The organism is Mucilaginibacter rubeus (assembly GCF_014643835.1).
GTDB classification, from domain to species: Bacteria; Bacteroidota; Bacteroidia; order Sphingobacteriales; family Sphingobacteriaceae; genus Mucilaginibacter; species Mucilaginibacter rubeus.
In genome coordinates this window covers 1-104662 of record NZ_BMKD01000011.1, presented here as the reverse complement: position 1 = coordinate 104662, position 104662 = coordinate 1, and the positions used below count along the sequence as shown (strand labels likewise).

Annotated in this window: 83 protein-coding genes; 38 read left to right on the top strand and 45 right to left on the bottom strand. The window is 43.7% G+C overall.

Annotated elements, in window-relative coordinates; genetic code table 11:
* Positions 1-248 precede the first annotated feature (248 nt).
* The 3 genes from IEX80_RS26335 (at position 249) to IEX80_RS26325 (ending at position 3484) form a co-directional block, all read left to right on the top strand.
* Positions 249-1346, top strand: coding sequence for a ligase-associated DNA damage response exonuclease (locus tag IEX80_RS26335; protein WP_188834662.1), 1098 nt, complete (start codon positions 249-251; stop codon positions 1344-1346).
* Positions 1343-2959, top strand: coding sequence for an ATP-dependent DNA ligase (locus tag IEX80_RS26330; protein WP_176628821.1), 1617 nt, complete (start codon positions 1343-1345; stop codon positions 2957-2959). The genes IEX80_RS26335 and IEX80_RS26330 overlap by 4 nt, the downstream gene beginning before the upstream one ends.
* Before the next feature lie 63 nt (positions 2960-3022).
* Positions 3023-3484 (top strand): MaoC family dehydratase, encoded by a 462-nt coding sequence (locus IEX80_RS26325; RefSeq protein ID WP_090534746.1) that lies wholly within the window; start codon positions 3023-3025, stop codon positions 3482-3484.
* Positions 3485-3555: 71 nt separating this feature from the next.
* On the opposite strand, the gene nadD is transcribed toward IEX80_RS26325, so the two are convergent.
* The 3 genes from nadD to IEX80_RS26310 all read right to left on the bottom strand — a co-directional run bounded on the left by nadD (position 3556) and on the right by IEX80_RS26310 (position 5774).
* Positions 3556-4128, bottom strand: coding sequence for a nicotinate (nicotinamide) nucleotide adenylyltransferase (gene nadD, locus IEX80_RS26320; RefSeq protein WP_188834661.1), 573 nt, complete (start codon positions 4126-4128; stop codon positions 3556-3558).
* An 88-nt stretch (positions 4129-4216) separates the two neighbouring features.
* Positions 4217-4798 carry a guanylate kinase gene (gene gmk, locus IEX80_RS26315; RefSeq protein ID WP_188834660.1) on the bottom strand — a complete coding sequence of 194 codons (582 nt, stop codon included), beginning with the start codon at positions 4796-4798 and terminating at the stop codon, positions 4217-4219.
* Positions 4799-4898: 100 nt separating this feature from the next.
* Complete coding sequence (locus tag IEX80_RS26310; protein WP_229701771.1) at positions 4899-5774, bottom strand: YicC/YloC family endoribonuclease; 876 nt, start codon at positions 5772-5774, stop codon at positions 4899-4901.
* Positions 5775-5998: 224 nt separating this feature from the next.
* Between IEX80_RS26310 and IEX80_RS26305 the strand changes: the two genes are divergently transcribed.
* Entirely contained in the window at positions 5999-6808 is an 810-nt protein-coding gene (locus IEX80_RS26305; RefSeq protein ID WP_090534752.1) for a hypothetical protein, read from the top strand.
* A gap of 18 nt (positions 6809-6826) precedes the next feature.
* Here IEX80_RS26305 and rnc read toward each other — a convergent pair whose 3' ends face one another.
* Genes rnc through IEX80_RS26290 form a run of 3 tightly spaced genes read right to left on the bottom strand, consistent with a single transcriptional unit; the run spans position 6827 to position 9072 of the window.
* A complete protein-coding gene (rnc, locus tag IEX80_RS26300; RefSeq protein ID WP_090534754.1) occupies positions 6827-7552 on the bottom strand; it encodes a ribonuclease III in 726 nt (241 codons plus the stop codon).
* Positions 7553-7562: 10 nt separating this feature from the next.
* Complete coding sequence (gene fabF / locus IEX80_RS26295; RefSeq protein WP_090534755.1) at positions 7563-8816, bottom strand: beta-ketoacyl-ACP synthase II; 1254 nt, start codon at positions 8814-8816, stop codon at positions 7563-7565.
* A 19-nt stretch (positions 8817-8835) separates the two neighbouring features.
* Positions 8836-9072: an acyl carrier protein gene (locus IEX80_RS26290; protein WP_031266521.1), complete on the bottom strand. Its 237-nt coding sequence runs from the start codon at positions 9070-9072 to the stop codon at positions 8836-8838.
* A 148-nt stretch (positions 9073-9220) separates the two neighbouring features.
* On the opposite strand from IEX80_RS26290, the gene IEX80_RS26285 reads away from it, so the two are divergent.
* The gene (locus tag IEX80_RS26285) at positions 9221-9646 is read left to right on the top strand and encodes an IPExxxVDY family protein (RefSeq protein ID WP_229701770.1); all 426 of its coding nucleotides are present in this window, start codon (positions 9221-9223) and stop codon (positions 9644-9646) included.
* A 65-nt stretch (positions 9647-9711) separates the two neighbouring features.
* On the top strand, positions 9712-11151 hold the full coding sequence (pyk, locus tag IEX80_RS26280; RefSeq protein WP_112651752.1) for a pyruvate kinase: 1440 nt from the start codon (positions 9712-9714) through the stop codon (positions 11149-11151).
* A 640-nt stretch (positions 11152-11791) separates the two neighbouring features.
* On the opposite strand, the gene IEX80_RS26275 is transcribed toward pyk, so the two are convergent.
* Positions 11792-14506 (bottom strand): hybrid sensor histidine kinase/response regulator transcription factor, encoded by a 2715-nt coding sequence (locus IEX80_RS26275; protein ID WP_188834659.1) that lies wholly within the window; start codon positions 14504-14506, stop codon positions 11792-11794.
* A gap of 361 nt (positions 14507-14867) precedes the next feature.
* Between IEX80_RS26275 and IEX80_RS26270 the strand changes: the two genes are divergently transcribed.
* The 4 genes from IEX80_RS26270 to IEX80_RS26255 all read left to right on the top strand — a co-directional run bounded on the left by IEX80_RS26270 (position 14868) and on the right by IEX80_RS26255 (position 18006).
* Complete coding sequence (locus IEX80_RS26270; RefSeq protein WP_091173039.1) at positions 14868-15674, top strand: shikimate dehydrogenase family protein; 807 nt, start codon at positions 14868-14870, stop codon at positions 15672-15674.
* Positions 15671-16249 (top strand): gliding motility lipoprotein GldD, encoded by a 579-nt coding sequence (gldD, locus tag IEX80_RS26265; protein WP_188834663.1) that lies wholly within the window; start codon positions 15671-15673, stop codon positions 16247-16249. The genes IEX80_RS26270 and gldD overlap by 4 nt, the downstream gene beginning before the upstream one ends.
* A gap of 63 nt (positions 16250-16312) precedes the next feature.
* On the top strand, positions 16313-17236 hold the full coding sequence (locus tag IEX80_RS26260; RefSeq protein WP_176628824.1) for an ROK family protein: 924 nt from the start codon (positions 16313-16315) through the stop codon (positions 17234-17236).
* Positions 17237-17445: 209 nt separating this feature from the next.
* On the top strand, positions 17446-18006 hold the full coding sequence (locus tag IEX80_RS26255) for a hypothetical protein (RefSeq protein ID WP_090534765.1): 561 nt from the start codon (positions 17446-17448) through the stop codon (positions 18004-18006).
* An 81-nt stretch (positions 18007-18087) separates the two neighbouring features.
* Here IEX80_RS26255 and IEX80_RS26250 read toward each other — a convergent pair whose 3' ends face one another.
* The 13 genes from IEX80_RS26250 to amaB form a co-directional block, all read right to left on the bottom strand.
* Positions 18088-18606, bottom strand: coding sequence for a dihydrofolate reductase family protein (locus IEX80_RS26250; protein ID WP_188834658.1), 519 nt, complete (start codon positions 18604-18606; stop codon positions 18088-18090).
* 4 nt (positions 18607-18610) lie between these two features.
* Positions 18611-19999 carry a LutB/LldF family L-lactate oxidation iron-sulfur protein gene (locus IEX80_RS26245; protein ID WP_112651740.1) on the bottom strand — a complete coding sequence of 463 codons (1389 nt, stop codon included), beginning with the start codon at positions 19997-19999 and terminating at the stop codon, positions 18611-18613.
* A 322-nt stretch (positions 20000-20321) separates the two neighbouring features.
* Positions 20322-21890, bottom strand: coding sequence for a M28 family peptidase (locus IEX80_RS26240; RefSeq protein WP_188834657.1), 1569 nt, complete (start codon positions 21888-21890; stop codon positions 20322-20324).
* A 128-nt stretch (positions 21891-22018) separates the two neighbouring features.
* On the bottom strand, positions 22019-22456 hold the full coding sequence (gene rpiB, locus IEX80_RS26235) for a ribose 5-phosphate isomerase B (protein ID WP_188834656.1): 438 nt from the start codon (positions 22454-22456) through the stop codon (positions 22019-22021).
* 171 nt (positions 22457-22627) lie between these two features.
* Positions 22628-23497 carry a twin-arginine translocase subunit TatC gene (gene tatC, locus IEX80_RS26230; RefSeq protein WP_188834655.1) on the bottom strand — a complete coding sequence of 290 codons (870 nt, stop codon included), beginning with the start codon at positions 23495-23497 and terminating at the stop codon, positions 22628-22630.
* A 74-nt stretch (positions 23498-23571) separates the two neighbouring features.
* Positions 23572-24906, bottom strand: a complete 1335-nt coding sequence (gene accC, locus IEX80_RS26225; RefSeq protein WP_188834654.1) for an acetyl-CoA carboxylase biotin carboxylase subunit — start codon at positions 24904-24906, stop codon at positions 23572-23574.
* Between the two features lie 148 nt (positions 24907-25054).
* Entirely contained in the window at positions 25055-25528 is a 474-nt protein-coding gene (gene accB, locus IEX80_RS26220; protein WP_176628829.1) for an acetyl-CoA carboxylase biotin carboxyl carrier protein, read from the bottom strand.
* 256 nt (positions 25529-25784) lie between these two features.
* A complete protein-coding gene (locus IEX80_RS26215) occupies positions 25785-26774 on the bottom strand; it encodes a beta-ketoacyl-ACP synthase III (protein WP_112651730.1) in 990 nt (329 codons plus the stop codon).
* A 10-nt stretch (positions 26775-26784) separates the two neighbouring features.
* Complete coding sequence (plsX, locus tag IEX80_RS26210; protein WP_090534780.1) at positions 26785-27723, bottom strand: phosphate acyltransferase PlsX; 939 nt, start codon at positions 27721-27723, stop codon at positions 26785-26787.
* 16 nt (positions 27724-27739) lie between these two features.
* Positions 27740-27931, bottom strand: a complete 192-nt coding sequence (gene rpmF, locus IEX80_RS26205) for a 50S ribosomal protein L32 (RefSeq protein WP_090534782.1) — start codon at positions 27929-27931, stop codon at positions 27740-27742.
* A gap of 16 nt (positions 27932-27947) precedes the next feature.
* The gene (locus IEX80_RS26200) at positions 27948-28472 is read right to left on the bottom strand and encodes a YceD family protein (protein WP_188834653.1); all 525 of its coding nucleotides are present in this window, start codon (positions 28470-28472) and stop codon (positions 27948-27950) included.
* A 162-nt stretch (positions 28473-28634) separates the two neighbouring features.
* A complete protein-coding gene (locus IEX80_RS26195; RefSeq protein ID WP_176628833.1) occupies positions 28635-30284 on the bottom strand; it encodes a S8 family serine peptidase in 1650 nt (549 codons plus the stop codon).
* 273 nt (positions 30285-30557) lie between these two features.
* A complete protein-coding gene (gene amaB / locus IEX80_RS26190) occupies positions 30558-32099 on the bottom strand; it encodes an L-piperidine-6-carboxylate dehydrogenase (RefSeq protein ID WP_176628869.1) in 1542 nt (513 codons plus the stop codon).
* Between the two features lie 238 nt (positions 32100-32337).
* Here amaB and IEX80_RS26185 point away from each other — a divergent pair, with 238 nt between their 5' ends.
* From IEX80_RS26185 to IEX80_RS26160, 6 genes are all read left to right on the top strand, one after another.
* A complete protein-coding gene (locus IEX80_RS26185; RefSeq protein WP_110586176.1) occupies positions 32338-33741 on the top strand; it encodes a tetratricopeptide repeat protein in 1404 nt (467 codons plus the stop codon).
* Between the two features lie 268 nt (positions 33742-34009).
* Entirely contained in the window at positions 34010-34771 is a 762-nt protein-coding gene (locus IEX80_RS26180) for a phosphosulfolactate synthase (protein WP_176628834.1), read from the top strand.
* Between the two features lie 380 nt (positions 34772-35151).
* Entirely contained in the window at positions 35152-38481 is a 3330-nt protein-coding gene (locus IEX80_RS26175; protein ID WP_188834652.1) for a vitamin B12-dependent ribonucleotide reductase, read from the top strand.
* Positions 38482-38664: 183 nt separating this feature from the next.
* Positions 38665-39678, top strand: coding sequence for an LLM class flavin-dependent oxidoreductase (locus IEX80_RS26170; protein ID WP_188834651.1), 1014 nt, complete (start codon positions 38665-38667; stop codon positions 39676-39678).
* A gap of 156 nt (positions 39679-39834) precedes the next feature.
* The gene (locus tag IEX80_RS26165; RefSeq protein ID WP_090534794.1) at positions 39835-40569 is read left to right on the top strand and encodes an acyl-CoA desaturase; all 735 of its coding nucleotides are present in this window, start codon (positions 39835-39837) and stop codon (positions 40567-40569) included.
* Positions 40570-40819: 250 nt separating this feature from the next.
* Positions 40820-42076, top strand: coding sequence for a pyridoxal phosphate-dependent aminotransferase (locus IEX80_RS26160; RefSeq protein ID WP_176628837.1), 1257 nt, complete (start codon positions 40820-40822; stop codon positions 42074-42076).
* 141 nt (positions 42077-42217) lie between these two features.
* On the opposite strand, the gene IEX80_RS26155 is transcribed toward IEX80_RS26160, so the two are convergent.
* Both IEX80_RS26155 and IEX80_RS26150 read right to left on the bottom strand, forming a co-directional pair.
* Positions 42218-45112, bottom strand: coding sequence for a DEAD/DEAH box helicase (locus IEX80_RS26155; RefSeq protein ID WP_188834650.1), 2895 nt, complete (start codon positions 45110-45112; stop codon positions 42218-42220).
* A gap of 561 nt (positions 45113-45673) precedes the next feature.
* A complete protein-coding gene (locus tag IEX80_RS26150) occupies positions 45674-48127 on the bottom strand; it encodes a PIG-L family deacetylase (protein WP_188834649.1) in 2454 nt (817 codons plus the stop codon).
* A gap of 263 nt (positions 48128-48390) precedes the next feature.
* On the opposite strand from IEX80_RS26150, the gene IEX80_RS26145 reads away from it, so the two are divergent.
* The 4 genes from IEX80_RS26145 to IEX80_RS26130 are packed head-to-tail and all read left to right on the top strand — an operon-like array spanning position 48391 to position 53013.
* Positions 48391-49038 (top strand): TetR/AcrR family transcriptional regulator, encoded by a 648-nt coding sequence (locus IEX80_RS26145; protein ID WP_188834648.1) that lies wholly within the window; start codon positions 48391-48393, stop codon positions 49036-49038.
* Positions 49022-50386 carry a TolC family protein gene (locus IEX80_RS26140; RefSeq protein ID WP_188834647.1) on the top strand — a complete coding sequence of 455 codons (1365 nt, stop codon included), beginning with the start codon at positions 49022-49024 and terminating at the stop codon, positions 50384-50386. The genes IEX80_RS26145 and IEX80_RS26140 overlap by 17 nt, the downstream gene beginning before the upstream one ends.
* A gap of 22 nt (positions 50387-50408) precedes the next feature.
* Positions 50409-51464: an HlyD family secretion protein gene (locus tag IEX80_RS26135; RefSeq protein ID WP_090535019.1), complete on the top strand. Its 1056-nt coding sequence runs from the start codon at positions 50409-50411 to the stop codon at positions 51462-51464.
* Positions 51465-51468: 4 nt separating this feature from the next.
* On the top strand, positions 51469-53013 hold the full coding sequence (locus IEX80_RS26130; RefSeq protein ID WP_090535020.1) for a DHA2 family efflux MFS transporter permease subunit: 1545 nt from the start codon (positions 51469-51471) through the stop codon (positions 53011-53013).
* Positions 53014-53268: 255 nt separating this feature from the next.
* On the opposite strand, the gene IEX80_RS26125 is transcribed toward IEX80_RS26130, so the two are convergent.
* Positions 53269-53853 carry a carboxymuconolactone decarboxylase family protein gene (locus tag IEX80_RS26125; protein ID WP_090535022.1) on the bottom strand — a complete coding sequence of 195 codons (585 nt, stop codon included), beginning with the start codon at positions 53851-53853 and terminating at the stop codon, positions 53269-53271.
* 233 nt (positions 53854-54086) lie between these two features.
* Positions 54087-54632, bottom strand: coding sequence for a peroxiredoxin (locus IEX80_RS26120; protein WP_188834646.1), 546 nt, complete (start codon positions 54630-54632; stop codon positions 54087-54089).
* Positions 54633-54818: 186 nt separating this feature from the next.
* Here IEX80_RS26120 and IEX80_RS26115 point away from each other — a divergent pair, with 186 nt between their 5' ends.
* From IEX80_RS26115 to IEX80_RS26105, 3 genes are all read left to right on the top strand, one after another.
* Positions 54819-56723 carry a YARHG domain-containing protein gene (locus tag IEX80_RS26115; protein WP_090535025.1) on the top strand — a complete coding sequence of 635 codons (1905 nt, stop codon included), beginning with the start codon at positions 54819-54821 and terminating at the stop codon, positions 56721-56723.
* The gene (locus IEX80_RS26110) at positions 56720-57364 is read left to right on the top strand and encodes a DUF2306 domain-containing protein (RefSeq protein WP_188834645.1); all 645 of its coding nucleotides are present in this window, start codon (positions 56720-56722) and stop codon (positions 57362-57364) included. Before IEX80_RS26115 ends, IEX80_RS26110 begins: the two co-directional genes overlap by 4 nt.
* A gap of 96 nt (positions 57365-57460) precedes the next feature.
* A complete protein-coding gene (locus IEX80_RS26105; RefSeq protein ID WP_188834644.1) occupies positions 57461-57958 on the top strand; it encodes a hypothetical protein in 498 nt (165 codons plus the stop codon).
* Between the two features lie 84 nt (positions 57959-58042).
* On the opposite strand, the gene IEX80_RS26100 is transcribed toward IEX80_RS26105, so the two are convergent.
* On the bottom strand, positions 58043-58600 hold the full coding sequence (locus IEX80_RS26100) for a DUF922 domain-containing protein (protein WP_090534801.1): 558 nt from the start codon (positions 58598-58600) through the stop codon (positions 58043-58045).
* A gap of 26 nt (positions 58601-58626) precedes the next feature.
* Positions 58627-59574: an SPFH domain-containing protein gene (locus tag IEX80_RS26095; protein WP_090534803.1), complete on the bottom strand. Its 948-nt coding sequence runs from the start codon at positions 59572-59574 to the stop codon at positions 58627-58629.
* A 94-nt stretch (positions 59575-59668) separates the two neighbouring features.
* Here IEX80_RS26095 and IEX80_RS26090 point away from each other — a divergent pair, with 94 nt between their 5' ends.
* A complete protein-coding gene (locus tag IEX80_RS26090; protein ID WP_090534854.1) occupies positions 59669-59857 on the top strand; it encodes a hypothetical protein in 189 nt (62 codons plus the stop codon).
* Between the two features lie 289 nt (positions 59858-60146).
* Here the strand turns inward: IEX80_RS26090 and IEX80_RS26085 are convergent, their stop codons facing one another.
* Both IEX80_RS26085 and IEX80_RS26080 read right to left on the bottom strand, forming a co-directional pair.
* Positions 60147-61289: a CapA family protein gene (locus tag IEX80_RS26085; protein ID WP_188834643.1), complete on the bottom strand. Its 1143-nt coding sequence runs from the start codon at positions 61287-61289 to the stop codon at positions 60147-60149.
* 62 nt (positions 61290-61351) lie between these two features.
* Positions 61352-61957 carry a C40 family peptidase gene (locus tag IEX80_RS26080; RefSeq protein WP_090534806.1) on the bottom strand — a complete coding sequence of 202 codons (606 nt, stop codon included), beginning with the start codon at positions 61955-61957 and terminating at the stop codon, positions 61352-61354.
* Between the two features lie 467 nt (positions 61958-62424).
* Between IEX80_RS26080 and pdhA the strand changes: the two genes are divergently transcribed.
* The 7 genes from pdhA to IEX80_RS26045 all read left to right on the top strand — a co-directional run bounded on the left by pdhA (position 62425) and on the right by IEX80_RS26045 (position 75179).
* Complete coding sequence (gene pdhA, locus IEX80_RS26075) at positions 62425-63420, top strand: pyruvate dehydrogenase (acetyl-transferring) E1 component subunit alpha (RefSeq protein ID WP_090534807.1); 996 nt, start codon at positions 62425-62427, stop codon at positions 63418-63420.
* 139 nt (positions 63421-63559) lie between these two features.
* A complete protein-coding gene (locus IEX80_RS26070) occupies positions 63560-65212 on the top strand; it encodes a dihydrolipoyl dehydrogenase family protein (RefSeq protein ID WP_188834642.1) in 1653 nt (550 codons plus the stop codon).
* 280 nt (positions 65213-65492) lie between these two features.
* Positions 65493-65918: a cytochrome B gene (locus IEX80_RS26065; RefSeq protein WP_188834641.1), complete on the top strand. Its 426-nt coding sequence runs from the start codon at positions 65493-65495 to the stop codon at positions 65916-65918.
* A 248-nt stretch (positions 65919-66166) separates the two neighbouring features.
* Positions 66167-67576, top strand: a complete 1410-nt coding sequence (locus tag IEX80_RS26060; protein ID WP_129567955.1) for an anthranilate synthase component I family protein — start codon at positions 66167-66169, stop codon at positions 67574-67576.
* Between the two features lie 77 nt (positions 67577-67653).
* Positions 67654-68274: an anthranilate synthase component II gene (locus IEX80_RS26055; protein WP_090534814.1), complete on the top strand. Its 621-nt coding sequence runs from the start codon at positions 67654-67656 to the stop codon at positions 68272-68274.
* 395 nt (positions 68275-68669) lie between these two features.
* Positions 68670-69452, top strand: coding sequence for an indole-3-glycerol phosphate synthase TrpC (gene trpC / locus IEX80_RS26050; protein WP_090534816.1), 783 nt, complete (start codon positions 68670-68672; stop codon positions 69450-69452).
* A 348-nt stretch (positions 69453-69800) separates the two neighbouring features.
* Positions 69801-75179 carry an Ig-like domain-containing protein gene (locus IEX80_RS26045; protein WP_188834640.1) on the top strand — a complete coding sequence of 1793 codons (5379 nt, stop codon included), beginning with the start codon at positions 69801-69803 and terminating at the stop codon, positions 75177-75179.
* 140 nt (positions 75180-75319) lie between these two features.
* On the opposite strand, the gene IEX80_RS26040 is transcribed toward IEX80_RS26045, so the two are convergent.
* The gene (locus tag IEX80_RS26040) at positions 75320-76096 is read right to left on the bottom strand and encodes a GDSL-type esterase/lipase family protein (RefSeq protein WP_090534819.1); all 777 of its coding nucleotides are present in this window, start codon (positions 76094-76096) and stop codon (positions 75320-75322) included.
* Positions 76097-76127: 31 nt separating this feature from the next.
* Complete coding sequence (locus IEX80_RS26035; RefSeq protein WP_090534821.1) at positions 76128-78245, bottom strand: prolyl oligopeptidase family serine peptidase; 2118 nt, start codon at positions 78243-78245, stop codon at positions 76128-76130.
* A gap of 342 nt (positions 78246-78587) precedes the next feature.
* On the opposite strand from IEX80_RS26035, the gene IEX80_RS26030 reads away from it, so the two are divergent.
* Positions 78588-79343 carry an outer membrane beta-barrel protein gene (locus IEX80_RS26030; protein ID WP_090534823.1) on the top strand — a complete coding sequence of 252 codons (756 nt, stop codon included), beginning with the start codon at positions 78588-78590 and terminating at the stop codon, positions 79341-79343.
* A 123-nt stretch (positions 79344-79466) separates the two neighbouring features.
* On the opposite strand, the gene IEX80_RS26025 is transcribed toward IEX80_RS26030, so the two are convergent.
* A complete protein-coding gene (locus IEX80_RS26025; RefSeq protein ID WP_090534825.1) occupies positions 79467-79814 on the bottom strand; it encodes a hypothetical protein in 348 nt (115 codons plus the stop codon).
* 11 nt (positions 79815-79825) lie between these two features.
* Positions 79826-80068, bottom strand: coding sequence for a hypothetical protein (locus IEX80_RS26020; RefSeq protein ID WP_090534827.1), 243 nt, complete (start codon positions 80066-80068; stop codon positions 79826-79828).
* Between the two features lie 114 nt (positions 80069-80182).
* On the opposite strand from IEX80_RS26020, the gene IEX80_RS26015 reads away from it, so the two are divergent.
* Positions 80183-80929, top strand: coding sequence for a UDP-2,3-diacylglucosamine diphosphatase (locus IEX80_RS26015; RefSeq protein WP_188834639.1), 747 nt, complete (start codon positions 80183-80185; stop codon positions 80927-80929).
* 329 nt (positions 80930-81258) lie between these two features.
* Entirely contained in the window at positions 81259-82332 is a 1074-nt protein-coding gene (gene prfA / locus IEX80_RS26010) for a peptide chain release factor 1 (RefSeq protein WP_091167385.1), read from the top strand.
* 110 nt (positions 82333-82442) lie between these two features.
* Here the strand turns inward: prfA and IEX80_RS26005 are convergent, their stop codons facing one another.
* The 7 genes from IEX80_RS26005 to IEX80_RS25975 all read right to left on the bottom strand — a co-directional run bounded on the left by IEX80_RS26005 (position 82443) and on the right by IEX80_RS25975 (position 91079).
* On the bottom strand, positions 82443-84713 hold the full coding sequence (locus IEX80_RS26005; RefSeq protein WP_188834638.1) for a Tex family protein: 2271 nt from the start codon (positions 84711-84713) through the stop codon (positions 82443-82445).
* Positions 84714-84957: 244 nt separating this feature from the next.
* Entirely contained in the window at positions 84958-86304 is a 1347-nt protein-coding gene (locus tag IEX80_RS26000; protein WP_188834637.1) for a DUF58 domain-containing protein, read from the bottom strand.
* Positions 86305-86313: 9 nt separating this feature from the next.
* Positions 86314-87291: an AAA family ATPase gene (locus IEX80_RS25995; RefSeq protein WP_090534833.1), complete on the bottom strand. Its 978-nt coding sequence runs from the start codon at positions 87289-87291 to the stop codon at positions 86314-86316.
* A 2-nt stretch (positions 87292-87293) separates the two neighbouring features.
* Positions 87294-88475 (bottom strand): DUF4350 domain-containing protein, encoded by a 1182-nt coding sequence (locus tag IEX80_RS25990; RefSeq protein WP_090534835.1) that lies wholly within the window; start codon positions 88473-88475, stop codon positions 87294-87296.
* The gene (locus tag IEX80_RS25985; protein WP_090534836.1) at positions 88472-89236 is read right to left on the bottom strand and encodes a DUF4129 domain-containing protein; all 765 of its coding nucleotides are present in this window, start codon (positions 89234-89236) and stop codon (positions 88472-88474) included. The genes IEX80_RS25990 and IEX80_RS25985 overlap by 4 nt, the downstream gene beginning before the upstream one ends.
* A gap of 7 nt (positions 89237-89243) precedes the next feature.
* Positions 89244-90116 (bottom strand): hypothetical protein, encoded by an 873-nt coding sequence (locus IEX80_RS25980; protein WP_090534838.1) that lies wholly within the window; start codon positions 90114-90116, stop codon positions 89244-89246.
* On the bottom strand, positions 90117-91079 hold the full coding sequence (locus IEX80_RS25975; protein ID WP_090534840.1) for a stage II sporulation protein M: 963 nt from the start codon (positions 91077-91079) through the stop codon (positions 90117-90119).
* Between the two features lie 90 nt (positions 91080-91169).
* Here IEX80_RS25975 and IEX80_RS25970 point away from each other — a divergent pair, with 90 nt between their 5' ends.
* Positions 91170-91904 carry an RDD family protein gene (locus IEX80_RS25970; RefSeq protein ID WP_090534842.1) on the top strand — a complete coding sequence of 245 codons (735 nt, stop codon included), beginning with the start codon at positions 91170-91172 and terminating at the stop codon, positions 91902-91904.
* On the opposite strand, the gene IEX80_RS25965 is transcribed toward IEX80_RS25970, so the two are convergent.
* Complete coding sequence (locus tag IEX80_RS25965) at positions 91898-92257, bottom strand: DUF2752 domain-containing protein (protein WP_229701768.1); 360 nt, start codon at positions 92255-92257, stop codon at positions 91898-91900. The two genes, IEX80_RS25970 and IEX80_RS25965, sit on opposite strands and share 7 nt — an antisense overlap.
* On the bottom strand, positions 92257-92730 hold the full coding sequence (locus IEX80_RS25960) for a DUF5684 domain-containing protein (protein ID WP_217633233.1): 474 nt from the start codon (positions 92728-92730) through the stop codon (positions 92257-92259). Before IEX80_RS25960 ends, IEX80_RS25965 begins: the two co-directional genes overlap by 1 nt.
* Positions 92731-92868: 138 nt before the next feature.
* Between IEX80_RS25960 and IEX80_RS25955 the strand changes: the two genes are divergently transcribed.
* Positions 92869-94296, top strand: coding sequence for an L-serine ammonia-lyase (locus tag IEX80_RS25955; protein ID WP_188834636.1), 1428 nt, complete (start codon positions 92869-92871; stop codon positions 94294-94296).
* A 100-nt stretch (positions 94297-94396) separates the two neighbouring features.
* Here IEX80_RS25955 and IEX80_RS25950 read toward each other — a convergent pair whose 3' ends face one another.
* Positions 94397-95743 (bottom strand): M28 family peptidase, encoded by a 1347-nt coding sequence (locus IEX80_RS25950; RefSeq protein WP_188834635.1) that lies wholly within the window; start codon positions 95741-95743, stop codon positions 94397-94399.
* A gap of 324 nt (positions 95744-96067) precedes the next feature.
* On the bottom strand, positions 96068-99238 hold the full coding sequence (locus IEX80_RS25945; RefSeq protein ID WP_188834634.1) for an ATP-dependent DNA helicase: 3171 nt from the start codon (positions 99236-99238) through the stop codon (positions 96068-96070).
* Positions 99239-99320: 82 nt separating this feature from the next.
* On the opposite strand from IEX80_RS25945, the gene IEX80_RS25940 reads away from it, so the two are divergent.
* Entirely contained in the window at positions 99321-99887 is a 567-nt protein-coding gene (locus IEX80_RS25940; protein WP_188834633.1) for a hypothetical protein, read from the top strand.
* 71 nt (positions 99888-99958) lie between these two features.
* Here IEX80_RS25940 and IEX80_RS25935 read toward each other — a convergent pair whose 3' ends face one another.
* Positions 99959-101671, bottom strand: a complete 1713-nt coding sequence (locus tag IEX80_RS25935; protein WP_090534848.1) for a glycoside hydrolase family 3 protein — start codon at positions 101669-101671, stop codon at positions 99959-99961.
* Positions 101672-101868: 197 nt separating this feature from the next.
* On the opposite strand from IEX80_RS25935, the gene IEX80_RS25930 reads away from it, so the two are divergent.
* Positions 101869-102552 (top strand): porin family protein, encoded by a 684-nt coding sequence (locus tag IEX80_RS25930; RefSeq protein ID WP_176628862.1) that lies wholly within the window; start codon positions 101869-101871, stop codon positions 102550-102552.
* A 243-nt stretch (positions 102553-102795) separates the two neighbouring features.
* Here IEX80_RS25930 and IEX80_RS25925 read toward each other — a convergent pair whose 3' ends face one another.
* Positions 102796-104181, bottom strand: a complete 1386-nt coding sequence (locus IEX80_RS25925; protein ID WP_188834632.1) for a methyltransferase RsmF C-terminal domain-like protein — start codon at positions 104179-104181, stop codon at positions 102796-102798.
* Positions 104182-104662 lie beyond the last annotated feature (481 nt).

Sequence of the window (104662 nt, the reverse complement as noted above, 5' to 3'; positions counted from 1 at the left end):
AAAATTAAGAAAACATGGTCACGGTTTGCTTAGTCATTTATATATTATAACTTTATATAATCTATTACCACGCTTTTTAGGACTTTTTGCCTTTCTGTAGCAGATTTTCATCATAGGAGATTTCTCACTCGCCCCGGTGCTCAAGTCTGCCCTTGCTCTATCGAAATGACATTTTTTTTGTTTTTGGGATGCTCCCCCTTTAGGGGGCCGGGGGGCAAACCAATTTGCTTATCAGTAGTTTATATAACATGGCTAAAAAACCGCTGCTTGAATTTACAGATAGAGGGATTTACTGCGCGCAGGGCAAATTTTATATCGATCCATGGAAGCCGGTTGATGATGCTGTAATAACCCACGCCCATGCTGATCATGCTTATTGGGGGCATAAACATTACCTTGCCCATCATCTTTCGCGCGAGGTTTTGTTGTACCGTTTAGGCGAAATCAACCTGCAAACGGTTGAGTATGGTGAAATAGTACACAAGAATGGTGTTACTGTGTCTCTCTTCCCGGCAGGCCACGTGATCGGCTCAGCGCAGATCCGGGTTGAATACAAAAGCGAGGTTTGGGTAGTATCCGGCGATTACAAGGTAGAAGATGATGGGATTTCTACTCCGTTTGAGCCGGTTAAATGCCATCACTTTATTTCAGAGTGTACTTTTGGGATGCCGGTTTACCAATGGAAGCCGCAGGTACAAACTTTCAATGAGATCAATAGCTGGTGGCGTCATAATCTCGATAACGGACTGGCAACAGTAATTGTAGGTTACTCCTTAGGTAAAGCACAACGAATCTTGCAAAACCTCGATTTGTTTAATGGCATAGTTTACACTCATGGTGTTATCGAAAATACCAACGAAGCCTTGCGCCGTAATGGCGTATTGTTAAACCCAACTGAGCGGATAACCCCCGAAAGTTCAAAAGAAGAGGTGCGCAAAGGCATCATCATAGCGCCGCCCTCATCAGTAGGTACGCCCTGGATGCGGAAGTTTCAGCCTTATAGTTTTGGTTATTGCTCTGGCTGGATGGCCATCCGTGGCGCCAAACGCCGCCGCGCTGCCGACAGGGGTTTTGTGCTTTCTGACCATGCCGATTGGGATGGCCTTATTAGTGCTATTGATGCTACGGGGTGTGAATGCGTTTACCTTACCCATGGATACACAGCCACGTTTTCGAGATATTTAAATGAGATTGGTTTTAATGCCCGGGAGGTGCATACTTTGTATGGAGGCGAAGAAGACCCCTCCAACCTCCCCGAAGGGGAGGCTCCAAGCGCCGGAGAACCAGAAAAGGAAGTCCTCTCCTTTGGAGAGGATTTAGGTGAGGTTGGAGGGGCCGATTCATGAAAGCCTTCGCCCAACTCTTTCTTTCGCTTGACGAAACCAATAAAACCAACGAAAAGGTTAAAGTATTAAAAGACTATTTTAACACGGTGCCCGATACCGATAAAATGCACATGCTTGCTTTGTTTACCGGTCGCCGGCCAAAACGGCAGATCAACTCAACCTTGGTACGTAACTGGGCTATCGAGGCATCACACATCCCGGCCTGGCTTTTTGAGGAAAGCTATCATGTAGTAGGTGACCTCGCCGAAACTATGGCGCTACTTATGCCTCAAAGTGACGCAAGCAGCAGCAAAACGCTTACCGAATGGATAGCCGAGATTAATGCCCTTAACGATAAAACTGAAGAGCAAAAAAAAGAATGGCTGATGGATTCATGGGCCATGCTGGATAGCCAGGAACGCTTTGTGTTTAATAAACTGCTAACCGGCAGTTTCAGGGTTGGCGTATCACAAAATTTGGTAATCAAGGCGCTGGCGGATATTTCCGGACTCGAACCCGCAGTACTTACCCATCGCATTATGGGGAGCTGGCTGCCCGAAACTTATCAGTTTTCGCAATTGATGGCAGAGCAGGATGCCGAAGCTAATATCTCCCGGCCTTATCCTTTTTTCCTGGCTTATCCTATCCAGGAAACGTCCGAAAAACAAAAAACTCCCGCTGAAGTAGGGATCGCCCTCGGTGATGCATTCGATTGGCAGGCTGAGTGGAAGTGGGATGGGATCCGTGCGCAAATGATAAAGCGCGGCGGCGAGATTTTTATCTGGAGCCGTGGAGAAGATTTGGCTACTGAAAAGTTTCCTGAGCTGCATCTCTTTTTAAATGCCCTGCCCGATGGTACGGTGATTGACGGTGAGATCCTCAGTTTCCAAAATGGCTTGCCTATGCCGTTTAACGTGCTGCAAACGCGTATCGGCAGAAAAAATCTCAGCAAAAAAATTCTGGAAGAAAGCCCGGTAGCCGTTATTGCTTATGATTGCCTGGAACATAAAGGCGAAGATATCCGCTATAAATCCCAAACTGAAAGACGGGAAATTTTGGAACAGTTACAAACAGAGACACGGTATTCCGAAGTGTTCCGTATTTCATCGCTGATTCAGTTTGAAAGCTGGGAGCAGCTTGGAAGTATCAGGGAACAGTCGCGCGCTATGATAGCCGAGGGGATCATGCTGAAACGCAAAAGCGCGGCCTACCAGGTAGGCCGCCGCCGGGGCGATTGGTGGAAATGGAAGATCGATCCGTTATCGGTTGATGCTGTAATGATTTACGCACAAAAAGGTCATGGCCGCCGGGCCGACCTATACACCGATTACACTTTCGCCGTTTGGGATGGCGACAAGCTGGTACCTTTTGCCAAGGCTTATTCGGGGCTTACCGATGCGGAGATCAATAAGGTAGACTATTTTGTAAAACGCAATACCATCGAAAAATTCGGCCCCGTACGTACCGTAAAGCCCGAGCTGGTGTTTGAGATAGGTTTTGAGGGCATCAATAAATCAACCAGGCATAAATCGGGTATAGCATTGCGTTTCCCGCGGATCCTGAGGTGGCGGCATGATAAGCCCAAAGAAGAAGCTGATACACTGGAAAGCTTAAAGGCATTACTAGGCGAATAAACACTATAATTTAATACCTTTGCGGCTTCAATATTAAAAAAACCTAACTATCAATAACTCAATATGATTGTAATCAGCAGTTTTCAGGAGTTTGAACAGCAGGTTGGCAACGACCTTGGCGTATCATCATGGCACACCATTACGCAGGAGCAGATCAACAAATTTGCCGATGCAACCCTCGATCATCAATGGATCCATACCGACCCGGAAAGGGCAAAAACTGAAAGCCCATTTAAGTCAACCATTGCACATGGCTACCTTACACTTTCACTTATCCCTCACCTATGGAAAGAGATCGTAAAGATCGAAAACCTGAAAATGGAAATTAATTACGGTATCGAAAACCTTCGTTTTGCACAACCGGTGCTGGTTGATAATGAAGTACGGTTAAAGGTAAAGCTGACCAGCTTGCTTAACCTTCGTGGCACAACGAAATCCACCATGGCCATCGAACTTGAAATAAAAGACCAACGCAAACCGGCTTTCACCGGCGAAGTAGTGTTTTTATATCATTTTATTGGGTAAACCCACACTTAATAATCGCCCGTTATTGCTGTGAGGTACGAAGCGATGACGGGCGATTTAGATTTACAGAGTTACCTGTACAAGCTTTTGCTCTCAATAAATTTCAATACCGGATCTGGTACAAAAAACTGCACGTTCTTTTTTTCGGCTATTGATTTGCGGATAAACGTAGCCGAAAGTTCCATAAGCGGCGTCATGGTGATGGTAACCGAAGGATGATCGGCCAGTTCGGCGTTTTCATACCCGGGGCGCGGGTACACGTAAATGCGGTAATCGCGCAGGATAAGCTTATAGTTTTTCCACTTATGCAGGGAGCCAAGGTTATCCGAACCCATGATGAGGGCAAACTCATGCTCGGGATATTTTTCCTTTAAATGAGTAAGGGTATCAATGGTATACGATGGCTGGGGCAACTTCAGCTCAACATCGCTCACACTAATATTGGTTGCATTATCAGTAGCCAGGCGGGCCATCTCCAATCTGTCATAAGTGTTGATCAGATCGCCATACTTTTTTAACGGATTCTGGGGCGATACAACCAGCCACACCTTATCAAGCGAGGTATGGTTTGCCATATAATTGGCAATAATCAAATGCCCTATATGTATAGGATTAAATGAACCAAACAGTAAGCCTATCTTCATGTTGTGCCCCTAACCCCTAAAGGGGAAATTAAAAGTTTTGTAGATTAAATGCTCCCGGTGTACAAAATGAGTTTTTTGCACTCCCCCTTTAGGGGGCCGGGGGGCTAATAAAGTTACTCACCAATTCCTCAGCCTCTGCGCAAGCAGTTTCAAGATCGTAATTTTTGAGTATAATATCAAATTGCGGAGCGTATTTAAGCTCTTTTTCTGCTTTAGCAAAGCGTTCTTTCAGTTTTTCTTCGCTATCTGTGCCACGGCCGGTCAACCTTTCAATTAAAACCTCAAGCGATGGCGGTTGTACAAATATAGCCAAAGCCTGGGGACCGTATTTGCGTTTAAGGTGAAGGCCACCCTCAACGTCAATATCAAATATTACTGTTTTGCCTTTTGCCCAGATGCGCTCAATTTCAGTACGGAGCGTGCCATAAAAAGTACCGGTATAAACCTCCTCAAATTCAACAAATTGCTTTTTGGCTATGCGGTGCAAAAACTCTTCTTTGCTTATAAAGTAGTAATCTTTTTCATGCACCTCATCGCCGCGGCGCTCACGCGTGGTGGCCGAAATAGAAAATTCAAGATCAGGAATTTTTCCCAGCAAATGATGTACTATTGTGGTTTTACCAGCACCCGACGGAGCCGAAAATATGATGAGTTTACCTTCTTTGGACATTGATCAATGCGTCATTAAGTCATTAAGTCATTGTGTCATTTTTCAAAAACCGCCGGCAAAGCAATCAATGACTTAATGACAAGATGACTCAATGACTATACTATAATACGTTTAACAGTTGTTCTTTAATTTTTTCAAGCTCTTCTTTCATGCCTACTACCAGTTTCTGGATGTTGGCATCATTGGCTTTTGATCCTAATGTATTGATCTCGCGGCCAATCTCTTGCGAAATGAAGCCCAGCTTTTTGCCGTTTGCATCGGCGTTTTTTAATGTTTCGATAAAGTATTCGCAATGCGCTTTTAGCCTTACCTTTTCTTCGGTAATATCAAGCTTATCAATATAATAGATCAGTTCCTGTTCAAACCGGTTTTGATCTATAGCTTCGCGGCTTGCGGCTTCTGCTAAGAATGTATTAAGTCGCTCCCTAATCAAAGGAACACGTTTTGGATCTTCCAGTTCAACAAGCTCCAGGTTTTTTAATATGGTATTGATACGACCTTTGATTTCCTGTTCAATAACATTACCTTCCTGAGCCCTGAAGTCCTGGAAAGCGGCCATCGCCTGCTGAAAAGTTTTTTCAACGGCTTTCCACTCATCTTCGGATATGGTATCTTCTTCGTATTTAACAACTTCGGGTAAGCCCAATGCCAGCTGAAGCAGGTTGCCGGTTGGCTCGCCGAGCTCTTCGCTTACTGATTTTAGCTGGTTGTAATAATGTTTGAGCAGATCTTTATCAATGCCTGCCGCTTTTACTGATTGACTTACCTGCTCGGTATTGATAGATAAATTAACTTTACCGCGTTCGATAAGTTTGCTGCAGTCATTACGCAGCTGAAACTCTTTTTCGGCAAAAATCTTCGGCAAACGAAGTGATAATTCTAAAAATTTGCTGTTCAGGGATTTAACCTCTACGGTGTATTTTGTACTGCCCGAATCAAAACTGGCAATTCCATACCCTGTCATGGATTTTATCATGCGCAAAGATAGCAAATTTAGTTAGAGGTTAGAGATCGGAGATTAGAGGTTAGGTCACTGTTAAATTTCGGATTTGAAATAAATTCAATAGAGAGAATTTATCATTAAAAAAAAGTAAAACTAACCTCCATTCTCTAACCTCCAACCACCAAAGCGAAGCGCTTTAACACTTTTTCACATTTCAAATAAAATACACTTCCTATATTTACGTTCAATTATCACTGATGCGTAACTATTTATACCTGCTTGTAACAGGCGTTCTATGCCTTATAACCGTTCATGTTTCGGCCCAGGAGTTTACGGTAAAAGGGGTTATCTCAAAAAAGGTGACTAATGAGCGTGTAGGACAGGTTTTTGTTAAAGATCTGAATACCAAAACATTGATACTTAGTGATGATGTTGGCTGGTTTAGCATAAAGACCCGTGTTGGCGATACCCTGCTTTTTTCCCGCGATGACTATACCCCTCAAAAAGTAGTGGTACTGAACAATAGCGACATGCCCGTTTACATGCAGCCCATTATAAAACTTGACGAGGTAAAAGTTGTTGGCCAAACCAAACGGCAGGAAATAAACCAGGTATTGAACGATTATAAGAAACAGGGAACTTATTATAATGGCAAGCCGCCGGCGTTATCTTTTTTAAGTAACCCGGTAACCGGTCTTTATGAGCTTTTGGGCACAACCCCCAATCGCGCACGTCGCTTTGCTCAAAACGCCCAAAGCGAATTGGAGCAGGCCGAAATTCACAAACATTACAACATCCCATTTGTGAAACAATATACCGGTCTGGCTACCGATAGCCTTGCCCGTAAATTCATGAATTATTATACGCCTACCTACAAAGATATTAAAGCCTGGACTGATTATGACCTGATAAAGCACACCATACGGGCATATGAATATTATAAAAATAGCAGTGATAAAGAAAAGCTCGAAAAGCTAAACAGTCCAACATTCATCGTGCCCGATTCAACTGTTAAATTGGGTGAAGGGCCGGTAGAACTTAAAAAGGAAAAGAAACTGCCGCTTTAATCGTTAAAATACTTTGAATCAGATGCCCAATGCTTCGCATGCTTTTTCGGCGGCAAGCTTTTCGGCGTTCTTTTTACTGAACTCTTTGCCCGAGCCCATTACTTCACCATCTATATTGGCCTGTACAGTGAAAAGCTTGGTGCTTTCGCCATCCTGATTGGTTACCAGTTCAAAAATAATATCGCGGCCATGTCGCTGGCACCATTCAATAAGCTTGCTTTTGAAGTTAGTTTCCGTTTGCTCAAGCGTATGAATATCAATATGAGGTTTTATGATATGATTGATCAGGAAATTTTTGGTAAAGTCATAGCCTTTATCCAGATAAACTGCGCCAATCAGGGCTTCAAATGCATCGCCAAGCAATGACCCCTGCCTGCTCGAGTTAAGCATACGGTTGTCATACTCAATCAATTTATCAAAGCCAAGTTTTTTTCCGAGTGCGTTAAGGTTTACCCGGCTTACTATTTTTGAGCGTAATTCGGTCAAAAAACCCTCATCTTCATAAGGGTATAATTTAAAAAGTACTTCAGCAACAACACTGCCCAGTACGGCATCGCCCAAAAACTCCAGGCGTTCGTTACTGTTTTTTACCCCCTTCTTGATGTTTTGGGCTACCGATTTATGACGGAAAGCCATGCGGTATAAAGACAAATTGCCCGGCACAAAACCGAGCAAATTCTTTAAAATTTTAACATACTTTCTGTTGGGTGATATATAAAGCTTGTAGAACCGACTTATAGGCATCAAACCACAATTAATCTTCGTACTTTTTAAATATTACAGAAGCGTTGTGTCCGCCAAAACCAAATCCATTGCTTTGCACTATATTAATATCGCGTTTTTGAGCGGTATTGAAAGTGAAATTGATCTTAGGATCAAAAGCCGGATCATCAGTAAAGTGATTAATGGTTGGAGGGATGATACCATTTTTTAATGCCAGTATCGATGCAATAGCTTCAACCGCGCCGGCAGCACCAAGTAAATGGCCTGTCATTGATTTGGTTGAGCTAATGTTGATACGGTAAATATCATCGCCAAACACATCCTGTATTGCTTTAATTTCCTGCGGATCACCGATTGGGGTTGATGTGCCGTGAACGTTCACATAATCAATATCGGCAGGGCTAAGGTTAGCATCTTCGAGGGCTGCGCGCATTACAAATGCGGCACCTAAGCCATCGGGATGAGGTGCTGTCATGTGATAGGCATCGGCGCTCATGCCGCCACCCACCATTTCGGCGTATATTTTAGCGCCGCGGGCTTTTGCATGCTCTAACTCCTCTAAAATAATAGTACCTGCTCCTTCACCGGCCACAAAACCATCCCTATCCAGATCAAACGGACGTGATGCCGTTGCCGGATCATCGTTTCGGGTTGATAATGCGTGCATGGCGTTAAAACCACCTATGCCGGCTTCGTTGATAATGGCTTCAGAACCACCGCTGATGAACATGTTAGCTTTACCCAAACGGATGTAGTTAAATGAGTCTATCAGGGAATTATTTGATGAAGCACATGCCGAAACAGTAGTGAAGTTGGGGCCGCGCAAACCATATTTAATAGATATATGGCCGGGGGCTATATCAGCAATCATTTTAGGGATGAAGAACGGGTTAAAACGCGGAGAGCCATCACCTTTGGCAAAGGCCGTCACCTCGTCGAGGAAAGTTTTTAAACCTCCAATACCCGAGCCCCAGATAACGCCAATACGGCTGGTATCCAGTTTTGAAAAATCTAATCCTGCGTCTTTTACGGCTTCTTCGGTTGAAAATAAGGCGTATTGTACAAAAGGATCCAATTTGCGGGCGTCTTTACGGCCCAAAAAACCATCTGCGTCAAAGTCTTTTACTTCGCACGCGAACTTAGTTTTGAATTTTTCGGTATCAAAACTTTTGATCAAGGCAGCGCCACTTACTCCATTGATCAGTCCGTTCCAATAATCTGAAACAGTGTTACCAATAGGAGTAAGTGCTCCAAGCCCGGTTACTACAACTCTTTTAAACTCCATTTAATCCAGTTAAGGAGTTTTATTTAACGTTTTTTTCAAGGTAAGCAACTGCCTGGCCAACAGTACCAATAGTTTCAGCCTGATCGTCAGGAATAGCCACGTTAAATTCTTTTTCAAACTCCATGATTAATTCCACGGTGTCTAACGAGTCGGCACCAAGATCGTTGGTGAAACTCGCTTCTGGCGTAACTTCACTTTCGTCAACACCCAGTTTTTCTACGATAATAGCTTTTACTCTTGAAGCGATATCAGACATAGTCTTTATAGTTTAATGATTAATAAAAATTCAGTGCAAAGAAAAATAAATTCTGTCAATAAACAAATCTAAAACTTTTACAATATAAATCTCTAAACAAAATTTTATTGAAACGGTTTGTATTAGTAATTTTGACGGCGTAAAAGTAATGATTTTGAACAGGAAATTTTTAAAGTTTGAGATCGATTTTGATTTTGTGCTCATTGCAGTAACAAGCTCACTTAAAGATTACCGGGTTTGTTTTCTTATAAACAAGTACTTGAATTTTAATTTCGTAAAAACCGATGACCTGGAAGTAGATATTTACCCCGGGAGCGAACCTGTTTTGTTTTCATTATACCGTTACAGCTGGGAAACCACCGAAACAGACTTCTTCTTTATAGGCAATAAAGGTTCAGATGGCTACCTGGTGCCTGAAATAAAAAGTGCCGACTATTTTTTAATGATCCGTAACTATATAGATGATAATGAGCTTGATACGATCATTTCATCGCTTAATAAAATACCAGAGATAGTTGCAGCTGTAAAGATTGACCCAAAAAAAATAAAATCACGGGAAAATCTTTTATTTTAGCGCCGAATTTAAAAAGATGTTGGTTTTACAATCATTAAATACCCTCCAGTTTTAACCCGAATAATATGGAACTATACTATAATCGTACAAAAATTGTTGCCACCATGGGGCCGGCATCAGCTAAAAAGGATGTTTTATTAGCGATGATCAAGGCAGGTGTCAACGTTTGCCGTCTTAATTTTTCGCACGGTAAGCCTGAAGATCATAAGGTAGTGATCGATCTTATCCGTGAAATTAACGAGCAATACAAAACCAACGTAGGTATCCTGGCCGATTTACAGGGCCCAAAGATCCGCATCGGACTGGTAAAGGACGGCGGTATTCATTTAGTTAACGGAACGCACATTAAAATTACCACTCACGAGTGCATTGGTAACGATGAGCAGATCTATATTACTTATGATACCTTCCCACAGGACGTGCAGGCAAACGAAATTATTTTGCTTGATGACGGCAAACTGCAGTTAAGGGTTATTGAAACCAACAAAATTGATACAGTTATATGTGAGGTTGTTCACGGCGGTATCTTAACGTCACGCAAGGGGGTTAACCTGCCTAACACCAAAGTGTCTATCCCAAGCTTAACAGAAGAAGATTTGATCAACCTTGAATTTGCCCTTAAACAGGATGTTGAATGGATCGGTCTTTCTTTTGTTCGCACAGGTGAGGATATCATTGACCTGAAACGTATTATAGCACGCAACGGTTCGGCGGCTAAGGTAATTGCCAAAGTTGAAAAGCCGGAAGCTATTGAAAATATTGATGCCATTATTGCTGCTACAGATGGTGTAATGGTTGCCCGTGGTGATCTTGGTGTTGAAATGCCGCTTGAAGAAGTACCGTTACTGCAAAAAATGATTGCCCGTAAATGCCGCGCTGCTTCAAAACCGGTTATCGTAGCTACCCAGATGCTGGAATCAATGATCACCACACCTCGCCCTACCCGTGCCGAAGTGAATGACGTTGCCAACTCTGTACTTGATGGTGCCGATGCGGTTATGTTAAGCGGCGAAACATCAGTTGGTGAGTTCCCGGTTATTGTTATTGAAACTATGGCCAAAATTGTACGCAATGTTGAAGAATTAGGCTATCCGTTTAACGCCCCAAAGCAAGCGACAGTTAAAGACCCTTCTTCTCCGGATTTCCTGATCAATGCACTTTGCGAATCTGCCGTACATATTGCTGAGCAAAGCAATGCGGTAGGTATCGTTTCCATGACTACTTCAGGTTATACTGCATTTGAAATATCAAGCCACAGGCCTAAAGCCAGTACATATATCTTTACATCAAACAAGCAGCTATTGAATGCACTTAGTCTTGTTTGGGGTGTGAGGGCGTATTATTATGATCAGCTGGAAAGCACAGATCAAACCATTGCTGATGTTAATGACACTCTTAAAGCCGAAGGTCTGATTAAAACGGGCGACGTAGTTGTTAACACTGCTTCTACCCCTATAATTAAACAGGGTAAAACCAATACGCTTAAATTAAGCGTTGTGGAATAAGGTTATTTAAAATCTTACTTTTAATGAAGAAGGCTCGCCGGGATAACTGGCGGGCTTTTTTGTTGGCGGTATATGCAGGTATCAATGGAATAGCGAGTTCCGCCCTATGGGATATAAGATGAGGTCCCTTCATAAAAAACAATGCCGGCTACCCGAGGGTAAACCGGCAAAGCACAATTAAAATCAGGCATAATTCAGGTTTAAGTTGAAAGGCTGATTTCTCTTGCTATCCTAAAAAATAAAAGGTAGATGCTTAAATAAATTTATCCGCGTTTATAAAACCTGTTTGAGCACCTGCTGCAGCGATAGCGTTTTACTGCAAGCCGGGGAAGCAACAGTTTAACAATAGCACCTCTTTTTATCCGATCGCAAAATTTGTTTTTGCATCTCGGGCATATTGCATCAGGCGCTTTGCCGATAGTTGGTATTGTATCGGTTTGGCTGTTAAGGGTACGGAGGTTATCCTCATTAAAAGTCACGGTCATTATATTAGGGGGTGATTGTATCTCACAAAGCTGCCTAAAAGCGATATAATAAAACTGCCATTTAGCTTTATAAAACCGCCATTTGCTTAAAAAAAGCCTCCTGTCAGTTAAACATTTCTGAAAATTAAAAAGACAATGATAGCCGGCCGGATTGTTTAAAGTAGCTCGTTAACGTCGCGGCCATAATGTTCCTTAAACAATTTGCCAAAGTATGCAGGTGTATCAAACCCCGCGGCATATGATATTTCGGCAATGGTGCGGTACTTCCCGCTTTCGATAGCTTCACGTGCTATTTGTAATTTAATGGCGCGGATGTATTTATTAGGCGTAAGTCCGGTAATTGATTTTATGCGGCGAAACAATTGCCGCTCACTGATTGCCAGTTCATAGCTCAGTGCGGCAAGGGTAAGATCGGTTTTGCCGGTATGTTTTCGTACCTGGGCTTCCAATTCCTCAAGCCAGGATAAATCGGCAGGCGAAAGTTTCAAGCCCGGATTTTCTGCCGGTTGTTCAATCTGCTGACCATTGGTTCCTGTAATCAGCTCATCATCATCAGGAATGGTAGCCCCGGAGCGGGCGGCGGCGTTATTAATAAGATTAACAGTGCGTGCAAGCAATTCGCTGCTTAGAAATGGTTTGGTGAGATAATCATCAACACCAATGTGAAGCGCTTTAAGCTTATGCCGTGTATTGGCCAATGCGGTGAGCATGATCACTGGGATGTTGCAGTAAGCCGGGCTTTGCTTCAGGGTTTCAAGCAGGGTAAAGCCATCCATTTCGGGCATCATCACATCTGATATGATCAGGCTGGGCATTACCGGCATATCCTGCAGTTTTTGCAGTGCTGCGCGGCCATTGCCGGCAGTGATGAGTCGATATTGTGGCCGTAAAATATCTGCAATATAAGCAGCCATTTCATGATGGTCTTCAACCAGCATAATAAGTTCCCCGTTAGTGTCTTTCCCCACGGTTTTACTATTCGAAACAATTACGGCTTCTGTTCCGGACATTTCAGTTGCCGGCTTTTCAGTTGCCTTAAGCGGGATAACTATCTTAAAAAACACACCCTTTCCCCAATTATTATCAACCGCAATATGCCCGCCCATCAGTTCTGTAAGTTCACGCGCTATAGCAAGGCCTATGCCTGTGCCGCCTTCTAAGAGCGCGTTATTACCCCTGCCCTGGTAATAACGGTCAAAAATATTGGGCAGATCATCCGGATGAATCCCCACACCGGTATTGGCTACTCCAAACTCAATCATTTCCTGCCTTATATCAGCAGTAATGGTTATAGTACCTGCATAAGGCGTAAACTTAATGGCATTACTGATGAGGTTATTGGCTATTTTTTCAAACTTTTCCTGATCGAGCAAAACAAAAAGCGCCGGATCAATAGAGTTGAGCAATCTGTAATCGATTTGTTTATATTCAGCGGCCGATACAAAACCCTGGTATAGTATCTTCACAAATGATAATAATGCAACGGGCTTGGGTTGTAATGCTAATTTCCCTGCTTCCAACTTGCCAAGATCAAGCAATTCGTTGGTCATATTGAGTAGCTTTTTGCTATTGCGTAATATCGAATGCAGCATGTTACGCTGTTCATCTTCATAATTAGTAAAAGCCAGGAGCTGAACCGCCGGCCCCATGATGAGCGTTAATGGAGTGCGTAATTCATGACTTATGTTTGCAAAAAAGCGTGTTTTCATAGCATCCATTTTTTCCAGCTGACTATGTTCTTCGGCCAGTAAGGCCGTCTCTCTTTTCTTTTTAAGAATAAACCAACGATAACTGATAATGGAGGCCATTATTATAAACAGCGCAAGCACAATTAAAAAATTCCGTTGTACCTCCACCAGCTTAGTTTCACCGGCGGCGATTAATAATCGTTTATCGGCCTGGTATTTTTTATCCAGTTCGGAAGCATCCCTTGCTTTATCGAGCTGGTTGATGCTGTCATTAAGCCGCCGGTACAGATAACTATACTTAAAAGCGTTTTTATAATCACCAATACCTTCATATGCATCGGTTAAATGATTATAGATGTTTTTTTGTACGGTGATGTTACTTTGTGATTCGGGTTGGAGGCTAACGGCCATTTCACCGAATCGTGCGGCCTTTTTAAACTCCTTATGATCAACATACATGGTCATAAGTTCATTAAGGTTATGCTTTTCGAGCGTTTTGAAATCGCCTTTGCGGGATAATTCCAGTGATTTCATCAGGATCTCCTCTGCCTTTTTATCCTGGTTGGTCATGAGGTAAAGCCGGCCCAGATTGCCCTGGTAACGTGCTATGCTAAAATCTGAAAGAAAATGAGCATACTTTTTATCAAGTACCTGTTCCATTAGCAGGGTAGCTTTTACCAGGTTACCCGGCGACGATATACTCCGTTCGGAAAGGATGTTGGATAGGTTACTCAGCGCAAAAATATAAGAAGCTGTATCTTTTATGATCAATGCATCTTTTGAAGCTTGCTCAGCATAAGGCAGGGCTTGTTTAGGGTTACCTATAGATCGATAAATATCGGCAATACAAGCTCGACAGTCTATACTCAAGCTTTTCCATCCCCGATTATCGCACTCTTTTAGTATTTTAAAGGCAACATTTAAGGCTTCAACCGTTTTGGCCTCGCGACTGAGCATGTAGGCTACCGTTATTGGTGCTTTTTCATAAGTAAGTGAATCGGCCGGGGTTGTCAATTTGGTAGCTTCACGGCCAAACGTTAAAGCATCATGTTCATTACCTATGCCATAAGCCTGGTAAGCCCGGGCCAGCAATACCCGCGCTTCAAATGGTTTATTGTTGTTTTTCCTGGCCGAATCGATCAGCTTTTTTGTAAGCACAGCTGCCGAATCCGGACTTTTCATGCTGCGGAGCATTTTTAATACAGGTTCTTTAGCGGGCCGGGATTGACTTTGAGCCAGTGCAGCAAAGCTGCATAAAATGATAACACAAAAAGGGATGATCCTTCGGAAAAGATGAATAGGGTAAATTGTAATAGGGACCATGATATTGAAGCCCAAATTACAATTTTATCAGCGGCCGGAATTACCCTAATTTGAAATAAATCTCCTTATAAACAATTTTTATTCAAGGTTTTTTCAGCTTACCCGTTTTAAATCAATAGTTAAAACTGCCAATTTTGCTGTTAATATTACACCATTAAAGCTATGCCAGCTTAAGCTATAATTGATTACTTTAGCAGCTGATATCGTTATAAAATTGACCATGAAACACTACGGGCTAATTGGTTTTCCGCTTTCTCATTCATTTTCAAAAAAGTTTTTTACCGAAAAATTCAAAAACGAAGGGATTACAGATGCACGCTATGATCTTTACCCTATTGAGCATATCAAGGACCTGCAGGACCTGCTTGATGAGCATCCGGATATTTGCGGTCTTAATGTAACCATTCCTCATAAAATAAACGTGCTGCCTTTTTTAGATTGGATAGAGCATGACGCCCGTACAGCCGGCGCCGTAAACTGTATCAGGGTGACTGCCGAAAGCCCGATTGAAGCCGCATTTTCGGGCGAGATAGGGGTTAAAGACCATGATTTCAGACTGGAAGGCTATAATACCGATATTTATGGGTTTGAGGAATCATTAAAGCCTTTAATTGGCGATGGCAATGATGACGCCCTGGTTTTGGGCGATGGAGGTGCTGCAAAAGCAGTAAAATGTGTACTGGAAAATTTAGGTATCACCTATAAAGTTGTTACCCGCAAGCCAACACACCATGCGGATAATATTCTGTTTAAAGATCTTCAGCCACACCATATCTTACAGCACAAACTTATCATCAATACAACTCCTTTGGGTACCCATCCTAATATTGATGAATGCCCGCCTATACCTTATGATTTTATTGGCGAAAATCATATTTTGTACGACCTGATCTATAATCCCGAAGAAACCCTGTTTTTAAAACACGGCCGCGAGCGCGGTGCTGTTACCAAAAATGGTTACGAAATGCTGGTTTTACAGGCCGAAAAATCATGGGAGATCTGGAACTCAAAGGAGAAACATCCATGAAGTATGTAAGTTTACTGGCAGCAGTGCTATTGTTTTTGTCCGCATGCAGCGGCAATCATGATTACGCGCCCAAGCCCCGCGGCTACTATCACATTGCGTTCCCTAAAAAAGAATACCAGGATTATGCTGCCGGTTGTCCGTATGCTTTTACATATCCCAGGTACGCCTTTATTGAACCAGATAAAAAGCGGGGTGCCAAACCTTGCTGGATAAACATGCAGTTCCCGCGGTTTAATGCCACGCTGCATTTAAGCTATCAGCCCATCACCTCAAAAAAAGAGTTTAACCAACTGGTGGAGGATGCCCGCACCTTCGCCTTTAAGCATACCGTAAAAGCCACATCCATTGACGAAGGCATTATCCATTATGCTGATAAAAAGGTTTATGGCATTTACTATACTATAGACGGCAATGCCGCTTCATCAGCGCAGTTTTTCCTTACGGATAGTGTGCATAATTATATACGGGGAGCGCTATATTTTAACACCGAACCCCGGCTCGACTCCATACAACCTGTGCTTAGTTTTATAAAGCAGGACATGGCGGTGATGATTAAAAGTTTTAAGTGGAAGTAGAGAAGTTAGAAGCAAGACAACAAGATAATAGAAGCAAGACTTTAAGAGCTGGATATTTTAACCATGCAAAATTGCTATATAGGTATTGAAATAGGCGGAACCAAACTGCAAATAGTTTTGGCCGATGATAGTTTTGTTATCAACAGGACATTTCGTTTTGCGGTAGACAGAGTGTTGGCTGCCGCAGGGATCAGGGAGCATATTGCCCAAACCATCACCAATATTTCAAAAGAGTATATCATTAAAGGTATAAGCATCGGTTTTGGCGGACCGGTTGACCGGCAGGCGGGCTGTATTGCTAAGTCGCACCAGTTAAGCGGGTGGGACGGATTTAACATTTCGGGCTGGTTGAAGCAGCAGGTTAATGTACCGGTTATTTTGGAGAATGATGCTAATGCAGCGGCCCTTGGCGAGGCATTAAAAGGGGCCGGGCGTAACTATGAACATGTATTTTATGTAACTCTTGGCAGTGGTGCAGGTGCCGGAATGGTCATTAACGGCCAAATTTATCACGGGACCAAACCTGGAGAAGCTGAGATAGGGCACATCCGCCTTAACCGCGAAGGCCTTACGCTCGAAGATAGCTGCTCGGGCTGGGCGGTTGACAAAAAGATCCGTACAGTAATCGCTCAAAAGCCTGATGGTAAACTGGCCCAACTTTGTGCGGATGTAAATGGAGGCGAGGCCAAAATGTTACTAACTGCTTTGGAACAGGGAGATGCAGATGCACTGAAAATATTGAATGATACCGCTGCCGACCTGGGCTTCGGCCTATCACATGCTGTTCATCTCTTTCATCCGGATATTATAGTGTTAGGCGGAGGCTTATCCTTATTGGGTGAGCCTTTGCGCGTTCGGGTACAAAACGCCATCCGGGCTAATACCATGATCCTGTTTTTGCCCGGGCCAGGGGTAGTAATAGCCGAATTAGGCGAATTGGCAGTGCCCGTTGGGGCAATTGAAAACCTGAGGAGGCATATAGGTTAATTAACCCTTCAAGGTCAGTTTCTCACAATTTCAGAAAATCATTCCACCTGAATAAGCTTGCCTCTATAGTAACCATCCCGACCAGGATGGAAATATGGTTTAGCTATTCCTTAAAACTTATTGTTCTGTTTCCGCCAAATTTACAAACACGCAGATGGATCTGTTGTTAATAACACAGCGGCTTAATAACTGCCATTAATTAATAAACAATGAAACTCATCAAATTCAATAAAATAGGTAATGATATCCGGTTGCATACCGAAAGCCTTGCCCATATGGGGTTTAGGAAGATATTTGAAGGTATCGATCAGCTTAAAATAAAAAACGGCGTTGATAAACTCGGCCTCGAAGGTTTTATTAACCAGTGCGCTTGTCTTGCAGCAGGTTCGGGGGCTATGGCAGGCAGCGGGGGGATGTTTACCCTCGTAGCGGGGATCCCATTTGATTTCATCAATTTGATCACCCAGCAGTTTAGGGCTATTATGGGCATTATGTATTATTACCGGGGCACGTATGATAATGGGTTCGACGATTTTATGTCGTTAGTAGCAACATCGGTAAGGGTGGAAGCCGGCGTGGCTATCACCAAATCCATGATGGAGGGCATTGCCGAAAGGATGCTCATGATATTAGGTACCCGCACTGCCGAACGCCTGGTTCCGGTTGTAGGCGCGGTTATTGGCGGTACGGCAAATTACCTGTTTATTAAACGCATGGCCGAGCAGGTGAAACGGATGCAAAAGGATTTTGTGGTTATTGAAGTAGGATAGGGTACCTAAGCGCAGAGCGGGCATATGGCGTTTAACTATAAGCTTTCGAATTACAATGCCATTAAGCAATTCCAAATTGAACTACGGTTTGATGATATACCTGAGTTGAATAAGTCCGCTTGAAAATTGCTCGGCACCAAGCAATACCAGGTTAATGCGTTCTTTTATATTTGTAAAAAGGGGTTTTCCACTACCTAAAATTACCGGGTGTACGGATAGTAATAATTCGGAGATTAGATTGTTTTTGATAAACGCTTCAACAAGTTCTGCCCCGCCAAACAACCAGATATCGCGTCCTTCCTGGCTCCTGATTTCTTCGACCCTGTTTTTAAAATCAGCAGACCTCAGTATTTCAACATTATCAGCTTGCGGATCATGAAGTGTATCTGAAAACACATAAATTTTCATGGCGGCAAACATTTTTGGATCGGTACGCATGATCAGCTCATAACTTTTGCGCCCGATGAAGATGGCATCACAGGCTTTAAAAAAGTCGGTAAGGCCATAATCCTGGTCGTCAAAGCACCAGTCGTACTCCCCATTAGGGCCCTCAATATAGCTGTCGAGACTAACAGCTACGTTTAAAATTATTTTACGCATAGCATTATTCTTCGGGTGTGTTGTTCATTTCCTGCCATTGCTTGCTAAATGATTTATCAGCTACATGCGGCATCTCGCGTAAATGGCCCCAGGTACGTTTAAAGAAGGTTTTAAGCAGGAAGTTTTTCATGCCTCCACCAAAAAAATCGGTGAGTTTGCGTTTAAGCATTCCTTTTTTCCAGATAGCCCAGCCCCAGCGTTCTTTATTGGTAACCAGGTTTTCGTTCACCGCATCGCGGCGGTTGAGGAGCAACATTTTATGGATGTCGATCTTAACCGGGCAAACCTCGGTACATTTACCGCACAGGCTTGAAGCATAGCTCAGGTGTTTAAAATTTTCCATCCCCTGGGTATGCGGAGTAATAATAGAGCCTATCGGGCCACTGTAAGTGGTGGCATAAGTGTGGCCTCCAATGTTTTTATAAATGGGGCAACCGTTAAGGCAAGCCCCGCAACGGATGCAGTAAAGGCCCTGGCGCTGGTCTTTTTTTGCCAGCAGATTGGTGCGGCCATTATCCAGCAGTACTACGTACATTTCCTCAGGTCCGTCGGTTTCATCCGGCCGGCGCGGACCACTTAATATAGTATTGTAAACGGTAAGATTTTGCCCGGTGCCATGAGTAGATAGCATTGGCCAAAACAAGTCCAGATCGGTAATGGAAGGGATGATCTTCTCGATCCCCACAATGGCAATATGGATTTTAGGGAATGTAGTACAAAGGCGCGCGTTGCCTTCATTTTCGCTGATGGCGATGCTGCCGGTATCTGCTAATAAGAAATTAGCACCGGTGATACCTACATCGGCCTGTACATATTTTTCACGAAGCAACTCACGGGCTTTCAGGGTAATTTGTTCGGGCGTGGCATCAATGGGGGTGCCAAATTTTTCGTGGAAAAGTTTCGCGATATCCTCCTTGCTGAGGTGCATAGCCGGGGTAACAATATGATATGGCTTTTGGCCCAGCAGCTGCACTATATATTCACCCAGGTCGGTTTCAAGCGATTCTATTTGATTGCTCTCTAAAAACTCGTTCAGGTGAATTTCTTCCGTAACCATCGATTTGGATTTCACCACAGTTTTGGCGTTGGCTTTTTTGATGATGTTCAGGATCTCACGCTGGGCCTCTTCTACGTCGTTAGCCCAAATCACCTTGCCGCCTCGTTTCTGAAAATTGGCCTCAAATTCGGGTAGGAACTTATCCAGGTTTTCCATCACCTTCCATTTAAGCACATGACCTTTCTTTTTGGCATTATCTAAATTGATAATGCGCGAAAGGCCCCGTGATACCGCTGTATTGTACCGGTCAATATTGAAGTTGATGATGCGACGGTGATCGGCATCAAAAGCCTTCTCCTCCGATTTTACCAAAAATTCTTCAGCGGTTGCTCCCATATATGCGAAAGTAGGATTTTTGTTTTATTTTTTTGGTGAGTGGTTGATTAAGTTGACTATGTGAGTGGTTGTTTTTGAACAGATAACATGTTAGAAGGTTTTAAAAGCTTCTCATTGCCGCGGGTTTAGCGCAGCGTAACCCGTGGTTCTAAATAATTGAAGCTTTCAGCTTCAGTGGTTAAGTTGAAAACTTAACCGATACAACCCATGGGTTACGCTGCGCTAAACCCGCGGCAGTTATTTATAAAACACAAAAGGCGCATATTGTGCGCCTTTTGTGTTTTATTTTGATGAGAGAACCACTCTCCCCATCAACCACTCACTATTTCCCTCCGGCAGCCGCTGCATCCACTACAGGGCGTTTATCGCGGTTGGCAAGCTCCCATCCGGTGTAAAATACCAGTTGAGCACGTTTGGCCAGCAGCGGGAAATTGATCTTGCTTACTTCGTCGCCCGGCTGGTGGTAATCAGCGTGTACACCGTTGAAGTAGAAAATGATTGGTACGCCATGTTTTGCAAAATTATAATGATCGCTGCGGTAGTAAAACCTGTTTGGATCATTTGGATCGTCATACTTGTAATCAAGCTTTAACTTGGTGTAAGTGTTATTGGCATTTTCACCAATTTCATGCAGTTCCTTGCTCAGCATGGCCGAGCCGATGGGGTATACATAATTTGCAGAATCGGGTTTGCCGATGTATTCTTCACCAACGCGACCAATCATGTCAATATTTAAATCGGTAATGGTGTTAGCCAATGGAAATACAGGATGGTCTGAATAATACTCTGAGCCCAATAAACCTTTTTCTTCGCCAACGTTACCTAAAAATAGGATGCTGCGACGGGGGCCGTGACCGTCTTTTTTAGCTTTAGCAAAAGCGCGGGCAATTTCCAAAATGCCGGTAGTACCCGAGCCATCATCGTCGGCGCCGTTGTTCACTTTATCTTTTGCTTTTTCATCTGGGTTTAAACCGATATGGTCATAGTGTGCTGAAAAGATCAATACTTCATCTTTCAGGTCGGTACCAGGCATGTAACCTAATACGTCAACTGCTTTTACATCTTTTTTAGTAGTTGCGTAGTTTATAACTACATTATCTTTTATAACAGTAGCAGGGGTAACTGCTGCTGCAGAAGCAGATTTAAGATCAGCATAAGTTTTACCGGTTGGTTTTACCAGTTCGTCAGCTAATGCAGACGTGATGTTAAATACAGGGGCATTGGTGTTTGCCGGTTTAGCTGCGTCATCTTTAATAGTTAACCGCGGACTTGTTACGCTTTTTCCAAAGCGGGCCAGTGCAGCTGCAATACCCGGGTTAGCAGCTAATATGATAGCGGGATTTTTGCTTTGTAAGTTTTTTACAACCTTCATACGCGCATTGCTCATGCGATAGCTGGTATTTGGTGTTGCTCCTGCTTCGGGCTTATCTTCGTTGATCCAAAGTATAATTTTACCCGCCAGATCAGTGCTGCCTATTTCGGCATCGGTACCGTAGCCAACAAAAACGATATCACTTACAGATGTACTTTTATCAGGGAACGCACCTCCTAAATAAAAATCGGTACCATACTCAAATGATTTGCCGTTAACGGTGAATGCTGTTACTTTTAACGCATTTTCGGTAAGAGGAACATCAAAAAAGTACGATCCGTTAACAGGAGCCTGAAGCCCTAATTTTTTAAACTCGCCGGCTATATAGTTAGCGGCTTTTTCGGCGCCGGGTTTACCTGTTTCCCGGCCTTCAAAGGCATCCGAAGCCAGGATGCTCAGGTGCTTTTTCGCATCTTCAGCAGTTATCAGCCCGGCATATTTCATTGCCGTGGCATTCTGCTGGGCACAGGCTGTCGTTGCCGAAGCCAGCGCGATGAGCAATAGTGGTAATTTATTCATTCTTTTAGTTAATAGTTCTTTTTCTGAGGTTAAAAGGGCAAAGGTGAAAGGCAAAAGGCAGCTGCATTTTGCAAAATAAACGAAGAGATAAAAAACCTTTAACCTTTCGCCTTTTCCCTTTAACCTAATTACATGCAGGCTATCTTTTCTACACGGTTAGCATGCCTGCCGCCTTCAAATTCAGTATTTAAAAATGTAGTTACTATAGCCTTCGCTTCTTCGGGGGTAACAAAGCGGGCAGGTACGCAAACTATGTTGGCGTTGTTATGGCTACGGGCCAGCACTGCTATTTCTTCTTTCCAGCAAATAGCTGCACGAATGCCCTGGTGTTTGTTGGCAGTAATGGCGACGCCATTGGCGGCGCCGCAAATCAAGATCCCCAGGTCGCATTCACCGTTTTCAACGGCATTGGCTACGGGATGTGCAAAATCAGGATAATCAACCGATTCGGATGAATAGGTGCCGAAATCTTTTACTTCGACAGAAGACAGTGCCGCTGTTAAAATTTGTTTGTAATCATACCCGGCGTGGTCCGAACCGATAGCTATTTTTAGTCCTTGCTTCATTTATCAAAAGTATAACGTTTTATCGCTTTTTAAAGGTAAGTTTTTTGTTATAAACCGGCCAGTGCGTATTTACCAAAAAAGGGGATTATTACAGTCAAAAATATGCAGATCCCACTTTTTCGATACAGTCCAATAAAAACTACTTGTTAACTGTAGAATAAAGTGATTTTACTATTCGCCTTTTTCGAAATCAAGTTCCTTTTTGATCTTACGTTTTTCAACAAGGCCTGCTACAACTATACTAACCTCGTACAAAACAAACAGCGGGATACTAACTACGGTCATCGTAAGCATATCAGGAGTAGGGGTAACCACGGCGGCTATGATCAGGATCACTACAATAGCGTAACGGCGGGTTTCTTTCATGAACTTAGGTGTCATGACACCCAGGTTGGCCAATATATACACGATGATAGGCAATTGGAAAACAACGCCTGTAGCCAGGGTAAGGGTAGCTACCGACGAGATATAAGAATCGATATCAAATAAATTTTGGATAGCCGCACTCACCGTATAACTCGACAGGAAATTAATAGACATCGGTGTAATCACGAAGTAACCAAAAGTGATCCCTAAAAAGAAAAGCACACAGGCATAAAACACAAAGCCGGTAGCGGCTTTACGCTCGGCGTCATGCAGGGCCGGCTTGATAAACCGCCAGATTTCCCATATCAGATATGGGACGCCCAATGTGATACCGATAATTAATGCCGAGTTGATTTGCAGGGTAAACTGGCCCGCCATTTCGGTATTAATGAGCTTGATGTTTACTTTGTCAATACAAAAACCATCACGGTGCAGGGCGGCGCCAATTTTGCAAAGCATCCTGTAAGTCCAGAAGGTTGACTTGCTGGGCCCCATGATAATGGTATCAAAGATCCAGTCGTAGTAGTAAAAAACAACAGCGGTAAATATTACAATTGCTACCGAAGCTCTTACGAGGTGCCATCTCAAGGCTTCGAGGTGATCAAAGAACGACATTTCTGCCTCTAACGTTTTACCTTTATCCTTTATGGCCTTGATGATCTTGTTCTCGCTCATTGTAATATATACCGCTGTATCAACGCTATAGTGCTAAATACGTTTTATAGTATGAAGATAGTTTGAATTTATTTTTATAATTCAAATGTATCCATAAACTTGGTGGTAAAATTACCAGCACGGAAGTTAGGATCCTTCAATAATTTTAAATGGAATGGAATTGTAGTTTTCACGCCTTCTATCACAAATTCGCTCAACGCACGCTCCATGGTGCTCAAAGCCTCATCGCGTGTTTGGGCCACGCAAATTACCTTGGCAATCATCGAGTCGTAGTTTGGCGGGATAACATAGCCTGTATACACGTGTGTATCAATACGTACACCATGGCCACCAGGAGAGTGGAAGTTGGTTATTTTACCCGGTGACGGACGGAAACCGTTAAACGGATCTTCGGCATTGATACGGCATTCAATGGCATGCATTGTTGGCTCGTAGTTTTTACCAGAGATAGGGATTCCTGCAGCTACTTTAATTTGCTCTTTGATCAGGTCGAAGTTGATCACCTCTTCGGTAACCGGGTGTTCTACCTGGATGCGGGTGTTCATCTCCATAAAGTAGAAGTTGCGGTCTTTATCAACCAAAAACTCTACAGTGCCGGCACCTTCATATTTAACAGCTTTGGCGCCTTTAATAGCTGCCTCACCCATCTTTTTACGGAGTTTTTCGGTCATGAAAGGGGAAGGTGATTCCTCAACCAGTTTCTGGTGACGGCGCTGGATAGAGCAGTCACGTTCAGAAAGGTGGCATACTTTGCCAAACTGATCGCCCACAACCTGAATTTCGATGTGGCGCGGGTCCTGAACATACTTTTCAAGGTATAAGCCATCGTTACCAAAGGCTGCACCTGATTCGGCACGGGCCGAGTCCCAGGCGTTCTCAAACTCTTCGTCTTTCCAAACAATACGCATACCACGGCCACCACCGCCGGCAGTTGCTTTTAATATAACAGGGTAACCTATTTTATTGGCGATAGCAATACCCGATTTTACATCGGCAAGCAGACCATCAGATCCGGGAACAATAGGCACACCGGCTTTTTTCATGGTATCTTTGGCCGAAGCTTTATCACCCATCTGGTTGATCTGCTCGGCAGTAGCACCGATAAATTTGATACCATACTCAGCGCAAATGGCCGAAAATTTAGCATTTTCAGACAGGAAACCGTAACCTGGATGGATCGCATCTGCATTGGTTAGTTCGGCAGCCGAAATGATGTTAGGAATATTTAAATAAGAATCGCGGCTTGACGGCGGGCCGATACAAACAGCCTCGTCGGCAAAGCGAACATGAAGACTATCGCGATCTGCAGTTGAATATACAGCTACCGTTTTAATACCCATTTCTTTACAAGTACGGATAATACGAAGGGCGATTTCGCCACGGTTAGCTATTAATATTTTTTTAAACATTGTTTTTCTTGAATATGCAAATTACAGATGTGCAAATATGCAGATGAAAAATATTAATGAATGATTGAAGGGCAAATATGTAAATTATAAATGTGCAAACGAATTAAATATCATCTGCACATCTGTAATTTGCACATACGCGCATCAATTAAACTGGTTCTACTAAAAACAGGGGTTGATCGTACTCAACAGGTGAGGCGTTATCAACAAGGATTTTTACCACGCGGCCCGAAACTTCTGATTCAATTTCATTGAACAGTTTCATAGCTTCAATGATACATACTACAGAACCAGGTTTGATCTCATCGCCAACATTAACAAACATAGGTTTATCCGGGCTTGATGAGCGGTAAAAAGTCCCGATCATAGGTGATTTAACGGTAATGTATTTCGATGTATCCGGAGCAGCCGGTGCAGCAGGCTCAACAGGCGCAGGAGCCGGAGCAGATGGCAATGCCTGTGTAACAGGTTGCGTAACTGCCGGAATAGTGGCATGAACCACTGTAGGTTGCACCTCGTTGGTTTTTATGGTGATCTTAAAATCTTTTTGCTCGATTGATACTTCGTTCACGCCCGATTTGGAAACAAAGCGAATAAGGTCCTGAATTTGTTTAATATCCATGTTGAAGGATTAATTGGTTTTGGACAAAGTTTATATCTAAGTTATAGTCAAATGTGCAGATATGCAAATGCGCAGATATGCAAGTTATGTGTTGATTAATTAGCTTTTAAAATGACCGGCTATCGTAATTAAGCGGTCTGTTTTCTATTCCCTTAAGCAGATAACATGTACTTTTTACAGATGTTTTAAATTTCTGATGTGATGAATATACTTCCTTTATGTAAATTGGCACATCCGCACATCTGGAATCAGCACATCAATAAGCCCATTTTAAATAAACTGAACCCCAGGTAAAGCCACCGCCAAAGGCTGCTAAAATGAGGTTATCCCCTTTTTTAAACTTGCTTTCCCATTCCCACAGGCAAAGCGGGATGGTGCCGTTGGTGGTATTGCCATAGCGCTCGATGTTAACGATCACTTTATCTGAGCTTATACCTGTACGGTTTGCAGTAGCATCGATAATACGCTTGTTGGCCTGGTGTGGTACCAGCCAGGCAATATCATCACCGGTAAGGTGGTTGCGTTCCATTACCTCGTGCGCAACATCGGCCATATTGGTTACCGCAAATTTAAACACGGCCTGGCCTTCCTGGTAGGCGAAGTGTTCTTTAGCATCAACCGTTTCATGGCTCGCCGGTTTCAATGAACCGCCGGCTTTCAGGTTTAAGTACTGACTGCCCGAACCATCGCTCTTTAAAATAGAATCGATAACTCCGTTGCCTTCTTCATTAGGCTCAAGCAATACCGCGCCGCAGCCGTCGCCAAAAATGATGCAGGTAGCACGGTCTTGGTAGTTAATAATGGCCGACATTTTATCGCCGCCAACAACCAGCACCTTTTTATGTTTGCCGCTTTCAATAAATTGAGCGCCTGTGGTTAAACCGTATACGAAGCCTGAACAGGCTGCCTGCAAATCAAATCCCCATGCGTTTTTAGCACCAATTTTATGCGCTAAAAGGTTTGCTGTAGCCGGGAAGATCATATCTGGGGTAGTAGTACAAAAGATGATAAGATCGATCTCCTCGGCACCGATGCCGCGTTTTCTGAGCAGCTCGGTAACGGCAGGGACCGCCATATCAGATGTAGCAAGGCCTTCGCCTTTTAATATGCGCCGCTCTTTGATACCGGTACGGCTGGTTATCCATTCGTCATTTGTATCAACCATCGTTTCCAGTTCCTGGTTGGTTAATACATAGTCGGGAACGTAACCATGTACTGCGGTAATAGCGGCATGAACTTTACTCATCTTTATAAAATTACTGGAATGCTTGTTTTATTTTATCAACGAGGTTACTCTCCACCATGTTCCTTGATAAAAGGACCATGTTTTTTATTGCCTCGGGGCTCGAGATGCCGTGACCAACAACAACGGGGGCATTTACACCCAGTATAGGGCTGCCACCGTATTGTTCATAATTAAACCTGTCAAAAAACTCGTCCTTTAGCTGTTTCTTCCGCGTTATAACATAGAACGATTCGGCAAGCTTTAATATTACATTGCCGGTAAAACCGTCGCATACATAAACGTCGGCGCTTTCACTGAAAAGATCGCGTCCTTCAACATTACCTACAAAGTTAAACAACGATGTAGCCTTCATTAATGGGTAGGTGGCCTGGCTAAGGATATTACCTTTTTCTTCTTCTTCGCCAATGTTCATGAGAGCAACACGCGGGTTGCTGATATCATAAACTGCCTGTGCAAATAAACTGCCGAGTACACCGAACTGAACAAGCACATCAGGCTTACAATCAGCATTGGCACCTACATCCAACAAAATACCCAAACCGCCTTTAAGTTTGGGTACAATAGTAGTCATTGCCGGGCGTACAACACCCGGAATAGTTTTTACGCTGAACATGGCACCAACAAGCATGGCGCCGGTATTGCCAGCCGATGAGAAGGCCTGGATTTCGCCGCTTTTTAACAGCTGGAAACCAACTGATATGCTCGAATCAGGCTTCTGAACAATAGCTTTGGTAGGATGCTCACCCATGCCAATAACTTCGGTTGTATGTACAAACTCGAAGTTATCAGGGCTTACACCATTTTCCTGAAGAATACTTACTGTAACTTCCTTATCGCCAATAAGTACCAGTTTCTGGTCGGCAGATAAAGTTTTATACGCTTCGATAGCTCCTAAAACAGCTGCTTTGGGAGCGTAATCACCGCCCATAATATCTAAGCCAATCTTCATTTTCAGAAAATTAAACTTATGCTACTGCTGCTTTCTCAATAAGAACTTTACCGTTGTAGTAAACATTACCATCAACAGTATATGCCCTGTGCGGCAAATGCACAGCGCCTGTAGTTTGGCAGGTAGTTAAAGTTGGAGCTTCCGCTTTGTAATGCGTTCTGCGTTTATCTCTCCTTGATTTCGAAAATTTCCGCTTTGGATGTGGCATAATATCCTAATATTAATTATTTATTCATTTTCCTGAGCGCATCCCACCGTGGGTCTGTTTGCTCACTTTGTTCACCATTTGCCGAAAAACTATTTAGTTTTTCAAGCATTTCTTTATCACAATAAGGGGTTTCACCCTCGTTGTCGCAAACCGATATAAACGGCACTGCAACGTTAATGTATTCGTAAATCAGCCCGGCTATATCAATCTCATGATCGTTTTTGCCAAGGGTAATGATCTCCTCGTCTTCATCTATCAGTTCATCGCTGAACTTAGCTATTTGCTGTTCAGTAATATCAACCTGCTGCGGCAGTTGCGATAAACACCTGTCGCAGGTAGTATCAATTGTGCCGTCTATCTTAAAATGCAGGATCAGCATAGTTTCCTGCTTATCCAGTTCAACCTCACAGTGCAGGGTTGCTTTTTTTACGAGCGAATATTCAAACTCATCAAAAAAGTCATCCTGTATGTCATACTCAAACTGGTGTTTCCCAAGTTTAAGCCCCGTAAAGGGAATCGAATATTTTTTAAGCGATTTCAATGAGCAACAATTAGCCCGCAAATGTAGAGAAAAATACCATAACTGGAAAGTGTTTTTTTATTTTGCCCTTTTGAGGAGGTTAAAGGTAAAAGGAGAAAGGTAAAAGGCTGGAGTACAGTGATTTTTGCGCAATGCAAAAATCACTGTTCTATCTTTATGGAATTAGTTTGATAAAACCTCGCCCTTCATTTTTGAGGCAATTTGCAGCGCTTTGTATGCATTGACTATGCCCCCGGTTTTGGATAGCGTTGTAAAATCAACCTTTTCGGTTTTGCTGCCGGGTTTTAATACCATGGTGCCCCTTAGCGGTGTTGCCGAGCCTAAAATAGCTTCCTTTACCTGCTTAGCACTCAGGCTTGGATAGTATTCTAATATCAAAGCCGCAATGCCTGCCGTTATTGGCGACGAAAAGCTGGTGCCGTCTTCTGTATCAACCTCAGCATCGGTAGTAATTGAGGTAACTTTTACCCCTGGCGCAAATATATCAACGCTCTTTTTGCCGTAATTGGAAAAATCACCGGCAAGGTTTTGCCCCATTCTGGGCCCCGATGCACCAACGCTAATCACGTTATCAGCATCGCTTGATGAGCCATCTAAAAAAATATCATTTGGAAATTCGGGCTGAAGATCCATATCCTGGTTATCGTTACCGGCAGCCATCACTAATAAAACATCCTTTGAGGCAGCATATTTGAAAGCGGCATCTACCCATTCCTTGTGCGGCGAGATCTTTTTTCCGAAACTCATGTTAACCACCCTGGCACCGTTATCAACCGCGTAGCGTATAGCATTGGCTACGTCTTTATCATATTCATCGCCATTAGGGATGGCCTTAATGATCATCAGTTTTACATTATCGGCCACGCCATTGATACCATAATTGTTGTTACGCACCGCGCCAATGAGCCCGGCCACACCGGTGCCATGTGCCGCATCTGCAAATTTTACCAGGTTATTGCCATATGGTTTGCCATCCATTGTATCCGGATCATCGCCTACAATGCGTTTGCGCGATGTAAGGTCGGGCGATACATCATTGTTAAGTTTCGCCAGGTATTCGCTCAGGTCCTTAATGATTTTGGCATTGGTAGAACCCGCGCCCTCCTGCGAAAACACCGATTCCCAAACATATTTGCTTTGGCTTAGGGTGTCATTAGTGGCTTTAACCTTTACAAGGTCGGCCTGGGTAAAAGTGCCGTTTGCCGGTAAGTTCAGACCGCGCTTAATATACCCGCTGGTAACCATCAACGCGTTCATCACCGGCGAAAGCTGGCCGATTTCGGTATTGGCCTTGTTTACTGTTGAATCATAAACCGTTTTAACACGCAGCCAGTAAGCATATTCTTTTTTATTGGTAGCGGTCGAATCCGTAACCGAAGCATATTTACCTTTTAATTTATTGTATTCACGTACCTCTTCTGTGGTTTCGGTAAAGTCGGCTTTGCCGCCGGGGCCGCCTAAAAAGTTCCATCCATGTATATCGTCAACGTAGCCATTATGGTCGTCATCAATGCCGTTTCCCGGGATCTCCTTTTTATTCACCCATAGCACCGTTTTTAGGTCCGTTTGCAGGGTGTCGGCACCGCTGTCGATAGTTGCGACGAGAACAGGTTTGCTTTTTTTGCCTTGTACAAACAGGTATGCTTGCTTTAAACTGATGCCGTAAAAGCCGCTTTCCTTTAAATCAAGCAGGTGCCAGGCTTTTGGCGGGGCGGGGTCGGCAACAGGTGCCTGTTGTGCCGATACCGGTAAATTAACTAATAATGCTGCTGATAAAGTGGTTGCGCTTACGTACTTGCAAAATTTGAACATGAACTTGGGTTATAGTATGTCTTATCTAAGACTTAATAAATTGTTTTAGTTTAATCTTCCGGCTTTTTACGTGCCGACTTTCATTTAGGTTAATTTTTATTTTCCGGGGCGTTAGTGAAACTATCCGAACCGGGATTTGGGTGGATTATGTGGATGGCCAGGATTTTATTTCTTATCCTGTTTATAAATCGGGATTTTATTCCCGTCCTACTTATAAATAGGACAAGCAAATCCCATAAATCTTAAAAATCGCCCCCAATCCTGGTTCAGACTTTACAAATCAAACTTTATCCCCTGAGCTAAAGGCAGCGTTTTTGAATAGTTTATAGTATTGGTTTGCCGCCTCATATAAACTTTCCATGCATCCGAGCCTGACTCCCTGCCGCCGCCTGTTTCCTTTTCACCGCCGAAAGCGCCGCCTATTTCGGCGCCCGATGTACCGATGTTAACATTGGCAATTCCGCAATCAGAACCTGCGTAGGATAAAAATTGTTCTGCCTCGCGCAAATTATTGGTCATAATAGCCGATGACAATCCCTGCGGAACACCATTTTGCAGATCGATAGCCTCCTCAATAGTATTGTATTTGATGAGGTAAAGGATAGGGGCAAAGGTTTCATGCTGCACTATCTTAAAGTGATTTTCAACTTCGGCAATGCACGGTTTAACATAGCAACCAGATTCATAACCAACGCCTTCCAGCTTACCGCCCTCAACCACAAAATTGCCGCCTTCGGCCTTGCATTTTTCAATCGACTCAAGATACAAGGCAACAGCATCGGTGTCAATCAACGGGCCCATATGGTTGTGTTCATCCAATGGATTTCCAATCCTGATCTGCTTATAAGCGTTAACCAGCTTTTGCTTAAATGCCTCGTAAACGCTTTCATGAATAATAAGCCTGCGGGTACTGGTACAACGCTGGCCGGCAGTACCCACGGCGCCAAACACCGCGCCGATGAGCGACATGTCTAAATCGGCATTTTCACTGATGATGATGGCATTATTACCGCCAAGTTCCAACAGGCTTTTGCCCAGCCTTGCGCCAACCGCGGCACTTACAGCTTTACCCATACGGGTTGAGCCGGTGGCAGATACTAACGGAACGCGTGTATCAGCAGCCATAAGTTCGCCTATGTTACGGTCGCCAATAACCAGGCATGAAACACCTTCTTCAATATTATTCTTTTTAAACACCTCCTGCGCTATATGCTGGCAGGCAATAGCCGTTAAAGGCGTTTTTTCGGATGGTTTCCAGATGCATACATCGCCGCAAACCCAGGCAAGTAAGGAGTTCCAGCTCCAAACCGCCACGGGGAAGTTAAATGCCGAAATAATACCTACAATGCCCAGCGGGTGATATTGCTCATACATGCGGTGCTCTGGCCTTTCGCTGTGCATGGTTAAACCGTAAAGCTGGCGGCTTAAGCCAACTGCAAAATCGGCAATATCTATCATCTCCTGCACCTCGCCCAGGCCTTCCTGCAGGCTTTTGCCCATTTCGTAGGACACCAGGGTGCCCAGGTCTTGTTTGGCTGCGCGTAAAGCCTCACCAATCTGGCGCACTATTTCGCCCCGTTTAGGTGCCGGGGTTTTGCGCCAGGTTTTAAATGCTTTGGCTGCCTGCTCAACCGCCTGGTTATAATCTGCTTCGGTTGCCAGCCTTACTGATGCTATTTTTTTGCCGTCGACCGGCGATGTTATATCTTTTACTGCGGCACCGTCGCTGCTGCCCCAGGTACTGCCTGTACTAAAGGCGTCATTAATATCGTTTATATGTAAACGTTTTAGGATATCTGAAATATTAGGCTCCATAATTGTTACTTTTGCCAAAGGTAGAAATCTTTAGGGCAATTTTTCAGAATCACTCATCGCTTGCCTGTTGTATCCATTGTCATTAATTATCAATGCTTTGTATTGAACAGTTGTTAAGAATGTTTGAATGTTGAAAACTAAATTGCATTTTGGATGCTTACTTATTGTAATTTGAACTCAATAAGTCTTTACAAGGCAATTTGTCAACCTAAAGCGGATGTTCTGCAAACAAAATTGAATGGAAGAAGAATTTGAATTTGGTTTTACCGAAGACCCAAAATTCTCGGTAGAACGGTACGAGGAAATGATCAGAAATCAGGACTTGTACTTTTTTGATGCCCAGGCGTTTGAGAACATTATCGACTACTACATCGAAAAAAATGATCCGGCCAGGGCATTACAGGTAGCAGAGTACGCGCGGAGCCAGCACCCTTTTGCGGCAATTTTCCTGATTAAACAGGCCCAACTGCTTGTGGTAAGCAACAAGGTTCCGGAGGCTTTTGCCGCACTGGATAAAGCTGCTATGCTCGAAGCATCTGACGCGGATATCTATATCATCCGTGGTAATCTGTACGAAAGCCTGGAGCGTTACTCCGAGGCGCTGGAAAATTACGAAAAAGCGCTTGACCTTGCCGAAGAGACCGACGAGATCCTGCTGCACATAGCCTACGTTTATCAAAACATGGGCGATTATGATACTGCTATAACCTATCTTAAGCTTTGCCTTAAGCAAAATATGGAAAACCAGGATGCCCTTTACGAGCTGGCTTTTTGCTACGACGTGATGGACAACCAGCAGGAAAGCGTACAGTTTTATCAGCAATATATCGATAACGAACCGTACAGCTACGCGGCCTGGTATAACTTGGGCAACGCTTATACCAAGCTAAGCCTGTTTGAAAAAGCCATCGATGCTTATGACTATGCTATATTAATTAAGGACAGCTTTGCTTCGGCCTATTTTAACAAAGGCAACGCACTGGTTAACCTTGAAAAATATGCAGAAGCTATAGAAGTATACCGTCATACTTTTGAGTATGAACAGCCTAATGCCGATACGTATTGTGCCATTGGCGAATGCTACGAAAAGCTGGAGCAAATGGACGACGCCCGGGCTTTCTACAAAAAATCGGTTAAAATGGATCCAAAGCTGGCCGATGCCTGGTTTGGGATAGGTGTAACCCTTGATTTTGAGGAGCGCTATTTTGAGGCCCTGCACTTTTATAAAAAGGCACTTGACCTTGACATCGCCAATGCCGATTACTGGTTTGCTATTGCCGATGCCGAATATAAGCTCGGGCATTTGGATGAAGCAGAAAAGGCTTACGAAAAGGTGGTTGAGCTAAATCCGCTTGATATTGATGCCTGGCTTGATTATTCGTCGATACTTTACGAGCAGCAAAAGCTTAATGAAGCTATTGAAATTATAGCCCAGGCTATCAAAAATAACCCCGAAGCGGCCGAGCTATACTACCGTATGGTGGCTTACCTGTTTGCCAAAGGCGAATACAATGAAGCCCTTAACAACCTGGAGTATGCTTTAGCAGCCGATCCGGAAAAACATTACATCCTGTTTGATTACCTGCCGCAATTGCAAAAGAATAAAGTGATTGTGGATATTATCAACAGGTATACTAAGTAGGGAGAATGGTTGATTGGGTTGATTAGGTGAATTATCTCACTAATAAAAATTAAAACATAAAAGGCGCGTATTATGCGTCTTTTGTGTTTTAGGGGTATTTAAACTACTCTCCTAATCAACCCAATCAACCACTCACCATAAAAATCACAATAATGAATTTACCATGAGCTTTAAAATCATTTAACATTTGAAATTTGCACATCTGCATATTTGTTGCGACCTTTGCTTCGTTAGAACTTTTAGTTATAGGCTATAACAAATACTTACAATGAACTACACTATTAATCATCTTCCTGACCGTACAACTAAACCACGTGATAAAGGTATTACCATGGTTATGGATAAAGGCCTTAGCTTGCGCCAGGTTGAAGATTTTATTGAAGTTGGCGGGCAGTATACCGATATTGTAAAGCTGGGTTGGGCTACATCATATGTAACCCCTAACCTTGAACAAAAGCTAAAGCTCTACCGGGAGGCGGGGATCCCTGTTTATTTTGGGGGAACCTTGTTTGAGGCCTTTATTGTACGTAACCAGTTTGACGATTACCGCCGTTTATTGGATAAGTACCAACTGGAACATTGCGAAGTATCCGATGGTTCCATCACCATTGAGCATGATGTTAAATGTAACTATATCAGCGAGCTGGCCAAACAGGTTACGGTAATATCCGAAGTTGGCTCAAAAGATGTTCAAAAGATTTTTGCCCCTTATAAATGGATCAAACTGATGAATGCCGAAATTGAGGCCGGCTCATGGAAAGTAATTGCTGAAGCACGTGAAAGCGGAAATGTGGGTATTTATCGTGATTCGGGAGAGGTACGCCAGGGATTGATTGATGAGATCCTAACCCAGATTCCTGAAGGGACTATTATTTGGGAAGCGCCTCAAAAAGCGCAGCAAGTTTGGTTCATTAAATTGATAGGCGCAAATGTAAGCCTGGGTAATATCGCCCCAACGGATATCATCCCGCTTGAAACCCTAAGGTTAGGTATCCGCAGCGATACTTTCGACCATTTTTTAGAGATGTAATTGTTGACTGATCTTAATATAACAATTTACCCAGCCTCCGGAGCAATCCGGAGGCTTTTTGTTTTAGAAAGCAAGAGTCAACCTTACACACATGCAACCTCACAAGACTGGCGCCGGCAGGCTAAAACACAGTGACTGAGCATTGTTAAAACTATATGCCTTTTTTAAAAAAAACACATGAATTCTTAATTATCAACACTGCAAGTATTTAAAAATCAATTAATTTCTCTTGCATAAGAACAAGGGATGCATGTTATTCCAGGCATGTGGAAAACTCCGGCTATTATGCTGTTCAGCATACTAATAGATTTGATTTAAAACCCCTGAACCTTTTTAACGTTGCACGTACTCAGTTAATTTTATCATAATCTGTAAAAGCTATGGCTAAAAACATTACCAGGAAGGCGCCCGCAGCAAGCGGGGAAAAGGGGCTCAAAGCCGAACGCTATTTCACCAAAGAAGGTACCAGTGTTTACGACCTGTTTAAATATGAAAAGCGATCGTCGGTGATCCGCAACCCCTCAGGCGATGCTGTATTTGAAATGAACGATGTCGAGGTACCGGCGGGCTGGTCGCAGGTGGCTACTGATATCCTGGCTCAAAAATATTTCCGTAAGGCAGGCGTACCTCAACCCGACGGCTCAACCGGATCTGAAAAAAGCATTAAACAAGTTGCCCATCGTATGGCCAACTGCTGGAAAGATTGGGGCATGCGATATGGTTATTTTGCTTCACCAAAAGATGCTGAGATCTTTTATGATGAAATAGTTTATACTATTGTTGGCCAACTGGCTGCTCCAAACTCGCCGCAATGGTTCAATACCGGTCTGCATACCTCATACGGCATTACCGGCAAACCACAGGGGCATTATTATGTAGACCCGGTAACAGAACAGTTAAGTAAATCAACTTCAGCATATGAACGCCCGCAGCCGCACGCCTGCTTCATCCTTTCTGTTGATGACGATTTGGTGAACGAGGGCGGCATTATGGACCTTTGGGTTCGTGAAGCCCGCATTTTCAAATACGGATCGGGCGTAGGCACAAACTTTTCTAAGATCCGCGGCGAGAGTGAAAAGCTATCGGGCGGTGGTTATTCATCAGGACTGATGTCATTCCTGAAAATCGGCGACAGGGCAGCGGGAGCCATCAAATCGGGCGGGACAACCCGCAGGGCAGCCAAAATGGTTTGCCTTGATCTGGATCACCCCGAAATTGAGGGTTTTGTGAACTGGAAAGTAGAAGAAGAAAAGAAAGTAGCGGCCCTGATAGCCGCAGGTTATTCGTCTGATTATGAAGGTGAGGCCTATCGCACGGTATCGGGTCAAAATTCCAATAATTCGGTACGCATTCCCAATAGCTTTTTCACAGCACTTAAAACCGGCTCGGCTTGGAACCTAACCAGTCGGATGACCGGCAAAACCGTTAAATCCATATCCTCACAAAAACTGTGGGATGATATCGCATTTGCCGCCTGGGCCTGTGCCGATCCGGGTGTTCAGTTTGATAGCACTATTAATGAGTGGCATACATGCCCCCAAGGTGGCAGGATCAATGCATCTAACCCCTGTTCGGAGTATATGTTTTTGGATAATACGGCCTGTAACCTGGCATCCATCAACCTTGCCCATTTCTTTAATCCGCAAACGCGCGTGTTTGATGTAAAGGGTTTTGAACATGCCTGCCGCATGTGGACCATTGTACTGGAAATCTCCGTATTGATGGCACAATTCCCATCAAAAGAGGTGGCACAATTATCCTATGATTACCGTACGCTTGGCCTTGGTTATGCCAACCTGGGTTCGGCCCTGATGGTGAACGGCATTCCTTATGACAGCGATGAGGCCCGTGCTATTGGCGGAGCCATTACCGCCATCATGACCGGTACTGCCTATGGAACCTCGGCCGAAATGGCCCGTGAGCTCGGTACATTCAGCCGCTATAATGATAACAAAGAGCACATGATGCGGGTGATGCGCAACCATCGCTATGCTGCGTATAACTCTACCGAAAACTATGAGGGCCTGGAAATTACCCCTCCGGGCATCAACCCAAAGCACTGCCCCGATTACCTGCTTGCAGCGGCCTGCAATGCCTGGGACAGGGCCGTTGAAATGGGCGAAAAATACGGTTACCGCAATGCGCAAACTACCGTTATTGCGCCTACGGGAACTATCGGTTTAGTGATGGATTGCGATACTACCGGTATCGAACCGGATTTTGCGTTGGTGAAATTCAAAAAGTTATCTGGTGGGGGCTACTTCAAAATTATTAACCAGGCCGTGCCCGAGGCTTTGCGCAATTTAGGTTACCAGGATCATGAGGTTACCGCCATAGTTAATTATGCTAAAGGTGCAGCAACCCTAAAAGGTGCTCCGCATATCAATATAGATGCGCTTAAAGCCAAAGGTTTTAATGATGATGAACTGGAAAAACTGGACAAGGGCCTGGTATCTGCCTTTGAGATCAGCTTTGCTTTCAATATCTGGTCGCTGGGTGAAGAATGTTTGAAACGTTTGGGCATCACGGCCGAGCAGTATAATGCGCCCGATTTTAATGTGCTGCGCGCACTTGGTTTCAGCAAAAAACAAATTGCAGAAGCTAACGAGTATATCTGCGGTACTATGACCATCGAGGGAGCGCCGTACCTGAAACAACATCATTATCCTATTTTTGATTGCGCCAACAAATGCGGCGCAAAAGGCGAGCGCTATATCCATGCCCATGGGCACATCAAAATGATGGCAGCAGCGCAGCCATTTCTTTCGGGTGCCATTTCAAAAACCATCAACCTGCCAAACGAAGCCAAAGTTGATGAAATCAAAGATTGCTACGAACTTTCGTGGAAGCTGGGCCTGAAAGCCAACGCACTTTATCGTGATGGCTGTAAGCTATCACAACCGCTCTCAACCAAATCAGATGTTAAGGAAGAAGCTGATGACAAGCTGGATACAATTGAAGAAGTATTAGGCGAAGCTGCCAACGTAAAACTGAGCGATCTGACACCCGAGCAGGTTATTGAAGCAGCCATGGCCATCATGGAAAAATCAAAGGATACCAATTTTATGCGCCAGCTTTCGCGCGTGGTGCAAAAGAAACACCTGCCATACAAACGCCGCGGCTTTACGCAAAAGGCCAGTATTGACGGGCAAACCGTATTTGTGCGTACTGGAGAATATGAAGACGGCACCCTGGGCGAGATTTTTGTAGATATGCATAAAGAAGGTGCAACTTTCCGCTCATTGATGAACTGTTTTGCCATCGCGGTTTCTATCGGTCTGCAATATGGTGTACCGCTGGAGGAATACGTAGAAAAATTTACCTTCACCCGTTTTGAACCGGCGGGAATGGTGGTAGGGCATACCAATATTAAAAGTGCAACCTCCATTATTGATTATATTTTCAGGATGCTGGGCTATGAATACCAGGACCGCACCGACCTGGTACACATCATAACCGATAAAAACGGCGTATTGGGAAACCCGCAAATGGGTGATGAGGATTTTAATGCCGATGAAACCAATGCGTACCAGCCATCTACGCAATCTTCAGATAATTCTATTAATGCTCAAAGAAAAGGCTTATCTTTCGATGTTAGTATGGGCGTTCAAAGTGATGCGCCGAGTTGTAACGTTTGCGGGCATACCACGGTTCGTTCGGGTACCTGTTACAAATGCTTAAACTGCGGCAACTCAATGGGATGCTCGTAATCAATACGGATTTTTTCAAATCAATTATAAATAGTTAATTATGTTTAGCCCCGCTCCCCAGGCGGGGCTTATTTATTACCAGGCGTAAAATTGATGCAGCAGTAATGGTAATTGCAATGCCATAAAAGCCCGGACATAAACCCCACCTGCAACCCGATGCTTATTTTTGTGTTCAGAATATATATGAGCACAAATAAGATCAAATTGAGCGTGCTTGACCAGTCGCCGATAAGAAAAGGCGCTACTGCCGAGCAGGCCATACAGGAAACCATACAACTGGCAAAATATACCGATACCCTTGGCTATACCCGTTTCTGGATTTCGGAACATCATAATATGGGTATCATAGCAGGTTCAACACCCGAGGTATTGTTAGCCCATTTAGCAGGTGAAACTAAAAACATGCGCATGGGGTCGGGAGGTATTATGATGCCGAACCACAGTACACTAAAAGTTGCCGAAAACTTTCGGATGCTGGAAGCGCTGTTCCCCGGCCGGATTGACCTTGGAATGGGCCGCGCGCCGGGTACCGACAGGATCACCGCAGCCGCGCTTAACCCTTCAAACCAGTTTAGGGAGCAGGACTTTGTTGAGCAACTGGCCGATCTGCAGAATTACTTTCATGATACTTACGAACCGGGAACCATACAGGCGCGTATCAGGGCTATCCCGCAGATTAAAACCGTGCCTAACATGTGGTTGCTAAGCTCAAGCGGGCAAAGTGGTTTATTTGCAGCACACTTTGGTATGGGTTTTTCGTTTGCACATTTTATTAACCCCAACGGCGGCCCCGAAAGTGTTAAAATATACAAGGAGCGATTTCAGCCATCTGATGACCTGCAACAGCCAGAGGCCAATGTAGCTGTATTTATCTTCTGTTCTGAAGATGAGGAAAAAGTGAGGCAGCACCAGGCCGTTATGGACCACCGTTTTTTACAGTTTGAAAAAGGGGGCCCAATAATTCCGTTGAGTTATGATGATGTAAAAGATGTTGAGTATACCCCGGCTGAGCAGGAACGCATCCGTTATAACCGGTACCGCGTAATTGCCGGCTCGCCAACTGAGCTTGAGCTGAAGTTAAAATGGCTTGCCAATGATTACGAAGTGGATGAAATTATGGCTGTTACCATTACCGAAAATTTTGAAGACAGGCTGGAATCGTACCGCTTATTGGCCGAACAGTTTGAATTATTATAATCCTCGTAAAACAACTTTTTTTAGCAAATGCCGTTTCTATGCCAGGAACGGCATTTTTTATTGAGGCTGATACGATTATTCACATATTAAAAACTTTATAAGGCTTTAAATTGTATCTTTGGAAAGATTATAAATAAGTCTATTTTCTACAATTCAATGGTTATTATCATATTTTTCATAGCGCACTGGTTTCTGTCGCTATTTTTTCAAACGTTCTTTCTGCACAGGTACGCGTCTCACAAAATGTTCACAACCAATAAGTTTTACGAGGGGACTTTTTACCTGCTTACCTATATTTGCCAGGGATCATCGTTCCTGAACCCAAGAGCTTATGCCATTATGCACCGCGAACACCATGCATATAGCGATACCGAAAAAGACCCGCATTCGCCTCATTTTTTTAAGGATGTTTTCCAGATGATGGTATATACGGCTAAAAGCTACAGGCTGCATGTAAGGAAGCTGAAGGAGCCTGAAGAGCGCTTTAAGGGTAATATCCCTGAATGGCGTTTTGTTGATTTTATTGGTTCATCAATGGTGTCACGCATCTCATTTGGTGTTTTATACATTTTATTTTACGTGGAGTTTGCTACCGCATGGTGGATGTTCCTGCTGATCCCTATCCACTTTTTAATGGGGCCAATTCATGGTGCTATTGTAAACTGGTGCGGTCATAAATATGGTTATCAAAATTTTGATAATGGCGATAAATCAAAAAATACTACCCCGTTTGATTTTTTAATGCTGGGCGAACTGTTTCAGAATAATCATCACAAACACCCCAACAAAGCCAATTTTGGCGCCAAATGGTTTGAGATAGACCCGGTTTACCCCGTAATGAAACTCATGCACTGGATGCGGATCATTAAACTGCGCAAAGCATATTTATAAGCTTTTAAGGTTAAAGGCAAAAGGTCAAAGGCAAAAGGTTTTATTTTCTGCTTTTGACCTTTTCTTTTTAGGTTAAAGGCAAAAGGTCAAAGGCAAAAGGTCAAAGGCAAAAGGTTTTCTTTTAGCCATACAGCTTTTTGTAATCCCTCAAATAAACCTTTCACCTTTTGCCTTTATCCTTTTACCTTCCTATACCCTTTCGCCTTTCACCTCAATCGGCTATCTTTGCCGCTCATAAATACATAAATCCATGAGTGTTTCCTTATTAGCTCAAAATTTGCATGGCTCGGAGATCATCAAGATTGCGGGCGAGATCAACGAATTAAAACGACAAGGCCAGAATATCGCCAACCTTACCATCGGCGATTTCGATTCCAATATTTATCCTATTCCAACTCCTCTAAAGGAAAAGATTATTGACGCCTATAATCATAATCAAACCAACTACCCGGCTGCTGATGGCATGCTTGATCTGCGCCAGAGTGTAAGTGGCTTTTTGAAAAGAAGTTTAGGTCTTGACTATGCACCCAACCAAATCCTGATTTCGGGTGGTTCGCGCCCGCTGATCTATTCTATATTTTTGGCGGTAGTTAACCCCGGCGAAAAAGTGGTTTTCCCTGCACCGTCATGGAACAATAACCATTACAGCGATCTGCTGAATGCTGATGCAGTGATAATCCCTACCGCTCCTGAAAATAATTTTATGCCTACTGCAGATGATATTCGCCCGCATTTAAAAGGAGCGGCTTTGCTGGCGTTGTGTTCGCCTTTAAATCCTACCGGTACTATGTTCAGCAAAAAGGACCTGGAAGAGATCTGCGACCTTGTAATTGCCGAAAACAAGAGCCGTGCAGCGGGTGAGAAACCACTGTATTTATTATACGATCAAATCTACTCGCAGTTAACTTTTGGCGAGCATAAGCATTACGATCCGGTAACCCTTCGCCCTGAATTAAAAGATTACACGATTTTTGTTGATGGCGGTTCAAAATGTTTTGCAGCAACTGGTGTACGTGTAGGCTGGGGTTTCGGGCCGGAGCTGGTTATCGAAAATATGAAAGCCATTGTAGGCCACATGGGTGCCTGGTCGCCAAAGCCTGAACAGATGGCTATGGCCAAATTTTTAACTGACGAGGCTGATGTAAACAGTTATCTTGATGACTTAAAAGGAAAGATCCAGGCAAGCCTTACTGCCCTGCATGAAGGTTTCCAGGAGATGAAAACCAGCGGGTTAAACGTAGATTCTATTGAACCTATGGGCGCTATTTACCTTACCCTGAAAATAGATTACAGTGGCAAAACCACTCCGGACGGCAAAGTATTGAAAGATTCGGCAGATATTAACTTTTATTTAATTAAAGAGGCCGGAGCCGCATTTGTTCCATTCTCGGCCTTTGGTACAGGTGATGAGGTGAACTGGTTCCGTGCCTCTGTAGGTGCTACCCCGCTGAGCGAAATTCAAGCCCTGATACCGAGGGTTAAAGCGGCGTTGAGCAAGTTAAAATAAGCCCCCTCTAAATCTCCCCCTGAAGGGTGAGACTTTAAAAACAGCGTGTTATTAGAACGAAAAAAGCGATGAGTATTAATTATTCATCGCTTTTTCGTTTAAAGCACTCTCTCTTCAGGGGACAGGTTTGGGAGGGGGCGGTTACCCCAATATTTCCTTAATATCCTCAGCTGTAAGCGATTTAATGAAGCTTTCTTCGGTAGTGATCAATGCTCTTGACAGACTGAGCTTACGCTGTTGCAGGGCCAGGATCTTTTCTTCAACCGAATCTTTGGTGATGAATTTATAGATGAAAACGTTTTTGGTTTGCCCGATACGATGTGTGCGGTCAATGGCTTGCTGCTCAACAGCCGGGTTCCACCATGGGTCGAGGATGAACACATAATCGGCTTCGGTAAGGTTAAGACCTACGCCCCCCGCTTTTATCGAGATCAGGAACACACGCGTTTTTTCATCCTCCTGGAATTGTTTAACCACGTCGCCCCGGTTTTGCGTAGCGCCGTCCAGGTAGACGTAAGGAATACCAATGCGCTCAAAATGCTCGCGGTAAATGCTCAGCTGTTTTACAAACTGCGAAAATATGAGCACTTTATGCCCACCGTCAAGCACGTTGCCTAAGGTATGAACCACATCTTCAAATTTACCGCTGTCGCCTTCATAATCCTTATCGATCATGATCGGATGGTTGGCAATTTGTCTTAGCTTGATCAAGCCCTGTAGTACCTGGATCTGTGTTTTAGCAAACGTGCCATCTTCCAGGCTTTTCAGCAACTCATTCCGGTATTCGGATTTTACCTCTTCATAAACCGACGACTGCTCTTCTGTCATCTGGCAGTAGAAAAGATTTTCAGTTTTGGGTGGTAATTCTGTTGCTACCTGCTCTTTGGTGCGGCGTAACACAAAAGGCTTAATCAGGGCCTGAAGTTTGCGGGCCTTATCTTCATCCTTTTTCTTTTCTATCGGCGCCACAAACTCGTTTTGGAAAAACTGTTGCGCGCCCAATAAACCAGGATTAATGAACGACATTTGCGTCCACAAATCGTTAACCGAATTTTCGACCGGGGTACCGCTCAAGATCAATTTAAAGCGAGACTTGAGCTGTTTAACCGCCTGGTATGATTTCGACGACGGATTTTTGATATTCTGGCTTTCGTCCAGGATCACATAATCAAAAAAGAAGCCTTTAAACATTTCGATATCAATGCGGCTGATACCATAGGTAGTGATCACCACATCGTAATTGGCAAAAACTTCGGCACTGCGGTAGCGCATAGTGCCCGTATGTACCATAAGTTTCAATTGTGGCGCGAATTTGCGGGCCTCATTAAGCCAGTTATATATCAGCGAGGTTGGCATGATCACCAGCGAAGTGGCTTTGCCTCCAGCCTCTTCCGTATCTTCCTTGTGCTTTTGCAGCAGTGATAAAGTTTGGATGGTTTTACCCAAACCCATATCATCGGCAAGGCAGCCGCCAAAGTGGTATTGCTTTAAAAAGTGGAACCAGTTATAGCCTGCTTTTTGGTACGGCCTCAAATGACCTTCAAAATTAACAGGCATCGGCGCATCCTCCAGCTCATCAAAATTAGTTAGCTTTTGCAGTTTACGGGTCATGGTAACGCTGGCCATTTCGCCTTCGGCCAAATCGGTAACGAGGCCTATATGATGACGGCGTAATTTTAACTCATTGCTGCCTTCGGTAAAGTGCAGCAGGTTACCGTATTGTGAAAACCATTTTTCGGGAATCACGGCTATCTCGCCCGATGGTAATGTAAATTCCTTTTTATGATTGAGGATATGGTTTTTTAACTGGATAAAAGGGATTCGGTAGGGGCCGAAGCTCACCATGGCGTTGATATCAAACCAGTCGTTATTTTCTGTTACTTCAAGCTCAATTTTACTGCTGCCAAATACGTAGCGTTTTTGCCCTTCAGGCTGTTCCAGTTCAAAGCCCTGTTCAATAAGCTGATCATGATGCTGATTGAGCCATTCAAAAACAGAGAACGAGCGGTCGTCATCTTCATCGCGTCCGGCAACTTCAAGGTTTTGGAACAATGATGAAGCTATTTTAAGCCCCATTTGCTCCAATTGGTGCATTTTGCCTTTTTCCCAGGTAGTTGAACGCTTGATACGGTGAAACAGGTAATCATCACCGGTTTTTTCCATCCGCACAGAAATGTGCCTGCCATCGCCATAAGGAAATATATAGCCCGCATACTTAAAGGAAAGTTGCAACTGCGAAGTGCCGCCTTCAATATAAATGGGCTTAAGCACGGGGCGTGCATCATACTTTTCGGTATTGATGGTAAAACCTTCGGCATAAACATTATGCTTTTCGATAAGCGGGGCCACAAATTTTTCAAAGTATGATTGCTCCGACGATTTTGGTATAGCGATGAAACGCTTATTCAGGAAGGGCTGTAGTTTTTTACCTTCAATTTCCTTATCAAAATAATACAAGGTATCGTCGAGCAGCATCCAGGCCGGGTGATTGCAAATTATCTCGGCATTTTTAAACATGAACTCGATGCGCATACCCTGGTATTTGATGGTAGGAAAATACCTGATCTCTTCTTCACTGCGCCTGAAATGAAATAACACCGATGCCGCCTCGGCAGCCAGCTGAAGTTTGCGTTCGCCCGGATAACCTTCTTTACTCATCTGGTATACCTGCTTGCCGCAAAGTAATGACAACGCTTCAGCTATCCGTTTCTCCAGTTTTGGGCGGATCATATCGAACATCTGCTCATTGAAGATCTTGGAGAAAAACTCGAACGGGCGGATTGGTTTTTTGTAATACCTTTTGATCACATTTCCCTGCTCCATCTCCTCCAACAATTTGATCAACCTAATATCAGTTTCGTCCAAAAACTCGCAAAATTCTTTGGCGGTATTGGAAAATAAACGCTGATGGGTTAACGAAAATTCACCGTTGGGGTTAAGCTGAACAATGTGAGGCTCAATAACATACGACAGGTAGTCATGCTTGGCAATGGCATAAATAATTTGGCATGGTTTGGAACTGTCAACGCGTAACATGTGCTTCAGGGTAAAAAATTATTTGAAGCTACATCAAGAAAAAATTCAAACGTAAATAGAATTTACTGTAATTGAAAGAGTTTTATATTAAAAAATTGTTAACGCGCTGAAATTGACACGGTTTTGATAACATAAAGTGTTTTTTGCCGGATAGTCGCGTTCAATAAAGGAAAAGATAAAGATAGCCTTAATAGCGAGGTACGAAGCAATCTCCACTTAGAAGAGCAGTTCTGTGTGGCTGCTTGTACAGTTTGGGATTATTAATAATTATATAGGTATTAATGAGTTCCCTCCGGTCGGGTTGTCTTCGTTATTGTAAGTTGTTGATTTTTAAATGTGTTTTTTTGATCAATATCAGAAATATGGGCGTTGCCTGCGGCCGCGCTATCCGCTCATACTGCACAGGCATTAGCCACAAGGCCGGTATCCGCTACTATCACTAACGCGGCCCAGGCACTATCGCTAAACTATTTTTATACGTCATCATGATTTTTTAACGTTCCATCAGGGTCTCTCACAGAGGATCCTGATATCTTCGCCTGGCAATGCGCATTTATTCGCTTACTTTGGCTTGCTCAACAAGTTAATGAACAACCTGTAAGCTCCGGGCACACCGGCAGGTAATTCCCTGAAAAATGCGAGTGACGTGTATATAAACCTGCCTTTGCCATAATCACCAACAATTAATGATCCGTTAAGAGGCTCCTCGGCTTTATCATGCATTTGCAAAATGGGTTTGTACTGCGGGTCGATATTGCTTACAAAATACAATCCGCGCTCCTGGATCCAGCCGCTGAAATCATCATTGGTTATTTTGTTAGGATAGTTTAACACCGGGTTTTGAGGATCTAAAACAGTTACCTCGGCATTTTCGTCGGTGACCCTCCTGTTCACTACAGTGAACGGATACGGGCCTATTTGTTTTACAACAATACCATTGTTATTGTTGTATTGCACTACCAGGTTGCCGCCATTTTTTACATAAGCCATTAGTTTTGCCTGCTGATAAGCAAGGCGCTCATTCACATTGTAAGCCCGTACCCCGGTTACTATGGCGTCATAACCCGAAAGATCGCCATTCATCACCTCATTTTCACTTAGCAAATGTACATCATAACCTACCTGGCGCAAAGCTTCGGGCATTTGGTCGCCGGCACCGGCAATGTAGCCTATTTTTCTGCCGTTATGTTTAAGATCGAGGTAAACAAGCTTTGTTTGTGCCGGCGGAAATAGGGTAATAGCTGGTACGTGATCATACCTGATACGGCGAAGGCTAAGTGAAAATGGTTGGCCGTTAGCGTTAACCACTGCTTCCAGATCGGTAGTCTTAGTTTTAGTATCAGTTGGGGTAACCGTAAATGCTACTGACCATTCCTCATTTTTATCCTTATCGGTGAAGTCAATTTTTTCGGGGCTTATTTTCCAACCGGCAACAGGTTTCAGGCTGATGGTTCCATTTGCTTTGGTAAAACTTTTCAGGTTTACCAATACCGTTTGTACCTGCTGTGTGCTGAAGATATAATCCTTGCCTTCGATATTGGCGGTTACCGGCGGCGTTATTTCAATAGGCTGATAAACCTCGCCCCTAACCGGGTCAACGTATTTATATATTATGCGGCGGTCAATATTAATAGGCTTCCCCTCAATGATAAACTGGAAGGTAATTTTGGGTAGATCTGGGTTTTCGGGATTGCCGGCCAAGGTGTTATCGGGCAAAGTGTAAACACCAATGGGGTGCGAGGCTGCAAGCCAGTACGGCTGCGTTAACATAGATGCGGCGGCAGTAGTTTCAAAAGTTTGCAGTTGATTAAATGGTATCTCCTTGCTTTGCAATGCTAATGCGCTATCGTTAGCATCAATGCTGTTTATCTTAACACGATAGTTAAACCTGTTGATCACCTGTGCACGTATGCTCATTTTATCGCCCAAAGCATATGTTGGCTCGGCTGCGTAAGCTTCAAACCAAAGACCGGCACAAGCTGTAATCAGGTTGTTCAGCTCTTTGGTTTTTTGTTCGCGCCAGTAGTTATCCGATATTTTCTCCACTTTCGTCAGCAATTGTACCAATGCCGGTACTGATTTTTCGGGCGCGTCACTAATAAAATTCCGGCTGATAACACCTGTTAACGTTGAGATAGCATCGCCATCTTTAACGCGCTTCCAGGTGGTATTAACGCCATCCATGAGGTCGTTTTGCGGGGCATCGCCCAAAATAGTTTTAAAAAATTCGTATGATTCGCCGCGTTGTTTGGCCGAACCAAAACCCTGCGTTTTGTGATTGCTACGGCTTTCGGCAGCTATTTCACCATAACCTTTACCCAGGATGGTATTATAAACCCCAACATTGATCTTAAACTGATCGGCCGAGGTAGTATTAATGTTGCCAAAACTAAAAGTGTTCCACATCAGGCGTTTGGCCTGCCATGGTTTTACATATTTTAACTGCTCCGGATAACGGTTTGGATCGGCGGCGGCTGTAAAAGCTTCCTGCGCTAATATAGCGGAAGAGGTATGATGCCCATGGCCCCCCTCGCCGGTTGTTGGGAAGCGGCAAATGATCACATCCGGCCTGAATTTGCGGATCACCCAAACTACATCGCCCAATACTTTTTCCTTATCCCAGATCTTTAGCGTTTCTTCCGGTCCTTTTGAAAAGCCGAAATCATTGGCGCGGGTAAAAAACTGTTCGGCGCCATCAATCCGGCGGGCAGCCAGCAATTCCTGCGTACGGATCAAACCAAGCAGCTCACTTTGCTCATTGCCTATCAGGTTTTGTCCGCCATCGCCACGGGTGAGCGACAGGTAACCGGTGCGATAATGTTTTTCCTGCGCCAGGTAAGCCAGCAGGCGGGTGTTTTCATCATCGGGATGGGCGGCAACATATAATACACTACCAAGCACATCAAGTTTTTTAAGGTTTTGCTGAATAGTGCCGAGATCGGTAGGTGGGTTGGTTTGGGCCTTTGAAAAAACAGTTGCAAACAGGAATACTGCAATGAGGTGGATACGCTTCATAGCAACAAATATATTGAAAGATAGATATTCTGTATTTCCTGTATCAATAATATAACAAAACCATTACGGTGACCATCAATCTGTTAAAGTTTTTAATGATAAATATTAAATGTTTCAACAAACACTTTTGATTTTTACAATTTTTTCAAGCATTGTCAAACAAATCTGTCATTTGATGGTAATCTTAATCAACTGATTAACTTTTTCTGCTTCAATCCGATACACTTAATCAATCGTTTGATTAATTTTGTGCCGTTAAAACAATGGAAAAAGATAAAATAGATAAAAAGGAACATATCCTCGACGTGGCCGAAAAGGTATTCGCGGACCTGGGTTATGACGGAGCCTCCACCCGTACCATATCGGGCGAAGCCGGTGTAAACATGGCTATGCTCAATTACTATTTTGGATCAAAAGAAGGACTTTTCCTGGCTGTTTTTGAACGCAAGATCAATTCGTTCCGTACGCTGCTGCAAAATATTAACAGCGATGGCAGCATGAATGCCTGGGATAAACTGAATAAATGTATCGACAATTACGTTGAACGCATCATAGCCAACAACTGTTTTCAAAAACTCATTAACAGGGAAGTGTCCATGAATAAACGTGGCGACCTTACCGATAAGATCATCGAAATACTGATGGTAAATGTATATGAGGTAAAAAGGATTATGGAAGAAGGCGTAAACAGCGGCTTGTTTCATACAGATGCCGATATAGCACTGGTAATAGCTACCCTTTTTGGCACAAAAAATTACATAGTTAACATGCCGCAGCTATCATCATTAATACTGGGACATGATATTCGTGATGAAAAGTTTATGGAGAATGAACTGAAACCACGTGTTAAAACATACATGAAAAGACTTTTAAAAGCTTATTTAGTTAAAGAACATGACAACTCAAAATAACAAAACCAACCACCTTAAGCTATTAAAGCAGGTGTTACGGCCCATTTTACGCGGTAGTATCGCCCTCATAGTTTTGAACCTGCCTTTTGCTGCCAGCGCACAAGACAGGACAATTACACTTGACGAAGCCATTAAACTCGGCCTTGAAAACAGCAAAACTTTAAAACTATCAAATTCGAAAGTTGAGCAAGCTGTTTCTCAATATAATCAGGCAAAAGACGAAGCATTGCCAACAGGTAAAGTAAGTTATGGCTACAATCGTGCCCAGATCCCGGCCAACAGGCTGGCCTTGGGTTCTGAAAGCATTAACCTGCCATCACATGCCGATGCGTATTTAGGGATCCTGAGCTTAAACCAAACCATATTTGGCGGTAATAAATTGAAATATGCCCGCCAATCTACCGATCTGCTCACCCAGGTTTCCCGCCTTGATGTTGAAAATGATAAAGACGAGGTAGTTTATGATATCATCAGTTCGTACTATAACCTTTACAAAGTGCTGCAAAGCAAAAAGGTGGTAGCTCAAAACCTTGCTACTGTTGATGTACAAATTAAACAGGCACAGCGTTTTTTTGAACAGGGTTTGGTAACCAAAAACGATGTGCTGCGCTTTCAATTACAACGCTCAAATATCGAGGTTAACGGTGTCGACCTGGAAACTAACCGTCGTATCATCAACTATAATCTTAATGTGTTGTTAGGTTTACCGGAAGGGACACAGCTAAACATCGACCAGATCACCGAAGCCGACAGGCAGGTATCTCCGTTAACTGCTTACCTTGATACAGCAATGGCCGCCCGCCCTGAGTTTAAACAATTTGCTTTACGCAGTCGCGTTGCTGAAACCAATACTAAAAGCGTTAAAGCTAATAACCTGCCAACGGTAGGCGCATCGGCTGCTGCTTATTATGTTGATGTAAGCGCCAACCCGATACCTAAAAGCGGTAATTTTATCACCCCTATATCTGTAGGATTAACCGTATCATGGAACTTCAGCTCCCTTTGGACCAACAAGAACAAAGTTACCGAGGCTAAGATCCAGGAGCAGCAGGTTGAGATCAACAAAGGCATCACTACCGACAGGATAAAAAATGAAGTGAACCAAAGCTACCAAAGCTATACCCAGGCGCTTGAAAAGGTTAAACTTTTACAAACCTCTATTGATCAGGCCGGTGAAAACAACAAGATCCTCGAATCAAAATACAAAAGCAATATAGCATCTGCAACCGATAGGGCCGATGCCGAAACCTTGCTTTACCAGGCACAGATCAATTTAGAATTGGCTAAAGCCGATGCGGGTCTGGCTTACTATACACTATTAAAATCAACAGGAAAAATCAACAAATAACAATACCAAACCTTTAAATAAAATGGCAAAGGAACAAGAAACACCGGAACAACCGAAAAAGAAAAACAAAGTTATCCCCATCATATTAGGCATTGTACTTATTGGCGGCGTAATTTTCGGTATAAAAGAATACATCTACTTTAGCAAACACATTGATACTGATGATGCCCAGATCGACGGTGATATCAGCCCTGTAGTTGCCCGCGTTGGCGGATATGTTGATTCAATTTATTTTGAAGAAAACACTCATGTAAACGTTGGTCAGCCGCTGGTTAAAATTGATGACCGCGACTATAAAGTAAAATTAGAGCAGGCTCAGGCGGCACAAGTTGGCGCAAGCGCAGGCATTAATGTAAATCAATCACAAATTTTCGCCAACGAAGCAAACTCTGCAAGTGCAAAAGCCCAGGTTTCATCAAATCTGGCCCATTTAGAAAAAGTACAGAAAGATTACGACCGTTACGCTAATCTGGTAAAAGACGGGTCGGTAACCCAGCAACAATTTGACCAGGCTAAGGCCGATTTGGATGTTGCAAAAGCTAATTACAAGGCATCGCAGGATCAGTACAAAGCGGCTGTGCAGCAAATTGGCACAACCCGCAGCCAGTTAGCTGTTACCCACACGGGTGTATCGCAAAGGCAGGTTGATATTGATTATGCAAAACTGCAATTAAGTTACACGCTGGTAAAATCACCTGCCAGTGGTTTAGCGTCTAAAAAGAATGTACAGTTGGGTCAGTTGGTACAAGCTGGTCAAACTTTGTTCTCAATTGTGAATGACAACAGCTTATACATTACTGCCAACTACAAAGAAACCCAGCTTACCAATATCAAAAATGGTTTAAAAGTTGAAATTGAAGTTGACGCTTATCCAGATATGAAGCTGGAAGGCCAGGTTTACAATTTTTCGCCTGCCACAGGTGCTAAATTCTCTCTGTTGCCTCCGGATAATGCTACCGGTAACTTCGTAAAAGTTGTACAGCGTGTGCCTGTAAAAATTAAAATCAACGGCACTAAAGAGGAGCTTGCAAAATTACGCCCTGGTATGAGCGTAAACGTATCTGTAATTAAAGAATAACATTATGGCTGAAACTGGCTTTAAAAAGTGGATCATCACCATTACGGTGATCACAGCTTCATTACTGGAGCTGATAGATACCACTATCGTTAACGTAGCGTTGCCTCACATACAAGGTAACCTTGGCGCAACCCTTGAGGATGTGGCCTGGGTAGTTACCGGGTATGCGGTAGCAAACGTGATCATATTGCCCATGTCGGGTTGGCTGGGCGGCCGTTTTGGGCGTAAAAACTATTTCATGGCATCTATCATCGTGTTTACCATTGTATCATTTTTATGCGGTAACGCGCACAGTATGGATGAGCTGGTATTGTTCAGGATTATTCAGGGCATTGCCGGCGGTGGTTTAATTTCAACAGCCCAGGCCATATTGCTTGAAACCTGGCCCCGTGAACAGATAGGCACTGCAACCGCGCTATTTGGTTTGGGAGCGGTTGTAGGCCCAACTGTAGGCCCAACTATTGGCGGCTGGATAGTTGAAAACTATTCATGGCCTTGGATCTTTTATGTAAACATCCCGGTAGGGGCACTGGCGGCTTTTTGTACCTACACCTTCGTGCGGGAAACACCCAAGGATGCCAAAGGCAAACCTGTTGACTGGTGGGGTATTATCCTGCTGGCTATTGCAGTAGGCAGCTTACAAACCGTACTTGAAAAAGGTGAAAGTGAAGACTGGTTTGCTAAGCCATACATCCTGGTTTTAACTATATCGGCTGTATTAGGTACCATATTATTCATTTGGCGTGAGATGAGTACCGAGCACCCGATTGTAAACTTCAGCATTCTGCGGCACCGAAGTTTTGCTGTGGGCATGTTCACATCCTTTATACTTGGGTTTGGTTTGTATGGATCGGTGTTCGTGTTCCCGGTGTTTTGTCAAAATCTGCTTGGCTTTAACGCCCAGCAAACCGGTGAGCTGTTGTTCCCCGGTGGTTTATGTACCATTGTGATGATGCCATTTATAGGCAAAATGCTAAATAAGGGCATACCAGCCCAGTTTATGGCTACTGCGGGCATGTTCCTTTTTTATGTATTTACACATATGTTAAGCAATTCGACACTGGCTACGGGCGAAAAGGATGTGTTAATACCGTTATTAATCCGTGGTGTGGGTATGGCTTTATTATTTGTGCCGCTTACTACGTTGGCCATGGCAGATTTGAAGGGCCCTGAGTTAGGTCAGGGATCGGGCTTGAACAATATGATGCGCCAGTTGGGTGGTTCTTTCGGGATAGCTACATTAACCACCCTCATCCATATACGCCAGGGTGTGCACCGTAACAACCTGCTGGTGAACATCAACCCATACAACAATCCTTTCAATGACCGTTTGCATATGCTTACCCAGGGATTTATGGCCAAAGGCAAATCAATGATTGATGCCACCCATATGGCATATCAGGCTATCGAAGGTATGGTTACCAGGCAAACATTGTTGTTAACGTATGACGATGCTTATTGGATATCGGGATTAGTGATGTTATTTTCGATACCGTTGCTTTACCTGCAGCCGTTCAAAAAGCTGAAAGCTGTTGCGGATTCGCACTAAAACAATAAAAGCCGTTCCACTATTACCGGAACGGCTTTCCCCAAAAAAAATTAACAATTAAAATTTAAGTAACTCCTCCCGCATAAACAACATATTTGAATATTGCGACCGGGGTTTGTTTAATCTTAAGGTATAAATTTACTGGATTTTAATTAATAAACGCAAATTTTATTGGGCAATAAAATACTATTTATGAAAAAGGCATGAAATTTTATTGTTTCATGCCTTTTTCATTGTTAAAATAAGTTAAGCTTGTTAAAATATAACTTTACCTGTAGCTGTAGTTAATGATGCTATACGTACGGCATCAAAAATACGCTCCTCGGTAGTGCCCAATTTTATAAGCGAATCCTCATGTGCGTTCACACACATCTCGCAACCATTAATGGCTGATACTGCTAAACTGGCCAGTTCAAAAAACTCTTTACCGGTTACCGGTTTCATCATTAACTGCATACGGATCCGTGCTGGGATTTGGGTGTACTTTTCCTTTTGGGTAAAATGCCTGAAACGGTAAAATACGTTGTTTGATGCCAGCAATGAGGCGCAACCTACAGCTTCGGCAATTTCGGCATCAGTAGCCTCCTGTTCTTTAGCGTATTTGGTAAAGAAGTTGGTAAGCGGAACGTTGTTATTGTTTACAGCAGTAGCCAAACCCAGCAAGGCGCATTCTTTATTAGTTAAATGTGCTGAGGTAAGGGTGCTGGTAAAGTTCAGCTTAAGGTCGCGCAGGTAACGTGATTCGCCTGTTTCTAAAAGGCTCAGGCTGGCTGTGCGATAATTTTTATCTAATCCGATACTTTCAAGTATCTCCTGGATCACTTCGGTACTTTCGTTCATTTTTTTTGGGTTAATTTTTATTGTAGAGACGCATCACATGCGTCTCCCACATGAAAATCGATATCGCTAAGCAGGTTGCGTGTCCTGGAGGGAGACGCATGTGATGCGTCTCTACTAAAACAACTTCAGCTTTAGGCTTTTAGCCTTTCGTTTTCGATCTTTCTTCAGCTTAAAAAAGGGTGTAAAAAATCCCCGCACCGGATACAGTACGGGGACGTTTATCTATTGTACAATTATACAGTTAAAGTTTCCTGACCTTTTTCCCAGTTGCAAGGGCAAAGCTCGTCGGTTTGTAAACCGTCAAGTACGCGTAATACTTCTTTCACGTTACGGCCAACGCTCAGGTCGTTAACTGATACCCAGCGGATGATACCTTGTGGGTCGATGATGAAAGTAGCACGGTAAGCAATTTTTTCAGTTGGCTCTAAAATGCCCAGGTCTTCGGCTAATGATTTTGAAGTATCAGCAAGCATAGGGAATTTCAAATCACGCAAATCGTCGTGATCTCTTCTCCATGCAGCGTGAACAAACTCAGAGTCGGTAGACGCACCGATCAAACGGGTTTCACGGTCACGGAATTCGCCAAAGTTTTTGTTGAATTCGGCAATTTCAGTAGGGCAAACAAAAGTGAAGTCTTTTGGCCACCAGAACATTACAGTCCAAACGTTATCATCGTTGGTTAAATACTCAGAATTAAGGGTTTCAAACTCTTTACCTTTTTCAAGGCTTACTACTGCTGTTTTAGAAAATTCGGGGAATTTTTGTCCTATGGTTAACATATTTTGATATTTCTTTTAATGTTTATGCAAATATAGAAATTTAAAACCGCCCCCTGAATACTTATAATTGATGTTATATAGATTTTAACTATATAGTTATTATGTAATATAAGTAATATTTATTGGCCTAATTTTAAGGATTTTGGCTCGTTTTTACTATTTCAAAAAATAGCTTACCTTGGTTGTATGAAAACCAAACCTGTTATAATCATTACGGTAACTGTAGTTATTTTAGCTATAAGCGGATACTTCTTATTGAAAGGGAAGGGTGCTTCCTCTCCAAAACAGGGCGATATAACCCAGTTCCTGAAAAATTTCAATCAACAATTAATTAAGGGTAATCGTGACTCCTTACTCGCATATTTCCAGGATAAGCAAAACAGTGAACCTATCAGCCGTTTAATTGCGGCATTGATCAACAAAGCTGATGACCCTGAAACCTCGTTTAAGCTTGAGTTGAATGTTGATCAAAGCACGATCACCTTTACGAACCCCGAACTTGCGGTTGCAGTGGTACCGGTAACATTTAGTGGTGATCATCTCAGCAGCAGACTAAGTAGTTTGACGTTCACTATTGAAAAAGAAGAGAATAACAAATACAAAATTTACCAGGTTGATGGCACCAGTTTCATGACTGATTATATAGCTTATAAAAGCAGTGCCTGGCAAAAAAATTACAGTGATAAAGAGATTTACAGCCCGGTAACTTTAAAGGCTTTCGCCGATGTTAATAACCTAAAGACCAAATACGATAGCATAATCTGGTTTAGCCACATTAAAGATCAAACCTATTTTTATGTGGTAAAAGGCAAATGGGATTTTTCAGAACAATTTCAGCAGGAAAAAGATACCGCTAAAACCTATAAAATGGGATTGGTAAGTCCTGATTACAAAGAGATAATTCCGGCCGAATACGATCTTGTATATACCATAGGCGGCACTTTTCCTAACCTTGTTGAAGTAGAAAAAGGCCACAAACGCGGCTTCTATGACCTTAGCGGCAAAGTAGTATTACCTGTGGAATATGACCAGATATTCCCTCTGAACGATGCTGAAAACGTTGCAGCTATTAGGAAGGGCGATGATTATTTTTGGCTGAAAAGCGATTATACGGTTTCGGAAAAGGCGGATATTCACGTGAAGGATATTTTCGGTAAACTTAAGCAACCGGCTTCATTCACCTTAAATCAGAGTCCGGCAGGCGGGATTACCGAGTTTAATTCAAGGGAGCAGCATGGAGCTATTTACATTCCTCCTTCATACCTTGATGATCTGCATTTAATTTCAGGAATTAAACAATTTAAAAATCCGCTGCGAAACCATGTTTATTTTGAAGAGTCAAGCAGTCGGTACATTGTAAAAGCCAAAGCTTTGCCTGTAAACAGCTCAGCAACAGGTAGCGATAATTGGATCCAAAGTGCTTATTACTCCATCCGCGATTACTTTATAGGCGGCCGGGCGGAATTTTATGACAGCAACAATATGGTGCTTATTGATAACAAGAATAATAAGCTGTATGGTTACCGGATCAATACCGATATTAATACTGAAGAAGGTGGCGGCGAATTCAGCGGCCGTTGCAATGAGTTTAACATCAATGCGCTGAGCGATTCGTTACTGGAGGTTAAAGTAACATCTGTTGGAAGTATTGAATTATATAACAACACATATCTAAATGAACTGCCAGTATTTCATCTGCTAAAGATACAAAACGGCAAGGTGGAGGAAACGATGAACACCAAAAGGGTTTTCGCATTTACTAAATTCCGTAAAATGGACAATCATTTTATTGATGGCTGTTACATTTGTTATAAGATGATCGATGGCCGATATGAAATGACCAGCAGCGGGGCAATTTCGCCAGAAGTGCTGCGATATATGAAAAACGAAATTTATGCCGATTATAATTATAAGTTTAAAGACAAACGCTGGACGGAGATGTTCGAACAACAATTTTACGGACATTATAAATCAGAAAACGTCAGCGTTCAGGATTCGCTTACCGAAATTGACAAATATAATATCCAGTGGATTGATCAGAAGCTTAAAGGATTGCCGGCAATAAAGCCTAATGTACTTGCAGCTAAATGAGCATTACCGCCCGCATATTAAGATATTTTGCGTTTTTCTGGGTATTTATACTCTGTGCGGGCACATTTATTCAATACTGGGATTTTAATCATGACTCCTACTTTTTGCACATCAAACAAAAGGCGGTTGAAACCGGGTGGTACCTGCCTGCTTTTTATTGTCATATTATAGGCAGCAGTGTGATCCTACTGGCCGGATTCTTTCAGTTTTCAAAAAAGGTATATAATAATAAAGCGCTGCACAGGGCATTGGGAAAATTGTATGTGTTTGGTGTGCTTTTTTTTGCTGCGCCGGGAGCCTATGTCATGACGCTTTTTATAAACCGGGGAACGGGTGTATTCATATCTTTTTTATTGCAAAACACATTGTGGGCTGCTTTTACACTGGCTGCGTTTCTGCTGATAAAAAAAGGAAGGATTGACGATCACATCAAAATGATGAACCGGAGTTATGCCCTCGCCTTCGGCGCGGTTACCCTGCGCTTTTATATCTGGCTGTTTACTGTTTTAGGTAATGGCGTAAATTTTCATAATAACTACCTCATCATTGCCTTTTTAAGCTGGGTACCTAATTTGATTTTGGCTGAAGTTATTAATAGGTATGGTAAAAGGCCGGTTGAGGTAGAGCGAGAACCGGTGTAAAACAAAAGCGTCATTGCTGTAAAGGAACAAAGCAATGCCGCTAATGCGCATTAATGCCCCCCTCTTGAGAGCATAGTCGTCAATTTAAGGAATAGTATGAAAATTTTAAGAGCAAGAATCGGCCAACCAAACCTGACAGGGTTATTTAAACGCATAAAAGCGGAATTATTTGACCCTGGATTTCTTGATAGCCTTGCTAAAAACACGGGAGTGATCAAACGTTTAAGGAAGACAAGCGGAGCAGATCTTCTGGATACGCTGCTATTTGACAGCAATCAATCATTTAATGGCATGAGTATGCAGCTGATGTTAAGGCAGTCACTTAATATATCGAAACAGGCTTTGCATCAAAAGTATAATGAAGGGCTGACGGAGTTTATCAAAGGAGCCCTGGAGCTACTTTTAGCAATAGAATTGCCTTGTAGAGAGATACAAGGTCTTGAGATCAACATCAAGGACCTCCACCGGTCTGCCTTTCAAAAAAATAGAAATAAAACTATGAGAGCAAAAATACATAAAGTTTGCCTTTACGGGCAAACTACGTTCTGCCCTCAATCTCAAAAAAACAAACTCATTTTTATTGCTTTCGCTTAAATTGACGGCTATGCCCGGAAGGGAATCGCACAATCCCTCGCTTTTACTCCTTAGGCAAAGGATGTTTGAGCATGCAAAAAAAAACTAACTCTCCGTATCCCCTGGCAAAAACTTAAGCTTCTGCTGAAAATACACGTCCCAGCTATGCTGTTGCTTGCGATCTGTCATGTGAGCCGTATCCTCATCATAATCGGCATTGAGCTGTTTGTACTTGGCGTCGATACGGTTAAAAATGGCCATGGCTTCGTAGTTGTAATTATTGCTGAAACGGGTATTGCTTACTATGCGTAGCAGCTCCTGCTGCTCTAAAAAGGCAATGGTGTAATGGCCCTGCTCATGTTTCAGTATTTCGCTGAGTTGCTGCGGCGTATTAACCCTGCTTTTATCAAGCCATGATTTATTGTTGTTAAGGATGAGCCTGATGTTAAAATTCAGCCGGTAACCCCTGCCTTCGCGCCGGGCCTGGTACCGGTAATCGATGGTGCAGTTGGTATAAGCTACAACGCCGCCGGCATTAGCCCGCGGCGTTCCCCAAAAATCATTGGCAGTTAGCTGGTGAAATGACTGTGCCGAAGCAGGCGCAATCATCATTAAAAAACACATGGCCGCAGGGCCTATCACTTTCACTATATTTCTTTTCATTTAAAAAAACTGGCGGTTTCAAACTTTTACTTTTTGACGTTGTCAGTATGTAAAAGGTTTAAGGCCATCATTTCTTTTAACGTATGTTGCATCTGATCGGTTGAGCCATCCAGGAAAATAACATTCCCTTTTGAGTTTTCGGAAAAGTGTTTGATGGATTCTGTCCACATGGTGAACAAAATCACCGAGGTATCCATGTTGGCTTCGGCCATTTCTTTAGCGGCTACAGTCATACCGCGGGCAACTTCCTCGCGGAACAGCGCAATGCCCTGGCCACGTAATTGAGCTGCCTCACGCTCGGCCTGGGCCGAAATTTTGATAGCGTTACCCTCGGCCTCGGCAGCTTTGGTTTTGGTGATGAGCAGGGCCTGGCCTTCGTTTTCGGCAGCGGCCTTCAGGTTGTTTGATGCCACCACCTGGCTCATTGATTTCATGATCACGTCATCAAAAGTAATATCGTTTAACTGGAGGTCCTGCAGGTGGTAGCCCCAGCCTTCCAGTATCACATCCAGTTGCTCTTTTACGTGTTCCACAATATCGCGGCGTAATATCAGTACCTCGCTCTGGCGTTTGGTAGCTACAAAAGCACGGATGGAGCCTTCAACCGTACGGATCAGGGCCTGCATCAGGTTACGCTCATCAACAAATTTAAAAGCTACGTTTTTGATGGTTTCTTCCTGCTGGTCAAGTACCGAGTACAGCAGCATGGCCTTAAAATACACATTGGCCTGGTCGTAAGTTACCGCCTGGAACTCCAGCTCAACCGAGCGGTTTTGGATAGAGATTTTGGAGTAAATGTTTTCGATAAAAGGGATCTTGAAATTAAGCCCCGGGGTTAGGATGCGGCGGTATTTGCCAAATACGGTGATAACTACTATAGTGCCCTGTTTTACAGACACAAACGAGGTGAAAATAGTAATAAGGATAACAACAAAAATGATGATTGTTATCAATGATCCAAATGATTCGGGCATGGTTTGGTTTATTATGTTTAAAATAAAAGTAGCATTAATTATTGGTGTGTTATTTGTTTTTTAAAAAATGCTTATAAAAAACAACACACCTGTTATGAACTTAAAACGAACTTTTGGAGCTATATTGAGCGTGCTTGGTATAGTTGGCCTTATTTATACCGGTGTAGCTATCATAAACCATAGCGCGCAAATAACCACCATGGTGGTAATAGGTATTATCTCATTAATATTTTTTACAACGGGTATCAGCCTGGTGCGGAATACTAAGGATGAAGCGGCTTAAATAGCGTGTTAGCCTGTATGGTAAATCGCATAATTTACTCACCCGGCCTGCGCTTTGCTGTACGACCACTCTTTTCCTTCGGGAAAAGAGTGTAGAAAAATAAAAATCCCTTCTTGAGAGGGGGGCGGAGAAGCGAGCGGGAGCGGGGGTATGTTTCTGCTACAAGTTTACCAAAGTAGCAACACACCCCTCCGCCCATCTCAAGAGGGGAATCGCACAATCCCGCGCTTTTTCTCTTAAGTTTAACAGCTATGTAGATACCGGAGTCAATTCCTGCCCTGGTATCTATTTATAAATTCTCGCTCTGAATAGCCGGGTTAAGGCTGATCTCGCCCGTGTCGGATATAAGTAATCCCGCATTCGGGAAGTCGGCTTCTGTAAGTTCCCTGATCCGGATAGCAGCACGGTTAAGCGAATCAAGTTCAAGCCCTTTATCATGCGCTTGCCTTAGGGATATGATGCGCCCTTTCAAAAACTCTCCCTTTTTATTCAGGTTTACTTTTAGTAATGGCGCCAGACCGCAAACCCCCGCTACACTTACTGATTTATAAGTACAAAAGTTACCGAGACTGTAAGCGATCAGCCGGTTTTTATAAACCTCCATTGCCCGGCTCACGTGCGGGCCATTGCCCAATATAATATCCGCACCGGCATCAATAGCATTATGGGCAAAGGCATTTACATCGCCACGCTTTTCGCTGATGAATGATTCCATTGCAAAAGGAATATGTTCATAAGCTACGCCCTCGCCACCACCATGAAACGATACAATGAGAATATCACACTGCTGTTTCAGTTGGCTTATGATACGGGCTGCGTTCTTTAGGTCGAGAATAGGCAGGGTATTGGCATTGGGGGCAAAAGCGCAAAAGCCATATTTAACGCCGTTACGTTCGAACACCGTGGAGGGGTGGCTAAGCAATCCGCCATAATTAATCCCTATGCTATCAAGCACGTGAGTGGTACTCATCCGGCCCGTATCGCCAAAATCGCCTATATGGTTATTGGCCAGGCTCAGCAAGTTAAAACCGGCGTTTTTAAAAACGCCTGCATAGGCTGTAGGCATCCTGAACAAGTAAGCTTTACTTCGTTGATGCAGTTTATAATGGGCGGGGTTCCCTCCGTCAAGCAAGCTGCCTTCAAGATTGCCAAAAGTTACGTCGGCGTTTCTTAGTTCGTTAGCTATTACATTAAAACTGTTTTTCGCACTGTCGGGTGGGAGGGTATAATTATTAGGGTACGATGTTCCGAGCATCATATCGCCAACAGCGGCAATGGATATGGATGAATCAGGCTGAACAACTGATGTAGTTGTTGTAGTGGCAGTATCGGGTTTAGGTGCAGGGGCCAGGATTTGTTTTTTATTTGGCGGATGGTTACACGCCTGTAAAAACAGCGCCAGGCAGGCTGCCGTAAGCAATAAAAATTTCATTATAAAAAAAATCCCCTCACCGGGATGAAGGGACCAAATTAGTTTATTTATTTCAAAATCGTTTAGTTCTTGCTTTCGTCTACGTCGTCGCCCATATCGTTGTTACCCGTCGATGCCGAACCTTTAAACTCATCCTTAAATGAAGCTAACAACCTGCCGCCTTTATAAAAGAAACGGCTGTAGTAAGCATCGTCAAGGCTACTGATGGCTACACCCCTTGACGAGGCATGAGCAAATTTATTATTACCCAGGTAAATACCTACATGCGAAATGCTGCGGCTGTGGATCTTAAAGAAAACCAAATCGCCTTCTTTTAACTCATCCTTACCAACAGGGTTAACCATGCTGAAAATATCGCGTGAGTTACGCTTAATATCGAGGTTAAAAACTTCGCTGTACAATTCTTTGGTGAAGGCTGAGCAGTCAATGCCTCTTCTTGAGCTTCCGCCAAAATGGTAAGGGGTACCAATCCAATCGTAAACAAAGTGAAAGAGTTTCATGTTTGAGGTAGCAGATAAAGCAACTCCCATAATTTGGGAAAAGTATGCTTTACCTAAACTTTCCTGGTCGTCTTTGTTATCATCACTGGTGCTTTGAGCACTTTTGGTTTGAGCTTGTGAAGCTACGACGCTGAAAAGTAAGGCAATAGCCAGGGCAAATTTCTTCATTTAATCAGTTTGTTTGTTGAGTTAGGACAACAAATTGTTTATTAAATCAGACACTATGTCTATCGTGCTCTACAAAACTATTTATATTTTTTAAAATTGCAAATAAATGCAGCTTATTTTTCAAAAAATATAAAAAAGTGCTTTTTATTACACATCCTTTTAATAAACAGGCTTTTGTACGTGTATTAATGTAATTTGGTTGTAATTATTTAAAGGCTTTTTTTAGTCTTTTGCGAAAAACAACCCTTCTAAAACTTCGTAAAACGATAATTTATTGCGCCGTGGTGTGTTTTTTTAAGTTCTATTTTAACCTGCCGGACTATGCCAAACTCATAAACAGCCAGTTTGTTGTGTTTAAACACACCTTAAGGCCACCAAATAAAATTTTGCAACAATTTGCTTGAGGTTTCGATATTTTGCAGGATATAATTAGATTTGCGCTTTACTCCAAAAAGGTTGTTTAATACATGAGTTCAATCGAAATAAACAAGGACACCTACCTGATGTGGTACGAACAGATGCTATTGATGCGCAGGTTCGAAGAAAAAACAGGACAGTTATACGGACAACAAAAGATCAGGGGCTTTTGCCACTTATATATTGGGCAGGAGGCTGTTTTGGCCGGAGCCATGTCTGTAATTAAACCTGAAGACAGTATGATCACCGCATATCGTGATCATGCTCATGCACTTGCTAAAGGTGTAACTCCAAACGCCATTATGGCCGAAATGTATGGTAAAGCTACCGGATGCTCAAAAGGCAAAGGTGGTTCTATGCACATGTTTGATAAAGAAAAACATTTTTATGGTGGTCACGGCATTGTGGGCGGCCAGGTACCACTGGGTGCCGGGATTGCTTTTGCCGAAAAATATAAAGGTACCGAGTTTGTGAACATTGCCTATATGGGTGATGGTGCCGTACGCCAGGGCGCACTTACCGAAACCTTTAATATGGCTGCGCTTTGGAAACTGCCTGTAATTTTTGTTTGCGAAAACAATGGTTACGCCATGGGTACTTCTGTTGAGCGTACAACCGCGCAGACTGATATTTATAAATTAGGCCTGCCTTATGGAATCCCTTCATCGCCGGTTGATGGTATGGACCCTGCTGCTGTACACGTAGCAATGGACGAAGCTGTTCAGCGCGCGCGCGCAGGCGAAGGTCCAACCTTCCTTGAAATGCGTACTTACCGCTATAAAGGGCACTCCATGTCCGATCCGCAAAAGTATCGTACTAAAGAGGAGTTGGAAAGCTATAAAGCGAAAGACCCTCTTGAGGCTACCAAACAAACTATCCTTGCCGAAAAATATGCTGATGAAGCATGGTTTGACGAAATGGACGCTAAGATCAAAGCTATTGTTGACGAAGCTGTGAAGTTTGCTGAAGAATCACCATGGCCGGATGCATCTGAATTATATACAGATGTTTACGTTCAAGAAGATTACCCTTACATAAGGGACTAAGTTTTAGGTCGAAAGTACTAAGTCGAAAGCCTATAGTCTTTGCGGTCAAAAAAAAAGACTTCAGGCTAAAAACTTCAGACTTTAAACTTCACGATAAGAACTAACTATATTTATACTGAATTTATAATACTATTAATATATGGCCGAAGTAGTAAAAATGCCTAAAATGAGCGATACCATGACCGAAGGGGTATTGGCGAAATGGCATAAAAAAGTTGGCGACAAGGTTAAATCGGGCGATGTACTGGCCGAGATTGAAACTGATAAAGCTACCATGGATTTTGAATCGTACCAGGATGGTACATTGCTGTATATCGGTATACAGGAAGGTGCTGCCGCCCCGGTTGATTCTGTAATTGCCATTTTAGGTAAAGAAGGTGAAGATTACAAGTCTTTACTTGACCAGGCTGGCAGTGGCGCTGCCGCAGAGCCTGCTAAGGAAGCGGCACCAGCTGCCGACAAAGCACCTGGCGCTACTCCGGCACCAGCCGCACCTAAGGTTGATTTATCAAGCATTCCGGCTACGGTGATTCGCATGCCATTGCTAAGCGATACCATGACCGAAGGTACCATCGAAAAATGGAACTTTAAAGTTGGCGATAAAGTAAAAGCTGATGATTCACTGGCTGATGTGGCAACCGATAAGGCTACCATGGAAGTTGTGGGTTACGAAGCCGGTACCTTGTTATATATAGGTGTTAAAGAAGGTGAAGCCGCTAAAGTAAATGATATCATTGCCATAGTAGGTAAAGAAGGTACCGACATCACTCCGTTATTACAGGATGGTGGTTCGGCCCCTGCCGCCGCTGAAGCTGCACCTGCTGAAACTAAAGCGAAGGCGACTGCAACTGCTACTGCCACTGAAGCTTCTAACACTGATGACAGCCGCGTAAAAGCATCTCCGCTTGCGCGTAAAATAGCTAAAGATAAAGGTATCAACCTTAATGATGTAAGAGGCAGCGCTGAAGGCGGCCGTATCATCAAAAAGGATGTGGAAGAATATACACCGTCGGCTAAACCGGCTGCGGCTCCTGTTACTGAAGCTGCACCTGCTGCCGCTCCGGCTGCTGCTGCAAAAGCACCTATCGTATTGCCAACCTTTACAGGCGAAGAGAAATTCAGCGAAAGGCCGGTTACTCAAATGCGTAAAGCTATCAGCCGCCGCTTAAGCGAAAGCTTGTTTACTGCTCCGCATTTCTACGTAACCATGAGCATTGATATGGATCAGGCTATTGTGGCCCGTACCCGTATGAACGAGATCGCTCCGGTTAAAATTTCATTTAATGATTTTGTTGTTAAAGCCTGCGCTGTTGCCTTAAGGCAGCACCCTGCTATCAACTCGTCATTCCTGGGTGATAAGATCCGCACTAATGAGCACGTTCACGTTGGCGTTGCCGTTGCTGTTGACGAAGGTTTATTGGTACCGGTTATCAAATTTGCCGATGGTAAATCATTAAGCCACATTTCGGTTGAAGTGAAAGAGTTTGCAGGCAAAGCAAAATCTAAAAAACTACAGCCAAACGAAATGGAAGGTTCTACTTTCACTATTTCAAACCTTGGTATGTTTGGCGTTGACGAGTTTACGGCCATCATTAACACACCAAACGCATGTATCCTTGCTGTAAGCGGTATTCAGGCTGTTCCGGTTGTTAAAAATGGTGCCGTAGTACCTGGCAACATCATGAAGGTTACCCTGAGCGCCGACCACCGCGTGGTTGACGGTGCTACAGCTGCTGCTTTCCTGCAAACATTAAAGCAATTATTAGAAGAGCCGGTAAGGCTGCTGATATAATTTATTGATTTCGAATATCGGATTTTCGATTTCGGATTTTGAAAAGCGATGGGTTTAGGCTCATCGCTTTTTTTGTTTATATAAGAATAAACTGCCGAGGGTTTTCAGCCCGTGGTTGCGCATAGTTTCAGCTTTCAGCTGAAGAAATGTAAGCTGAAAGCTTACATAGTGATTCACCACGGGCTGAAAGCCCGCGGCAGTTTATGTCTGCAAAAAATGACACGATGACCTAATGACTTCAATGACCTTTATATCGTATATTCACGGCAAATTTTGATGTATGACACTTTATAGCTTTTTTAAGGAATTCCATTCCGGTTTCAGGTACATTGTTATTGTATTGGTATTACTGGCCCTTGTACGTGCCTTTATGGGCTGGTTGGGTAAAAGACCATATGGCGAGGGCAACCGTAAGCTTAACCTGTTTGCCATGATCTCGGTACATACACAATTTTTGCTGGGCATCATCCTGTTTTTTATCAGTCCGATGGTGCAGTTTAGCAAAGAGACCATGAAAAACCCTGTCACCCGTTATTTTACGGTTGAGCATTGGGTTATCATGCTTATTGCCATAGCATTAATCACTATCGGTCACAGCAAATCGAAGAAAGCTGCCCTGCCAGAGGCTAAGCATAAAGCCATCGCTATCTTTTATTTGATCGGGATTGTACTTATTTCGGTAGGTATTATGCTTATTCCACAGTAATTCTACGTAGCTAATAGGATTTAGCAAATAAATAATTTCACAAAAAATTTGACAATTCAAATTTCTTTATAAATTTGTGACCGCGATGATTAAAAACACACATAAAAACAGCTGGTGGCACCAATTAAATTGGCAGCCGGCTTGCGCTTTTTGATCAGAGACAACCTAATCAATTGTGAACCTAAATAGGAAACCCGGCGACCCCAATTCGCCGGGTTTTTTTGTTTTAAGATATTTGAAAAATAAACATGAGCACATTTAAAATCACTACCACCTATAAAAAGCTGCTGGCCGACACCACCACACCGGTGAGTATTTACCTTCGCCTGCGCGATGTATTCCCTAACTCGCTGCTGCTGGAAAGCTCGGATTATCACAGCCGCGAAAACAGCACCAGCTACATTTGCTGCGAACCGCTCAGCGGCATCGTGCTCAATAACGGGATCCTAAAAAAACAATATCCCGATGGCAGCCAGGAAGTACATGAGGCTGGTACGTTTGATTTGATTGAACAGCTTAACAATTTTACCGGTAGCTTTGAAACCGACTCGCTGCCGCTAAAAATGATCACCAATGGCTTGTTTGGTTACTTTACCCACGAGGCTGTTGAACATTATGAAACCATTAAACTAAAGCAAAGCGATGATGCTACACGCCAGATCCCGGTGATGCAGTACCATATTTACAGGTACATCATCGCTATCGATCACTTTAAAAATGAACTTTACATATTTCATAATCAGCCCGAAGGTGCACCAACCAATGGCGGTATCGAAAAACTGGAATACCTCATCAAAAACAAAAACTTCCCCGAGTATAGCTTTAAAAGCAATGGCGATGAAAAATCGAACCTTACCGGCGATGAGTTCATTGCCATAGTGGAGAAAATGAAGCAGCACATTTATCGGGGCGATGTTTTCCAGATAGTGCCTTCAAGGGCTTTCTCCCGTACTTTCCTGGGCGATGAGTTTAACGTTTACCGCGCCCTGCGTTCTATCAACCCATCACCATACCTCTTCTATTTTGATTTTGGCGATTTCAGGATCTTTGGCTCATCGCCCGAAGCGCAGATCACCATAAAAAATAATGTGGCCAACATATTCCCGATAGCCGGAACATTTAAACGCAGCGGTGATGATGAGCGCGATGCCGAGCTGGCCCGCAACCTCGAGAATGACCCCAAAGAATCGGCAGAACACGTGATGCTGGTTGACCTGGCCCGTAACGACCTGAGCCGTCACTGCGAAAATGTAACCGTGAAGGCATTTAAAGAGGTTCAGTACTACTCGCACCTGATCCATTTGGTATCACACGTAAGCGGAAAACTGAAGCCCGGTGTATCGGCCTTTAAAGTTGTAGCTGATACTTACCCGGCGGGCACGCTGAGCGGCGCTCCAAAATACCGTGCCATGGAGATCATCGATGAAAACGAAAACATTAAACGCAGCTTTTACAGTGGTGCGATAGGTTTTCTGGGTTTTAACGGAGATTTTAACCATGCCATCATGATCCGTTCGTTTTTAAGCAAAAATAACACCCTGCATTATCAGGCAGGTGCCGGCATCGTGGCTGGTTCGATCCCCGAAAGTGAATTACGGGAGGTTGATACCAAGATCTCGGCTTTGAGAAGGGCTTTTGAACTGGCGGAGGAGCTGTAAGTAACGCCCCCTAACCCCCTAAAGGGGGAATTATAGCGGATAATTTAAATTTGATAGTTTTTAAGACATATAATACAATGAATGAAAATATAAATACTCCTTCAAGCACCCCCTTTAGGGGGCGGGGGGGGCGCATCCTGATAATCGATAATTACGATTCCTTTACCTATAACCTGGTGCATTTGGTTAACGAGCTTGGTCTGGAATGTGAGGTTTGGAGAAATGATCAGTTTGCCATTGAGGATGTGGAGGCTTTTGATAAGATCATCCTATCGCCGGGGCCGGGCATCCCTTCGGAGGCTGGTTTGCTGCTGGATGTAATAGCAAAGTATGCACCCACCAAAAGCATATTTGGGGTATGTCTTGGTCAGCAGGCTATTGCCGAAGCATTTGGCGGGAGCCTGTACAATCTTAACCAGCCTATGCATGGTATCGCGACGCCGATAAAGGTGACAGATGGCGATGAAAAACTATTTGCCGGTTTGCCCGAAAGCTTTAAAGTTGGGCGTTACCACTCATGGGTAGTGAGCGGGAATGACCTGCCCGATTCATTGCAGGTTACCGCTATTGATGAAGCCGATAATTCTATCATGGCGCTTAAGCATAAACAATACGATGTAAGGGGCGTACAATTTCACCCCGAATCAATCCTCACCGATTATGGTAAGGAAATGATGCAAAACTGGCTTAAGGCTTAGTTTTATGAAATAATGATAACTTTGAAAAATTGATATAACGTCCCCGCAGGGTCTCTCGCGGAGAGCAGGACACTTAGCGGTGCGCGGTGGCCGCGTTAGGGATTGCAGTGAAAAGCCCACAGCGCGGGTTGGGATTGGGGGCAGGAAAAGCGAGGACTTGTAACAAAAAGCCCGGGCCGCAGGCAACGCACATGTTATAAAATTGATTGAAAAATACACTTATTAACCAATAGCTTACAACTATGTCATTATAAGGAAGAGAGCAATTAGCCCCTCTAAATCTCCTACGGAAAGGAAGATTTAAAAAGCACTTAAAATCCTCTCCTCTGGACGGGGTTGGGTAAGACTAATTGCTTCGCGCCTCGCAATGACATAAATATTAGTGCTTCGATACTATGACGATACTTGATAAAATAGTTGCCAACAAAAAAAGAGAAGTTGCTTCGGCAAAAAAACGTACATCATATACCGTACTTGAAGAATCGGATCATTTTCACCGTGAAACCTATTCATTCAAAGAATTTCTGCTCGATCCGTCACGTACCGGTATCATAGCCGAGTTTAAGCGTAAATCGCCTTCAAAAGGTATTATTAACGACAAGGTGCGGGTTAGCGCCGTTACAACAGATTATGCCGCTGCCGGCGCTTCGGCACTTTCGGTTTTAACCGACCGTAACTTCTTCATGGGCCGGAAAGCCGATCTGGTGAAAGCGCGTTCGGTAAATAGCATCCCTGTATTGCGCAAGGATTTTATGATAGATGAGTACCAGGTGATAGAGGCCAAGTCATTAGGCGCCGATATTATCCTGCTCATAGCCGCTATACTTACACCTGCCGAAATTGATACCCTGGCCAAACTTGCCAAAAGTATAGGCCTTAACGTATTGCTTGAGGTACATAACCTCGAAGAACTGGAACGCAGCATTAACCCTAACCTGGATGCCATTGGCGTAAATAACCGCAACCTGGCCGATTTTACCGTGTCGGTTGAAACATCTTACAAATTGGCTAAACATATCCCCGCCGAGTTTATGAAGATTTCGGAAAGCGCCATCAGCGATCCCGAAACCATCAGGCACCTTAAACTGGAAGGTTTCAATGGTTTTCTAATTGGCGAAACTTTCATGAAACAACAGGATCCTGGACAGGCAATGCGTGATTTTGTGGCTTTGTTATAAGTCAATCCGGATCTTTAAAATACTATTATATCGCTGCCGGGGGGTGAATGATTACCGGCAGATCCTGTAATTGTACGAGGTACACTATCGTGCCTCTTTTATACCTGGTTATTTTCCTAGCCGGGTATTTTTTTAATCTATAAAAGAAATAATTTCATCAGGGTTTCATTGTGCATTTTGTTGACGTTTTATCAAACCTATTTTTAGTATTTTACGTAAAAAGGCGCACATCATTGCCGGATTGGTATAGCATAACAGTATTGTTTGCCAATCTTAAAACTGTGCTCAATAAGGGGAGTTGTTAAAATGAGCCGCTTGCAGCCACATTTATTGAGTATAAAGAGACTTATGAAGAACATTAATAAGCCGTTGCTTGTACTATTCCTGTTGGTTATTTGGTCGTTAGCAGGGTATAGTCAAGTTTGTACATTGAATGTAACCATATCCTCAACAGCTAATACGATATGTTCGGGAAAGAATGTAACGTTAACCGCTAACCTATCGGGCGGTACAGGCCCATTTACCTACATCTGGAACACCGGTGAAAATACGCCATCTATTGATGTAAACAAAGCCGGAACGTATACGGTAACGGTTAGTGATAAAACCCCGGGCTGCCAGCCAAAGGTTGCCAATATTCCGATTACCGCTGTAGCTTCTCCAAATCCGCCTACGGTAGCCAATCCGGTTGTTTGCCCCAATACTTCGGCAACTTTAACAGCAACGGCTCCCGGAGGAACTTACCAGTGGTACGATGCTGATGGCAATTTCCTGTTTACTGGTAACCCATATAAGACAGACCCGATTACCCAGCGTACCATTTTTTATGTGGAAACAACAGTAGGCAGCTGTACCAGTACACGGAGCTCGGTTGTTGTTAATGTAACAGGCCGGCCAGGCATCCAGGCAGATCCGGTGTGTTATGGTACCCCTGCAACGTTAATAGCGTCGGGTGCCGACAGTTATGCCTGGTATTCAAATTCCTCGGGAACAGGAACACCATTGAGCAACGATGCAACCTATACAACGCCCCCATTATTTGCAAATACCACTTATTATCTTTTTACAGTAATTAAAGATTGTGCCAGCTCTGGTATCCCTGTAGTTGCCCGGATTAATGCGCCGCCAGCCGTTCCTGTACTTCCTGCAGGTGGCTACAGCACTTGTTCCGGATCGGCTATTACGCTGCATGCTGATGCCTCGGGGGTAGCCGAGTGGTTTGATGTACCTTCAGGAGGCACGCCGTTAATTTCAAGCCCGGATTATACAACCCCGGTGCTTACCTCTGCGGTTACTTATTATGTGCAAACACGGGTAGGCGATTGCACAAGCGACCGTATCGCGGTGCCGGTATCTGTAACGCCAATACCGGCCGCGCCACCTTCGCAATCACCGTCTGCCTGCTATGGCACCGGTATTACCTTAACTGCCGATCCATCGCCCACCGGCACGTATAACTGGTATACAGCAGCCACAGGTGGCAGTTCGGTTGGTACTGGCAATACTTTTCAAACCCCGGCTTTAACCAGTAATAAAACTTATTATGTTGAGCATACCACCGGCGGTTGCACAAGCGAGCGTACCCCGATAACAATTACTGTTACCCCTGCCCCGGATGCACCGGTGGTGCCCGACGGGCCGGTAATTTGCAATGGGGAAACAGCCTCTTTAACAGCAACGTCGGCACAAGGCGGAAGTTTTCAATGGTTTACCGCGGCCACCGGAGGTACCTCTATATTTTCGGGCGATACGTTTATAACTCCCGCTTTAACAGCCACTACAACTTATTATGTTCAAACAACGGTAGGGACATGTATCAGCGACAGATCGGCAATTACCGTAACCGTACTTGATCCGATCCCGGCCCCCGCTGTGCAACCAGTCCCGGCAATATGTGCCGGTACAGCGGCTACACTTACAGCAACAGGCTCGCCCGATGACTATGAATGGTATGACCAGGCCACCGGCGGCAACCTGTTAATAACCGGCAACACCTATGTTACGCCCGAGCTAACTGCAAATACCACTTATTATGTACAAAGTACAGCCAACCGCTGTAGCAGCCAGCGTACCCCGGTAACCATACAGGTTACCCCACTGCCTGCCGCTCCAACGGTTAACGGTACTGCAACGGTATGCCCCGGCGACCCTGCCAATTTAAGCGTTCCGGCTTCGGGCGCAACCATCCAATGGTATACTGGTGCTACAGGCGGTACACCGGTGCACACCGGCAACACTTATACTACCGACCCTTTGTTTGCACAAACAACTTTTTATGCCGAGGCCGTTAATGGCACATGTGTTAGTCCGCGTACCGCTTTCACGGTATCAATAACATCTATTATTGACCCCCAGTTTCGGTATCCTTCGGGCACGATATGTACATCGGGAAGTAATGTAAAGCCTGCTATTCTTAATCCGGCCGGAGGTACTTTTTCGTCAACACCCGGGCTGGTTTTTGTGAGTAACACCACAGGCGAGATCAATGTGGCGGCAAGTATTCCCGGAAAATACACCATTACTTTTACCTATGGGGGCTCATGCCCGGGAACGGCCAGCCAAAGCATCTCCATAGTAACAACACCGGATGCTACTTTTACATATAATACTCCCATCTGTAACGATGTAAAAAACCCGCTGCCGGTTTTCCAGCCGGGGGCAAGTGCCGGCGTTTTCAGCGAACCGACCGGTAATATCGTATTTAAGAATCCCGGCACCGGCGAGATTGACCTGGTGAGAAGCCGCGCCGGCGGGCCGTACACCATAACCAATACTATAGCGGCGAGCAGCGGCTGTCCGCAAAGTATTGCTACCAACCAGATAACTATTTACAATAGGGTTATCGTTGATGCAGGCCCGGACCAGGTTAAAAAGCAGGGCGACCTTGTACAGTTGGCCGGAAGTTTTGGAGGGGGGGCTACATCAGTAAAATGGACAGGCGGCGCGGGGACGTTCTCCGACCCAACAAGTAAGGATGCTGTTTATACGCCGGCTACGGGAGAAAAAGTAGCGACACTAACTTTAACATCTAATGATCCTGCGGGACCTTGCGGTTCAAAATCAAGCACGGTTACCATAACTATAAACCCGGTGCCTGCCGCGCCAACGGCCCCTGGTAAATCTGTTTGTACAGGCAGTACAACCACCCTCGTAGCCACAGCGCCGGGCGGAACATACCGCTGGTATAGCGATGCTACCGGTGGAACACCTCTTAAGGTTGGCCCGATATTTACTACCCCGCCAATACTAAACGATATTACTTATTATGTTGCGACAACAGTGGGCGGTATTACCAGTGCGCGTACCCCTGTTTTGGTTAAGGCGATACCCCCTCCGGCAGCACCTACGGTTGGCACCGATAACACAGCAACGGTTTGTGAAGGCCAATCTGCTATACTTACCGCAAGCGGCTCAACGGGCACCTACACTTGGTACAATGTGCCCGTCGGAGGCACCCCTGTACACCAGGGAAACCCTTTTCCTACAGCTCCGTTAACCATCAACAGAACTTATTATGTGGAGACTAAGGTTAATAACTGTATTAGTGAACGCACTAAAGTTGATGTAAAAGTTACGCCCGCCCCACAGGTAATAAGCAGCGCCACAGGCGATCCGATATGCAGCGGTACCGCGCTAAATTACGCGATCACCGCCGACCAGCCCGGTACCACTTTCTCATGGGACCGCCCCGCGGTTGCCGGCATCAGTAACCCCCCGGTAACGGGCCAAACATCAAGCTCAATTACCGAAACACTGTTAAATAACGATGCAAACGGTGCAGCTGTTGACGTGGCATATAAAATAACACCATATTTAAACGGTTGCCCCGGGCCTGTGTTTACATACACAGTAAAGGTAAATGCCACCCCTGTGGTTAAAAGTGCTCCCCCCGGCCCGGTTTGTAATGGTACAAGCACCAATTATGAAGTTAAATTTAACACCCAGGTTACAAGCTTTACATGGGGCAGGGAGGCCGTTCCGGGTATCAGTAATGCTGCTGTAGCGGGCCAGGCGTCACCTACCATAAAAGAGGTGCTTTATAATACCACCACTGATCCTATTGATGTTATTTACGTGTTTAATTTTAAAACAAATGATTGTCCGGGAATCCCGTATCCGCTTAAGGTAAGGGTTAATCCGGGAGCGGTAATTACCAATCCACCACCTTCAGAGCCGAAATGTAACAACACACCACTGGGGCTTACTTTAACATCCAATATATCTACGGCTACTTTTTTATGGAGCAGGCCGGCTGTCACCGGCATCAGCAATGCCCCGGTTACCGATCAAACCGCCAATCCTATTAATGAAGCCCTGGTTAATACTACAACAAACCCTATCCAGGTTTCTTATACCATAACGCCTGTAGCATTTGGCTGTCCGGGCACTCCAGTTAAATATACGGTAACTGTAAGGCCCCAGACATTAAAAATAGATGGGCACAGCAACAGCCCCGTTTGCGAAGGCAACGATATTATACTGCAAACCCAGCCTATAGCAGGTGCAACATATTTGTGGACCGGTCCCAACAATTTTAGATTGGAAACTCAAAGCCCGAGCACAACCATTCCAAACGCCACAGCTGCTAACGCGGGTCCTTATAATTTGTATTTGATAATTAATAACTGCCCGGGCGAACCAAGTGATCCAGTAGACGTTAAAGTTAACCCGCTCCCAATTGTTGTTGCCGGCCCTTCTCATAACGTATGTGTTAATGATCCATTTATACAACTTGCCGGCGAGGTGATTAGCGTATATAGAACCGGTATCTGGAGTACCAGCGGCAGCGGCACTTTCTCTAAACAGGATGACCCGATAGGTAAATATTTTCCATCAACTGCAGATAAGAATGCTGGTTCCGTCACTTTAACCCTTACGTCAACAAGTCCTGATGGGTGTTCGGCCGTATCAAAAGATGTAACATTTAAGTTTGCACCGGATCCTGGTGCCGATGCAGGACCGCCAAGCATTGATAATGTTTGTAACCAAACCCCTATGGTGCCATTAAATGGTCGGCCGCTTTCAGGCACTACCGTTAAGTGGACGTCAGCATCGGGCTTAGGTAAATTTATCCCTTCGGATGATGTATACGCTCCAACCTTTCAGCCCGACCCAATAGATATTGCAAAAGGCTCGGTTAAATTGATACTTACCGCAACCCAGGCTGATAATTGTCATACGCCTACTGATGATATCACCATCAATTTTGTTCCGCCGCCAACAGTGCAGGCAGATGCAGCCGGCGATACAAGATATGTATTAAAAGGGCATACCATTACTTTAAACCCGGTAGTAGGCAGCGAAAACGTAACCTATGAATGGACACCGGCCACCGGTCTGGATAACCCCACAGCTAAAAACCCGGTAGTAACGGGCGATCAGGATATAATTTACAAACTTAAAATCACTGATAAATCAAACGGCTGTGTGAACGAAAGCCAGGTTGCAGTTAAGGTTTCGCCGGTAATAAACGTTAGCAACACCTTTACACCAAATGGTGATGGGGTAAATGACTATTGGGAAATTAAAGGCTTAGTAGCGTATGAAAACAGCACAGTTGATGTTTATAATCGTTACGGACAGTCTTTATTCCATTCTGTAGGATATCCTAAGCCCTGGGATGGCACTTACCAGGGAAAACCGCTGCCGTCCGGTACTTACTACTATATAGTAAATACAAAGATGAATAACATTGTTATTTCGGGCTATGTGGTGATTTTAAGGTGATTAGTGTGCCAGTAGGCTTATATAGCGCCTATTATTTAATTTACAGGAAGTAACTTAATGGTATTGAAAATCAATATGTTATTTCGGTTTTGCACATTCTGCTTTAGCTTTCATTTAAAAGATGCAAAGCAATAACTAATTTATTTAAAATAATGCTTTATTATTTTATTGATAGCCATCCCCCAAAAATGCCCTAAAGCTTCGGCCCCCTTTTTATTGGGGTGAAGATAAAAAGTACCTTGTTTACCATTCTCGGGGATGAGATCAGTTAAATGATTTTTTTCGAAGTAGGCGAATGCTTTGGTATCGCCCACAAAAACCTGTTTGGGGTTTGTTGAAGCGTATGCTTTTACAAGCGCATCTATCATCGGCACATAGCTTTGCAGCCTGTTTAACCCTTCCTGCAAATATTTTGCGCCGTTGTATGTATTGGGGCTGTACCATAACGGATGCTGGAAAATGATAACCGCTTTCGGAAAATCGGCTAAAAGTTTATCAGCTATGGTCTTTAAATTTTTTTGATAATCTTCAGGCGATACGGGAGCACCATGCGGCCCGTGTATAGCACTGTCATTTGTGCCAAGTTTTACCGAAAATATGAGTAATGCGTCCTTATTGGTAAAAGCGTTAGCCGCTTCTTCAACTTTGGCAAAAGTACCTGTGCCTGGCAAAAAATCGAGCGTGGTGTAGCCGCTATGGCCCTGGTTACTGAAACTTACTGTGTCCAGGTTCTTTTGTTTTTGCAGATAAGCCACTGCCGTGGCTGGCGGCGCTTCAGTTGCCGGATTGGCCAGCTGCACGCCCTGGGTTATGCTGTTGCCTATAAATACAATGTTTAAATTTGGTTTTTTATGCTGCGCGAATGTTATTGCCGAGGCAACGAATAACAGAACAACAGCTAACAGGTATTTTTTCATTTATAAATTGAGTATTGAAATTAAAAAATCGTTACCACTTTATCCCCATATTCCAGAACATGAAAGCCCATTTATCAACCTGGCCATTGATGAGCTGGGCTGTACTTTGTCCTGCTCCGTGACCGGCATTGGTTTCAATGCGGATAAGTGTTGGCGCAGTACCCTGCTGGTATTCCTGCAGGCGTGCCGCAAATTTAAAGGAATGGGCGGGTACTACACGGTCGTCATGATCGGCGGTAGTAACCATGGTAGCAGGGTAAATGCCCGGTTTAAGGGCATGGTACGGTGAATAGTTATACAGGTATTTAAACATTTGTTCCGAATCTTCGGCGGTGCCGTAATCATAGCTCCAGCCGGCCCCGGCAGTAAATTTATTATACCTCAGCATGTCCAGCACACCTACGGCAGGGAAGGCTACTTTAAACAGGTCGGGACGCTGGGTTAGCATAGCGCCGATAAGCAGGCCACCGTTTGAGCCGCCCGAAACGGCAAGGTAATCTTTGGAGGTATATTTGTTTTTGATAAGGTATTCGGCCGCGGCAATAAAATCATCAAACACATTTTGTTTTTTTAGCTTGATGCCTTTGCGGTGCCAGGTTTCGCCGTACTCGCCGCCGCCCCGCAGGTTAGGCACAGCATAAATACCTCCATGCTCAAGCAATATGATGTTTGATGTACTGAAAGCAGGGGTTAAGCTAACGCCAAAACCACCGTAAGCATACAGCAAAGTTGGGTTTTGCCCGTTAAGTACCGTCCCTTTTTTATAGGTGATGATCATTGGGATCTTTGTTTTATCCTTCGAGGTATAAAACACCTGTTTTGATTCATACTGTTCAGGATCAAACTTTGCCCCCGATTTTTTATAGACAGAGGAGGCGCCGGTTTCAATATCCAGCTTAAAAATAGTTGGCGGGTATATGTAATTGGTAAAAGTGTAATAGGTAACCTTCTCTTCTTTTTTTGTGCCGAAACCCGACGCAGAGCCTATTGACGGCAACTGGATAGTACGTTCAAGTTTGCCATCCATATTATATTGCTGGATCAGCGAGGTGGCATCCTGCAGGTATTCAGCAAAAATTTTACCTCCGCCGGTGGTGGCGCTTAATACGTTTTTAGTTTCGGGGATCAGGTTTTTCCAATGGGTAATGCCGGGTTCGGCAGCATCAACAGTAACTATTTTAAAATTGGGCGAGTAGATATTGGTGAGGATATAAAGCTTGCTCCCCACATTATCCAAAACGCTGTGCTGGTTATCAAAATTGTTCACAACGTTAATGATCTGGCTACCGGGTTTACTTAAATCCTGGATATAAAGCTCGTTGCCGGTTGTTGAAGTGGCGGCTGTGATCACCAAAAAGCGTTCATCCTCGGTAAGGTAAGCGCCTATGTAACGGCGAGGGGTTTTATCACCGCCGAAGATCAGCTTGTCGGTGCTTTGAGGTGTGCCCAGCTTATGGTAATAAAGTTTATGAAACTGTGTCATACCCGAAAGCTGGCTGCCTTCTGTCGGCTTATCATAGCTGCTATAATAAAAGCCATCGGTACCATGCCATGCCAGTCCGCTGAATTTTACATCTTTCAGGGTATCACCCACAACGCTTTTATCTTCGGTGTTAATAACGATGACCTTGCGCCAGTCCGAGCCTCCCTCAGAGATCTGGTAGGCTGCCAGCTCCCCGTTTTTGCTAAACTGGATGCCTTGTAAAGAGGTAGTACCATCGGCAGAGAATTTATTGGGATCAAGAAAAACTTCGGGGGCGCCGTTATCGCCTAATTGGCGGTACAATACATTTTGGCTTTGCAGCCCGTCGTTTTTATAAAAGTAAATGTATTTGCCTTCCTTAAAGGGAGCGCTATATTTTTCGTAATTCCATAAAAACTCCAGGCGCTTATGAATGTCGGCCCGGTAGGGGATCTGATCGAGATAGTTGAACGTTACCTTATTTTCTTCCTGTACCCAGGCTTTAGTGTCGTCGGCATGATCATGTTCAAGCCAGCGGTATGGATCGGGCACCTGTGTGCCAAAATAGGTGTCAACAACATCAACTTTTTTTGTTTTAGGGTATGGAAGTGTTTTTATAGTCATTTGTGCATGTGTATAGCTGCAAAGTAAAACAGCTAATGCAAATAAACAGAACGTTTTTGTCATGGTTGTTTAAATTACAGGCAACTAAAGATAGCCATTCAGGGTACATTACCGCAAGGCAATAACGGTTCAAAAGGTTAAAAGTTGTTAATTTTACACATGGTTGCTGTTTAATTGCCCGTGGCAGGCTATATTAGCGGCGTGAAAAAACTGTTGTAAAATATGGGCAAATTATTAAAAATTACCCCCTTTAACTTTTTGCAGTTGATAACCCGTGTGATTTTTAACCCGGAAGCGGAGCTTGTTATCACCGAAGTATCAATAATAATGCGTTTTTTTACACGTTTGCTTTGCGGTTAAGGATGCAGCGGCAACTAACGGTAATACAGTTACATAATAACAAACATGAAACAAACCCTTACTTTTTTTACAGCAGGCCTTTTAATGCTGCTTGCATTTACTTCAAAAGCTCAGGATACCAACGATAAAGATGACGAAACCAAAGTAAAACTTAAACCTTATGTAGGCTTAGGTATGGGTATTTCTTATCCGTTAAGCGATTTCCAAAAGGTGGATTATAAGAATAATAAATCGGGCTTTGCAAACAAGGGCGTCACCTTCCAGCTTGACGGAGCATATTACATCTACAGAAATTTTGGTATCGGTTACACTTTTTCATACCAGGACCAAAGCAATTTTTCATATGATGACGACCTGATATTATCGCAGGGCTATACAACCGATTTTAAAGCCGACCAGGGAACTGTTACCGCTGATAAACGTTACCGTAGCTTTAACCTGTTAGTAGGCCCGCAATATACCTTTGTATGGCGCAGCTTATCATTTGATGTAAGGGCATCGGCAGGTGCAATCAAAAGCCAAACATCACCACAGTTAACTATTAGTGTTACCGGTGTTGACGCGCAAACCGGCAGCATTACCCAGCAAAGCGCCAAAGGTTATGCCTTTGCTTATGGCGGCAGCGCGGCAATCAGGTTTGATATGGGTGCAGGTTGGGGATTATCGCTTAAAGGAAATTATGTTAAATCACAGGGATACGATGTAACCACAACCGGTCGTACGCTTAATGTGGGCCGTTTGGTAACCAAGCAGCCAATTACCGAAGGGCAGATTGTATTTGGTTTGTACAAAGCTTTTTAATTGAAGCTAAAGGCGGAATGCATAAAGATTAAGGCTAAAAAACCTTAATAAGATTATTCTCTTTTAAACAGGAAAAGCAGATCAACGATCTGCTTTTCCTGTTTAAAAGGCGCTGGTAGCTTGTTAGTTAACCGTGATCTGCTCTGGTTTGTCGGCTACGATTTCGGGCTGGCCTTTAAAAAACTCAAATGTGCCGGTTGCGCATACGTGTTTTCCTTTTATCGTAGACAGGTCGAGCTTTATTTTATTGCCCTTTACCGCTATGGTGTATTTTTGCCTTGGGTAAGCCGCGCCCAAGTTTAACAGGGTAAGCGTATCGCTCACCGCTTTGTACGAGTAAACAGTATCGCACAAAGTGCCTGTTTTGCCTATATTGGCCTTGAAATCAGTCATCGTGAAGCCTTTTGACTGTGCAGATGCCTTACCGGCAAAAACAACCATGATTAATGCCGGCAGTAATATTTTTTTCATTGCTTAATATATCAGTGCTTTGGCGATTGCTGGTCTTCGTCATTTTTATCCGGAGCAGGGGCATACCCATCTTCAAAATTTAAAGTAAATGCCGATTCGGATGCGCGACTGGCTGCATTTAACCCGGCAACATCCGGCTCGCTTTTATCAATTATTTCGTTACCGGTATCCTGGCCTTCGTTCTGTTCAAATTCGTTGCCGGGGTCTTTATCTTCCTGCGCATCGTCAAGATTTGGGTTTTCGGGGATTGCCATAATTTTAATGTTTAATGTATGCTGAATAACCACTAAGATACGGCGTTGTTTGCTGGTTATTGTGTAACAATCTTTATCTTTTCTGTTTGGCTGTTAAAACGTACTTTTGCCGATATGCCGGTTCGCGACAAACTCTATTTTGCTTCTGATGTTCATTTAGGCACAGGCACATATGCCTCAAGCCGCCAACGCGAAGATAAGATAACGCGCTGGCTCGACAGTATTAAGCATGATGCCGCCGAACTATTCCTGGTTGGCGATGTTTTCGACTTCTGGTTTGAATACAAAACCGTAGTGCCCAAAGGCTATATCCGTTTCCTGGGCAAACTTGCCGAACTTGCCGATGCCGGTGTAAAGCTTTACCTGTTTAAAGGCAACCATGATATGTGGATGTTTGATTATTTTGTAAATGAACTGGGCGCAACTATCATCAGCAATGAATTAAAAATTGAGCGCGGCGGAAAGAAATTTTTCATTCATCATGGCGATGGGCTTGGTCCGGGGGATAACTTTTATAAGTTTTTAAAAGGCTTTTTCAGGAGCCGGTTTTGTCAGTGGCTGTTTGCCCGAATTCACCCAAACCTTGGCGTGGGAATAGCCAATAAATGGAGCCGCCACAGCCGGGATACCAATGCAAAAAAAGAAAACCCAAAGCCAGGCGAACAGGAATGGTTGGTAAATTTTTGCCGTGAAGAATTAAAGATCAATTTTTACGACTACCTTGTTTTTGGCCATCGCCATATACCGCTTGATATTCAAATAACCCCTCAAAGCCGTTATATTAACCTTGGCGAATGGATTTCATATTTTTCTTATGCCGTTTTTGATGGCAAGGAACTGAAACTGGAATATTTTGTTTAGTTCATGGTTCATAGTTCATGGTTCATGGTTTTTGATTGGACTAATTGATATTGATAGGGTGGCTTTGCTATGATCCATGAACTATGATCTATAAGCCGAGCTACCTATGTTCATAAACTATTATCCATAGGCAGCAGCGCTCTATGATCCATGAACCATTATCTATGAACTAAGAAAAACAACTTACAATCCACTGAATTAAAATATGCAGTAAAATGCGTACTTTTGTGCACTTTTTTGCAGCAAGCCTGTAAGCCGCCCGAAACGTTAAATATTTCATAAGCCGGTTCAATATCAAACAGTTTTAGCTGCATCATTATTTATAAAATATGTTAGATAAATTAGAGCTGATATACGAGCGCTGGAAAAATGTTGAAGGTGAATTGAGCAATCCTGAAGTAATGCAGGATATGAAGCGTTTTGCCCAGTTGAATAAAGAATATAAAGACCTTGCCAAAATTGTTGACGAGTATCATATATACCGCAACATTATGAGCAATATCGAAACCAATAAAGAGATCCTGGCTACCGAAAAAGATGAGGAGTTTCGTGAGATGGCCAAAATGGAACTTGACGAACTGCTTGCTCAACAGGAAGTAAAGGAAGAAGAAATTCGCCTGATGCTGATCCCTAAAGATCCTGAAGATTCGAAAAATGCTATTGTGGAGATCCGTGGCGGCACCGGTGGTGATGAGGCAGCCCTTTTTGCAGGTGACCTTTACCGCATGTATATGCGCTATTGCGAAAAACGCGGCTGGCGTACCGAACTGGTGGATTATACCGAAGGCACCAGCGGCGGCTATAAAGAGATTGTATTTAATGTAAACGCCGAAGACGCTTACGGAACCCTGAAATATGAATCGGGTGTACACCGTGTGCAACGTGTGCCTGATACCGAAACACAAGGCCGTGTACATACTTCAGCAGCTTCTGTAGTAGTACTGCCCGAGGTTGATGAGTTTGATATCGACCTGCAGGTTAGTGATATCCGTAAAGATTTGTTCTGCGCTTCAGGGCCGGGCGGTCAGTCGGTAAATACTACCTATTCGGCTGTGAGGTTAACCCACATCCCTACAGGTATTGTTGCCCAGTGCCAGGATCAGAAATCGCAATTGAAAAACTACGATAAGGCTTTACAGGTATTGCGTTCGAGGGTGTACGAAATGGAACTGCAAAAACACCTGGAAGAAACATCAAAAAAACGTAAAACTATGGTATCAACCGGCGATCGGTCGGCCAAGGTGCGTACCTATAACTATCCTCAGGGACGTTTAACTGAGCACCGTATCGGTCTGACTATTTACAACCTGCCGGGCGTACTTAATGGAGATTTGCAGGAGATCCTTGAATCGCTTCAGTTTGCTGAGAACGCTGAGAAGTTGAAAGAAGGGACAGTAGCGTAAATTCGGTTAGATAATATTGAAAAGGTCCCCAATCGGTAGGTTGGGGACCTTTTTGTTTACCAGAATTAAAAATTATATCGAACAAAAAGAAGCGTCATTGCGAGGATAGCTTACAACTTAAACTTACCCTTCAACGCCGCCAGTTTCAAAGCCATATCTGTCTCCGGCTCTTTTTCAACCCTTTTATTGAAGTTGGGCTTGTTATTACCCTGCGGACGGCGGTCATCGTTTCTGCGCTGATTGGGCTCGCTTTTATCGTTCTCTTTCATGGATAGCGCAATACGCTTGCGGTTCACATCAACCTCGGTAACAGTTACCTCAACCTTTTGATGTACTTTCAGTACCTCGTTAGGGTCTTTGATGTAACGGTTGGTGATCTGGCTCAGGTGAACAAGGCCATCCTGGTGAACGCCGATATCGACAAAAGCACCAAAGGCTGTAATGTTGGTGACGATGCCCGGCAGCTTCATGCCAACTTTCAGATCGCCGATAGCATTTACACCTTCTGTAAAGCTGAAAGCTTCAAACTGCTCGCGCGGGTCGCGGCCCGGTTTGGCAAGTTCGGCCATGATATCATTCAGGGTTGGCAAACCAACGGTTTCGGAAACATATTTTTGCAGCGGAATGCTTTTGCGCAGGGTTGGGTTGCTCATCAGGTCTTTCACCGTACACTTCATATCAGTAGCCATTTGTTCAAGCAAACCATAACGCTCCGGGTGAACTGCACTGGTGTCTAACGGGTTTTCGGCATTGTGGATCCGGAGGAAGCCTGCTGCCTGCTCAAATGCCTTATCGCCCAAACGCGGAACTTTTTTCAGTTGCTCGCGGCGTTTAAAGGCGCCGTTCTGGTTGCGGTATTCTACAATGTTCTGTGCCAGTTGCGGACCAAGGCCTGATACATAAGCCAGGATTTGTTTTGAGGCAGTGTTTAACTCAACCCCCACCGCGTTCACGGCGCTGATCACCGTGTCATCTAATGAGGTTTGCAGCTTGTTTTGGTCAACATCGTGCTGGTACTGGCCTACACCAATTGATTTTGGGTCGATCTTTACCAGCTCGGCCAATGGGTCCATCAAACGGCGACCAATAGATACGGCACCTCTTACGGTGACATCATAATCCGGAAATTCTTCCCTCGCCACTTCAGACGCTGAATAGATAGAAGCACCGCTTTCATTAACCATTACAATAGTCACGCCCGGTAAATTCAGGTTGCGAGCAAATACTTCTGTTTCGCGGCCCGCAGTGCCGTTGCCAATAGCAATAGCCTCGATATTATATTTCTGAAACAGGTGTTGTACCGTTTTCTCAGCTTCGCGGGCCTGGCCCGCACCCGTGTGTGGATAAACAGTGGTGTTTTCAAGCAGTTTGCCCTGCTCATTCAAACAAACCAGTTTACAACCGGTACGGAAACCCGGATCAAGCGCCATTACGCGTTTTTGACCAAGCGGCGCGCTCAGCAATAGCTGGCGGGCATTTTCGGCAAATACGCGGATCGCTTCCTCATCGGCTTTCTTTTTGGTAAGCAGGCGCACCTCTGTTTCCATCGATGGTTTTAACAGGCGTTTGTAGCCATCGGTGATAGCCAGGCGGATTTGTCCGGCAGCCGGGTTGTTTGCCTTGATAACTGAATTTTCCAGTATCTCCAGTGCTTCATCTTCTTCAGGTTTCAGGTCGAGCCATAGGATCTCTTCCTTTTCGCCGCGTCGCATGGCTAATACGCGGTGCGATGGCGCTGTTTTAACAGGCTCAGTCCATTCAAAATAGTCTTTATATTTAATCCCTGCCTCCTCTTTGCCTTCAACCACTCTTGATGCGAAAGTGCCTTTTTCAACAAACAGTTCACGGATTTTGGTACGTATTTCAGCATTTTCGGCTATGGTTTCGGCAATGATATCCCTTGCGCCAGCTAAAGCTTCTTCAACGCTGGCTACGCCTTTTTCATCGCTGATGTATTCGGCAGCTATCAGTTCGGGGTCGATATTTTTTTGTTCCAATAAAACATCGGCCAATGGCTGCAGGCCTTTTTCGCGGGCTGTAGTAGCACGGGTTTTGCGTTTTGGGCGGTACGGAAGATAAAGGTCCTCCAAAGTAACCATTGTTTCTGCTTCGTTGATCTGTTTTTCAAGCTCGGGCGTTAGTTTGCCCATATCTGTAAGCGATTTCAGGATAGCCTCACGGCGTTTGTCCAGCTCGCGCAGTTGCTGTACACGATCACGAATAGTGGCAACCTGTACCTCATCCAAACTGCCGGTAAGTTCTTTACGGTAACGGGAAATAAACGGAACGGTAGCTCCTTCATCAAGCAAGCCTACCGTAGCGGTAACCTGTTTCTCAGCTACAGAAAGCTCTGCAGCTATTATTTTATAATGAATACTCATAATCAAAATTCGGACTGCGAAGTTGAGGGAATAGGCTTACAATTCAAAAAAAGATTGCTAACAAAAAGTTGAAAGTTTTGATTGGGCTATTGTTGGCAATGTAAATATAGGGTACATTTTGTTAACCGGCAGTTTTAAATTGTCTTTGCGCGGACTAAATTGCCTGATGTTAAAAATTATCCCGATAAGTAATATTGGCGCAATGGGTAATTGCGTAATGGCAATTCGGGAGATGTATGGTCATCTATATCTTTTGCTTCGCCTTTATTTCCAGGTAGCGGTTTACTGTGTTTATGGTAAGGTTTTGGGGGGATGTCAGTATCGACTGGATGCCGTGGCTGGCCAGCTCTTTAACCATCAGCTTTTTATCGTAAGCAAACTTTTCGGCAATGGTTTTTATGTAGATGCCTTCGACATCTTTGGCAGGCTGTTCGCTCAGGGTTTTTAATTCCGTATTTTCAAAGAAAACGACCAACAGCAAATGAAATTTAGCTATCCTGCGTAAAAATGGTAATTGCCGTTGTAATGCCGAAAGGCTTTCATAATTGGTAAAGAACACCACCAAACTGCGCTGTTTTAATACCCTGCGTGTTGTAACATAAAGGGCCTCCATATTGGTTTCCAGATACCGGGTTTTTTCCTTGTATAAAACCTCCATTATCTTATTAAGCTGCGCGTAATTCTTATCGGCAGGCACTATAGAACCTATTTTTTCGCCTACAGTTATTAAACCCGCTTTATCTTCTTTAAGCAGGGCTACGTTTGATAGCACAAGGCTTGCGTTGATGGCATAGTCCAATAAACTTAGCCCTTCAAAAGGCATCCGCATAGCCCGCGATTTATCAATGATGCAATAAACGTGCTGCGATTTTTCGTCAGTATAGGAGTTTACCATCAGGTCGCCCCGCCGGGCTGTGGCCTTCCAGTTTATGGTGCGATAGTCATCGCCCGGAACATAGGATTTTACCTGTTCAAACTCCATGCTGTGGCCAATCCTCCTGATTTTCTTAATGCCTATCTCGGTGAGCCGGTTTGATATCGCCATCAGTTCATACTTACGCATTTGTAAAAAAGAAGGATAAACGGGCAAAGTCTCAGCCTGCTCAAAATTGTAACGTTTAGATACCAGACCAATAGCCGATCGCACAAAAACCCGGATAAAGCCAAACTCATATTCGCCCCGGCGGGTTGGCCTCAGTCTGTAATTAATCTGCTTACGTTCGCCGGGGGCAAGGGTTGTAGCAAACCAAATATCACGTTTCTGAAACTGTGCGGGGATCTCATCTATAATTCCGGTGTTAATCCTGAAACTATACCGGTTTTCGATATAAATACTAAGTTCGTTTTCGTCGCTGTTGCTTAAGCGTTCAGGGGCAAGGCGTTTGGCAAATACACCATCGCTTAAACGATATAAGATGAACAGATCGGCAATTAACAAGGCCAGCAAAGCGTAGAAAGCTATATCAGGCACAATGCCCAGCCAGGGGAAGAAAAACGAAAGTAAATACAATACCACACAGGCAGCAACCGCGCCGAATAAACGGTTAGTTAAAAACAAGTTGGTATAAAATAGTCGGAATAGTTTTTTCACGCGCTTTTACTATCGTGGCACTTCAATTTTTTGTATTACTTGGGTTATCACCTCGTCGGGCGTTACGCCTTCCATCTCCTTATCAGGCGTTAACATAATCCGATGGCGCAGCACAGGGGCGGCAACATAAATAATATCATCGGGGGTAACAAAATCACGCCCCCTGGTAGCAGCAAGCGCTTTGGCTCCATTAACAATAGCCAGCGACGCACGCGGCGAACCGCCCAACTGCAGGGATTTGCTATTACGTGTTTCGTGGATAATTTTAGCTGTAAACTCCAGGATCTTATCTTCTACATGCAGGGCCCTCACCTGGTTGCGCAACTGGTTGATATCAGCAGCGGCGAGTAAAGGTTGCACCTGGCTTAGCTGATCGGTTGTTTTTTGCTGATGCTGACGACTAAGGATAGTTATTTCCTCTTCAAGCGTTGGATATTTCACTTCTATCTTAAACAAAAACCTATCCAGCTGGGCTTCAGGCAGGCGGTAGGTACCTTCCTGCTCAACCGGGTTCTGTGTTGCAAAAACGGTGAATGGCTCTTCCATTTTATAGCGGTGCCCGTCAATGGTAAGCTGCCGTTCTTCCATTACCTCAAACAAAGCCGATTGTGTTTTTGCCGGTGCACGGTTGATCTCATCTATCAGGATGATATTACCGAAAATAGGCCCTTGTTTAAATTCAAACTCGGTTGTTTTAGGGTTAAAAACAGAGGTTCCCAGGATATCCGATGGCATCAGATCTGGTGTGAACTGAATACGGGAGTACCGGGCATCTATAGTTTTGGCAATAAGCTTTGCGGTAAGTGTTTTGGCAACGCCCGGCACACCTTCAATCAGGATATGCCCATCGGCCAGGATCCCCGCAATAAGCAGATCGATTGAATCATGCTGACCTACGATGATGGTTGCCAGCGTGGCTTTTATTTGCTCAACAGCAGTGCTTAATTTAGATAGATCGGTACGTTGTTCAAAAAATTCGTTTTCCATATTTACCTGGATTGGATATAAAATTGTTCAATAAGTTGGTTGAGCCTGATGAGCTCTTGATCTGTTACAATGTCATGAGTACTGATGAAGATAAATGCACCGGACAATTCACGGGCAAGGTCTTCGGTTGCACCGGTACGGTTAACCAGTTCTTCTACAAATTCGGGACCTGGCCGGTTTGCTTTTATCCGGTAAGTTTCGCGTATAAAAGCCCAGAAATACTGCATTTTTTTCCGGGCGATGTTAATGTTGTCCCTTCGTTCATAGTATACCTGCCCTACTACGTTCACGAAATCAAGAGTTGAGTTTTCGAGCGGATTAATAATTGGGATAATGCGCTGACGTCTTTTCGCCTCATATAGCACAAATATCAGCAAGGTAAACAATGCCAGATAGTAAGCCGCTTTTAACTGCGTATTCCCAAGGAATACCCTCATCGGCGAGTCATTCTCACCGGTACCCTGAGTATAATATTCGTCCCAAACTATCTCCGGTGTTTTCTTTACCATGGATAAAGCAGTAGAAGCCCATTCGGCCCCCTGAGGCTTCAACAAGCTGTAGTTAGTGAACATACCCGGATTGGGCGTTAAATACAGGTTGCCTTTCCCCATCGGATACTTCAGTAAGTTGGCCTTATGGTCGTCCGTTTCACCTATAACTACTGCATGTGCGGTATCAAATTTATCGTAATAGCCTGCTGTTAAACCCTTATCAACAAAATAATTCACCTCGGGCGACAGGGCCGGGTTTACAAAATGCATTAACGTATGAGTATTTCCATTAACCGCAAATTTATTAGTGATGCTTATTTTAAGTTCCTTTTCAAAATCGGCCCCTAAAAATCCGGCGGCGATAAAGACGTCGTTACCGGCAGTAATATATTGTTTAAGCTGTTTAAAATCGGGCTTGGTAATATTGAGCCCCCCGGCTATGATAATGTATGATGAGCCTTTGATGGAATCTTCGGCAATAGTATTGTAAATGGCCTGGCGTTTAGGTTTGATCACAGCACCGGGAAAAATATCCCGGGCACGCTCATAAAGTACCCGCGTGCCATAAGGGATTTTATCGGTATTGCTGAACGTAGGCGTCCAGTTAATATCCCTGGGCTTATTCATGTTTGCCACTATGTAAACGGCAAACAATACTGTGGCTATTATAAAGTAAATCTTAAGGTCCTTCATAACAGCTGTTTTTTAAAGTTTTGAAACAACTGGTTTATATTACCAAAAGCAGCACCATCGATATTAAAACCGCCATACCATACGTATTCAAACTGCCTGGTTAGCGATACAAAAGATTGCCGTACAGATGGATTGTTAAGCTCATATACGTAAGCCGAATTGGTTTTTTCGGGTTGCCACTGGATAAGGCCGCCATCGCTAAGCTGCTTCAGGCTTCGCAGGTAAAGCAGGCGAACGGCTAAGCGGTAATTGTGGTTTAAAATTGCCCTGTCAATTTCCTCATCAAAATTGATCTCGTGGATATTCTCAGTCGATTCGGTATAGGCCAGTGGTGTTTTGCGCGACTTACCCAGCAGCAGGTTGCCCATATCCATACCCAGCAACTTCATTACAAAAAAGATGAGTGCACCAACGGCCAGTATCAAAAAGAAGTATTTAAGAAAACCAGCAAAGCCGGAGCTTATGCTTAAGCTGCCAAATAAGGTACGCCAAAACCACATCCAAAACCTATCCCAGAACGACAACTCATTACCTATACTTTTGTCGTTATACTGATATTCCTTGTCAGCCCGGTATTTATCAAGTGCATTTTCATTAAAACGGCGTACATTCACCTTCGAGCTATCCATACGCACAACCGCGGCCTTCTTTTTAAAAACGCTGTCTGTTTTTAAGGGAATAGCCTTTCCGCCAACTTTAGCCACCGACGGATTGAGGGTAAAGCACAACAGTATGAAAAGGATTAGTATCGGTTTAGGCATAACTCAATTAGTATTGTTCGGCAGGCAGATCGTCGGCTTTATCGGCATGTGTGCCAAATGCTTCTATACGCTCTAAGATCCCGGTTCCATCTTTTCTTTCCTGGAGGCTAAAATAACACAAGGCAATGGCTATGGTTGGAATAGCATAAGTAAGTAGTAAAATATTTTGAAGCATACTGAAAAATATCACTGCTGCTATTGAAAGATATTTAAAAGAAACGAGGATCCGCAATGAGGCAACAAGCATTAAAGGTATACTGGCAATTGAATTACTTACACTTACTATCAGCGAGCAAACAAATATGATCCCAAAAACCATCCACCAGTGATCTTTTATAAGCCGGAAGCCTTTATTGAATGAGTATCCAAATGAGGCATTCTCCATGATCATGGTAGGCAAAATAAGGTAAAATATCGGCGTAAGATATATGCCTGGTATTATACAAAATAAAAAACCGAAAATGAGCAGGATGAATAATAAAAGACCACTCCCTAACGAACGGAAAAAGTAATATTTAAAATAACCCCAAACGTCTTGTGCCGTTGGTTTATCTCCTTTTTTTTCAAGATAAACTGCGACAAAACACAGGGTGGTAAGGTATATAAAAAATTGCGCCAGCATCATCACAAAACCGTTTGCTGCAGCACTTATACCCACTTTGAGGGTGCTGTTATAGTCGCCTTTAGCGCCTGGATCAAGACTGTCATAAACAGATAATTGTGAAAATGCAGTGGCAACAGTACCAACCAGCACAAAAAAGCCGCAGATAACGAGTAATGACGAAAAAAGCGGTTTGAAATTCTGTTTCAGGAAGGTGAAGGTGTCATTTATTATTTCGCCAAAATCACGGATCCTCCTCAGTTCAATAATATATTTCATTTAATGATCGGTATTAATATAGTTTAGGTTTTTATTCAATTTTGCGGGGTAAAGGATCACATACCATATCATGAACAGTAATGATGAAGCTAATATAATAATACTTAACCAAACAGGCATTTCGGTATGGCGCGTTACAAAGCTTTCAAAAAAAGCGGCTAACAATATGATGGGAATAAGGCCTACTGTAATTTTCAAGCCCTCAAGCGCCCCTTTTTTTAATGATTGCAGCCGGGTATACGTTTTGGGAAACAACAAACTGTTACCAAGTACTAAACCGGCACCACCGGCCACAATAAACGACGACATTTCAAGCGTACCATGGATCCAGATCACCAGTATGGATTGGATTCCAAGTCCCTTGCTGAAAAAATAATACTGAAATGAGCCAAGCATAACGCCGTTCATTAAACTGGCGTATAATGAACCAACAGAAAAAAATAAGCCCATCACAAAAAAGCGCAGTTCGACATAAACATTATTGATGGCTATCTGGAAAAACATCAGGCCCGAAGAACTGCTTTTATATACACCGAAAGGATCACCTTTCGCGATGTTATCATTGGTCATGTTCACATAATCATCGCCAAGGATAAGCCGTACAAAATGATTATCGTATTTGGCCGAAAGCACTCCCATACAGGTAAAAACCGCAAAGAAGATAAGCGAATACAATAACTGCCTGCGATGCTGAAAAAAAAGCAGCGGCAGTTCGTATCGCCAGAAAGCTGCAAACCTGTTACTTTTTTCCTTTTGATTTTTGTAAATGTCCTGGTGAAACGTTGATGCAAGACCGTTAAGGTACTTTGTTGTATTTGATTGTGGGAAGAAAGTTTTGGAATAGGCCAGGTCGTCGGTAATGGCTATAAATGCGGCAGCAAGCTCATCCGGGTCCGTTGGCTTATTGGTTTCATAGGCCTTCCATTTTTCGGTATTTTGTTTGATAAACAGCGCCTCACGCATTTTAAAAAGCAGGTTTTATTTTTTGTTAAAATACTCACAAATCTTTAATATGCAATCATATTTTACACTAACAAATTTATCTTTGTTAAGATGCAAACCATAACCGTACACACAACACAAAATATTGATATAGACTATGAAATAGCCGGCCTCGGCGAACGGATAGTTGCCCGGATAATTGATTACGCCATTTTCATTGCTTTCTATTTCATCTTTATTTTTCTGATCATCGGAAAAATGCCCGAAAGCGTGCTGGTAACGTGCGCAATTATCATGGCGGCGATATTTGTATTTTACGATTTGATTTGCGAAACGCTGCTTAATGGCCAAAGCGTTGGCAAGCGGATAATGAAGATACGGGTGATCAGCCTCAATGGTAACCGTCCCCGCTTTGGACAGTACCTGTTAAGATGGCTGATGCGCATGGTTGATTTTGGCATTACCCTTAACCTTGGCGCACTGCTTTGTGCCCTGGTGACTGAAAACGGCCAGCGTATAGGTGATGTGGTTGCCGGAACAGCTATGGTAAAAACACATCCGCGTACCAAAATAGACAGCTTAACATTCAGGCCATCGGGTGACGATTATGAACCTACTTTTAAAGAAGTAGCTGAGCTAAACGATAACGATGTAAGGCTGATAGCCGACGTGATACATAATTACATGAAAACACATAATGCCGTTGTGGTTTACAATATGGCAACAAAACTAAAAGAGCATTTGAAAATAGCCACACTGCCTCCCGATATGAACGACCTGCAGTTTTTACAGGCTATTATTAAAGATTACAGCCATGTAAGCGCCATGTCTGAGCCTTATCAATAAGCAACGTGATTATAAAGATGCCACATCTTTATAACATAGCTGATAAGCACGATACTACCATTGATCATAAAAATGGTTTTCTTTACAACGGCTTTATCAGTATCGAGTTTAAAAATAACATCGGCTATGCCGTAGATAAAAAAAAGGATTAGCGGAATAGCCGCGGGATATAGGAAGAAGCTTTTTTGGAAATCGCCCTGGATGAGTGCTACTACCGAGCGCTGAAAGCCGCAGCCGGGGCAATCAATACCTGTAAGATATTTAAAGGGACAGGGTATTAAATGCCCCTGCAGCCAGTGGATAAACCCTAACCGGCTGCAGGAAGCATATATCATGATATTATTTACCCACATTAATAGTTTTGTGGAGGTGGGTTTTGATTATTGAACGGATCGCGGTAATCATTTGGGTTAAATGGTGCAGCGCCCTGTGCTTCTTTGGCAGATGGACCCAAATAGGTTGCGCTTCCAAATCCAAGAATCGGATAAAAAATAAACGGGAAGATAATCAGACCAATTGTAAAACCTTCACTTTTACCAAAGCTTTTACTTAACAGGTTAATCATCCAAATACCAAAAATTATATTAGCGCAAGGGATCAGAAGCATGATAATCCACCATATAGGTTTTCCAATTATCTCAAGTAGTACAATGATGTTGTAAATTGGAATGATTGACGCCCAACCAGGTTTTCCTGCTTTGGTGTACACTTTCCAACTACTAATCACCACGATAACCCAGATTATAAGGCACGGGATGAAAAATGCACCAAAAATAGCACCAGCCATGCCCGCAGACATGTCGGAAGAAGAAGTGTAAGAATCCATAATTTTGTTTAGTGTTTAAGTTTAAGTGTATTATTTGTTTAAGTTCAACGCAAATTATAAATTATTTTTATCAAAAGCACTAGCATAACGTATTTATTATAGAACCTGTAATTATAATTTATCCTTAATTTTGACTTGATGCAAAGAGAACAGATTTCGGTTTTTGATATGTTTAAGATAGGCATTGGCCCGTCGAGCTCGCATACGCTTGGCCCCTGGCGTGCCGCGCAGCAGTTTGTGCAGTCGCTTGAGCAACAGGGGGTACTGCCGATGGTGCAGCAGGTTAAGATCTTATTATATGGCTCATTAGCCAAAACAGGTCATGGGCACGGTACGGATATAGCTATATTATTAGGTTTAAGCGGCGATGACCCGGTTACTTTCGAGGTGGACCAGGTAATACCTAAAATTGAGCAGATCAAAAGCTCGCATGAACTGATCATCGGTGGTATTTTACCATTGAGTTTTTATGCTGAGGATGACCTGCTGTTCCTGTTTAACGAAAGCTTACCTTATCATCCAAACGCGGTAACTTTTCAGGCATTTTTAAGTACCGGAAAGGCAATTTCTGAAACATACTACTCGATAGGAGGTGGTTTTGTGGTGAAGGAAGGTGCTTCAGGGCAATCAAAAGCGGAGGTTGACCTTCCCTTCCCGATTGATACCGCAGCCGATCTGCTGCACTGGTGTATCAAAACAGGTCTTCGGATTTCGGAAGTTGTGGCCGAAAACGAGCTGGCCTGGCGCAGCGAACAGGAAACCCGTACCGGGGCATTGAATATCTTCAAGGCATTAAAAGAGTGTATTTACCGGGGATGTCACACTACCGGCCAATTGCCTGGCGGGTTAAATGTGGCAAGGCGCGCCGCAAAATTAAACGCAAAGCTCATCGGCAACAATAAATATAGCAATTATGAGGAATGGGTTGCAGCTATCAGGAATACCGGCGATAGCTTTAAAAATACTTTAGATTGGGTAAGCTGTTTTGCATTAGCCGTTAATGAGGAGAATGCTTCATTTGGCCGTGTGGTAACTGCGCCAACAAATGGCGCCGCAGGTGTTATTCCTGCAGTGCTCCAATATTATATTGCTTTTTGCGATGGCAATACCGAACAAAAGATCATCAATTTTTTATTTACTGCCAGCGAGATCGGAAGCATCTTTAAAAAAGGCGCTACCATATCGGCAGCCATGGGCGGCTGCCAGGCCGAAATTGGCGTATCATCTGCCATGGCTGCGGCAGCATTAACCGAATGTATGGGCGGTACCCAACGCCAGGTACTTATGGCTGCCGAAATAGCCATGGAACATCACCTCGGCCTCACTTGCGACCCGATTGGTGGGTTGGTACAGGTCCCCTGCATTGAACGTAATACCATGGGTGCTATCAAAGCTATCACTGCCTCACAACTGGCGTTGCAAAGCAATCCCGAAAAAGCGAAGGTAAGCCTTGATGCAGTGGTAAAAACGATGTGGCAAACCGCGCTTGATATGAACTCAAAGTATAAGGAAACAAGTGATGGCGGATTGGCAATTAATATCCCTATCAGTTTGCCGGAGTGCTAATTACTCACTTCTTAAACAGCCGTGAATCAAATTCAAAAAATTCATTTTTCTTGAGTGCAAAATCTAATGTCCATTATCTAACCTACAATCTTTTGATTATCTACCTCACCGGCTTCGGAAACACCGGCAAACTTTCGTGCCCTTCAGCATCAACAGACTGTACCGCGAAGAAGTAATTATCCTTTGAGTAATTCAACGTAGCTATAGTATCGGTTACATAGAATTTCTTTTCCCAATAGGGGCTGATGGTTTCACGCATCAATACATAATAACCGGCGGGCTTTTTACCGGTGCCGGGAGCTTCCCATTTTAGTTTGGTTTTATTGGTCAAATCGCTGGTAATAACGCCTACATTCTGCGGTTCGGCAGGGGCCGAAGCAAGATTAGCCAATACTGAAAGGTTCATACGGGCTACCTTTTGCACGTAATTAAAATCTACAAAATCGGGCAGGTCGCCATATTCAATGCCGTTTTCCGTGCGGATGTTCTGGTGCTGGCGGTTAAAGTTTTCGTTCATTTCGGTAAACCTTACAGCTGTAAAGCCTTGTTCCAAAAATGGCAGGTGATCACCGCCGCGCAGGTAGCGGTCGCGCCTATAAATAAGCTTCACATCGAGTTGGTCAACATAACGCTCTCCAATTTCTTTAGTGTAACGCGCCAGTTGTCTGGACGGACTATCATTTTCCCCTCCCAATGATTTCAAAGCTGCCACTTGTTTATCGGTGGCTGCCGTAGGTACACCATCGCTAAAAACACGTACGCTGCGGTTATCTTTCAGGTCGGTTTCCATGCCGTAAGTATTGCCAACGATATCATTATTCAGCATGGCATCCACATTCCAGTTTTCTGCTTTAGCCCGTTTGGCTACGTTGGCAGATCCGTACAAACCCTGCTCTTCACCAACCACTGTCATGAAAATAATAGTAGCCGGGAATGATCTTTTAGCCATTACCCTGGCTAACTCCATAGAAAGGGCGGTACCCGAAGCATCATCATTGGCGCCGGGTTCAACACCGTTGGCGTCCATCACATCGTTAATGCGTGAATCATAATGTCCTGATACCAGGTACACCCGTGTATCATTAGAATCGGTACCTTTCAGTGTGGCCAGTACGTTTTTGAGCTTGATGGGTTTATCGATACGTGTACCTTTAGGCTGTGTGAACGTATCAAACTGTACGGTCATCCTCCCGTTTGATTCCGAAGCATATTTCTCCATTTCGGCCTTGATCCAGTTGCGCGCTGCACCGCTGCCCGTGGTTTTACTGGTTGTATCGCTCAGCGTGTGCCTGCTTTTAAAGCTAACCAGTTTGCGGATGGTAGCCTCAATGTTTTTGGCTGATACCTCATCAACCATTTGCTTAATGCCAGCGTCCTGTTTTATGATGGTTTGGGCAGTGGCAGGCAAGGTTAGGATGAGGAGGAGGAATGGGAGGATGTGTTTCATATGATGTATGTCTGAAACCCGAATTTATGGAATTAATGAATTTGCAGAATGAAACATATTGTAATAATCACGTGATGCGATTTCTCCTATGGCGAGTTTAAATTTGTACGTTTAAGGTGGTAACACCGATCACAGGGCATTTTTAGTGTAACTCTGTACCTTTTATAAATAGCTGATTGTTAGATTAATATTAAGAAATATTCGAATTTGTGTTAACCCTGTTAACCCCTGTCGTTTCTTTTTGTGGTCAATGTGATCACACCGCCAAAGGCAAAACGGGAGGATGTGTTTCATATGGTATGGTAGTAATTTTTTAAGAAAAAACTATTCCCCTTCCTCCTCCGCAACAATCCCCAAAATCTCATCGGCTTGTTTAAAATTACTTTTTACAAAATGGCACCAATCGCATTCTTTTTTGCCGCAGCCTGTGCTGAAATTGTGGACCATGATTTGCTCATAAGTGTCCTTAATCTGCCCGGTTACTGTCTCTATGTCTTCCGGTGTTATCACAAATTTTTCGCGGTAATATTCACCATCGCTTATGGGTTCAACAAAATCAAAAATGGTGCTGATCACCTGCCAGTCGGTAGTGCGGTCATGATCTATCAGTATTTTATAGAAAACAGCCTGTCGCCAGTAATCGCCTCCGTTTGGCGCATCATTGGTTGGGCGCAGTAGTTTATCTTTTGCATTTTTAGGCTTGCCGGTTTTGTAATCGACAACCGTAGCCTGCTTGCCGTCAAATTCAATTTTATCCAGGTTACCTTTAATAGGAACACCCGCTACTTCAATATTTTTTATAGATCGTTCTGTTACCGCTATTTTATTCCAGTGTGGCACATTTTGTTCGTAGTAGGGGGGGAGGATCTTTTCACCATATGCTGAGCGCAGCTTAAACTCATCTTTAGTAAATGAATCGCGATTGCGGGCCATATACCATCTAAACTCGCGCATGAAATTTTCCGTACTCAAAAACTCGTTATCATTATCCTTCAACTGCCTGTAAGTTTTGTTGAGTGCCCAGTGTACCGCCTGTCCAAAAGTAGCCGCTGGACTTTTACCCGATGGCACCCTGATCAAACACTGAAAATAAAACCGCAGCGGGCAGTCCAGGTAACTGCTCAGGTGGGTTACTGATAGGGTGTAATTCTGCAGCAGCTGATTGATGTAGTTTTTATCCAGTAATTCAACTTTTGGTTTTTCGGCTTCGCTGAATTGGGTTGCCTGGAACTCGATCATATCCATGGCATCCACTTTAGGATAGTGTACCTGCATATTGGTGCTGGCTAATATCTCGCCTATAAATTGGCTTGCCTCCTGGTCTTTGTCTTTCCTGTCCTTGGCAGCGTATGAGATCATAAGGTGCTGCTTGGCACGCGTTACCGCCACATAAAACAGACGGCGTGCTTCCTCTTTCTGTGCAATTTCATCAGCGGCGGAGCGGGTAAGTGTGTCGGGATAGCTGAAACCGCTGTTCCGGCCTTTACTGTCCCAGGTACGTTTGTCGCAGCTAATAAAAAACACATATTCAAACTCAAGGCCTTTTGAGCCGTGTGCCGTGAGGAAGTTGACACCATTCTCCGAAAAGATGCTTTGGTTAAGCTCCAGGCGGATCTGATGTTTCTTCATCATTTCGATGGTCGAGATCAAATCAGGCAGGTTGATGTCTGGCCTTTTGCGGCTTTCATCTTTCAGGAAATCGAAAAAACTGGTAAGCATTTGCATGTAGCTGCCCTTATCCTGTTGCTGCATGATATATTTCAGGATGCCCATTTTGGCTATCACACTTTGAAAAAGCTGTTGCAGCGTAACGCTAACCGACTCTTTGAGCAGGTAATCAATATTGCTTACCAGGTACCGCATCTCCTGTTGCTGGTCGGGGTGAAAAAGGTCTGCTTGTTTGGGTGGCCTCATCTCGCTTACGTAACGGCGGATAGAAGTTTTAGGCTGATTGTAAGCCAGGGTACCAAAGTTTTCTTTAAACACAGCAACGCTTGCCTTGGCAATTTCAATAGGGGGGATGTTAAAGAAATCATAATGCATGATCTCAAACAACAATTCATCCCCGCTGTATGGCGAATCGAGCTCCATGGCCAGGTAACGCAGTATGTTGATGATTTTTTCGCCAAAGGGTTGGGTAAGCACATCTATCTTGCGTTTGGTATTTACCTGGATCTTTTGCACATCCAGGAATTTGATCATTTCCTCAACCTGGTTGTGATTACGATAGATAACTGCTATCTCGCCGGGGGGCACGCCATCAGCCACCAGTTGTTTTATCTGTAGCGATACATCAACCAGTTCTTTATCAGGGTTTTCGTACTCCCGGATCACCGGCTCAACCAACAGGTTATTAAAACGCGGGTGCGACGATTTTAAAGCTTTATCTAAATTAAGCTGACTGGTTAATCGTTCAAAATTGTTGTCGATAAGCGCTTTTGAAATATCGAGGATCTGCTGACTGGAGCGATAGTTATGTTTTAGCACTACGGTGTATAATGTATCTACATAGTCATTGGCAAAATCAAGGATGTTTTTCATGTTGGCTCCCTGAAATTTAAAGATCGACTGATCATCATCGCCTACCACAAAAACATTCGGGGTATCCCAATAATTAAGCAAAAAGCGCAGCAACTCGTTTTGCGATCCGCTGGTATCCTGGAACTCATCTACCAGAATATACTGATAACGTTCCTGGTATTTACGAAGGATTTCTTCATTATCGCGGAACGCGCGCAACACCCAAATGATCATGTCGTCATAATCATAGCGGCCGCGGCTTTTCATTTTTTCTGTATAGTTTTGGTACTCTCCAACAGCAGCCAGCAGTTTTTTCATCACATCATGCGCGGCGTCAATATCTTTTTGTTTGGGATCACCAATCTTGATGCCTGCTTTGGCATTAGCCCGTTTATAAATAAATTCCTCGCGGTTAGGCAAATCTTCAAGATAGTCATTTACCGCCTGCTCAATCATTTCGGCGTTCCAGTTTTCCCGCTTCATAGTGCTGAACAGGCTTTTAAGCCGGGGAACATCATAATAAATATCGCCCGTAAAACGCTTCAGCAGGTGATCGTTCGGGAACTCATCAACCAGTTCCCGGAATAGCATAGCTGATTCCAGGTCGGAAAGCGACTCCAAATTCAGCTTGCCGAAATACTCGAGGTTCTCCTGGATGATCTCATTACAAAAAGCATGGAATGTATATATATTAATACGATAAGCATCGGGGCCGATAAATTCGAACAGACGTTTGCGCATGGCCACTGCGCCGGCATCGGTGTACGTTAAGCACAGGATTTCGCTGGGTAAAGCGTCTGTATCAGTCAGGATTTTGCCTATCCGCGCTGCCAGGATCTGCGTTTTGCCTGTACCGGGGCCGGCTACTACAAGTACAGGGCCATCCATTTTGTTAACCGCGGCCAATTGCTCGGGATTTAAACCGGCTAAGGCTTCCTGAAATTTAGCGTTATATTTATTGAATGTAGATTGCATAATATTTAGTAAAGATAAAAAAGGATGCTGCTGCATTTGCAAACAGGATAATAAATATGATATTTAGGCCATAATATTAACCATGGAAAAACCTTATCAGGGGCGGGCGATAGTTGAGGATAATTTCGAGTATCTCAAAATTACTATTCCTGTAAAACGAAATTATATCTCCATTATATGGATTTGTTGCTGGATAACTTTTTGGGGATATTTTGGAGCATCTGCATTTGGTGAACTTTTCAATTCCCCTAACGAATTTGGCCGCGTATTCATGTTGCTATGGATAGGCGGTTGGGCCCTTGGCGGAGTTATGGCAGTAAAAACGATAATTTGGTTGTTTTGGGGCAAGGAGATCATCGAAATTGGAATGGGCACCTTCAGCATCAACCGAAAAAATGATCTTTTTACCCGCGAAAAAGTTTACGATCTTAATGAATGCAGGGAGTTTAGGATCAGGGAAATAGATTCGGAATCTGACAGGAAATTTTGGTTCGTATTTTATTACCGGAATAAAGAAAAGGGAACTATAGCATTTGACTATGGCATGCGAAACTTCTGCTTTGGAGAAGATCTTTATGAGCCAGAGGCACAATACCTGTTGAATGTTATGAAAAATAAAAAAGTATTAACTGAAAGCCAGTTTAAATAACAGTTATGGGCTGTTAGATTATTTATAACTGCGCGCACCTAACCTCTAATCGCCAGTCTCTAATCTCTTTTCTACAACCCCATCCCCGTTGTAAAAAATGCATTTACACTTACAGGCAGCTTACCGGTAGGCTTTAACCGACCGCTAAGCACTTTCGCTGCCGACTGTTGCAACTCGGGCGACATCTGGTAACAAACCAATAAACTGCCAGCTTTTTCAAGTCCCGGCAAACCCGCTATAGTATAAGCATTGGCAAACACACTGAATGCCGTGTTTTTGCGTGATGCCAGGTCGGCAATCATCAGTTTTACATCGCTGCTGTAGTCAAGCTTGCTTTGCGGGCGCAGGCGGGCATCATGTATGCCCACAATTACTTGCTGGTATTGTTTAAGCCAGTTCAGGATATTGGCAACTTCAATCGCCGGTGCATCTTTATTAACTATAAATATGCGGCTGTTCGGGAAACTTTTTACAACCTCCATCTGGAAAGGCGTTGGCGAGCTTACCCCTATACTCACGATGGCTGTTTTTAAAAATGGATTAAGCTTTACATTATTGTTCTTCAATTGGGTTACCGCGGCGTCGCTTAGTTGTTGTACCAGTGTTTTGGCGGCATCGCTGTTAATGTCCTGGCTTAAATTGGTTAAAGCAGTTGGCTTGTATTGATTAAGCCCTGCCCAGTATTTGGCAACTAAGATCTTTTTGATCCGCGCTTCAAACTCAACAGCACTAACGCTGCCATGCCTCACAGCCTTACGGATCAGGCCGATAGCCCGGTCGGAGTTTTCAGATAGTTCAATAATATCATTGCCGGCAATAAATGCCCTTACATCGGCTTCGCCCTTGGGGAAATATTTGGTTACCCCTTTCATTTCCATCGCATCGGATATCACCAGGCCTTTAAAGTTTAACGAATCTTTCAGGATTCCGGTAATAATAGGGCGCGAAAGGGTTGAGGGCAGTTTGGGCGTATTATCTAAGGAAGGGATCGCCATATGAGCGATCATTACCCCGCTAATACCTGCATTGATAGCTTCCCGGAAGGGATACATCTCCAATGAATCTAATCGGCTACGACTATAAGGAAGCAGCGGCAAATCAAAATGCGAATCGACATTGGTATCGCCATGTCCCGGAAAATGCTTGGCCGAAGTAAGCAAGCCTGCATCCTGCATGCCTTTAAAATAAGCAATCCCTTTTTTGGCCACGTTATACATGTTATCGCCAAAAGAGCGGTAATTGATAACGGGGTTATTAGGATTGTTGTTCACATCCATATCCGGCCCCAGGTTCATTTGCATGCCCAGGCGTTTAAAATCATAAGCTATCTGTTGGCCCATTTTGTAAATCAGGTTATTATCCTGTATGGCACCGAGGGTCATTTGGTATGGATATGATATGGTAGAATCCAGGCGCATGCCCAGGCCCCATTCGCCGTCCATAGTTATAATTAAAGGTACTTTGGCCAGTTTTTGATACTTATTGATTAGGTTGGCCTGGCGCACCGGCCCACCCTGAAAAAATACAACGCCCCCCAATTGCTGCTCTTTAATCACCTGCCCAACCGAATCTTCATAGGCTTTCCCTTTATTGGTATGCGCCCTTACAAATAATAATTGTGCAACCCGCTGCTTGCGGCTCATTTTATGATACACCGAGTCGACCCAGCGGTTTTGTTTGCCTAACAATTGGATATAACTTTCTTTTTGTGCAAAAACATCGGCGGTGAAAAATGTGAAGATGATAATCAGCGGGTAGAAAATGCGGGTTTTAGAAGCTTGCATAGGCCAAATGTAGCGTTATTCTGAATTTTTGATGAAAATGATGTTACAACTATTACAAAAATCAAACCGCTAATAAACCTTTGTGTTTTTTATTAATCTATCACGTTATTAACATACATAGAAGGAAAAGCCGGCAGTAACCGATAAACTAACGGGCTAAAGACTTTTCCGCCACTTATTTAAAACAGACAAATACGATGAAAAAATTACTTTTCTTGGCAATGTGCCTTTTTACCGTAGGGACAGTTAGCGCGCAGGGGTATTACTATGGACCGCGTCATCGCCGACCACCCCGCAGGGTTGTTGAAAGATCCCAGCCCCAACGCCGCTATGATGATTTTTACACCCCCAAAGTTGGTTTAGCAGTAGGTTTAAACGTTTCAAATACGGTTGATGCTTATAACAGCAATTACAGTTCCAGTTCACTTGCCGGCTGGCACGCGGGTTTAACCTTTGATGTGCCTATTATCTACCCACTATCATTTGCGCCCGAAGTATTGTTTTCGCAAAAAGGATATGAGGTGAATGACCGGGACGGGAAATTTACACAGCGCACTAATTATATTGATGTGCCTTTACTGGCTAAATTTAGGGTGGTACGGGGCTTTAACCTGCTGGTTGGTCCGCAGCTTACCTTTTTAACATCAACCAAAAATACTTACGAAAGCGGTTTAGGTACCAGTGTTGATCATATTGACAATGATGCCAATCATAGTTACGTTGCCGGTGTAGTAGGCGTAAGTTTTGACATTAACCGCAATGTGGAGATCCGCGGTCGTTATAATATCGACCTTGGTGAAAATCGTCCTTATGCTGATCAAAACCTGCCCGATTACCGTAACCAGGTTTGGCAAATTGGTTTAGGGTTTAAATTTCAATAATAAATAATGGAGCACGGTAATTGATCACAGTAACTTTAATGTAGCATTTACTTTTATGCAAATACGCTAAGCCGCAAAGGGGGAAGAGATTCCAAAACTTTGCGGCTTAGCTTTTTTTGTGAGTTTAAGTTCGATCTTTATTTATTAGGGCATTGCCTTCGGCCGGGCTTTCCGCTCATACTGCGCAGGGCCTTAGCCACATTGGCTGGTATCCGCTTCAATCCCTAACGTAAAGGCATAATATTACCATTCCCTCGGAGGATGCGTCGAGAGGATCCTTATTTCTTTAGGATAATAATTATTGATCCGATTTGGCAATAATTTGGCCCAGCCAAGCGGATGCCCTTCATAGGTCATGAGCGTCCAGCCTTTATCTGTTGTGGATAGTTCTATGTTGTCCCGGCGCAGGTATTGGATAGCCTGATCTTTATTAAGGGGCGTTTCCAAAACTGCATCTTTATTAATTATAAGGCTTAGGGCCAGTTCGTGATCGGGGATCAGGTCCTTACCGGCAAGTTTACCAATAATTACCCCCGATTTTTTAATATAGAGGTGTCGCTGTAGTATATTGAGGCTTTCTTTATGGGCGCGGTTAATAGCCATCCAGTCGTCATTTACCTTAAAATAATAAAGGTCGTCGGGGTTATTAATATATGAGCGCACCTGGTCGAGCTCCTTGCCCGGCAGTTTTTGCTGCGTGTTGTTTTTAAAGGAGGCCAGATCGCCGCTGTTTTCTTTTTTTTGCAGGCAGGCGGCAAATAAGCCTTCGCCTTTTACCTTACCCGGGTAAAAGCGGTAGCCCCAGGCTTTTTTCTCCGGCGACTGGGTTTCAACAATGCCCCATTCCTTATTAATAGGTATGCGGATGCTTTCCAGCTCAAACTCGGTGCAAAGCCAGTCCAGGATATCTTCATTTTCCTGGTGTGAGTAGGAGCAAGTACTATATATAAGGTAACCATCTTCTTTTAAGGCTGGGTAAATATCAGCAAGTATGCGTTCCTGCCGCTGATGACAAAGGTTCACGTTCCCTTCCGACCATTCGCTCATCGCGTCCGGATCTTTTCGGAACATGCCCGAGCCCGAGCAGGGGGCATCAGCGAGTATGATATCAAAAAAGCTTTTCAGCCTGCTGAAATCTTTAGGGTCATTATTGGTAACAATGGTATTGGCTGTACCCCACCGGTTCAAATTATCTGTTAATATAGGTACACGTGTTTTAATGATCTCGTTTGCCACTAATAAATCGGCAGGTTGCAGGGCCGAATTAAGCAAGGTGCTTTTACCTCCGGGTGCCGCGCAAAGGTCAAGTACTTTTACCGCATCATCATTATTTTGGTTGATGGTTTTAAAAATATGATCAATAAACATTGATGATGCTTCCTGTACATAATAGCAGCCGGCATGAAAAAGAGGATCGAATGTGAACGACGGGCGGCTTTCAAGATAATATCCGTTGGCGCACCAGGGTACATTTTGTGTAATTTTTAAGGCAGATGGTTTAAAAGGATTAACCCTTATAGAGGTTGGAGCCTCCTCAAACCGGTGCGCTTTTACAAAATTTTCTTCATCGAAACCGTTTTCCGCGCTCAATGATGCGATGAAATGCGGAGGGAAATTATGCTCATTCATATACATTTCAAATATACACATTAGCTAAATGCCCGTCTTTACTTAATTATGAGGGTGTTTGGGGATGTATTTTACCTTAATTTACAGGTAGTTGTAAAATAGGTTTAATTATTTGAAAATATATCTTGGTTGGTAGCTGGTTTTCTGTGTACATTTGTGACCGCTTTAGAAAAAGAGGCGTTGTTTTTTGAAAATTAAAAGCGAATAAAAAGATTAAAAAAAAAGTGAAATTTTCACTTGCTAAATCAAAATGAAATTCGCACCTTTGCAGCCGCTTCAAACAGGAGCGGTAGTTCATACAAAGGGTAAAAGAATCGGTGTTGAAGAGGGAAAGAGAAGAAAGATAAACACTGCAAAACTTTAAAAATAAAAAATAAAAAAGTTTTGGAAATAAGAAAAGGTTTTCTACCTTTGCAGACCCAAACGGAAGGGTGCTTGAGAGAGCGAAAGAAGTTGAGGCTGAGCGAGTTCAGTCAATAAA

Bases quoted from the DNA above. Each gene is read 5' to 3' on its own strand.
- IEX80_RS26335 (WP_188834662.1), top strand. From the start codon at position 249: ATGGCTAAAAAACCGCTGCTTGAATTTACAGATAGAGGGATTTACTGC.
- IEX80_RS26330 (WP_176628821.1), top strand. From the start codon at position 1,343: ATGAAAGCCTTCGCCCAACTCTTTCTTTCGCTTGACGAAACCAATAAA.
- IEX80_RS26325 (WP_090534746.1), top strand. From the start codon at position 3,023: ATGATTGTAATCAGCAGTTTTCAGGAGTTTGAACAGCAGGTTGGCAAC.
- nadD (WP_188834661.1), bottom strand. From the start codon at position 4,128: ATGAAGATAGGCTTACTGTTTGGTTCATTTAATCCTATACATATAGGG.
- gmk (WP_188834660.1), bottom strand. From the start codon at position 4,798: ATGTCCAAAGAAGGTAAACTCATCATATTTTCGGCTCCGTCGGGTGCT.
- IEX80_RS26310 (WP_229701771.1), bottom strand. From the start codon at position 5,774: ATGATAAAATCCATGACAGGGTATGGAATTGCCAGTTTTGATTCGGGC.
- IEX80_RS26305 (WP_090534752.1), top strand. From the start codon at position 5,999: ATGCGTAACTATTTATACCTGCTTGTAACAGGCGTTCTATGCCTTATA.
- rnc (WP_090534754.1), bottom strand. From the start codon at position 7,552: ATGCCTATAAGTCGGTTCTACAAGCTTTATATATCACCCAACAGAAAG.
- fabF (WP_090534755.1), bottom strand. From the start codon at position 8,816: ATGGAGTTTAAAAGAGTTGTAGTAACCGGGCTTGGAGCACTTACTCCT.
- IEX80_RS26290 (WP_031266521.1), bottom strand. From the start codon at position 9,072: ATGTCTGATATCGCTTCAAGAGTAAAAGCTATTATCGTAGAAAAACTG.
- IEX80_RS26285 (WP_229701770.1), top strand. From the start codon at position 9,221: ATGATTTTGAACAGGAAATTTTTAAAGTTTGAGATCGATTTTGATTTT.
- pyk (WP_112651752.1), top strand. From the start codon at position 9,712: ATGGAACTATACTATAATCGTACAAAAATTGTTGCCACCATGGGGCCG.
- IEX80_RS26275 (WP_188834659.1), bottom strand. From the start codon at position 14,506: ATGAAAAGTCCGGATTCGGCAGCTGTGCTTACAAAAAAGCTGATCGAT.
- IEX80_RS26270 (WP_091173039.1), top strand. From the start codon at position 14,868: ATGAAACACTACGGGCTAATTGGTTTTCCGCTTTCTCATTCATTTTCA.
- gldD (WP_188834663.1), top strand. From the start codon at position 15,671: ATGAAGTATGTAAGTTTACTGGCAGCAGTGCTATTGTTTTTGTCCGCA.
- IEX80_RS26260 (WP_176628824.1), top strand. From the start codon at position 16,313: ATGCAAAATTGCTATATAGGTATTGAAATAGGCGGAACCAAACTGCAA.
- IEX80_RS26255 (WP_090534765.1), top strand. From the start codon at position 17,446: ATGAAACTCATCAAATTCAATAAAATAGGTAATGATATCCGGTTGCAT.
- IEX80_RS26250 (WP_188834658.1), bottom strand. From the start codon at position 18,606: ATGCGTAAAATAATTTTAAACGTAGCTGTTAGTCTCGACAGCTATATT.
- IEX80_RS26245 (WP_112651740.1), bottom strand. From the start codon at position 19,999: ATGGGAGCAACCGCTGAAGAATTTTTGGTAAAATCGGAGGAGAAGGCT.
- IEX80_RS26240 (WP_188834657.1), bottom strand. From the start codon at position 21,890: ATGAATAAATTACCACTATTGCTCATCGCGCTGGCTTCGGCAACGACA.
- rpiB (WP_188834656.1), bottom strand. From the start codon at position 22,456: ATGAAGCAAGGACTAAAAATAGCTATCGGTTCGGACCACGCCGGGTAT.
- tatC (WP_188834655.1), bottom strand. From the start codon at position 23,497: ATGAGCGAGAACAAGATCATCAAGGCCATAAAGGATAAAGGTAAAACG.
- accC (WP_188834654.1), bottom strand. From the start codon at position 24,906: ATGTTTAAAAAAATATTAATAGCTAACCGTGGCGAAATCGCCCTTCGT.
- accB (WP_176628829.1), bottom strand. From the start codon at position 25,528: ATGGATATTAAACAAATTCAGGACCTTATTCGCTTTGTTTCCAAATCG.
- IEX80_RS26215 (WP_112651730.1), bottom strand. From the start codon at position 26,774: ATGAGTAAAGTTCATGCCGCTATTACCGCAGTACATGGTTACGTTCCC.
- plsX (WP_090534780.1), bottom strand. From the start codon at position 27,723: ATGAAGATTGGCTTAGATATTATGGGCGGTGATTACGCTCCCAAAGCA.
- rpmF (WP_090534782.1), bottom strand. From the start codon at position 27,931: ATGCCACATCCAAAGCGGAAATTTTCGAAATCAAGGAGAGATAAACGC.
- IEX80_RS26195 (WP_176628833.1), bottom strand. From the start codon at position 30,284: ATGTTCAAATTTTGCAAGTACGTAAGCGCAACCACTTTATCAGCAGCA.
- amaB (WP_176628869.1), bottom strand. From the start codon at position 32,099: ATGGAGCCTAATATTTCAGATATCCTAAAACGTTTACATATAAACGAT.
- IEX80_RS26185 (WP_110586176.1), top strand. From the start codon at position 32,338: ATGGAAGAAGAATTTGAATTTGGTTTTACCGAAGACCCAAAATTCTCG.
- IEX80_RS26180 (WP_176628834.1), top strand. From the start codon at position 34,010: ATGAACTACACTATTAATCATCTTCCTGACCGTACAACTAAACCACGT.
- IEX80_RS26175 (WP_188834652.1), top strand. From the start codon at position 35,152: ATGGCTAAAAACATTACCAGGAAGGCGCCCGCAGCAAGCGGGGAAAAG.
- IEX80_RS26170 (WP_188834651.1), top strand. From the start codon at position 38,665: ATGAGCACAAATAAGATCAAATTGAGCGTGCTTGACCAGTCGCCGATA.
- IEX80_RS26165 (WP_090534794.1), top strand. From the start codon at position 39,835: ATGGTTATTATCATATTTTTCATAGCGCACTGGTTTCTGTCGCTATTT.
- IEX80_RS26160 (WP_176628837.1), top strand. From the start codon at position 40,820: ATGAGTGTTTCCTTATTAGCTCAAAATTTGCATGGCTCGGAGATCATC.
- IEX80_RS26155 (WP_188834650.1), bottom strand. From the start codon at position 45,112: ATGTTACGCGTTGACAGTTCCAAACCATGCCAAATTATTTATGCCATT.
- IEX80_RS26150 (WP_188834649.1), bottom strand. From the start codon at position 48,127: ATGAAGCGTATCCACCTCATTGCAGTATTCCTGTTTGCAACTGTTTTT.
- IEX80_RS26145 (WP_188834648.1), top strand. From the start codon at position 48,391: ATGGAAAAAGATAAAATAGATAAAAAGGAACATATCCTCGACGTGGCC.
- IEX80_RS26140 (WP_188834647.1), top strand. From the start codon at position 49,022: ATGACAACTCAAAATAACAAAACCAACCACCTTAAGCTATTAAAGCAG.
- IEX80_RS26135 (WP_090535019.1), top strand. From the start codon at position 50,409: ATGGCAAAGGAACAAGAAACACCGGAACAACCGAAAAAGAAAAACAAA.
- IEX80_RS26130 (WP_090535020.1), top strand. From the start codon at position 51,469: ATGGCTGAAACTGGCTTTAAAAAGTGGATCATCACCATTACGGTGATC.
- IEX80_RS26125 (WP_090535022.1), bottom strand. From the start codon at position 53,853: ATGAACGAAAGTACCGAAGTGATCCAGGAGATACTTGAAAGTATCGGA.
- IEX80_RS26120 (WP_188834646.1), bottom strand. From the start codon at position 54,632: ATGTTAACCATAGGACAAAAATTCCCCGAATTTTCTAAAACAGCAGTA.
- IEX80_RS26115 (WP_090535025.1), top strand. From the start codon at position 54,819: ATGAAAACCAAACCTGTTATAATCATTACGGTAACTGTAGTTATTTTA.
- IEX80_RS26110 (WP_188834645.1), top strand. From the start codon at position 56,720: ATGAGCATTACCGCCCGCATATTAAGATATTTTGCGTTTTTCTGGGTA.
- IEX80_RS26105 (WP_188834644.1), top strand. From the start codon at position 57,461: ATGAAAATTTTAAGAGCAAGAATCGGCCAACCAAACCTGACAGGGTTA.
- IEX80_RS26100 (WP_090534801.1), bottom strand. From the start codon at position 58,600: ATGAAAAGAAATATAGTGAAAGTGATAGGCCCTGCGGCCATGTGTTTT.
- IEX80_RS26095 (WP_090534803.1), bottom strand. From the start codon at position 59,574: ATGCCCGAATCATTTGGATCATTGATAACAATCATCATTTTTGTTGTT.
- IEX80_RS26090 (WP_090534854.1), top strand. From the start codon at position 59,669: ATGAACTTAAAACGAACTTTTGGAGCTATATTGAGCGTGCTTGGTATA.
- IEX80_RS26085 (WP_188834643.1), bottom strand. From the start codon at position 61,289: ATGAAATTTTTATTGCTTACGGCAGCCTGCCTGGCGCTGTTTTTACAG.
- IEX80_RS26080 (WP_090534806.1), bottom strand. From the start codon at position 61,957: ATGAAGAAATTTGCCCTGGCTATTGCCTTACTTTTCAGCGTCGTAGCT.
- pdhA (WP_090534807.1), top strand. From the start codon at position 62,425: ATGAGTTCAATCGAAATAAACAAGGACACCTACCTGATGTGGTACGAA.
- IEX80_RS26070 (WP_188834642.1), top strand. From the start codon at position 63,560: ATGGCCGAAGTAGTAAAAATGCCTAAAATGAGCGATACCATGACCGAA.
- IEX80_RS26065 (WP_188834641.1), top strand. From the start codon at position 65,493: ATGACACTTTATAGCTTTTTTAAGGAATTCCATTCCGGTTTCAGGTAC.
- IEX80_RS26060 (WP_129567955.1), top strand. From the start codon at position 66,167: ATGAGCACATTTAAAATCACTACCACCTATAAAAAGCTGCTGGCCGAC.
- IEX80_RS26055 (WP_090534814.1), top strand. From the start codon at position 67,654: ATGAATGAAAATATAAATACTCCTTCAAGCACCCCCTTTAGGGGGCGG.
- trpC (WP_090534816.1), top strand. From the start codon at position 68,670: ATGACGATACTTGATAAAATAGTTGCCAACAAAAAAAGAGAAGTTGCT.
- IEX80_RS26045 (WP_188834640.1), top strand. From the start codon at position 69,801: ATGAAGAACATTAATAAGCCGTTGCTTGTACTATTCCTGTTGGTTATT.
- IEX80_RS26040 (WP_090534819.1), bottom strand. From the start codon at position 76,096: ATGAAAAAATACCTGTTAGCTGTTGTTCTGTTATTCGTTGCCTCGGCA.
- IEX80_RS26035 (WP_090534821.1), bottom strand. From the start codon at position 78,245: ATGACAAAAACGTTCTGTTTATTTGCATTAGCTGTTTTACTTTGCAGC.
- IEX80_RS26030 (WP_090534823.1), top strand. From the start codon at position 78,588: ATGAAACAAACCCTTACTTTTTTTACAGCAGGCCTTTTAATGCTGCTT.
- IEX80_RS26025 (WP_090534825.1), bottom strand. From the start codon at position 79,814: ATGAAAAAAATATTACTGCCGGCATTAATCATGGTTGTTTTTGCCGGT.
- IEX80_RS26020 (WP_090534827.1), bottom strand. From the start codon at position 80,068: ATGGCAATCCCCGAAAACCCAAATCTTGACGATGCGCAGGAAGATAAA.
- IEX80_RS26015 (WP_188834639.1), top strand. From the start codon at position 80,183: ATGCCGGTTCGCGACAAACTCTATTTTGCTTCTGATGTTCATTTAGGC.
- prfA (WP_091167385.1), top strand. From the start codon at position 81,259: ATGTTAGATAAATTAGAGCTGATATACGAGCGCTGGAAAAATGTTGAA.
- IEX80_RS26005 (WP_188834638.1), bottom strand. From the start codon at position 84,713: ATGAGTATTCATTATAAAATAATAGCTGCAGAGCTTTCTGTAGCTGAG.
- IEX80_RS25995 (WP_090534833.1), bottom strand. From the start codon at position 87,291: ATGGAAAACGAATTTTTTGAACAACGTACCGATCTATCTAAATTAAGC.
- IEX80_RS25990 (WP_090534835.1), bottom strand. From the start codon at position 88,475: ATGAAGGACCTTAAGATTTACTTTATAATAGCCACAGTATTGTTTGCC.
- IEX80_RS25985 (WP_090534836.1), bottom strand. From the start codon at position 89,236: ATGCCTAAACCGATACTAATCCTTTTCATACTGTTGTGCTTTACCCTC.
- IEX80_RS25980 (WP_090534838.1), bottom strand. From the start codon at position 90,116: ATGAAATATATTATTGAACTGAGGAGGATCCGTGATTTTGGCGAAATA.
- IEX80_RS25975 (WP_090534840.1), bottom strand. From the start codon at position 91,079: ATGCGTGAGGCGCTGTTTATCAAACAAAATACCGAAAAATGGAAGGCC.
- IEX80_RS25970 (WP_090534842.1), top strand. From the start codon at position 91,170: ATGCAAACCATAACCGTACACACAACACAAAATATTGATATAGACTAT.
- IEX80_RS25965 (WP_229701768.1), bottom strand. From the start codon at position 92,257: ATGTGGGTAAATAATATCATGATATATGCTTCCTGCAGCCGGTTAGGG.
- IEX80_RS25960 (WP_217633233.1), bottom strand. From the start codon at position 92,730: ATGGATTCTTACACTTCTTCTTCCGACATGTCTGCGGGCATGGCTGGT.
- IEX80_RS25955 (WP_188834636.1), top strand. From the start codon at position 92,869: ATGCAAAGAGAACAGATTTCGGTTTTTGATATGTTTAAGATAGGCATT.
- IEX80_RS25950 (WP_188834635.1), bottom strand. From the start codon at position 95,743: ATGAAACACATCCTCCCATTCCTCCTCCTCATCCTAACCTTGCCTGCC.
- IEX80_RS25945 (WP_188834634.1), bottom strand. From the start codon at position 99,238: ATGCAATCTACATTCAATAAATATAACGCTAAATTTCAGGAAGCCTTA.
- IEX80_RS25940 (WP_188834633.1), top strand. From the start codon at position 99,321: ATGGAAAAACCTTATCAGGGGCGGGCGATAGTTGAGGATAATTTCGAG.
- IEX80_RS25935 (WP_090534848.1), bottom strand. From the start codon at position 101,671: ATGCAAGCTTCTAAAACCCGCATTTTCTACCCGCTGATTATCATCTTC.
- IEX80_RS25930 (WP_176628862.1), top strand. From the start codon at position 101,869: ATGAAAAAATTACTTTTCTTGGCAATGTGCCTTTTTACCGTAGGGACA.
- IEX80_RS25925 (WP_188834632.1), bottom strand. From the start codon at position 104,181: ATGAATGAGCATAATTTCCCTCCGCATTTCATCGCATCATTGAGCGCG.